We start from the raw sequence: 115,343 nt of genomic DNA, 5'->3' as shown, positions 1-115,343 counted from the left end.
ATCATCGAATAAAGCGTTTTGTGTACCCAATAAGTACTTAAGAAAATATTCATGCCCCTTACCGGATGAGCCCAAAATATTCGAGCGCCAAACCATCATATTACGGGGGAAATTACGTGGATTATCTGGGTCATCACACGACATTTTTAATGCGCCAGACTTCATATTTTCCACGGCATAAGCCACCGGATCTTGCCCTACCTCTTGGGCTGCGCGAGTGACTTCAAAAGGATTGGTTTCTAATTGCGGCGCAGAAGGCAGCCAACCCATACGTTCAGATTTAGCATTAAAGTCAATCAACGACATCCCATCAAACGCAGATTTAGTCGTTGTGGGGCTCACGATTTCATCAACCGCCAGTTTTTCATGCCGCCATTGGCTGGTATGCGCATAAAAGAAACTCGTGCCATTCATTTGCCGAGGTGGACGAGACCAATCCGCTGCAAACGCCAGTGGCGCCCAGCCTTGTTGTGGGCGTAGTTTTTCTTGCCCAACATAATGTGCCCAGCCACCACCACTTTGACCGATGCAACCACACATCATCAATAAATTGATAATGCCGCGATACGTCATATCCATGTGATACCAGTGATTGAGCGCGGCACCGACAATCACCATACTCTTGCCTTGGGTTTTATCGGCATTATCGGCAAATTCACGCGCTACAATTTCTACATCAATGGCCTTAACACCGGTATGTTTTTCCTGCCATTTGGGCGTATATGGAATATCCATATTGTAAGAGATAGCGACATTTTCACCGCCATGGCCATTATCCACCCCGTAATTGGCCAGCATTAAGTCATACACCGTTGCCACTAAAACACTGCTACCGTTTTTTAAAGTGACACGTTTAACCGGCACATTCCTTTGCAAAACTTCGCCATGCTCGCTGCCAAAATATGGGAAACCAACGCTAACGATTTCATCGGCTTTATCTTTCAGCGAGAGCAATGGATCAATCTCTTGGCCTGATGTAGCTTTTAACTCGAGATTCCATTTGCCAATTTGATCTCCTGTCTCGCCCCAACGCAAACCAATTGCGCCATTTGGAATGACAATCTGACCGGTGTTTTCATCAATCAGTAGCGTTTTCCAATCTGGATTATTGCTACTTTCATGCTCAGACAAGTGCGACGCCCGAAGATAATGATCACCGACCAATCCTTGACCATGATCTTTAAGCATCACCAGCATTGGGAAGTCGGTATATTGCTTGCCGTAAGATTTAAAGTATGCACTCTTACCTGTTTTGTGAAATTCATTCAAAATCACATGCCCCATCGCCATTGCGAGGGCGGCATCAGTACCTTGCTTAGGGGCTAACCAAATATCGCCAAATTTGGCCATTTCACCAAAATCACTTGAAACAGCAACCGTTTTAGTCCCTTTGTAGCGCACCTCGGTATAAAAATGCGCATCCGGCGTGCGGGTCATTGGCACGTTAGAGCCCCATACCATTAAATAGGTCGAGTTATACCAATCGGCCGACTCTGGCACATCAGTTTGCTCGCCCCACACCTGCGGGCTGGCTGGAGGTAGATCACAATACCAATCATAAAAAGATAAACAGACACCACCGATCAAACTCAAGTAACGACTACCTGCGGCATACGACACCATCGACATAGCTGGAATCGGCGAAAAGCCGACCACCCGATCCGGGCCAAATTCTTTAATGGTATAAGTTTGTGATGCGGCGATAATTTCAGTTGCCTCATCCCAAGATGCGCGAACAAAACCACCTAAACCACGGATTGATTTATACGCTTTGGCTCGCTCAGGGTTTTGGCTTATGTATTCCCAAGCCGCGATGGGCGACATGGTTTTACGTGCTTCACGCCACATACTGACCAACCGGCCGCGAATCATCGGATATTTCAGGCGCTGAGCTGAATACACATACCAAGAATATGAAGCACCACGTGGACAGCCTCGAGGCTCATGGTTGGGTAGGTCTGGGCGAGTACGTGGGTAATCGGTTTGTTGCAGCTCCCACGTAATCAAGCCATTTTTTACATATACTCGCCAGCTACAGGAACCCGTGCAATTCACCCCATGAGTAGAGCGCACGACCTTGTCTTGCTGCCAACGGGCACGATAAGCGTCCTCCCATTGACGATCTTCAACAACGACTGCGCCATAGCCATCAGCAAAAGTTTCTCGAGTACGACTTAAGAATTTTAAACGATCTAAAAAATTACTCATGGACCCTCCAACATGCAGCTGTCAGTATGTGATAGGTGCTTTCGCTTGAGCTAAACACCTTAATTCTCGGCAACCGTTAACAGCTTGCCTTTTGATCAATAGAGCGAATTAACAGGGTAACGGCGCATTTTTTCGTGCATAGAAAAACCAAGTAATGGACAAGCACAGCGCATAAAACACGATAAAACAATACAGTGCGACTTCGGGGCCACCGGTGTTTTTCATCGAAAGCCCAAAGCTTTGCGGAATAAAAAAACCGCCATAAGCGCCAATCGCACTAATAAAACCAGCCGCTGCCGCAGATTCTTTTAAGCCATCTAATCTAGATTGCTCAATAGCCGCATCGCCTTTGCCTTGCGCTTCACGTCGGCATACCGTGGCAAAAATAGTTGGAATCATTTTGTAAGTTGAGCCATTGCCGATGCCGGTCAACGTAAACAAACACAAGAACATCGCAAAAAAACCAGTCCAACTACCACCGACCAATTGCCCAGCCGCATCGTGTGTTGGCAAGAAATACAGCACCCCTAGAACAGCAATCACCATGCCGAAAAACACTGCTGCAGTCACTTTAGCGCCACCTAATTTATCGGAAATCGCGCCGCCAACAGGACGAATTAAAGCGCCAATTAAAGGACCTAAAAATGCATAGGTTTTAACGCTAATCTCAGGAAACATTGTCTTGGTCAACAATGCAAAAGCACCCGCAAAACCAATAAAGCTACCAAAGGTGCCTAAATACAAAACGCACATAATCCAATTATGTTGCCGTTTAAAAATCACCGCCTGCTCTGCAAATGAAGCGCGAGCATCAGCAATATCATTCATACCAAACCATGCGGCTATCGTCGCAATCGCAATCAAAGGCACCCACATAAACCCGGCATTTTGAAGCCACAATTGATGCGACACCCCGTCTTTTAAGTAGGTTTGCGCTTCGCCGCCAAAAACGCCCATCAAAGGCAAAGTCACCGCCAAAGGAATTAATAATTGCGCCAGAGACACGCCCAAATTACCAAAACCGGCATTCAAGCCATTGGCTGAGCCTTTTTGTGCCGTTGGAAAAAAATACGCAATATTGGCCATCGAGCTGGCGAAATTGCCGCTACCTAAACCACACAGCAAGGCAATCGTGAGCATGACAGGATAAGAAGTAGTCGGATCTTGAACAGCAAAACCAAGCCATAAGGCCGGAACCAGCAGCAAGCCCGTTGAAATCGTGGTCCATTTGCGCCCTCCGACTAAGGACGGCATAAATGAATAAAAAATACGCAGTGTGGCGCCGGATAATTGCGGCAAAGCGGTCAATAAAAAGAGTTGTTCTTTGGTAAAGGTAAATCCCGCGTTGGGCAGATCAAGTGTGACCATGCTCCATAACACCGAGATAATAAAACCCAAGGTCAAGCATGGAATAGAAATCCAAAGATTACGCTTAGCGATTGATTGGCCTTCTGATTGCCAAAAAACTGGATTTTCAGGCTCCCACCGTTGCAATAGTCCCGCTTTTGCCATTTTTCTCCCCTTTTTCGATTTGATTTTCGTCAGCTAGCGAATGATGCCCAGACTCATCAGTAGCTCGCATTTCCTTTCATTTCAAGCGCACGATGTAATTTAGCTAGACCAATGGTGATCGCTACGCCGCATTTAAAGCACAAACAAAAGAAACAAGTAAGAAAAAAACCAAAATAAAAACAATAAAACTTACAACGCACAAACAAATGCTAAGCATTATCTGTAAAAATAACATCGTAAATAATGCAAACTACCTCTTTATTGCTAGGGTCTGTTGACGCTTGGTTTACCAGCCGCGTTTGTGGTATTTGCTTTATTAATTCGCTGGCGCGACGGCGAGAGCGAGAGGACAAAAGGCGGCATGCGTTGGCCGGCCTGTGCACGCTGCAAATTGATCTGGCAAACCGCACTTTTGGCGTGCTCAACGCGTTAAAATCAAGTGTATTTAGTTTTGTTATCGATCTTGAATCGCTCGAAGGGTTTATGCAGCGCCGCACTTTTTTAGCTTTACTCACCACATTACCGAGCACGGTTTGGGCTCAATCATCCCTACAAGAGATGCAGGCTGAAGCCAATCGACGCCGCGTTATTTTTTTAGCAAAAGTACGCCAAATGGCCATCGAGCAAGACCCAGCAATCTACTTTAACGCCGCCGATCCGGTGATTGGCGCAACCACTGCGCCACGTACGGTTTTGGTGTTTACTGATTTTAATTGCCCCTACTGCCGCAAAATGGATGCCCTACTGCAGCAAGTGACCAAAGAATGGCCCAAGGCACGCTTCGTTTTAAAATGGCAAACCATGATGGACGATAGCAGCACCAGCGCCGCCAACTATGCGCTGCAGGTTTGGCAATCGGCGCGCCAGCAATATTGGCAAGTCCATCAAGCCTTAATGCAATCGCCCATTCCCATTACGCAACAAGCCATCAACGACATCGCGCAGCGCACCCAAACCCAGCATTTACTGGGTTTAGCCGAACCTGTAGCACTCAAAGCCAGCGTCCAGCTCGGGCAGCAATTGCGGGTATTTGCCACGCCAAGCTTACTCATCGGCAGCAAAATGATGGGCGGGATGACGGATGCCAAAACGCTCAAAGCCACGATTTTGCAATGGCCACTTAATCCTTAAGTGTTCCATTTTTTTCACCATGCCAACCTTGCGTTGCGGCGGAAATATGAAATTTAAATGACAAGTATATTTATCCAGCCCATATCGCATCTATGCTGGCTTGATATACCGTGTGTTTTTTTCATCAGGCACTACACTCAGTTTATTCTCTTGCCCACTGAGACTTCATTTTGTACCTTGCTGAACTTGCCGCACTCGAAAAAATCATTGCCAGCGCCGCCCCCCAGCTACGCACTCAGCAACACGGCAGCGTGACGTATCAGCAGCATTCATTCCCACTATATAGTTTGCAACTGGGCTCACAAGATCCGGCCGCGCCGGTGATTGGTTTTTTTGGCGGGGTGCATGGCTTAGAGCGCATAGGCAGCCAGATTTTAATCGCCTTTTTGCACAGCCTTTTGCAAAGGCTCAAATGGGATCGCAGTCTGCAATATCAGCTTGAATCGCTACGCATCGTGTTTATGCCTATCGTCAATCCTATCGGCATGGCGCTGGGCCGCCGTGCCAATGGCAATGGCGTTGACTTAATGCGTAATGCCCCGATGGATGCCGATGATCCAGCGGCGTTTTTAGTCGGCGGCCATCGCATCAGCCGCCATTTACCTTGGTTTCGTGGGCTAGCGGGCGCGGCAATGGAAGACGAAAACCAAGCGCTTTGCGCAGTAGTCCAAGCGCAATTGCTAACTAGCCCGCTGAGTATTGCACTCGATTGCCATTCAGGCTTTGGGCTACGAGATCGAATCTGGTTTCCCTACGCCGCTACGCGCCAACCCATGCCGCAATTGGCCGAAATCTACGCCTTACAACAGCTCTTAAACCAATGCTATCCGCACCACCCCTATGTGATTGAGCCGCAAGCGCGGCAGTACTGTACCCACGGCGATGTCTGGGATTATTTATTACACACCCTCGCCCCAGCCCCTGCATTACAAAGCACCCGCCAATCCCCTCATGCGCGTATTTTTTTACCGCTCACGCTCGAGCTTGGCTCTTGGCTTTGGATTAAAAAAAACCCACGGCAGTTGTTTTCTATCGCAGGGTTCTTTAACCCCCTTGTCGCGCATCGCCAGCGACGCGTATTGCGGCGCCATTGGCCGCTACTTGAATTTCTGATTCGCGCCACACACGATTACCGCAGTTGGTTGCCGCAATCAATCCAGCGCATGGATTGCCAACACGCCGCCATCGAGCAATGGTATCGGCAGGATAGGCCATGAGAAACTGGGTGTTATTACGCGGCTTGATGCGCGAAATACGGCATTGGGGGGATTTTGCGCAGCAATTACAGCAGCAATATCCGCAAGATCGCATCATCGTGCTCGACTGGCCGGGCAATGGTCAGCTCAATGCAGAAACCAGCCCAAACCGCATCGAGGACATGGTGCAATATCTGCGGCACACCTTGCTCGCGCAAGGTCATCACGCGCCCTACCATGTGCTGGCGCTCTCGCTCGGCGCGATGGTGGCCATTGCTTGGGCGCAGCAAGCACCCAATGAATTGGCCAGTGCGACGCTCATCAATACCAGCTTGCGCCCCTTTAATCCGTTTTACCAACGCCTAAGGCCACGCAATTATCCGCAACTGCTACGCCTGCTTTTCAGCTCTGCCGCGCAACAAGAACAAATCGTTTTGCAACTCACCAGCAATCAATCCCAAGCTGAGCTCTTGCCGCAATGGATCGCGTATCAACAGCAATATCCGATTCGCCGCTGTAATATTTTGCGGCAATTATTGGCTGCCCTGCGCTACCGCAGCCATCTCGATTGCCCCGCTGTTCCGCTGCAATTGCTAGCCAGCCAGTGCGATCAGCTAGTTAGCGCACAATGCAGCCAAACGCTAGCACAGCGCTGGCAAATCCCGCTCTATATCCACCCCAGCGCAGGGCATGATTTACCGCTAGACGATGCGGCATGGGTGCTAGCGCATTTGCAGCTTGGCCAGCCAACATGATTTTGATGCGCAATCGATCTTAGCCAAATAAAAAAGGGTATATCAACGCAGCGCTTATGAATAAAGCACTACATCGATATACCCTTAAATCACCAGCAGCATCACTGCTGCAGCAAATCTTCAAATCAATTTATTTATTATTTTCTTCTGCCTGACACGCCGCAGCGGTGAACAACACATCGGTCGACGAATTTAATGCCGTTTCCGCCGAATCTTGCAATACGCCAATAATAAAGCCGACCGCGACCACTTGCATCGCCACATCATTCGAAATCCCAAACAAGCTACACGCCAATGGAATCAATAACAACGAACCACCTGCCACACCCGAGGCACCACACGCACAAATCGCCGCCACTACGCTCAATAGCAAGGCGGTTGGCACATCAACCACAATGCCTAGCGTATTCACTGCCGCCAAAGTCAGCACCGTAATCGTAATGGCCGCACCGGCCATATTGATGGTCGCGCCTAAAGGAATCGATACCGAATATGTGTCTTCATGCAGGCCTAGCTTTTCACACAAGGCCATATTCACTGGAATATTCGCAGCTGAACTACGGGTAAAAAACGCCGTAATCCCGCTTTCGCGTAAGCAAGTAAACACCAAAGGGAATGGGTTTTTGCGGATTTTCCAAAACACAATCAAAGGATTGAGCACCAAAGCCACCAGCAACATACTGCCCAATAGCACCGCCAACAATTGCGCATAGCTCCAAAGCGTACTCAAACCGGTTTCGGCCAACGTGGCGGCAACTAAACCAAAAATACCCAAGGGCGCAAAGCGAATAATCAAACGCACAATAAACGTAATGCCATAGCTTAAATCGTGCACCACCAATTTAGTGCTTTCAGAAGCATGTCTTAACGCAATCCCCAGCGCAATCGCCCACGCCAAAATACCAATAAAATTAGCTTTTAATAAGGCATTAATTGGATTGTCTACCACATTAAACATCAAGCTTTTGATGACTTCACCAATGCCACCGGGCGGGGCTAATTCGCCGGTTTTCGCCACCAAGGTAAGCGCAGTTGGAAAAGCAAAACTCATCATCACCGCAACCAAAGCCGCCGAAAACGTACCCAATAAATACAGTACTAAAATCGGTCGAATATGCGTAGGCTGGCCTTGTTTATGATTAGCAATCGATGCCGCCACCAACACAAACACCAAAATCGGTGCTACTGCTTTTAGCGCACTGATAAATAAATTACCTAGCAAACCCACCGATTTTGCCGCGTCGGGCGCAATCAAGGTCAATAAAATACCTGCCGCCAGACCCAGCATAATCTGGCCCACTAAACTTCCATGCTTTATATAGCGCAGCAAATGATTCATTCCATTCCTCTCTCAAAGTGACACCCCCTCAAGCGCAGCATACAGCCGCCTTAAATTCGAAGGGGGTCGACAGTCTAGCGGTAAAAACGTCTTTTATTTGAAATAAACCACAACAATTTACTATTTTTTATCTGCAGAAAGCCAATCACTAACAAGGAGTAAACAAATCATTAATTAAATGTAAGAAACAAGCCAAACTACTGACAAACCGCAGCAACTCCGCTAAGCAAACCAAACCCAATAACGCCAAGCAATTAGCACTAGCGAGCAGGATTTAAACTATTGGCGGTATAAATGAGCTGGCCTTGGTAACGAATATAAAACTGATCTTTGGCGCGCAAAATACTCAGCCCTTCAGTCTTGTTTTCATACAAGGTCGGCATGATATCGCCCTCAAGCACCTTTTGGGCGTTCAGGATTGCCGGCTTATCACTTGTGGCAAAAAAGATTTCGGCTTGCTGCCGATCAGGGGACAACACCACAAAAATAGACTGCGGCTCGCTCGACTTGGCGTCATAACGCTCAAAGCGAATCCCGCGCTCAAACAGGCGAATACATTCACCCAACATCGCCGACCATTGATACCCTGCCGAAGCAATACAGCCGTGTGCATCCCGATCCGCGCCCACAACCTTTAGCACCGAACGCGCTTGCACGGCACTCGCTTGCGATGTGCTATTGACGGTGCTACTTACAACAGGCGCGCCAGCATATTGGCATTGCTTGCCCGCCGCAGTGCCACCTTGAGCAAGACAACGATCTTGCTGCCCAAAAGAGCAGGCCACTAAGCTCGCCAGCAATAGGCATGCACCTAAGCGTTGGTATTTTTTCATTCGTCGTTTCCTTCAATCAACAGCCTCAACGCGGCAAGCGGCCAAGCCACTGTCGCCACTCAATCGATCATCGCATTAAACTTACTCACGCTGTGATCGATCTGCTGCGGCGCGTAATTATTACCCACCGAATAAGCCGCAATTTTGCCCAGATGGGTGTAACTCAAACCGGTCTCATCCGCCCAAGTATTAAACGCCAGCTGAATCCGCTCTAAATCGCGCTTTGAGCTCGGCTGAGCCGGAATATCCAAACCCGCCTGTTGTAACGCCAGCACCACATCTTGGCTTAATACAAAACCATCTTTGCCGACATAGCGCAAAAACCATTGCCCGGTATTACCCCCCAAGCGGCTGCCGCGTTTTTTTAACACCGCCATCAAGTCGATCTGCCTCGACGCTGGAAAAGTATTTAAAAACCGCGCAAAACTGCCGTATTCATGGCTATACGCCCGCACAAAGCTGACATTTTCCATCAAGGCCTTAATCCGCGGCCAATGCCGCACCACGCGAGGATCATTGCAATACGCCTCCCATTGCTCGGCAGACAGCATCGCCAAACGATCGACATCAAAACCAAAAAAAGCCGCCTCAAACTGCGGCCATTTGTTATTGATCACCGCCCAATTAAAACCCGCTTGGTTAATCGTGCGGCACATCATCGCCAACACCCGATCATCTGGCAGCGCCAAAAACTGCGCCTCGCTCGCCACCTTGGGCAACAAATCCTGCAAAGCCTGCGCCCCACCTTTGCGCGCCATCGCGCGGGCTTGAATCTCAGCAAATTTTTCCATCATCTTCTCCAAATCACCCACCAACGCAGCAAGCCAAACCTCACCGCGTCGCTCCCAACCATGATACCCAAGTCCAAGCCACCACAGCGCGGGCTGATGACTAAACAAAACGATCAAGACCGTACCGCTTCGAGCGAGGCATCGGCATGCAGCACAAGCATTCAGCGATTACCCCCTAAGCGCGGCAGTGAGCAAGCAAACCGCCGCCATTGCGCGCGGCGGTATTGTGAAATCACTCGCCTTCTTGGGCTATATCACCTCGGAATGTTTGCCGCCATGCTTGTGGCGACACACCAAAATTTTGCTTGAAATGATGACGCATTGATACCGGTGAACCAAAGCCGACTTGTGCGCTGATTTGCTCGATATTTAATTCACTGCTTTCCAATAAATCTTGCGTCATCGCCAGCCGCTCATTAATCAGCCACTTACCCACAGTAAGCCCACACAATAGGCGAAAATGCCGAGTGAAAGTACGGCGGCTCATCAGCGCTTTGTCGGCGAGGCTATCGAGCGTATGCGGAAGTGCCAAATTCTGCCGAACCCATGTAATCAACTCGGCCAGCCGCGAATCACGCGCTGTGCTAGGCAGCGGTTGCTGGATGTACTGACTTTGCCCGCCTTGTCGGTGCGGCGGCACCACCAGCCGACGAGCAACGGCGTTCGCAGCACTGACGCCGTATTGGCTACGCAGCAAGTGCAAACAACAATCAAGTCCCGCGGCCGTACCCGCCGAAGTATGGATTTTTCCATCATCGAGATACAACACATCGGCATCGAGCTTTACAGAAGGAAAGCGCTGGGCAAAGTCTTCGGCAAACGCCCAATGCGTCGTCGCTTGTCGACCGTCAAGCAGCCCTGCCTCAGCCAACACATAAGCCCCCAAACATAAACCCACCAAATGCGCACCACGATCTGCCGCCGTTTTTAGCGCATCGAGTAAAACCTGCGGTGGTTTTTCTGCCGGATTACGCCAACTAGGGATAATAATCATCTCGGCGAGATCCAGAACCGATAAATCGTGCATATCACCCACGGTAAAACCCGCCGAGGTGCGCAAGGGCAGTTTTTCAAAGGCGCAAACCCGCAAGTCAAAACGCGGTGCGCCGGGATGATTTTCGCCAAACACCACGCAAGGTACCGACAAATGAAACGGGCTAATTTGATCAAACGCGACGATGGCGACGATGGGACGTGAAGTGTTGGGCATAGCAGCAATTCATGACAAGGTATTGGCCCAATCTTAGCGTATTTTGTCAATTAGGCCACTGTATTTACGAGATCACTCGACCGATAATGAATGCTCTATCACTTTGATCGGAGCCCCATGATGACCCAGCCAACACAACGTGCATTATTAGTGATTGATTTACAAAACGATTACTTTCCTGGCGGCGCATTCCCGCTATGGAATACCGACGCAACCTTGCTCAATATTGAGCAAGCCATCGCCAAGGCAACAGCAGTTGGCACACACATCATTCATATTCAGCACATTGCCGACCCAAGCTTGGGTATTGCCCCCTTCTTCAACAAAGGCAGTGTTGGCGCAGAGATACATCCAAGCATTCTCGCAGCAGCCCCAGATGCACCAGTGGTCATCAAAGCCTACGCCGATAGTTTTCACCACACCGATCTAGAAGCCACTTTGCAGAAGCTTGGCGTCACCGAACTACTCGTCTGCGGCATGATGACGCAAAATTGCGTGACACATACCGCGATCTCGAAAGCAGCAGAAAAATACACCGTCTCGATTCTGGCCGATTGCTGCACCACCGTCAGCGAGATGATCCACCTCATCGCCCTCAACGCCGTTTCAACTCGTGTGCCATTGGTCAAAAGCGTGGATGTATTGTGATTGATCTCCTCGCAGACGACCCTGCAATTTAATACATACCCAATCGCAGCATGTGCAAAAGGTTTGCACATGCTAGTCAGTATTTTTTTGATGCTGTATTAACCGATACACATTGCAAATAAAGCCTTGCAATTAAATACCCCAGTAGAGGGTATTCGACGCGAAGTGGCAATACGCCAATCGGCTTAGGGATTCAGCGTGGTGTGCGATGGTTGATTACATGACTGCGGTATGGTGCGTAATATTTTTAGCGATCACGCGCCATACCGTACTGGGCTGCAAGTAGCTCACAGCAAGTCAGAATTAAAACTTATTACCGACAAAAATAAGGCCATCATCACGTGCAGTGTTCAGAGTCAGCGCATACAGGCGATTATTTTTTGCATTGAAATAGCTCACCCCTTTGAATGTTTGATTCGCAAATGCACAAGGGCTGCTACCAAATTTAATTGCCGTGTCATAAGCATTGCTATCAAGACGTGGTATGACCGTTCCAGTGATTGTGCAACCCGATGTACCGCGGCCACTAATCACACCCGAAGCTGAAATATTCATCGTGGCATTCTCAGTACCTGCAGACGTCGCAACCCAGCCTGAGAAACCGCTTACAATTTGGCTCAACACTGGCTTATTCTCAAAATCAGCATCGTACTGACTCACGAAGCTAGAACCCATATAACGAGGATCGGTATAGCTAATCGAACCATTTAAGTTTTTCTTATCCACATAATTGGCAGAAACCGTCACCGCCAGAACCCCTGACCCCTCAAGATTAAAATCTTTGGCATTGCTAGATTGGAATACCCCATTTTTTGAAGTACTACCACCTTGCACTACACCAGCAATCGAATCGGGGCTACCTGCCGCCGAATAAATATTATAAAAAGTACCATCGCTGAGTACGAGCGTTGTCACCGTTCGATTGGCATTCGTTTTACCAGTCCATAAGCCTGCCGAAGAACCAAGTACGGGTGCCACAGTAGGCTGTGGTGTTGCGATCGCCAATGGCGTCGCCGTAGGTGTCGGTGTAGTTATCGCCACGCTATCACCACCGCCACCACCACAAGCAGACAACAGAGCCAATAAGGCGCAAGAAAATATCCCGTTTGTTTTTTTCATTATTTATTTCCAAGAGTCAAAAATTGAACCGATAGCCCTTCTTGTGCAAAAAAACTAAAATCAAATCATCAGCAAACCATGCCCAAGCAGCAGTACAGCCCAGAAAAAATCACATCGGCATATTACACCACGTCCTTACAAACCTTTCACAAAAACAAAGCATTGTCATATTCTTGCTGCACTCCCCGCAAGTCCCCTATCGCCGCAGATTGCTGCACGCCATCAGTACTGTAGATACTAGATTGGCGGGTTACGCAAGAAGGCTGCCCGCCCTACGCTTAGGGTATTTAATTACAGGGCATTATAATCAATGCCTATCAATCAATACCCCAGCATCAACGCCCTTCCATCACGCTAATCACGCTTCGCCCGCCGGCGGTTTTTTGTACGCTGATTTTGCTGGCGATGCGTTCGGTCATTTCTTGCACGTGCGAGATCACGCCGACTTTTCGGCCTAGCGCTTGCAGGCCGTCAAGGGCGTCCATGGCGATACTGAGCGTGTCGGCGTCGAGGCTGCCAAAGCCTTCGTCGATAAAGAGCGACTCAACGCGCACGCGCTGTGATGACAGCGATGCTAAGCCTAGCGCCAGCGCCAGCGAGACCAAGAATGATTCTCCGCCCGAGAGCGAATGCACCGAGCGCGCCTCAAAGCCCATGTCTTGATCGATCACCATTAGCGCCAGCGTGTCGTTAATCCTTTGCAAGCGGTAGCGGCGTGAGAGTTGCTGCAAATGCCGATTGCTATAGCCGAGCAGCACGTCGAGCGTGTATTGCTGGGCGTAATTACGGAATTTTTTTCCATCGCTGGAACCAATTAAATCACCGAGTTGCGCCCAGCGGCGTTGGATGGTTTCTTGCGCGGAGATTTCTAGCAGCAGATCGGCGGCGGCGCTGCGGCGGGCGTCGTCTTGGGCGAGCTGTAATTGTAAGCTCGCGGCTGTGCTCTGCGCGGCGGCTTGCTCGCTGCTGATGGTTGCGGCCTGCGCTTGCAATTGCGCCAGCGCTGCGGCGTCCTCAACATTGACGAACTCGGGCGGTTGCGCTTGGTGTTGCTGCTGTTGCAGACGGCGCTCTTGCAATACGGTTTGCGCGTGTAATAGCGCTGTATCGAGCGCCAATAGCGCAGCGCGCTCGCTGGCCAAGCCTGCGGCATCCAATGCCAAACGTTGCCGCAGCACAGCCAGCTCAATCCCCTGCTCGGCTAGCCATTGATCGAGTTGCTGCTGTGCGCTATGCGCTTGCTGCTGCCATTGGCTCAGTTGCGCTTGAGCTTGCGCTAACGCGGTTTGCTCACGAACGACTTGCTGCGCAGCCGATTGTGCAGCGAGCTGGGCTTGGCTTTGCTGCTCTTTGGCGCTGAGCAAGGCTTGCGCCAATTGCGCCTCAACGCTCGCTACGCTGTGCCCGGCAAACAGCGCCTGTCTTTCAGCCTGCAACGCGCTTAACGCCGCTTGCTCGGCATTGAGTTGCGCTTGCAAGCGCTGCTGCTCGGCGCTAGCTTGTTGCGCGGTGGCGAGCAGTCCAGCCACCGTTTGCGCCAATAAGGCCGTGCTTTGCAAGCCGCTGGCGTGCGCGGTGTATTGCGCCAACCACTGCTGTGCTTGCTGTTGCCAGTAGGCTTGCTCGGCCAGCGGATCGGCCTGCCAACGGCTTTGCCAATCGGCGTCAAACTGTAAAGCCGGAGCCAATTGCGCCAAACTGGCGGCGCAACGCGCGGCATGCTCTTGCTCGGCGATTTGCGCGGCAGCCCGTTGCGTGGTGATCTGCTGCAACGCGCTTTGGCATTGTTGCACAGCATCTTTCTGGCTTTGCTCTACTAGGCGGGCTTGCTCTAGCGCTGCTTGCGCGGCGTCTTTGGCCTGCTGCGCGTGTTGCCATGCGGCTTCTTGCGCTGCCATGGCATTCGCTTGCGTTTGCAATGCTGTGTGTTGCTCGGCAAACCATGCGGGCTGCTCAGTCTCAGTAATCGGGCTGATTTCGGCCCGCAAAGGGTGCGCTTGCCATTGCAAAAGCAGCGTATCGCGCGCGGTGGTAAGGCGAGTGATTTCGGGGCGGATTTCGGCCAAAGCGCGCTGGATGCTGGCGAGCTCGGCGCTCAATTGGCTGTGTAAGCTCAATTGCTGTTGTTGCTGCTGCCGCTGCGTAGCGACTTCGGCTTGCAAGCTGACCAGCATCGCTTGCAACTGCGGATTAGCACTAACGTAAGGATGATCAAGCGCGCCGCAGACAGGACAAGGCGCATGGTCTTGCAGCGCATCGCGTAGCGACTCAACGTTGGTGTTACACGCCGCTTCGGCCAATTTGAGCGAGCGCTCGGCTTGCGCCAAGCTGGCAGCAATCAGCGGTTGCTGCTGCGTTAATGCAGCCCAGTTTTGCTCGGTTTGCACCTGCGCCGCTTGCTGCGTTTGTTGCTGCTGCGCGTATTTGCCTAGCTGCGCCGTGTACTCGCTGATGCGCTGCATAAGCTGCTGGGCACTGGCTAAATCATCGCGCCGCTGCGTCCATTGCGCTTTTTGCGCTGGCAAGCTGCCAATGTCGATTTGTGCCTGCTGGGCAGTGGCCGCTTGCCGCTGCTGCTCGGCCTGCTGCAGCGCAATTTGCGCCGTTGCCAATTGCGCGTTAGCTGCGCTGAGCTGCGCCGTTTGCGTGCTGTGCGCTTGCGTCAATAGAGCGCATTGGCTGGCTGCACCTTGGGCAGCGGTGCGCGCCGCTGCGGCTTGTTGCAGTTGCACCGCATACACCGCCCAATTCTGGGCTAAATCTTGATACTGGGTATGCGCATGCAGCCATTGCTCAGCATTAGCTAGCTTGCTATACCCATCATCAAGCGCTATTTGTTTTTGTTCGTGCTGCGCCAATGTTTGCTGCGCGGCTTGATTGGCTTGCGCCACCGCACTGTGCAGCACCGCTTGCGCCGACTGACGAATGTCGATGCTAGTGTCGAGCTTTTTAGCGGCATCCAGTTGCGGTGCCGCTGCGATTTGCGCTTGTTCGGCAGCCAGTTGCTGGGTTTGCGCTTGCGCCAAAGCGGCATTGGCCGTTTCACTGGTCTGATTGGCCGTACTTAATTGCTGCTGCCCTGCAGCGATAGCCGCGCTAGTTTGCGCCAAACTCGCGGCAATGCGATCCACATCAAGCAATAAAGGGCGGGCTGCTTGCACCAAATCGAGTTGTTGCAGCGTTTCGCGGCGTGAGGCCGCTGCGCTGTGAGCGGCGTTTTGTTCATCGACCGCAACTTGCGCGGCGTTCACACCAAGGGTGAGTTTGTCGGCCTCGGTGTACCAGCGCAGCGCGTTATTGAATGACTGCGCCGTGGTATCCAGTGTGGTTAAAGCTTGCGCAGCCGTAGTCGCCGCCTGATCGAGCTCACTACGCGCTTCAGCGCTCAATGGTTTTTGGTCGGCAAGTCTATCGTTAATCCGCTGCAGCGCTTGCAACTCAGCTTTGGCGCGGGCAAAAGCGCCTTGCGAGAGTTGGCTATAAATGGTGCTGCCGGTGAGCGTTTCCAGTAGCTCGCCGCGCTCGTTATCATCGGCTTTTAAAAAACTCGAAAACTCATTTTGCGCCAGCAACACCGCGCGGGTGAATTGCTCAAAGTTCAAACCAATGCGCTGGATGATCTCGGCTTTAACTTCGTTTTTTTTGCCGCCAATGGGCTGCATGTGCGGCAATTGCAGCAGCGTCATCGTACTGGCTTGCAAGCTGCCTTTAATACTGCCGCGCGCTCGGCGCACACTCCAGCGGGCGCGATAACTCGCGCCATCGTTGCCAACAAAATCTACCTCGGCATAACCATCAGCACAGCCACGGCGCAGCAAATTGGCAGCGTCTTGATGGGTGATTAAGTCCGTGCCATCGGGCAGCGTTTTACCGCTACCGGCTTTGAGTAAACGCGGCGTGCTCTCAAAAAGCGCCATACACAGCGCATCGAGCAAGGTACTTTTGCCAGCGCCAGTGGGGCCGCTAATGGCAAATAAACCGGCAGATTTAAGTGGCTCTTGCTCAAAATCAACGTCAAATTCACCGGCTAAAGAGGCGAGGTTTTTACCGCGTATTGCTAATATTTTCATTATTCATCCGCCCCTGCATTGAGCATTAATTCGGCCAACGCCGCCATCAATTCGGGCGGCGCATCAGCGGCATATTTGCTGCGATAGAGGCGATTAAAAATGGCATCGGGTTGCAATTGCGCTAATTCTGGCAAGGTTTCATCTTCAAGCGCCGTGCTATTTTTGTTGGCAAAGCGGGTTTCAATTTTGGCCAGTCGCACCGGTTTGCCTTCAATGGCCGCTTCAATTTGCGCGCGCAAACCGGGCTCGGGCTGCTCCAGCGCAATGCGCACCTCTAAAAACGGAAATTGCTCTGGCGCTAAATCAGCCGGTAATTCCAGCGCTGCTAAAGCCGCCAACACCTCAGCCATTGGCGCGGCTTTTTTGGGGATGCGCAATAAATTCACCGCGCGCGGCACCAATAAAGGCGTGATATCCACCACCGCTTCGCCCTCGGTATCAAAGCGCAGCACTTGATGCGGATAAGCTACTTCGGCAAACGACAGCGGAATCGGGCTACCGCAATAGCGAATATGCGCTTCTTGCCCCACCAACTGCGCCAAATGCAAATGCCCCAAAGCGGCGTAGGCGATATTGGCGTCAAACATTTTGGCCGATAGCGCTTCGCTGCCGCCAATGACAATCGGCCGCTCTGAGTCTTGCGAAACCTCACCGCCCACCATATGGCAATGCCCCAAGGCAATAATCGGCTGGCCCGCTTGGCGCTGGCTGAGCGCATACGCCAAAGTCTGTTGATAGAGCGCAGTGATGCCGGCGGTATACGGATCAAGCCCGTCGGCTAAATCGGCAACGCGCGGCACATCCCCCGGGCGTAAAAATGGAATCGCCAAACACCAAGCGGCCACGCCTTGCGCGTCTTTCAGTGGTATCACTAAACGGCTGACGTCGATTTGCCCATCCGCATCGCGCGGCACAAAGCCAATTACGCTGGCGTCCATCTCGGCTAAAAACGGCGCAGGCATTTCAAGTCGTCCGGGTGAATCATGATTGCCAGCGATAATGACAATATTGAGCGCCGGAACGCGCGATTTAGCTTGCTGCAAAAATTGATAAAACTGCTTTTGCGCTGCCGCTGACGGATTGGCGTTATCAAAAATATCGCCCGAAATCAGTAAAGTTTGCGCTTGCTCAGTCACCAAGGTCGCCAGCAACCAATCCAAAAAGCATTGATGCTCAAATCGACGCTCAAAATGATGCAAGGTTTGGCCTAAATGCCAGTCGGAGGTGTGAATAAAACGCATAACTATCCCAAAGTGAATCACTCATATGTGCTCGCAGCCAAATCAGCACAAAACGCCCCAATATAACCGAATCAATCCGCCGCCGTCAGTAAGCCAAGCTAAAGCTGCACGAATCCCTACTCCCCATTCCCATTCCCATTCCCATTCCCATTCCCGCCCCAACCTTGATCCAGATCGCGCAGTGTGCCTAGTTTACTGCGCTTGGCGTGAGTTCAAGGTATGCTGCCAAGCCGATTAAAGCTTTGCCCACCCTGCTGGGGACTCTGTTTAAGGAACGCCGATGCCTGAGCGCAATGTGCAACTGATCATCATCGACCCGCAAAATGACTTTTGCGATCAAGCCGGCGCAGCGCTGCCCGTCGCTGGCGCCAGCGCTGATTTGCAGCGCATTGGCGCGCTTTTGGCTCAGCAAGGCGCAGCGCTCAGCCAAATTCATATCACGCTTGATTCGCATTTGCCGGTGGATATTGCCCATCCGAGCTGGTGGTGTGATGCCGCAGGCCAATTACCTGCGCCGTTTACGGTGATTAGCCAAAGTGATGTTGAACGCGGCGTGTGGCGCGCGCGCGATCCGGCGCAGCAAGCGCACAGTTTGGCGTATGTAAAAGCGCTCAGCCGCAATCAACGCTATCAGTTGATGATTTGGCCCGAGCATTGCCTGATTGGTAGCTGGGGGCAAGCGGTGCAAAGCGACTTACTCGCCGCGCTCTATGCATGGCAACGGCAAACGCTCAGACCGCTACACTTTATTCATAAAGGCAGCAATCCACGTAGCGAGCATTATTCGGCGCTGCAAGCCGAAGTGCCCGATGTGAATGATGCGGTTAATCCTGCCGATACCGCGTGGTTGGCCGAGCTAGCCAAGGCCGATTTAATTTTGATTGCCGGCCAAGCGCTATCGCATTGTGTGGCCAGCACGGTGCGCGATTTAGCCAGCGCCTTGGGCGAAGCGCAGCTGCATAAATTATTATTACTCACCGATTGCACTAGCCCAGTCGCGGGTTTTGCCGAACAAGGGCAAGCTTTTATCACCGAGATGCGCGCCCGTGGCATGCAAACCGCCAGCCATTTGGCGCTGGCGCTCGATCATTGATCCAACTTAAAAGCGATCTTTGCATGACAACTTTAGTGCCTGTGATTGAGTCTTTACTCGACACCGATTTATATAAATTCACCATGATGCAAGAAATCTTGCATAGCCAACCGCAAACGCAGTCTGAATACGCGTTTAAATGCCGCAATCGCACCGCGCTGCCGCTCGCGGCTTGCCAAGCCGAAATTAACGCTCAGCTTGATCATTTATGTACGCTGCGCTTTAGCGAAGACGAGCTGGCGTATTTGGCAGGACTGCGTTTTATCAAATCTGATTTTGTCGATTTTTTGCGTTTATTTCAGCTGCAGCGCCGCTTTATTTGCGTCAGCGAATCAACACAACAGCCAGGCCAATTGAGCATCACCGTAAAAGGGCCGATGCTGCATTGCATGTTGTTTGAGATCTACGTGCTGTCGATTGTCAATGAAGTGTATTTCCGCCAATTTGAGCTCGCGCCTGCACTCGCAACTGGCCGCGCCCATCTGGCGGCCAAAATCAATACTTTGCAGCAATTTGCAGCGCAAGCGCCGCTGGCCAATCCTTTTGTATTTTTTGATTTTGGCACCCGGCGACGGTTTTCTCGGCAATGGCATGCCGAAGTGGTGCAAGCACTCGCCAGCCAAAGCAGCGCAATGCGCGGCACCAGTAATGTATTACTCGCCAAACGCTTTGGCCTTACGCCAATTGGCACAATGGCGCATGAATACCTGCAAGCGTTTCAAAGCTTTGGTTCACGATTGCGTGATTTTCAAAAAAATGCGCTCGAGCATTGGGTGCGAGAATATCGCGGCGATTTGGGCATTGCGCTCACCGACGTTGTCGGCACCGATGCGTTTTTACGTGACTTTGATTTGTATTTTTGCAAACTGTTTGACGGTGTGCGTCACGACTCGGGCGACCCGTTTTTGTGGGGCGAAAAAATCATCGCGCATTATCATAAAATGAAAATCGACCCGAGCAGCAAGCAATTGGTGTTTAGTGACGGGCTAAATATTGATAAAGCCATTGCGCTCTACCAACACTTTGCCCCGCGCTCACGCGTCGGCTTTGGGATTGGCACTGATTTGTCCAATGACTGCGGCTTAGAACCCTTACAAATCGTCATGAAATTGGTGTATTGCAACGGGCAACCGGTAGCCAAAGTCAGCGATACGCCGGGCAAAGGCATGTGTGAAGACGTCAATTTTCTTAATTATTTGTGTGACGTTTTTAAAATCAAATAAGCCTACTCGCTTAATTCCAGTACCACATTCTTGCTGACTTGTTCAGCGCCAGCAGTGATCCATTCAGTAGTAAATCAAAATGCGCTCGGCCCTCCCCTTTCATGGGGAGAGCATACTGCAATGCGCTGATCATCGCCCAGCTAAATCAGTATTGATGTTGGGTATCTACTTGCAGACTTTGTTTATTATTACCTACAAGCAAATACCCACATCAATAGCATTTCAGCACGCGCCTTTACGCCTTTAAAACCAGCCTAAAAATAAAGCCAATGTCTTGACTAAGGGTGATCTCAAGCACAAACCATACTAACCACGAAAGATAAAAGAAAGATTTAACACCTTATTTACGCCGCTTGCTCGCCAAATTATCCTTGCCGCGATTTCACAGCCACTAAATCCTTACAGATCAATATGCTACGACTAAGAACTGATGCATGCAAACCACAGCAGGCGGCAATTTGCATTAGGCATTTCCCTTAAAACGACGACACGACAAATAAATTACTAGTCATTTAAGCTACAAACCAATACCATCAGCATTATCTAATATGCTGTTAATCCAATTCAAAGTCACCATGCCGCGCCACCTTCATCTCAATCTGACTACCCATCGCGTTAAGACGCTATTTCAACTGGGTTTTACCTTAATTGAACTCATGGTTACGCTAAGTATTTTGGCGATTTTAACCGCGATTGCTGCACCCAATTTCAGCCAAATGATGGTCGCCAATCGACTGACCACGCAAAACAACGAGCTGATTGCCGCCATCAATTTAGCGCGCTCAGAAGCGATCAAACTCAATCGCAGCGTCACTTTTTGTAAGCTTGATTCAGCCACCGCCAATGCTTGCTCTAGCACGGTGGGCAATTGGCTGCATTGGGGAGTGATCTCTAACGAAGGCCTGATCCGCCGTGGCGTCATCACCATCGCCAGCAATATACAAGTCACCAGCGATTTAACCGCCAACCAACTGCGCTTAGGGGCCGATGGCTTGGCTTACAACAATAACAATTTAGCGGCTGCCAGCATGTCGATTTGGTCGTGCAGCTGGGGGCGCCCAAGCGACAATTTAATGACGCTTGCGATTGGCGCAGGAAGTCGTTTAGTCAGCACCAAAGGGAGCAAAGTATGCCAGTAAACTCATTGTCTTCGCCCCGATCACAAGCAGGCTTTAGCTTAATTGAAGTGCTCATTGGGATTGTGGTGCTATCAGTTGGTTTATTGGGTTTGGCGGCTTTGCAATTGGCCACGCTCAAGCACAATCAAAGCTCGACCGAGCGCAATATGGCGGTGATTCAAACCAATTCAGTCCTGAGCGCAATGCGCGCTGATCGCGAAAACGCCATTAACGGTCAGTTTAATTTGGCAATAGATAGCGATGTCAGCTCTGGCAGCAGTTTTGCCAGCGGGGTACTGGATCGTTGGCGCAGCAGCATTAGCAGCCAATTGGGTGAAGGCGCTAGCGGTGCGGTCAACTGCAAAGCGGCGCTATGTACGGTGACCATACGCTGGGATGATTCGCGCGCGGCGCAAGGTGAGCGCGAACAAACCATCGTCACCGAGGTGTTTTTATGAGCCAAGCACCACTACCCGCTCGAGCGGGATGCGTAACTGAGCGCGGATTTTCGATTGTCGAATTGATGATTGCCGTGGCGATTGCCTTATTGATGATTGCTGCAGTGTCTGGGGTAGTACTGTCGAGTAAGCAAAGTTATCGCAGCTCTGAGGGCTTGTCGCAAGTGAACGAAAGTGGCCGCAGTGCACTGAGTTTTCTCGAGCGCGCCATTCGTGGCACGGGCGTCATTGCCTGCGGCAATACCCAGCAAGTAGCCAATGTTTTAAACAATCCAACTTCACAATGGTGGTCCAACTGGGCGGCGATTCGTGGATTTTCTGGGAGTACGGCAACGAGTGCCGCCGCTTTTGGTAGCGGTGTTGGTCAGCGCATTAGCGGCACACATGCGATTCAATTACAAGGTATGAGCGATTCGGCCTACAGCATCGAAAGCCATAACGGTGGCTCAGCCAATATCAAGCTCGCAGGCAGTAATTTCGACATTACCGCTGGGGATATTTTAATGGTCTGCGATAGCGATCATGCCACCATTTTTCAAGTTTCAAATATCAATGGCACGGGCAATCTAGTGCATAACAAAGGCAGCGGCACTTCTCCAGGCAATTGCAGCAATGACTTGGCCTTTCCGACTGACTGCGGCAGTGGGCCGACCAGTAAATATGAATTTGCGCCCAATTCAACGGTGGCTAAATTGGCGGCGTCCACTTGGTATATTGGCAATAATGGCCGCAGCCAAGACGGTGGTCGCTCGCTATATCGCGTTGGCATCGATGGCACACGCATCGAGATGGCAGCTGGCGTCGTTGACATGCAAATCAGCTATCGCATCCCTAGCAGCACCAGCTGGGTGGACGCCAGCAGCTTAAGCAATGCGCAGTGGGATCAAGTCAATGCTGTCACTTTAACGCTAAGCCTACAAAGTGCGGAAAAAAACATTGCCACCGCAGCGACCACGCCCAATGGCCGTTTAACGCGCGAAATCACCCAAGTGATCTCACTGAGGAATCGAACATTATGATGCGCGCAGCGCCTTACCGCCCTGCACAAGCGGGACTCATTTTAATCATGGCGCTGGTTTTGCTATTGATCGCGACCTTGCTCGGCGTATCGGGAATTCGCAATGTGCTAATGCAAGAAAAAATCAGCGGCAATAATTATGATCAGTCTATGGCTTTACAAGCCACTGAATCAGCACTACGCGCCGCCGAAGCCAAGATTGAAAGCAACCCCGATATCACCGCGCTCAATGGGCAAAGCTGCCTTGCGCCAACGTTATGCCCGATTTCTCCGCCCGATGATGCCCCCAGCGGCTGGACTGATATCGACGCGGCTTTTTTAGTCAACACCGCCCTGCTTGAAGGCAAGCCGCAGTATTTTATTCAGTTGATGTCCGAAACCAATAGCGATGATGAATCAGGGATTTCTGGCAGCGCCTTAGCCAATCAATACGGCGGTAGTGGCGGGATTGTTTCACGCACTTACCGCATTACCGCGCGCAGCCATGCGCCCGACACAGCCACTGGCCGTGCCGCAGTTCGCCTACAAACCACCGTCAAAGTCGATAGGTAGCACCATGTTTAAATATCAGATCAAATCGATCACCTACTTGGTCGCGATCGCTGTTGCATCACTAACGCCGTCCGCTTGGGCGGCAATTGAGATTGCCCCTGCCCCTTTGTATGTCGGTGGTTTTGTCCCGGGTAGTTTGGCCTTAGTCCCTTCGGTTGAGTTTCCGACCATTCTTAGTCAGGCCAATGTCGGTGCTTATTCATCGGCCAACGAATACACCGGCTATTTTGACGCCAATAAATGCTACGACTACGTGAATGCCAGCAATGAAGCCGATCGCCATTTCAAGCCCGTCAGCAAAACCACCACACGCAGTTGCTCAGGCAATTGGAGTGGTAATTTTATGAATTGGGCGGTCACACAAACCATCGATCCATTTCGTTCGGCACTGACTGGCGGTTATCGCGTTCGTGACACGGCAGGCGAGACGTGGCTAGAAAAAGCCCGGCATGATCGTGGCGGCAGTTATGGTGATCGCACCAGCAACGTCGCCGGCACTACGCCGTTTAGCTGGGGTAATCTCACCATCCGCGTCGCAGGCTTGGGCAATAAGATGTATTTCACCGGCACTGGCGATGTCAACAAGCCAGCCAGCGTGCGGTCTTATCCTGATTCAATCAGCAATGCAAAAAAAGATCAGGTATTTGAAGCCTCGGTGCGCGTTAAAGTTTGTGATTCGGCCTTCCCCGAAAAAAACTGCGCGCAATATGGCAGCAATTGGAAGCCAGAAGGCTTGATCCAGCAATATTCAAGTAATTTGCAATACAGTATTTTTGGCTATCTCAATGACAGTAACGCGCTGAGAGATGGCGGCGTGATGCGCGCCAAAAATAAATTCGTTGGTGAATATAAACTCGACCCCAGCAGCAATCGTTTGGTCGCTAATAGTTCGCGCGAATGGGACCCGAGCACCGGGATTTTATACCGCAATCCAGATTCAGCCGATGCGGCAGATACCAATGCGGGCATTCAAGACAGTGGCGTGATTAACTATCTGAATAAATTTGGTCAGATGACCACACGCGCGCACAAAAGTTTCGACCCGGTGAGCGAACTGTATTACGCGGCAATCCGCTACTTTAAAAACCTCGGCAATGTGGCGAGTTATTCCACTTTATCCGGCGATAGCAATCAGAAATATGAGCAAGCTGATGGCTTTCCGGTGATTACCCGCTGGGATGATCCGATTAAATACTGGTGCCAAAAGAATGTGATTTTAGGGATTGGTGACGTCAATACACACCGAGACAAAAACTTACCAGGTAGCAGCAATAGCAGCGGTGAGCCTGCCATGCCCAGCGAAGTGAGTAATGACAAAACCATTAATGTCGTGACCGCAACGCAAAAAATCGCGCAATTAGAAGGCATTAACATAAATGCTAATGCGCAATTTACTGGTCGCGACAACTCAGCGTTTATCGCCGGTTTAGCGTATGACGCCCACACCGTGGATATGCGGCCCGAAGGCAGCACCAGCAGTAGCGAGCTACTCAAACGCATTAAAGGCATGCAAACCTTATCAACGTATTGGGTCGATGTACGTGAAGGCGGCATTTTGGCTAACCGCAGCAGTAATCAATATTGGTTGGCGAGTAAATACGGCGGTTTTAAAGTCCCGAACGACTTTAAGCCCTACGATAGTCAAACCACCAGTATTGCCGATGCGCTGTGGTACACCACCAAAGACATTTTATCGACTGGCGACAAGCGTCCAGATAATTTCTTTGTCGCCAGTGACGCGCAAAATATGGTCTCGGGCCTGACCAAAGCCTTTGCCAGTATCAGCGCGGAGAGAACCAGTTCGGCCGCTGCACTCACTTCGTCGAGTAATAAAATTGAGCCCGGCGTAGCGGTGTTTCAAACCACGTTTTCTAGCTCCAGCTGGAGTGGTGATTTAAGCGCCTATGCCATCAATCAAACCACGCAAAAACCAGAAACTACGCCCTTATGGAGCGCCGTTGCTGCGCTACCTAAGCCAGCGGATCGTAAAATTTATTTTAATCAAACCCCACAAGCGGCCTCAGGCAAGACAGAATTCAAATCTGGCGCCAGCGGTTTAGATACAAGTATATTCACGACGGATATCGTTAACTACTTACGCGGGGATCGCAGCAAAGAAGTACCGAGTGGCGCTTTTCGGGCACGCAGTAGTGCACTCGGTGACATTGTGAATTCAGCGCCAGTGTATGTCGGCAGTCCTAATCCTCGGCTTTATGCCAAAGACGCCAGCTACGCGCAATTTGCCAAAGATAAAGCCAATCGCACGCCGATGGTGTATGTCGGCGGTAACGACGGCATGTTGCATGGGTTTAACGCCAAAACCGGTGTTGAAGTGTTTGCTTTTATTCCCAATGCGGTACTCAATCAGCAGCTGGCCAACACGGCCTCACCCGATTACAGCCACCAATACTTTGTCGACGGTGAAATCACCGTGGCCGATGTGTATGTCGGTAGTCGCTGGAAAACCATCTTAGTCGCCAGCCTAGGCCGAGGCGGGCGGGCGACTTTTGCGCTAGACGTGACCGACCCCAACAATATGTTGCCAATGTGGGAAAACAATCCGCAACGTGCACCAAGCATCGGCCAAGTACTGGGTAAACCAGTGATTGCGCAATTGGCCAAAGGCAGTTGGAGCGCCATCATGGGCAACGGCCTTAATAGTACGGGCGACAAAGCCCAATTGATGATGATTGATATCGAGAGCGGTGATGCCAAATTTGTCGACACCGGCATTGCAGGCAATAACGGCCTGTCTGCCGCCGATGTGTGGGATACCAATAGCGATGGAATTCATGACACCGCCTACGCAGGCGATCAACGTGGCAATCTGTGGAAGTTTAATCTGACAAAAAACAACCCCACGGCCATCAAGCTGTTTAGCGCCACCAGTAGCTCCGGCGCCCAAGCGATTAGCGCCGCGCCGATTGCCGTCGTGAACCCGAAAACCAAAGTACGCTGGGTGTTTTTTGGCACTGGCCGGTTTTTAAATAGCAACGACTTAAGCAATAAAGACGTGCAAAGTTGGTATGGGATTATCGACAGCAATCAAGCCGTGGATCGCAGTAACTTGATGGTGCGAAGAATCCTCAAGGACGGCGCGACCACCAATGGCTCGATTCGCGTGATGTCCACACCAAGCCCTAATGATATGCAAGGCAAATCGGGCTGGGTGATTGATTTTAAAGGCTCGGGCGTTGCCATTGAGGGCGAGCGAATGTTGCTGCCGAATCAAATTCGCGGCAATAGCTTAATCGGCACCAGCCGGATTCCGGACGGGAGCGATCCTTGCTTACCCGAAGGTCGCGGCTACACCATGGCCATCGATCCATTTAGCGGCGCGAGTTTAGATCAAGGCTTTTTTGATCTCAATGGCGATGGCAAAGTCGACGAAAAAGATCAGATTGACGGCGCGTATGCCAGCGGTGTTGGCTTTGATAGCAGCCCCAATGCGCCCATTTTTGTGGGTGACGGTATGATTTCCAGCTTGGAAAACGCCGGCACTTCACACATTAAAACCCAAGGCAAATTAGGCCGCATCGTTCGCACCTCTTGGCGTGAAATTTTAGGAGTTTAAGTTGAAAATCCCATCCCCGCGCCGCGCTGCGCATGGTTTTACGTTGATTGAAATGATGATTGTGGTGGCCATTATTGGTATTTTGGCCGCCATCGCCTACCCCTCGTACACGCAATACGTAGTGCGCAGCCATCGTGCGGCGGCCAAAGCGTGTCTTTCTGAGCAAGCGCAATTGATGGAGCGCTATTACACCACGCATATGAATTACACCGGCGCGTCCCCAACGCTGGCTTGCCAAACGGAGAGTGGCATGGCAACGCGCTATCAATTTACGACTAATATTGCCAGCGCACGCAGCTACACCGTTACCGCCACCCCGCTTGGCACGCAATTGAGCCAAGACACGCAATGCGGCGCGCTCAGTATCGATTCACAAGGTGGTAAAACCGCTAGCGGTAGCGGCGGCGCAGCCGCTTGCTGGTAAAAAAAACGGCGCTGATTTGCAGCGCCGTTTTTTATCCTACCTGCCCACTCAAACTGGGCACAGCGTATGAATGTCTTCGCCGCGTATCGTGTGTACGGCAGTACCCAAATGCGCCGGTTTCACCTGCTGCGTCCAAGGCGACTTAGCCAAGGCATGTTTCATATCGGCATAACCAGCATTGCGCCGCTCTAATATAGACGGTCGAGAGAATTCTGCATCTGAATCGGCAATCTGCTCACCGCTAGGTTGATACACCAAGTGCACAATATCAAAGTGGGCGTTGCCATTATGCGCGCTTAGATTCAAATCATCGCTCACCGCGCTGATATCGACATTAGCGCCTTGCGAGACATGATGCATCGCACGGCGATGATTATGTCGCTTGGCCAAGGAATCAATATGCTGCCGAGTACGGCTGGCGTATTGAATCTGTTTTTGTCGCCACGCCACACTGTCCATATTGCGCGGCGCTGGCCCGTGTGCATCCCATAAATCAATCATAAACACCAAGGTGTCGCCGTCGAGCTCACTTTCAAAAATCGCATCCAATGGCGTATTGGATACACAGCCGCCATCCCAATACAGCTCACCATCGACCTCAGTCGCTGGGAATCCCGGTGGTAATGAGCCGCTGGCTAAAACATGCTCTGGGCCGATGGTTTGCCGATGATTATCAAAAAAAACCAAGTCGCCGGTGGTGACCTTGGTGGCGCCCAACACCAATTGCGCGCCTTGATGATTGATCAAATCAAAATTAGCCAAACGCTGCAATGTCGCCCGCATTGGCGCGGTATCGCAAAAACTGGCGGTCTCGGGCGGCATATCATTCAATAGCAAAGGGCTAGGAAAGCGTGGCTGCCAAAAATTGGGCTGCCCCATGGTGACCGCTTCCATAAAGCTCAATTTGTTATACATCCGCCGCCAATCGCCCTGCAGATATTCACCGCTCATATTTTTGCGCGAAATATCTGACCACAAGGCATCAAGCTGGCTTAAACGATGCTCAGGGGTATTGCCCGCTAAGATGCAAGCATTAATCGCCCCGATTGAAATACCCGCAAAAAAATCCGGCTCTAAGCCAGCTTCGTGCAACGCTTGATACGCGCCAATATGATAAGCCCCTAAGGCGCCACCGCCTTGTAGCACCAAGGCAATTCGCGGTTTTTGAGATGATTTTTTTTCTGCCACAGCCATCAATCGCTCCTTTATCCAATAATCAGCAAACCGGTTTTATCTTTTGCATTACGATAATCACGCTATTGCAAAAAACATTGCTGCGCCGCAGCAAATAAAGCGTAGTCGATGAATGGCGCGTTGGCATTATTTTTAATCATCAGTTTCATACAGCGCTATTGATCAAGATCCTGAAAGTATTTAATTCAAAAACTTTCAACTATCTGTACAATCCCTCGCAATTTAGCTGGTTAAAAAAACAACCAGCCTAGCCTAAAACCCATTCGATTCATCCTGCCTAAGGCCCCATGATGCTGCGTTTTTTTCTGTTTTTTTTGTTCATAAGCTCGGCGCACGCCGAAACACTCAGCGGCCATATTATTGGCATTAACGATGGCGACACCGCTACGTTACTCACTACTGATAGAAAGCCAGTCAAAATCCGCCTATGGCAAATCGACGCCCCCGAACGAGACCAAGCTTTTGGCGAAAAATCCAAACAATCTTTATCCGATTTAATTTATCGAAAAGACGTCACCGTGCAAGTCGACACCCAAGATCAATATGGTCGCAGCGTCGGTAAAGTTTTTGTTGGTGGGATGGATGTCAATTTGGAGCAAATCAAACGCGGCATGGCTTGGTTTTATACCCAATACGGTAGCGATGAAAAATACCGCGCAGCCGAGAAACAAGCCAAGGCGGCTAAATATGGTTTGTGGATCGATCCTGCAGCTGAAGCGCCATGGCAATGGCGCGCCAGTGGTAAAACCAGCCGCCCAGCCGTAGTGAACTCAGCCACCAACCAAGCGGCACCCAGCAAAACGGCCACCAGCAACCCGCCTGCCATCGTCAGCAATTACCGCTGTGACGGCCGACAACACTGCTCACAAATGAGCTCTTGCGCAGAAGCGACGTATTTCATCAAAAACTGCCCCAATGTCAAAATGGACGGCAATAACGACGGCATTCCTTGCGAAAAACAATGGTGTAAATAAACGCGATTTGCATTAGCCTCAGACATCAAATCCAACGCTGAGGCGTAGAAAAAAATCCAACGCAGAGACACAGAGACGCAGAGGAAACCAAGCAAAAACATCAGCAAAACACGGTTTAAATCATCGTGTTTGCTCCATTCTGATTTGGCCTTTCTCCGTGCCTCTGCGTCTCTGCGTCAAAAGGTTTTATTGCGTTTAGGGTTTGATCTGACTTGGTTTTTCTCTGCGTCTCTGCGTCTCTGCGTCAAAAAGGTTTTGATCAGTGCGGCATAACCAACGTTTGATCCTCATGCCGCAACTCAATCCACTGAACAAGTTGCGTCCCAGCGATTAATTGACTTTCACCTCAAGCACTCCCGATTGAATCGACAATTGCGTGTCTTTCATAATCACCGGGCTAGGGACTTGGCCGTTTTGCAAGGGATTGATTTTTCGGAAGGTGCATTGCAATTGCGTCGGGGTTAGTTTCACCAGCGCGTAGCCTTGTGCATCGGTATCGGCGTAACGAATCCATGGATTATTCACCGGCGCAGCACCCGTTGCTGGGTTGGCAAATGGATTTAGAAACGGTGTGACTTGGCTGGCGGGGATCTGCGCCGCAGTGATGCCGCCGCCGACTTTTTGCGCGATATTTTGCGCAATAAAACCCGCCAGCGTTTGCGCGGCGATGGATTTTTTAGTCGCCGCCAAATTAGCAATCAGCGCGGCAATGGTTTGCCCAAGTTGCCCGCCAAGCAAATCATTAAAGGTATTGACCTCACTACGGCTTAGGCCGGCAGTGGCGACAAAGGCTTGTGCTGGCACGATTTTGGCGTTAATTGCCCCCGTTACAGCGGCGCTCACTTGGCTGCTATTACTTAAATCGCTCACCCCAGCTTGCTGTGCGATACCGACGCTGAGCATTTGAATCGCAATCTGCTCGGACCCCGCTTCACTACTAAACACCAAAGCCTGCGCGCTCGCCAAAGCCGGGTCACGCACGGCACTGGCAAAATAATGGTAGAACGAATCGCTACTCATTCCAGCCGTCACCAAATCGATCAATGCTGGCGTATTGGGCGGCGTAGCGCTGTAGTCAGCATGCGCCACACCGGCGTAAAAACTATGAATATCACCAGTAATGGCCACTACATTTTTGATTTGATTTTGGCGAATAAATTGCAGTAAATCGCTGCGCTCGGCATTAAATCCGTCCCACTGATCGGCGTTAAGGACCAAGTCTTGCTGCAAAGCGCTCGGTACGCCCGGTAAATTGCGGGCGTCTAAGCGCATTTTGAGCAAAGACACTTCATTGCCCCACACTTTCCACTGCGCTTTGGAATTTTTAAGCGTGCTTTTCCACCATTCGCGCTGGGTTTTACCCAAAATCGACACCAGCGCCAACTCGTCGCCCTGCGCTTTACCGATGGCCATTTTTTGCGCTTCCACCGCGCTTAATTGCTGGCTAGGCACTAAGTAACGACTGCCAATACTGCTGCCTACTGCCGCCTCGGGCAAGATATGATCGGCGCGGTAGAGTCGCTCGTCGGTCATCACCAAATGCATCAGCTGGCCAAATTGGAAATCGCGATACAGTCGCACGGTATGAAAACTGCTGGCATTGGCGTCAAACACAATATCTGCCGGCATAAACTCATACCATGCTTGATTGGCCGAGCGGCGACGCGTCGTTTCATGCTTGTTATCCCCGCCGCGCTGTGGATCGTAAGTCCCATTGTCGTACGTGGTCGCGTCGCCCCAGCAATCATCCGAAAACTCATGATCATCCCAGATGGCAATCATCGCAAACCGCGCATGCACCTGCTGCAAACGTGCATCGCTGCGGTATTGTTTATAGAGCGCGCGGTAATCGGCCAAAGTCAGCGCATAGCGCGCACCGGAATTGCCCGCTTTAAACGCACCATCGGGCAGTTTTAAAGCGCCATGCCGGGCTTCAACCTGCCCAGTTTGAAAGTCTTCACCAATCGTTTCATAAATATAATCGCCAAGATGCACGATAAAATCGAGATCCTCAGTCAACAATTGGCTAAAGCCACCCCAGTGATGAATGCTCCAATCCTGACAAGACAAAAACGCAAACTGCAATTGCGCTAAATCAGCATTGGCTGCCGCTGCGGTTTTAAAGCGCCCCACCATCGAGCGCGAACCATTCACAATAAACTGATACCCATAGTAGGTATTGCCCGCTAGACCAGTTAATTTGTGGCGTACACTATGATCCCACTCAGAGAGTGCCGCCAGAGTCACATTAGCAACCACTTTGCCAGTCAAAACCCCTTCGCTCCCGGTTAAGCCTGCCGGATCGCCCTCAGTCACCAATAACTGAATCGTGCTATTCATTGCCGCACCATGGCTGGCAATTGGGTCGACATTGCGCGGCAAAACGCGAGTCCATAATACGATGCTGTCGCTGCGCGGATCGCCAGCCGCAACGCCTTGCGGAAACTGATACTGCAAAGGATTAGGACTCGAACTTGGGCTCGGGCTCTCCGTTGGCCCTAAAGCGGTGTCAGTACCACCACAAGCAGTGAGCAACAGCGGGCTAGCAGCGCTGGCAGTCATAAAGCCAGCAAGACGAATAAATTGACGGCGATCCACGGTTTTCTCCCAGAAAGAGCGCCATCCTCCTCGCCTTGTATTGCAGAAATATAAACGAGTGTTTTATTTTTGATTCTGTTGTAAGCGTGCCAAGCCGCGTTGATCTTTAAAATGCAGAACCCAAGCCACCGGCAAGCTATTTTTAAGCTCTACCCATCCTGATGAAAGTAAGGGCTTAGCCGTTCCACCTCAATTATCGTTTTAATTCAGGCATGCTGCGCTTTTGATTTTTTGGAGCGCAGCATGGGACGGTGGATTGATGCTTTGCAATGGGTTCAACGTTGGCAGACTAGCGGTTTAACTCAAGCCGAGTTTGTCCGAGTGCACCAGCTTAAACGCACTACTTTTTCCAGTTGGCTGCGCCGTAGCCGCCTCGAATCTGCCGACGCATCTTCAGCTGCAATCACCGAACCGCAGATCGCCCCGAAACCATCGGCGTCAAGCATCGTGCCCGCACAATGGCCCGCACCCGTTGCGGCGCAGTTGCAGTTGAATTTCCCCTCCGGCGTGACCCTGACTTTGCCTGCGGCGACCGATCCGGCTTGGGTCGCGGCGTTATTGCGCGGTTTGGCATGATGCCGCCATTCACTTCGCTGCAATTGGTCGTCGAACCGGTCGATATGCGCCTTGGCATCGAGGGTTTGTCGGCCAAGATTCACGCCTGTTTGCAGCGTTCACCCGTCGAAGGTGCAGCGTATGCGTTTCGCAATCAGCGCAGCAATCGCCTCAAAGTGTTGCTGTGGGATCGCTCTGGCGTCTGGTTGGCGCAACGGCGTTTGCATCACGGTCGATTTATTTGGCCACAATCGGGCGATGCTGTGTTTACGCTGGATGCGGCGCAGTGGCAATGGTTGGTGAGCGGTGTCGACTGGCAGCGATTAGCGCCGCCACCGCTGCCAGAATATGTCTACTAATTCACGCTGCGGATGGATAAAATAGTTGTCGCAGTATTACCCTATAAATCATGAAGGATATGATTTGTATGGCAATACCCAGTAAAATCAAAGCATGGATCTCGCTCAAGAACTCGCCAATTCAAACCTACCCGCCGCAGTCCGCGCGGCGATTTTGGCGCAGTCGGTACTCCTTGCTCAGCATACTGAATTAGTCACTCAGCAAGATCAACAACTCAAACAATACGTCTCCGACATCCAAAATAAAACGCAAACCATCGAAGCGCTAACGATGGAATTGGCCTATCTGCGCCGCATGCGTTATGGCGCTAAGACCGAAGTGATGAATCGCGAGCAGCGAGATTTGTTTGAAGAAGCCCTCGATGCCGATATGGCGGCGCTGGAAGCCAAACTCGCCGCCGAGCAAGCCAACAACACCCCCGAGGTCAGCGATAAAAAGCCACGCATTCGCGCAGGTCGCCAAGCCTTACCGGCGCATTTGCCGCGTACCGATATGGTTCACGAGCCTGAATCATGCAGTTGCGGCCAATGTGGTCAGGGTTTAGTTAAAGTCGGCGAAGACATCAGCGAGCAACTGCATGTGCAACCGGCGGTGTTTAGCGTGTTGCGCCACATTCGCCCGCAATACGCTTGCCGCAGCTGCCAAACGATGAGCGCTGCGCCGATTCCGGCGGCGATCATCAATGGCGGTTTACCCACTGCGGCCACTTTGGCGTGGGTGATGGTCAGCAAATACATTGATCATTTACCGCTGTATCGGCTACGACAAATCGCTGAACGCAGCGAAGTGCCGTTAGCGGAAACCACGCTGGCCAGCTGGGTAGGCACCGTTGGCTGGTGGTTGCAGCCATTGGCGGATCGATTGCGTGAACGATTGAAAGGCGAAACGGTGCTGCATGCCGATGAAACGCCAGTCAAACAGCTTGATCCGGGCAAAGGCAAAACCAAAACCGCGTATTTATGGGCGTATCGCAATACGCCTTTGAGTGGCAGTGCGCCGATCATTTTGTTCGACTATCAAGGTGGTCGCTCGGGTCAACACGTCCGAGATTTCCTCGCCGATTGGCAAGGTCAATTGATGGTCGACGACTATGGCGGCTACAAAGCGCTGTTCAAAACCGGCGTGATTGAGCTGGGCTGCTGGGCGCACGCACGGCGCAAATTCTTCGAATTGCATCAAGCCAACGGCAGCCCGATTGCCGCAGAGGCACTGCGTCGAATTGGCGAATTGTATGCACTAGAAGCGCAGGCCAAAGATTTAAACCCCGAACAACGCCGAGCGCTACGGCAGCAACAAGCGCAACCTAAACTGCTCGAATTCAAAATTTGGCTGGATGAAACCGGTAGCAAAGTTGCGCCCAATAGCGCACTCGCGAAAGCGATCATTTACAGCCAACGGCGTTGGACGGCGCTTGAACGCTACGCCCAAAGCGGCATCGCGCCAATCGATAACAATCCGGTCGAAAACAGCATTCGGCCGATTGCGATTGGCAAAAAGAACTGGTTATTTGCGGGGAGCGAGCGCGCCGGTCAACGCGCTGCCGCAATTCAAACGCTACTGGGCACCGCCAAACTCAACGACCTTGACCCGATGGCCTGGCTCACCGACACCCTAGAAAAGCTCCCCACTTGGCCGAACAGCCGCATCGACGAATTATTACCGCTAAGAGCGCTAGCAGAAACTTAAGCGTCAAGGCGGTGGAGCGGCTGAGCGCTTACTGATGAAATCCAAGCCAACAAAAAGCCCTGCAGGTATTAAGCTGCAGGGCTTTTTTTGATTGATCTAGGGAGCAATACTTAATGCGTAGCCAGATGAATAAAGATTTGAGCACCAACCAGCATAAAGTCATCATCGACAAAATACGGGTTCGCGTGCAAATAGTTATTGATGCCTTTGCTGCTATTACCGCTACCTAAAAAGAACATCGCACCGCGTTGCTCGCGGGCGGCGTTCACCATCAGGCTAAAGTCTTCGCTGCCGGTCATTGGCTTGCAATCGGCTTGCAGTAGCTCAGCAGGAATAATGGCTTTGGCTGCGCTAACCACCCGTTGATACGCATCTTGATGGTTAATCACTGCAGGGTAACCGCAGTAATCCATGCTGGTAACAAAACCACGCAAGGTGCTTTCTTTAACAATGCCATCAAAACTATTTTTTAAGATTTGATCGGTATTGGCATCCATGGCGCGAATTGTGCCGCGCGCTTGGGCATGATCGGCAACGGCATTAGGAATCGTGCCGCCATGAAACATACCGCAGCCAAAGACGGCAGGGCTAAATGGGCTGGTTTTTTTGGCGACAATGTAGTCAAAGTCCATGACGATTCTGGCGGTTTCGCGAATCGCATCCAAGCCTTTTTCTGGTGTTGAGCCATGCGCCGAAATGCCTTGCACCTCCAAAGTCCAAGCCGAACCATATGACGACATCACACCAGCATTAATCAACACCGTACCGCATTCGCGTGAAGCGTCGTTATGCAGCGCATACACTTCGTCAACGCCATCCATACAGCCCAATTCAACCATTTTATCCGCGCCCGGAACGCGCATGTCTTCTTCGGCCATTTGGAAGACAAAACGCACATTGTGCTTTAATTCTTCACGGTGCAAAGCCAGATAGCGCGCGGCAGTCAGCGCAATCGTCATATGCGTATCATGACCACAATTGTGTGCGCAGCCGGCATGCGTTGAGCTGTACGCATTGTCGGTTAGATCATCCATCGCCAAGGCATCCATATCGGCACGAAATGCCACGCGGCGCGCGTCGGGATTGATTTCTAAATCAGCAATAAATCCAGTAAAACCGGGATACGTCGTGATCTGGTAACCCACTTCACGCATCAAGTCTTGGCAGAACTGCGTGGTTTTATGCTCTTGACCGGATAATTCAGGAATTTGATGCAAGTGGCGCCGCGTTTGAATACTAAAGTCGTGCAACTCACGCAATTTGGCGTTCAATTGAAAAGCATTCAACGTGTTCATTTAGATAATTCCTTTCATTTGGAAGCCGATTTGCGCCACCAAGGATGCGCCAAAGAAGCAGCTCGTTGAAACAATCAAGAAAATCACAATGACTTTCCACGACATTTTTTTCAATTCTTCCATCTGGCCACCGACCGACAAACCAGCAAAAGCCAGTAAAGGAACACAGCAAGACAAAAACGACACTTTACCAATCGACTCTAAAAAGTAAGCACGAACCAGTGTATCGGGCAGGCAAATCGCAATCCCGATCAAAGTGGCGTAGGCAAAAGTCGGTAGGGACGATGGAATAAACTGTTTGGCAACCAGTGATAAAAACACCACGATCGACATCGCTAAAAAGCTATGCAGCATGTCAACAATCGGCGTTCCTGTCGTCAGGAGCTGGGTAAACATGGCTAAGATAATCGCCAAGAACACCAATTTCATATCAATTAAGATGGCTTTCATTGAATTTAGCCCGCCTTTTTATTACAAAATTTATACATAAACTCAGCCAGCGGAATACCAAGGTAGGTCAACGACAAAGCCCCCAACACCGATGACAATAAATTGGATGCGGCTGCGATACTGAGCACTTGTTGCGCGAGTTGCGGCTCTAAGCCATTAATTAATGCCCCCGAAGCAGCGCTGAGCATTGAGCCACTGCCCACACCAGCACCAGCCGCCAAGGCCAATGGATTTAAGCCGGTCAATGGACCTAAACTACCCAAAATACTGAACCATAAGGTACCAACCACTGAGCCACAGAGATAAATCGCCAGCACGCCAACATACTCAGGACTACCCGTACCAAATCGGCCTTGAATCACCGCAATAGACGGCTCGCGGCTAATTGACGAGCAAGCGCCGATGGCTTTACGGCCAAAACCAAACTTCACCGCCAATGGAATCGCGATAAAAATCGGTAATAAATTGCCTAATTCTTGCATCACCAAAGGAATACCGGCGGTAACGATAATGTCCAGATTCGGAATAATCATGCCTGCGTATTGGGTACCAAGTACCAAGAGGCAAATACCGACCATTTTGGAGCAGAAGTTTTCTTCTTTTTCAGTAAAAATCTGGCCCCAAGCTTTAACTTTTTGCTTAGTCCAATTGACTGATAAACCCATGCCAATCATCACTGCAAACAACATCGGCAAGATCGGTAATTTAGCGATGCCGACATCGATTTCTTGTTTGCCAATAATAAATTGCGCGATAAAAATGACAATCGCAGCGACAATCCCACTGGTCACTGCAATTCTTACTCCACTACGACTAGGGCCTAACTCATCCGCTGGCGGCGTTGCGCTGGCATGATCCTGATTTGTGGACATTATTTTCCTTTGCTTAAAGCATACCCAACGGTATCGTTTCCGAATGCTAGCGATAGTAAGGCAAGCCCAAAGGCTAAAAATTGACAGGTATCAATTTTTAACAGTCGAGCCGTAGTGACATAATGCCAAGTCAAAGTGAGCCCAATTAGTAAGGCAATGTGTTAACCACTGCGCTTTAACCTCAAAAAAAATCACCATAAAAACATCACGATAAGCATCGTGCAAGCATGAAAACAGCTTTAAAGAAGATTTAAAAACATGTAATACAACACCATCTGATTGATTAATTTACACACCACAGTAGCGCCAATTCAGCACTCGCACGGCAGCGCTGGCTCGCTTGCGCTATACCAAATGATCGACTCGTCACAGGGCAAGATCATGAGCAATTACCGCATCGAAACTGATTCGTTTGGCGCCATTGAAGTGCCAGAGTCGGCATTATGGGGCGCGCAAACGCAGCGCTCTTTGCTGCATTTTCATATCTCAACCGAGGCGATGCCGACTGAATTAATGCAGGCTTTAGCGCGGGTTAAACGCGCCTGTGCGGCAAGTAATCAAGCGCTGGGTTTGCTCGATGCCAATAAGGCCAACGCGATTATTGCCGCTGCCGATGAAGTGCTCGCTGGGCAACATGCAGCGGCGTTTCCCCTTTTGGTCTGGCAAACAGGCTCAGGCACGCAAAGCAATATGAATATGAATGAAGTGCTCGCCAATCGAGCATCTGAATTACTCGGTGGCTCGCGCGGTGCAGCGCGCTTATTGCACCCCAATGACGACGTGAATCTTGGGCAATCGAGTAATGATATTTTCCCCACCGCGATGCACGTTGCCGCCGCGCAAGGGATTCACAATGAATTACTGCCCAGTTTAAGCCGCCTGATTGACAGCCTTCACAGCAAAGCGGCTGAGTTTGCCGACATTATCAAAATCGGCCGCACGCATTTACAAGATGCAACCCCGATCACGCTCGGGCAAGAAATATCCGGCTGGTATAGTCAACTGGAGCACGCCGAACACATGCTCAAACTCAGTTTGCCATCTTTATGCCAATTGGCCGTTGGCGGCACGGCCGTCGGCACGGGCCTCAATACCCATCCACAGTTTGGCGCTCGCGTTGCCGCCGAATTAGCCTTGCAAACGGGTTTACCTTTTGAATGCGCGAGTAATAAATTTGCCGCTTTAGCTGGGCACGATGCGATGGTTAGCGCGCATGGTGCGATGAAAACCTTGGCCACGGCCTTAATTAAAATCGCCAATGATATTCGTTGGTTAGCCTCTGGCCCGCGCTGTGGCTTGGGCGAATTACGCCTACCTGAAAACGAACCGGGCAGCTCAATCATGCCCGGCAAAGTCAATCCTACCCAGTGCGAAGCGATGACGATGCTGTGCTGCCAAGTATTGGGCAATGATGTCGCCATCAGCATCGGGGCGGCGTCAGGCAATTTTGAACTCAATGTCTTTAAACCCTTAATTGCCTATAATTTTTTGCAAAGTCTGCGCCTATTACGCGACGGCATGGCTAGCCTAACGACGCATTGTATTGTCGGCATCGCTGCAGAGCGCGAGCATATTGCCGCACTGCTTGAGCAATCCTTAATGCTGGTTACCGCGCTAAGCCCGCATTTGGGCTACGATCAATCGGCCGAAATCGCCAAATATGCTCTGAAACAAAACTGCACTTTAAAACAAGCTGCGCTGGATTTAGGCCTGTTAACTGCTGAGCAATTTGATACTTGGGTGAATGCCAAAGCGATGACGCATTCCTAACAACAAGGGCCGCAAATGCGGCCCTTGTTTCATGCAACAATCCGACTCAGTCAATCCAATTCAGTCAATCCAGTCCAAGCGATGAATAGGCCATTACTGACAAGCGCCCAAATCTTGCCACGGCATGGCACTACCTGCATTGCGGCTTGGCCGCTCGCCTTGGCTGAGCCACTTGGCTTGATATTGCCGCCCCTGATCGGTGACAACACTACCCGCTGGATAACTCACTTGGCTTTGCCAAGGGCTAGCGCAACTGAGCGTTTTTGCGTTCATGCTCACACTACGCAGCGTTTGCAATGGCTGATTGGCCGCGGCAATGGCGCGAATTTCGCTAGCTGGTAATGCACGATTCCACACGGCTACATCGTCAAAAGCCAAAACAAATTTTTCTTTCGGGTAGCGTTTGTAGTAATCACCACGGGCATCTTCGTTGAGCGCCCAGCGTTGATAACTTGGCACGATTTTTCCCGTCACATTGGCATACGACAGCACACTTTCGCCAATCAAACCGGCGGCATTGCTGGCATAACAGCGCATGCGTTTTTGCGCTGGCTCCAACACAATCGCGACATACACCCAAGCGCCAGTTACCATTCCTAAATACGTATCGGCGCGATTGGTTCCGTCGCCGATATTAAATTTAAAGCGGCCATCGCCCGAATGGCCAATGGAAATACCGGCATTTTTGCCCGATGCCCAGTCTTTATTGGCGACAACACTGCACATATTGGCGCCCATATTGCTTGGCATTTTGACCCAAAAACCTAAGGTAAAATCAGCGGCACTCGGATCAAAAGGCATAAATGCAGCACTACCCTTAGTGGCATCAAGCTGCAAGGCAGATAAATACTTGGCGCCAGCGCTATACCCTACAGTACCAACTGACGTTAACGCCGCACTACCGATCTCGTCATTGAGTGTGTTTTCAAATTGATAATAATGACTCACTTGGCTAAGTATGGCGGCGGTAAATGGCGCTTGCAGCGGCGGCGTGGGCGTGGGTGCCGGAGTTGGCGTAGGCGTGGTGATGCCTGCAATCGGCAAACGGCCCGGATAAGTTTGGCTGATACCGCCTTCGATATGACCGCAGTATTCATAAATAAACCGGCCGCTACTATCATTGGCAAGCAAAATCATCACGTCATACCAATTATTCAGCGTCGAAATCGTCCAGCTGGCGCTGGCATTTGCGCCAATCACTTGCTGGCTGCGCTGCCCAGTTAGATAGTCATCGACATACAGCGTTAACACCGCGGGTGCGCGGTTTTGCACCTGCAGCGTGATAAAACCCCCATTTAAATTGGGCAGCATGCTGATTTGCGGATAAGCGCCATTTTGCCAAGCATTGGGCAATAAACTACCGGCAAAGCGCCGATAAAAACTATTTGGGCCATGAATCGCCAAATCAAACTGCCCAGCAGTGGCGGCGGCACCATCAATGATTTGATTTTGCGCGCCGTTACTCGGCACGGTGACAAATATCGGATTAAACACCAAACTTTGATAACCATGAATATCAAAAGCGGCTGCTTGCGCCCCGCTATTACTCATTTGCAGCGTAATTTTTTTACTCGCCGTATCCACCACGGCATCGACATTCACTTGCACCGCCACCGGTCGTAATGGCCGCGAGCCACCAGCCGAGCTGATCGGCGCCCCTGTTTCTCCATTCGGTTGTGCGGCCGGCAAACTGCTACAGGCAAAAGCGGCATCACTGGCCAAAATTGCGGTATCGGGTAAACCCGTTGGATAGGCATAAGGGCTGGCCGTAAAGTCAAAACCATCCATTAAATCTGCGCATACACTGCGCCGCCACGCACTGATATTCGGTTCTTGCACGCCAGTGAATTTTTCTAAAAAGCGAATCGTCGACGTTAAATCACACGTTTGGCTATAAACATAACCGCCGATACTCCACGGTGAAATCAGCCACGTTGGCATGCGGTGGCCTAAGCCCAGCGGAAAGCCATTTTTCCATTCATTGGCCGTGCCAATCGGCGCAGTGGGCGGCACAACGTGATCAAAAATCCCGCCGTTTTCGTCATAGGTATAAATAAAAACTGTTTTTTCCCATACAGCAGGATTGCTCGCTAGTGCATCTAAAAAAATCTTGGCGTAATTAGCGCCAGCGTTTGGTGCATGGGCTGGGTGCTCAGACAGCGCTGCCGGAGCAATAATCCAGCTCACCGCTGGCAAAGCATTGTTGGCCACATCCTGCGCAAATGCATCGCGGCTACGCTTGACCATCCCATTTAAATACAAGGGTGAACTGGGCAGTGCAGTTTTAAATTTAGTAAACCACGCTAAGGCATTGTCGTCATAATTGTCTTGCTCTTGATACATTTTCCAGCTGACACCGGCAGCTTGCAGCCGCTCGGCATAGGTAGTCCACGTGAATGGAATTGTTTCGCTATTGTCCATTACCGCGCCAGCCGACCACAGCCCTTGACCGTTACTACCACTCATTAGAAATAAGCGATTGGGATTGGTACTGGTATTGCTTGCGCAAAAAAAATGATCACACGTGGTAAAGACATCGGATAAAGCGTGATGGAAGGGAATGTCTTCGCGCTGGTAATAACCCATCGCATAATTGCCTTTATTGGCAATCCACTGATTCATTTGCCCGCCATTAAATGCATTACGGCCAGAAACCCAATCATGCGTGACATCGACCATGCACTGGCCATTGCTGGTTTTGCTATTGAGGCGAAACGGCCAAATTGACTGATTATTGGCATTTTTTTGCGCAAAAACGCTACTGCCATCGGGTTGGCGTAATGGGTGTGGATCATTAAAGCCGCGCACGCCGTTCAGCGTGCCTAAATAATGATCAAATGAGCGGTTTTCCTGACTCAAAATCACCACATGTGCCACCGAAGACAAACTACCGCTACTGGTTCCGGCGGCTAAAGCGCGTTGCACGCTCAAAGGCAAAGCGGCCAATGCGCCGCTGGCGCTGGCATATTTTAAAAACTGACGACGATCGAAACTCATGACTTCTCCTTAGAAAAGTCAGCATCGTCGTCTAGATGTATTGAAGTTTTATCACGGCCAAATCAATTTTATATGACATACAATAATTTGTTCTATATGAAATCGACCTCTTAGCCGCGCAGCCTTATGCCGTAAGCTGACGCCTTACCGCAAGCAGCATCAATAAAAAAAGGGCATCCGAAGATGCCCTGTTGTTAATTTAAGACGCGATGCATTTAAATGAGCCGTAGCGCCATTATTTTCCCTGTGAACCAGCATACTTGCTTGCTAGATCGGCTTGCTCAGCGCCCGAAAGTCCCATGTGATTCATATCACCAGCATGTACGGCGCTCATCGCAAAAGTAAACGCCAAGGCCAGCATTAAGAGAGTTTTCATCGTCCTACTCCTATATCGATTCATCCGGCTTTAGCTATAGCGCCTACTGATTTGAAATCGGGCTAAATAGCGCTCAACGGCGCGACTTAATTGGACTATCGGTGGTTTACCTTCAGCCTGAAAATCCCTATCGCCTTGCTGTCAGTTTGAATCTGGCTCATGTCCTTCTTGCTGAGCTCTGGCAGCTGCGGCACGTAATTTATCTTTTTTACTCATTCGAGCGCCTTTAATACCGCCCTCACCCGAACCAGCAACGGCCTGCTCTTGCGCAATAAAGCCATCGATTTGCTCGCGTGCAATGCGCATTTCAAGCCGTTTTTCCAGCAATCTGAAATGCGCTTCACTATGCGGCGTGACTAAGCTAATCGCCACCCCACTGCCACCCGCGCGCGCAGTGCGGCCAATGCGGTGCGTGTAATCGGCCGGCGAGCGCGGTAAGTCAAAATTAATCACGCAAGGCAAGTCGTCAATATCAATCCCGCGCCCAGCTAAATCGGTCGCCACCACCACTTGTAAATTACTGGATTTAAATTCGGCCAAAACTTGGCTACGCCGACCTTGGCTAAACTCACCATGAAACGGCGCGGCTTTAATCCCTGCGCTGGCTAAATAGCGCGCCAATTGTTCGGCGATATTTTTCGACGCAACAAACACCAAAGCGCGCGCATCGCCACTATCTAAAATCAACTGCACCAATAAATCCGCACGGCGTGCCTCATCCACCACAATCGCACGTTGCAAAATATCCGGGCGATTTTCATCGTTGTTTTCAATAATAATGCGTGTGGGCTGCTGCAAAATGGCATCGGCCAGCGCATTGACATTGCTTGGAAACGTTGCCGAGAATAATAAATTTTGTCTAGGACTAGGTAGCAAAGCCAAAATACGATTGATTTCTTCGCTAAAACCCATATCCAGCAAGCGATCGGCTTCATCGAGCACCAGCGTGGTAAAGACTTCGGGCTTAATGGCATTTTGTCCGATCAAATCGAGCAAGCGCCCCGGCGTGGCCACCAACACATCCGCCCGACCACGCAATTGCATCATTTGTGGATTGATCGATACACCACCAAACACCGCCACCACTTTAATGGGCTTAGCCAGCGTTTGTACTAGCGATTTGATTTCTTGCCCCACCTGCATCGCCAACTCACGCGTTGGCACCAAAATCAACACCTTACGCCCAGCGCCTTGCACCAATTGCAATAAAGGCAAAGCAAAAGCCGCGGTTTTACCCGATCCGGTCGCCGCCTGCGCCAGCACGTCCTCACCACGTAAAATCGCCGGAATGGCGGCGGCTTGAATCGGCGTAGGCTGAAGGAATTTTTTTTTGCTGGCAGCAAGGGTCAGAGCGGGCGATAAACCCAAAACGCTAAAGGGCATAGCAGGCCTTAATCAAAGAATATGTCGTGCATGATACCAAGTGAGGGCAACACTGACCGAAAAACATCGCGGTTTAGCTTTGCCAACGGCAAAACCAAGCCATGAATTGCCCCGATTACAGCGACAAAAAAGCCGTTACGTAAATTACGTAACGGCATTCATCGTTGACCAACTCATGCTGCAGCATTTAAATGCTGCACTTCAAACTAGGCAAAAAAAGGTAATATTCAGATTTGGTGTTGATGCTGTGCCGCGCTCGTCGAGCTGGGGCTTAAAATCCCGTTCAAGCGCACCGAGTGAGGAGAGAGACAAACGGTTTTATCGTTTGGCTCACGACAATCGAGGGCACAGCGGAGCTGGGCGCGCTCGGGGCGCCTTTCTTTCCCCCTCTTTCTTTGGCGAGTCAAAGAAAGAGGGTCCCCGTCGCGGACTGCGACTGTAAAACAATGTGCCGCAGGCACTTAAAATCATCAACACGTAATTTGAACATCGCAAAAAAAAGTATGTATATCTATGCAGGTTTTGACCTACAAGTTAAACATAGCGATACCCTAGCCATCACTATTTCTACTCATCTCGTCAATCGGCGTTGCTGGTTTTTCGGTGGCGAGGATTTTATCGATGCGGCGACCATCCATATCGACCACTTCAAACTGCCAGTTTTCCCATTGCGCAATATCACCGGTTCTTGGCATTTGCCCCAACAGCAGCATCACCAAACCACTTAAGGTGTGATAACTGCCTTTTTCTTCATCCGGTACCGTCGGCAAGGCCAAGCGATCTTTAAGCTCAGGAATCGGAATCAAGCCATCGAGTAACCACGAACCATCCACCCGCTGCACCGCCCATGCGTCGTCACTATCCTCGGTAGTGAATTCGCCGGTTAAGACTTCAAGTACGTCTTGCAACGTCACCAAGCCTTGCACTTCGCCGTATTCATCGATCAAAAAGACCATTTCAACGCCGGAAGTACGCATTTGGTCGAGTAACTCTAGGCCGCTTAACGTTTCTGGCACAAACACGCAAGGCTGCAAATTGCTGGATAAATCAATCGATTCGCCTTTGAGCATTTTTTGCAAAATGTCTTTGGCACTTAAAATTCCGAGCAAATTATCAAGCCCATCTTGGCACACCGGAAAGCGTGAATAACGCGCTTCAGACACAATCGCCATGTTTTCTGCGACCGAGTCATCTAAATCGAGCACAACCATTTCTGAGCGTGGCACCATCAAGGACGCCACTTTTCTATCGTCTAAACGCAGCACATTTTTCATCATGGTGTGCTCATGCTCTTCGATTAAACCGGCCGCTGAGCCTTCGTGCAACACGGCATCGATTTCATCTTGCGTGACGCTTTGTTGGGTATCTTGATCGGCACCCAGTAAGCTCAGTACGCCTTTGGTTGAACCCGTAAGTAAGTGCACAAAGGGGCGGGAAATCAAAGCTAAAAACTGAATCGGCCGGGCGATTAAGCAAGCAATTTTTTCTGGACTGATTTGTCCAAGACGTTTGGGGACTAATTCACCAAACACAATCGAAAAATAAGTCACCGACATCACCACCAGCACAGTGGCGATAGTGGTACTCAGCTCAGGGCGCATGCCCGATTGGATCAACCACTCGGCAAATGGTTCGGCCAGCACCGATTCACCAACAATACCGCTTAAAACCCCAATCGAGGTAATGCCAATTTGCACCGTAGACATGAATTTAGTCGGTTCATCGGCCAGCTTTAAAGCCGCTGCTGCGCCTTTGTTTCCCGCTTCTGCCATTTTACTCAGCCGCGCTTTGCGTGAGCTAACCAAGGCCAACTCCGACATTGCAAATAGGCCGTTTAGCAAAATCAGCCCCAGCAGCATGAACACTTCCATGAATCAATCCAAATTGTAAATAATTTGTATAGATGCGGCTAAAGCCAAAAAATTCAATGCAAATGCGACCGTTTAGCGTGGTATTTTTAAATGTCACCCCATTTTCGTAGCAAATTATGGTAAATCCCGGTCATTGAAATCGCCGTTTCGGTGTCGCCCATATCTTGGCGTAACTGGCGAATATTACGATCCAAATCAAAGAGTAAGCCGCGCTCAGCACCGTCTTTAATCATGCTTTGCAGCCACATAAACGACGCCACGCGATGGCCTCGAGTAATTGGTTCAACGCGGTGCAAACTACTCGATGGATACAACACCATATCGCCTGCTGCAAGTTTGACTTCGTGCACGCCGTAGGTGTCTTCAATCACCAATTCACCGCCATCGTATTCATCTGGGTCAGAAAAAAACAACGTTGCCGATAAGTCCGAACGCACCCATTCACCGGTGTCGGTAATGCGGCGCATGGCATTATCAACGTGCATACCAAAACCCATACCTTGGCCGTAACGATTAAATAACGGCGGAAAAATTCGCTTGGGTAAAGCGGCAGAAAAAAACAAATCATTTTTAGCCAGCGCCGCCAAAATCACCGCCCGCACTGCCACCGCATTGGCTTCATCATTGGCCAATTGCTGATTGTTTTTGACTTTGGCCGACTGGCTACCAGCGGTAATTCGCCCGTCCAACCAATCGGCTTGATCTAGCCGTTCACGGCAGGCTTTGACGGTTGCCAAATCAAGTACTGCGGGGATGTGTAACAACATACAAAACTCCAGATTTCAGATTTCAAACATCAAGCAAAAACACAACCAGACTCGCCATATCTTTGCCATTTAGTGACCATGTTCAGATTTGGTATTGATGGTTTTAAGTGCCTGCGGCACATTATTTTACAGTCGCAGTCCGCGACGGGGACCCCAACTCTTTGTCCGCCAAAGAGTTGGGGGAAAAGAAAGGCGATTTTGATCTCGCCCAGCTCCGCTGTGCCCTCGATCGTCGTGAGCCAAACGATATAGCTGTTTGTCTCTCTCCTCACTCGGTGCGCTTAGACGGGTTTTTAAGCCCCAGCTCGACGAGCGCGACACAGCATCAACACCTAATCTGGATACGCTCAATTTAATATAGGTATGTAAATATAAGCCATGCTATTCAACGCCGCCATGGCAATACCCAAGAAATAAAACTCAGATTGCTTATCAATGGGTTGAAGTGCCTACGGTACGGCATCAACCCAAAGTCTGAACACCAACTAAAAACCAGCAACAGCAAAGCCCTGCATTCAATGATGTGGACTTTGCTGTCTTGGTTTTACGACTTAATTAAACTTATAGCTGGCGCTCAAACGGGCAGAACGCTTAGTGCCCGGTAGAGTGAAGCCTTGATACAAACCTTCGTAATGGTCGGTATCAAATAAGTTGTACACATTAAGCTGCACGCTGACATCGCGGTGATTCCATTCGGCCATTGCATCCCAACGCACATAGCCCGGCAGATTCACGATATTGTCCAAATTGGTGTAGCGTTTGCCCATGGCGTTAAATCCGCCACCGACTTTCCAATTGCCGTCGATTTGATACGTGGTCCACAAATTGGCGGTATAGCGCGGCGCATTGTCCGGCAGATTGCCTTCTTGGTATTTGCGTTGTGGATTAGTAATCTCAGCAATCACCGGATCCATCAACGCCACACCGGCAAAAATTTGCCAATCTGCGCTCAACTGCCCTGCGGCTTCTAGCTCAATCCCGTCGGTATAACGGCGACCCGACAGCAAATACGGTTTCACGACACCGGGCTCGATATCGGTTTGTCGCTCATTAGTTTTCTCGGTACGGAAAATCGCCGTGCGCAAGGCCAAACGGCCGTCATACAAATTAAATTTGGCGCCAATTTCGTAGTTGGCGTTTTTTTCTGGATCGGTCAGCGCGCTCTTTGGATCGGTTGAATACGCCTCAGCCGATGGATTAAACGACGTACCGTACGACACATAATACGATTGCACCGCAGACGGCTGATAAATCAAACCAGTGCGCCAGCTCCAAACATTGTCGGTGCGGCCGGTATTGGTCGCAGCGGGTAGTTTGGTGAAGGATTCATTGGTCGTTTCAGCTTTGAAATGATCGTAACGTGCACCAAGCAAAACTTTCCAGTGCGGGTTTAAATCAATCATGTCTTGCAAGTAGAACGCCACGGTATCGGCGGTTGAATGCGCCGCAACAGTATTGACTGGTGCGCTGCAATTGGGCGCGCCGCCTAAACTTGGATTACCCACGGTGGTCGACGGCATAATGCATGGTCTTAAACCGGCATCATTGGGTTTAGCCGTGCCGCTTAGGTCTAATTGCATGCGGCCGGTGCTGGTGAGTTTTTCGCGCGTTAATTCCATCCCCGCCAAAATGCTGTGGCGGATGGTGCCGGTTTCTACATCCCACAAGACATCGGTTTGATTGGAGATGATTTCTTGATCGCGCATCCGTAATTTACGGCCACGATTAACCTTCGTGCTGTCGCTTAAAGCGTCAGAAGGGCTGGCAAATTGCAAGCCCGGCGCGCTAGCGCGTAAATCAAGCTGGTATTTACCCAAGCGCGTGCCGTTTTTTAGCAATAAATTCGGGGTAATTTGATGCTGGAAATTCAAGCTCAGCATATCGGCCACGGTGTCTTCCGAATCAAAGTCGCGTAGACCATAAAACTGATCGACTTTATCGATCGGTTGGTCCGTACCATGAATCGACGCACTCTTACGGTAATACGGCACGCCATAATCGGGCACGTTGTTTTCTTCGTAATGCAAATACATCACGCTCAGTTGGGTCGGCTCACCAATACCAAAGGTCACCGTCGGCGCAACGCCCCAACGATTCATCTCGGCGCCATCGCGAAAACTATCGGCTTTTTGCCCCATCACATTCAAACGAATGGCGGTGTTGTCGTTAATGGCTTTATTAAAGTCGCCCTCGGCGCGGTAATAGGCATCGGTTCCCAAGGTGGTGGTCACTTGGTTTAAATCGCCTTTAAAGGCTTTTTTACTGACTTGATTCACAACGCCGCCAGTTGAACCACGGCCAAATAACATCGATGCTGGGCCGCGTAATACTTCGACTGAATCAATAAAAAAGGTGTCGCGATTGTATTGCGCGGCATCGCGGAAACTATCGAGATACAAATCATTGGAAGCGCCAAAGCCACGAATGCGAATGCCATCGCCACTGGCGCCACCTTCAGCAGCATTAAAAGTCACGCCAACAGCATTGCGCAGCGCTTCTTTGACCGTGTTGGCATCTTGATCGTGCATTAATTCTTGGGTAATGGTGGTCACCGATTGCGGTACATCAAGGGTATCTTGCTGCATACGGCCAACACTCACGGTTGGCGCGTTATACGTATTAGAAGTGCCATTTTGACTGGCTTCAGCACTCACTTCAACCGGCGCTAATACCGCCTCGGCAGCATGTACGCCGCCAGCAACGGCGCTGAACAACGCTGCTGCTGCGGGGAATTTGGCAAAATGCCGAATACCTGATTTATCTCGCATGAGTATCTCTATTAATTAATTTTTGAACAAAAAAAAGGCGGGGTTAACCGCCAAAACGAGGGTAAGTGCCCAAACAATCATTAACCCTCTAACGCAGCCAAGACAGCAGACTGGGGCGCGAGAGGCCAGCAAAATCTTGCTTAAGCAAATTGAGTTAACAGGACAAATCAGCCTCCTTGCCCATTGGTCATCAGGCCAATTTTGCTTAAACCGGCACGCTGCGCTGCGGCCATGGTTTGCGCGATTCGCTCGTACTGCACGGTTTTATCGGCATATAAATGCACCTCAGTTTGCGGATCGGCTTTAAAAACGGCGGCCAATTTAGCGTCTAACTGCGCTGGATTGAGCACCGTTTGCTCATCGAGCAAACTGCCATCGGCTTTGAGCGTTAAACGCAGCGGCGTTTTAACCACCTGCTGCACGCTGGCCGTCGCCTTTGGCAGCTCGACTTTGACGGCATGCGTCATCACTGGCGCAGTCACAATAAACACCACCAGCAGCACCAGCATCACATCCACCAACGGCGTGGTATTGATTTCTGCCATTGGCGCGGCATCTTGCTGCCCAAAACTACCAAATCCCATTTGCAACTCCTTGATTCATTACCAGCGCGGGCCCAAGCCCGCACTGGATTTTTAATCCAGCATTAATTCACTTCGCTTAATAATTGCGCGTGTAAATCATGGGTAAAGCCATCGAGCTCTTGGCCAAAGCGGCGATTGGCGCGGATAAACGCGTTGTACGCCACCACTGCCGGAATCGCCACCGCCAAACCAGCGGCAGTTGCCACCAACGCCTCACCAATGGGCCCCGCCACCGTCGCAAGTGACGCATTGCCGCTGGCAGCAATGCCAACTAGGGCGTTATAAATGCCCCACACCGTGCCAAACAAACCAATAAAAGGTGCCACCGAACCGGTGGTGGCCAGCCAAGTTAAACCACGCTCCATCTTGGCCGTTTCTTGGCTTAAACCAGTACGCAATTGCCGCACTAAATAATCATCAAGTGCCACCGCTTTGGCCAAACCTCGGCCTTCGTGTGCACGGTAATGCTGCAAACCAGCAGCGCCCGTTGTCGCCAATTTTGCCGCTGGTGATTGATTCTTGGCCGCCAAATTAAGCGCGACTTGCCAATCGCTCGCCTCCCAAAATTGGCTCATAAAACGCTGCTGATGGCGCTTCATCACCCATAGCAAGCGTGAGCGCGCCACAATCACCACCCAACTGACAATCGACATCAATACCAATAAACCAAATACCGACTGCAAAATCGGGTCGCCCGAATGCAAAACCAAAGACAAATCCATCATCAACCTCAAGACTTTTTAATAGAAAAATGCACCGGCACAATCACCGTACCCGCTACCGCATCTTGGCCGCGCTTGGCTGGAACAAAACGCCATTGCGTCACGGTGTTCTGCGCCACCCGATCTAAGCGCGGATAACCACTGCTTTGCTGCAAACTCACCGCTTCGGCGCTGCCCGTGGCACTCACTTCAACCCGGAGCATCACCACGCCTTTTTCACCTAAGGCCAAAGACTGTGGTGGGTACGGCGGTTTGGGATTGTTTAAATAATTGGCGTGAAAACTCGGCTCAGTCACGCTGTCGACCATCTCACGACTTTGCCCACGCGCCCCGGCGCTCGATTGCGCAGCAGGACTACTTTGCGGCACCGCGTCAGCCGTTTGGCTTTCAGCGGCTGGCGTGGTTTTTTCGGCGGCAGCCACCGTCATCGTTGCCGTGCGCTCTGGCGTCGGTGCGATGCGACTGGGTTTGGCTTTGGCGATCACGGGATTGGCAGCCGTTTTCGGCGGCGTCTTCGCCGCAGTCACAGGCTTTACTTTGGGCTTGGCTACGGGCGCAGCAGCTTGGTTAAGTTTTGGCGCAGGCTCGCCCTGACTGATCGGCACAGCTTGCAGCAGCATCGGCTCGGGCAATCGGCTAGCACTTGGCGTACTCATCACCCCATGCAGTAAACCGGCATGGGCCAACACCACCAAACATAAAGAGTATTTGTTATCGAGAATCATTCTCGTATAGTATCAAGAAGCATTCTCATTAGCAATATGCCATTGAATTTATCTTTACTTGCCGATCCGTGGCGACTTAATTCAATTGAATGGGGTGAAATTTGAATACCTGACACAACACGGTGACGTTGCGACGGATTGCGATAGGATGGGTATAGCTCGGCACTATTTAATCAAATTTGGTGTGCAGGCTATACCCAAAGACAATCTACAAATTAATGCGCATCCTTTAGTGGCGCAGCACTTTGCGATTCTTTTGCTAGGCTCGATGAAAAGTGAAACACCATTGCATTGGCAAACATAGCATCAAAGCCTTTGGCAATCATCGTCTGCACCAAAGTTTGGGCCTGACAACCGCGCTCAAGGTTTTCAATAATCCATTGCTGCCATTCGGGGGTTAAATGGGTATAACTGGACATGCACTCTCTCCATAGGTTTTATCACGGCCAGCTCGAACGGCCAGCTCGTCACTTGATCGATACTTACAATCACCACTAAAAGCGGCAACAAATACACCAAAACTGTAAGACAACGATATTATTCATCTGATTTGCAATCACTGTCACGAATCGATTTTTTGCTGTGCAAACCATACACATAATGCGCGCTGTCACGCACACGCAAGCACTGCTGTGAGTGGATGAAGGCACTGTGTTAGAATCGGCGCTTTGATAGACCAAGACCTACGGACGGGTTGGCATTATGGAACTTTCAGCACTCACCGCACTTTCGCCACTTGATGGCCGCTACGAAAAACAACTGACCGATTTACGGGCTCATTTTAGCGAATACGCATTGATCAAAAACCGCGTAACGGTTGAAGTGGCTTGGCTTAAAGCCCTCGCCAGTGACGCTGCGCTTGAAGATATCAAGCCTTTCTCTGCTGCCACCATTGCTGAACTCGACGCAGTCGTCAGTCAATTCAACACCGAACATGCACTCGAAGTAAAAACCATCGAGCGCACCACCAATCACGATGTGAAAGCAGTTGAATACTGGTTAAAAGAGCGCCTATCGGGCAACGCCGAAGTCTCAGCTGCGAGTGAATTTATTCACTTTGCCTGTACCTCTGAAGACATCAACAATCTATCACACGCCTTGATGCTCAAAGGCGCACGTGAAAGCGTGATGTTGCCAAAACTGACTGAAATCATTACCAAACTTAAAGAGTTGGCTCACGAATTAGCTGATGCGCCAATGATGAGCCGCACCCACGGCCAACCGGCAACGCCGACGACCATGGGTAAAGAAATGGCCAATGTGGCGTTTCGTTTAGAGCGCCAATTGTCGCGCATTAGCGAGGTTGAATTACTCGGTAAAATCAACGGCGCGGTGGGTAATTACAACGCACACTTGTCGGCTTACCCTGGCTTTGATTGGGAAGGCTTTTGCCAACGTTTTGTCGAAAGCCTAGGCATTAGTTTTAATCCCTACACCATCCAAATCGAGCCGCACGATTATATGAGCGAGTTGTTTGATAATTTCGCCCGTGCTAACACCATCTTGGTCGATATGAACCGCGACATCTGGGGTTATATTTCTCTGGGCTTCTTTAAGCAACGCGTTAACAAAAATGAAGTCGGTTCGTCGACCATGCCGCACAAAGTCAATCCAATCGACTTTGAAAATTCCGAAGGTAACCTCGGTATGGCCAACGCGGTGTTGTTCCATTTAAGCCAAAAATTGCCGGTTTCACGCTGGCAGCGTGACCTGACTGATTCGACCGTATTGCGTAATATGGGCGTAGGTATGGGTTACACTTTGCTCGGCTACGTTGCGGCACTCAAAGGCTTGAATAAATTAATGGCCAATCGCGATGCCATGGCTTTTGATTTGAACAACAACTGGGAAGTATTGGCTGAGCCAATCCAAACCGTGATGCGCCGCTATGGTGTGCCTAATCCATACGAACAACTTAAAGAGTTAACGCGTGGCAAAACTGGCATTACCAAAGAAGCGCTTGCCGTCTTTATTGAGGGCTTAGCGATTCCACAAGACGCCAAAGATCGCCTCAAAGATTTGACGCCAGCCACCTACCTAGGTACGGCTGAGGAACTTGCCCGTCGTATTTAAGTCTGTAGTTGCTAGGGTCTGTTGACGTTTGATTTTCCGCCGCGCTGGAGTGCTCTGGGGTTGGCACACCAAATATCAACAAACCCTAGAGCTCGGGCAGCCCCCCTGCCCGACTCTTTTTACCGTATTTAAGGAACTCACAGTGAAACGTAAAGTTGTTTTGGCCAGTAGCCTCACCTTCGCCGCGCTTGCCATCGCCTACGTCGGGGGTAGCTATTATGCTGGCCAAGCCGTAGAACAGACCATGCAAAAGCAACATGCTTGGCTGGCTAACTTGCCGTATTTTATTGTGAAATCGCACAGCTATGAGCGCGGTTGGTTTAGCTCGACTGAAACCACGACTTTGCAAGTGCGTCCTGAACTGTATCGCTTTATGCTGGAAAAAGAAGGCGAACCACTGCAAACCTTTGCGGTGACGTATACCAATCACATCAAGCATGGCCCGCTGCCCTTGCTCAGCCAATTTAATTTCATGCCGTATAAGGCTGCAGTGAACACACAATTTGTGTTTGCGCCCGATACACAGAAATTTTTAAGCAAATTCTTTGGCGAACAACAGCCGATTAAAATCGAAAATCGCATCAGCTTTAACGACGATGGGATTGTGAATTTATCCATCCCCGCGTTTGAATACGAAGAAGCCTTGTCTGGCATTAAAGCGCACTGGGAAGGTCTGACGGCCAGCCTGGATTACGGTGGTGACTTTAACCGCGTTACGCTGATTGCCAATGCGCCAGGGCTGAAAGGCGAGGCCAAAAACAAAGGCCAGTTTGCCCTGAAAGACTTTAGCTTTAACATCCAACAAGTGCGCGGCACCAGCGGCTTAATGATTGGCAACACCACCGCCAAAATCGGCCAGCTTGATCTGAATTTGGTTGAAGGCACGCCATTTAAACTCAAGTTGGATCAATTGACTTACGCCGGCGACATCAAAGAAGCCGGTGAATTTATCAATGCCAGCGCCAAGATCGACCTCAATACCTTGACGCTGGATCAGCAGCCCTACGGCCCTGCGGTATTGATCGCCGAGGCCAATCATTTGCACGGCAAAACTTTGGCTAAAATTGGTGACGAGCTCACCTTATTGCAAAAACAAAACCTTGATCGTGACCAGCTTACTGCAGCGCTCACCAACCTAGCTAAAACCCAAGGTCTGCCTTTATTGCAAAACAATCCGCAACTGGCGATCAAAAAGTTCGAAGTCAAACTCCCTGATGGCGCGCTGCGCTTTACCGGTGAAGTAGGCTTAAATGGCTTTGTCGCTAGCGACCTAGAAAACCCAGTTGATTTAGTCAATAAAATCGACGCTAAAGCCGATTTTTCGGTACCGAAAAAAGTCGTTGAAACCTTGGCATTATGGCAAGCACGCAATGTATTTGGCGGCGCCGATAGCCAAGTAAATATGGCCGATTTGGACTTTCTGGCGGGGCAATTTGTCGAAGGACAAATTAATAAACTGGCCGAGCAAAACCTAATTCGCGTTGATGGCAAATTACTAGCGGCCACCGCTTCACTAAAGCAAGGCACCTTTATTCTCAACGGTATTAAAGTGCCGCTGCCATGGGCAACACCGGCCAACGCAGAAGCCGAATAAATCCCGGCGGCAAATTAAAAACAAGGCATCCTACGAGGCGAATGCCGTTCACTTAAGTCAAGTGAGCGGCATTTTTTTCCTGTTATTTTTGACGCAAAGGCGCAGAGAAAATCAATGGCAAACCCTGAATTTCCTCCGCGCCTCTGCGTCAGGTTTTCAGGGTTTGTCGTTAAGTGAACTGTATTTCTCCTACGAAGCCTTGTTTGTTTTAAAAGCTGCGCAAGCGATGCTCTGCGCCAAAACCAATCGATAACAAGGAAAGCCCATGCAAACTTGGACCATTTTTTGTCGCGTGGTCGACAATTTTGGGGATATTGGCGTGTGTTGGCGTCTAGCTCGACAATTGGCCAATGAGCATCACTTGGCCGTCACTTTATGGGTCGACGATCTGGCGAGCTTTGCTCAAATTCGCCCAGAAATTCAGCCCGATTTAGCACAGCAAACGCTCGATACGGTGACCATTCAACATTGGCCCACGCAATGGTGCGATACCCCACCGGCTAGCGATGTAGTCATCGAAGCCTTTGGCTGCGATTTACCCAGCGAGTACCTCGCGCAAATGCAGCAATGGCCAACGAGGCCAATTTGGCTCAATTTAGAATATTTAAGCGCCGAAGACTGGGTGGCCGGCTGCCACGGCCTACCGTCACCGCAGATGGGCTTAAATAAATATTTTTTCTTTCCGGGCTTTAGCCAGCAAACCGGAGGACTACTCGCCGAGCGCGCCCTGCTCACCCGCCGTGCACAATGGCGTGATAGCGATAGCCAGCAAAAGCGCCGCCAATTAGCACCGCAATTACCCGCAACAAGTGCCGACACCCAGTTTATTTCTTTATTTGCCTATGAAAACCCCGCCCTTATCGACTGGCTCAGCACGCTAAAAGACAGCCCGACCCCGATTCATTTGTTTATTCCAACCGGCAAGGTATTGCCTCAGATCGCACAGCTACTGAATCAGCCAGCGCTATACGTCGGGCAAGTCTATCAATACGGCGCGTGTCATATGGCCATATTACCGATGCTCAGCCAAGACGATTACGACGAACTATTGTGGAGCTGTGATTTAAATTTTGTTCGCGGCGAAGATAGTTTTGTTCGCGCACAATGGGCAGGCATACCCATGGTGTGGCAAATTTACCCGCAAAGTGAAAATGCACATTTAGACAAACTCGCCGCTTTTTTGGCGCTGTATACCGCCGATTTACCCACGCAAAGTGCCGCGGCGTTAACCGCGTTTTATCAGTGTTGGAACCAAGGGGGCGACGTTGCTGCCAGTTGGTCGGCCTATTGCCAACAATGGGCAATCTTGCAAGAACACGCCAAAAGCTGGGCTTTTCGACTAGCGGAACAAGGAGATCTTGCGACTAATCTGGTCAAGTTCACCCAATCCAAGTTAAAATAGTGGATTGTGTCGAGCGTGTTTTAAAAGTACGTGGCTCGATTGATGTTTTTTGGCCGTAGCACAGCCAAGTATCAACGGATGCTCTGGTTCACACCGACAAAATCGCCGCACTCTTAAAACCCGTTCTATTTAATCTGCTTTTAGGTATGTAAAAAAATGGCAATCAAAACTGCTCAAGAAGTTCGCGCTGGTAATGTGATTTTAGTTGATGGTCAACCTTGGGTTGTTCAAAAAACTGAATACAGCAAATCAGGCCGTAACTCATCGGTTGTAAAAGTTAAAGCCAAAGGCTTGTTATCAAGCCAAGGTTCTGAAGTGGTTTACCGCGCTGATGACAAACTCGACGTTGTCACTTTAGAAAAACTCGACTGCACTTACTCTTATTTTGCTGATCCAATGTTTGTATTTATGGACGCAGAATTTAACTCGCACGACGTTGAAGCTGACAACCTTGGCGACACTCGTGGCTTGATCGTTGACGGCATGGAAGATCAATGCCAAGTAACTTTCTACGAAGGCAAAGCGATTTCTGTTGAATTGCCAACAGTCGTTGTGCGTGAAGTGGAATACACTGAGCCTGCAGTTCGTGGCGATACATCAGGTAAAGTGATGAAGCCAGCTAAACTCAAAGGCACTGACTTTGAATTGCCAGTGGCTGCCTTTATCGAAATCGGCGACAAAATCGAGATCGATACTCGCACTAACGAATTCAAAAAACGCGCAGCTTAATCGCGTTACTGCTCAGCAAAAAGCCACCGAATCGGTGGCTTTTTTATTGGCATTAAAACGATCAGATCAACGTCCGCAATAAATCCTTTCTCGACCAATTTAGCTATTCACGTAAGAAATTCACCGAGTCAGCGACTACAGTATTATCAACTGACCAAGGTGAAGCAAAATGCTGCCAAAATGTATTCCCGCGCTGATCCAAGCCAAAATACTCGACGCCTTAGCCCCGGTAGCCGATTTTTTACTGCGGCTATATCTGTGTAAAATTTTCTTTCTTTCTGGTTTAACTAAAATTCAAGACTGGAATACCACGCTATTTTTATTTACCGATGAATATCATGTGCCACTGCTACCCCCTGCTATGGCCGCTTTATTTGGCACTGCTGCCGAGCTGATCTTACCCATCTGTTTACTCATCGGTTTATTCACTCGCTGGTCGGCGCTGGGCTTATTGCTCGTGAATGCTATGGCGGTTGTGGCGTATTTTCATGTGCTCAAAACGATGCCATCGGCAATACAAGACCATTTGGAATGGGGCTTAATGCTGTTGGTCTTAGTGTGTATTCCTACGCGGCGCTGGAGTTTAGATTGCGTACTACTTCGTGCCCAAAAACCGCCAAATATTTAAAAGTTTAAATTTTCAGCGCAAAAAAAACGCCACAACGATGTGGCGTTTTTGACTGCACCCCTTGCTTTACATCGCAGCGCGATAAATTTCGCAAACTTCTTCAAAGGTAGGTTGTTGTGGATTGGTCAAACCACACGCGTCTTTTAATGCATTAGTTGCCAATGTTGGAATGTCTTCGAGCTTGGCCCCCAATTGCGCAACGCCTGTAGGAATACCCACATCAACCGACAGTTTGCGAATCGCGGCAAGGCAAACATCCGCGGCAGCGTCGTCACTTAAGCCATCTACCTTCTCACCCATTGCCCGGGCAATATCGCCCAAACGTTTGGCACACACTTGCTTGTTATACGCTTGCACATGTGGCAACAAGATTGCATTGCAAACACCGTGCGGTAAATCATAAAAACCACCCAATTGATGCGCCATTGCGTGCACATAACCGAGCGACGCATTATTAAATGCCATCCCCGCCAAAAATTGGGCATACGCCATTTGTTCACGCGCAGCAATATCATCACCGTGACGCACCGCTTGGCGTAATGATTGGCTGACGATCTCAACCGCTTTGAGCGCACAAGCATCGGTAATCGGCGTGGCTGCGGTCGATACATACGCTTCTACCGCGTGCGTTAAGGCATCCATCCCCGTGGCGGCGGTTAAACCTGCTGGCTTCAGTAGCATCAACTCAGGATCATTCACCGACAAAATCGGCGTAGTGTGCTTATCGACAATCGCCATTTTTACATGTCGCGCTTCGTCGGTAATAATGCAAAACCGCGTCATTTCACTGGCCGTACCGGCCGTGGTGTTAATCGCAATTAAAGGCAATTGGGGTTTTGCCGAGCGATCTAGCCCTTCGTAATCTTTAATATCACCGCCATTGACTGCAACCAGTGCAATCCCTTTGGCGCAATCGTGCGGTGAACCACCACCGACTGAAATCACACAGTCGCAGCCATTGGCTTGCAGCATGGCCAAACCGGTCGCCACATTGGCCGTAGTTGGATTAGGGTGAACACCATCAAACACCACACTGGCAACGTCTTCTTGTGCCAATAAATCAGTGACCGTTTTAACTACCCCAATTTTAACTAAGGGTACATCAGTCACAATCAACGCTTTTTTAAAGCCATAACTTTTAATTGTTTTTGCCGCATCGCGTAAGCAACCAGCACCCATTAAATTCACACTCGGGATAAAAAAAGCTGTCGTTGTCATGATCAATACCTCGTTTCACAGTAGAACTACAATACGTCTAGACTACTCCGAATAACGGTGTAATAAATTGACTTATATCAGAACCAACACCCACAAACTACTTCGTAAGCAATACCCACAATAGGTATAAATCAATACGTCAAACTCACTCTATCGAGGTAATTAGTGTGTTTTTTTTAATCTAGAAATGCCCGCTTAACCTGAGCAAAGCACGCATTGATTGATCGCTTAGCGCGGACGTTTATTTTTCACTTTTAGATTCAGCATCCGTTGGCCACATAACTATTGCCGCCATCGATAAAGCAATACCAATCATTGATTCGCTAAAACGCAATATTGAATTTAAATAGGGATTAATCGAGGGGTTTAAGCTTGCCATCACCATGATGATGCACACGGTAATCGATGCTAAACGGGCATTGTCTGGAATATTGAGCATTTCACACAATAAAACCGTTGCAAAAATCGTCGTGCCCATTCCCCAAAAACTAAACGGAAAAAACTGAAAGTACAGTGCACTGGTACTCGCGCCAATCAAAGTGCCTAAAGCACGCATCCACGCCGATTCAATCGTGGCTTTTTGTGTCGCCTGCAATACCACAATCGATGAAATCGCCGCCCACAAGCCACCAATACCCGCCGATTCACCTTGAAAAAACTGCGTAAAATGCACCCCAAAATAAAATGACAATACAGAAACAATCGCTACCTGTAGCGAAACATGCAAAGATCGGCGTCGAATCATCGTGCACTCCTTAAGTATTTGGCCTGCAAATGCAATCACTTCAGTGCTCGTGCAAATATTTTATGACAAGGTTTCACGGCAAGGCATGAAAACCGTAGACAGAATATCGAGTAGGGCAAAGCGCGACAACGATGCAAGACAACGCGGACTGAATCACTTAACCCTTATAACTTAGCACTTCAACCGGCAATCCCAGTTGTAATGCGCCGCCTTGCACCACCCGCGCATTTTGACCAAACACCACCGCAGCGCCGCTTTTTCTAAACTTAGCCAAACTACGTAGCGGTTCTGAATCTTTGGTGCGCTCAGCGGTATCAGGGTCGAGGGTCGTCATCAAACAGCGTTCACACGCTTTGGCTAATTCAATCTCCACCTCGCCAATCCGAATCCGCTGCCAAGTATCCTCAGCAAATGGCGCGCTATTGGCAATAACCAAATTAGGCCGAAAACGCAGCATCGATAACTCACGGCCAATGCGTGCATTCAGCGCTTGTAAAGAGCCTTCACCAATGATTAATAAGGGATAGGTGTCGACAAAGCTAATCGCCACATCTGGATGGTTTTTTAAGCGCCGGTGCGGTTCTAAGCCCAGCCACATCAGATGTACGGTTTGATTTAAATATGCAGACAACCACGCATCAGCATCGAGAGCGCCACGCCGTGCTAAAAATTCGGTTTCCCAAACATCAGCCTGATGCAGTTCATTAAACTGCGCGAGCGCGACAAATAAATCGGCCATGCCGGGTGCTTTGAGCCACAGACCATCGGGCGTGACTTCAGCACAAATCAATAAAATCCGTGGCTCAGTGCGCGCAGTGATTTGCACGCCAGCCGAATTGGCTATCATCCATTCTCGATCTTGTGGCAAGCCACGCATGTCGAGCTGGCTTTGGCTCAGTGCTTGAGCACGACATGATTTAAGGGGGTAGCGGTATAAAGCAGAAAGCAACATCGTCATGGCGAAATTCCAACAGCCGTTTTTGGATCAGAATAAGTCGCAGTGTACCAATATCGCGGCGCGATGGCGCGTTGCTCTTGTAGCTTAATCAGTTCGCCGACAGTAAATTGTAATGATCCAGCCTGATCCGTCCGCAATAGCGTCGCACCTGCTGCGGCATAGCGCGCCAACACCTCGGGATGCGGATGCCGAAATTGATTCATAAACCCCGCTGAAAATACCGCGTATTGTGGTTGCAAAGCTTGAATAAACGCATCCGATGAAGCGCTTTTACTGCCGTGATGGGGCGCAATCACAATCGCCGTCGCCGGCAGTCCCGCCGCGAGCAGCTCGCCTTCTTCAAGGCGACTAATATCTGCCGGGATCAAAGCACTATGCCAGCGATTATGAATTCGCAGCACACAGCCGCGCGCATTGTCATTGTTAGCGACATAGTTGGGATGCAACCACAAGACCTCAAAATCAACGCCATCCCAGCGCCAGCGCTGCCCTGTTTGGCAGCGTTGTTGGGTGATTTTACTGCTTAAAATCGGCTGATTGTCTGGCAAGCTATGCAAAATCAAAGCAATTGGAAAAGCTAAACGATCGCCCTGCCCCAGCAAAATCGGCGCGCCGCCAATATGATCGTTGTCATTATGCGAAAGCAATAAAGTATCCAGCCGGGTAATCCCTGCCTGACGCAACACCGGCAAAATCACGCGCTCGGCATTGGCCTCACGCCCAGTATCAAACAACAAAGCGTGTTTCCGCGTTTGCACCAGCACACTCAAACCTTGATCTACGTCGAGCACCTGTAATTTAAACTGCCCATCGTCCAATTTGGGCTGCGGCATAAAAAACAAGGGCAGTAGCATCAGCCAACCGAGCCAGCGCGCTGGAATACCTCGGGGTAATAGCAGCAAAGCTACACCCAGCATCGCTACTGGCAATATACCCATTGGAGGAGAACTGATCTCTAGCGCCGGCCACGGCCAAGTCAAGATCCATTGCAGTAAGCGATCTAAGATTGAAAACAAGCCTTCAGCCCAACGCAACAGCGTTCCCGTTGGGTCGAGCAAACCCAATAAGGCCAAAGGCGTAATCAAGACACTGACCAAAGGAATCGCCAATGCATTGGCCAGTGGCGACATCAAAGGCACCTGCCCAAATACCAGCACCAAAATCGGTAACGACGCCAACGTCGCCGCCCACTGCGTACTTAACCACAAGCGCCACGCCGGTTCGCGCCCAATACGATTGGCGCCCATCCAAATCAAATACGCCACCGCCAAAAACGACAGCCAAAAACCAACCGATAGCACGGCAAAAGGATCAAACAACAGCACCACCGCCAAGGCACTAGCCCAAATCGCGCTGATCGCCATCGGCCTAGCTCGCCACAAGCACACGGCGCCGACCAACAGCATTAATACGGTGCGCTGCGTTGGCACACTCATTCCCGCCAACACGCTATAGATCAACGCGATCAACACCCCGGCGATTAAAGCCGCACGCTGCGCGGCCAGCCTTTGCGTTAAATACGCACTGCGCCGCCAGCCATACAGCACCAGCGCCATGCCCATCGCCGCCAGCATCGTAATGTGTAAACCTGAAATACTGATTAAATGCGTAATCCCCGTCAGCGCAAATCGTTGCCACTGCGGTTTGGTGGTAATTTACAAATGAAACCTGATGTGTGCCAATAAAAAATGAGTTAATAATAAAATCTGAGCTAAAGCCATTCCTCTCCTTTCAATTTTTACTGACTTCCGCATTTATCGATTAATATTCCCACATTATCAATTACTTATTTCATCTCAGATTTTATTATTAAAATATTTCCTCTATCGTGCTGTAGTTATGTTTGTATAAAATTTTTATCCAATCACTTAAAAAATATGGATTTTTTGGGTTTTGGAGGTCTTTTCATAAATAAAACTGAGGCAAAATGTTAATTCTATAAATAAATTTGAGCTGACCGCTTTTGAATAGGGTTGCGTCGATTGCTGGACTGTAAGCTAACATCATGTTCTTCTTAGGCAACATCAACCATTTTACTTTTGCGACAGCAACTGAGTGAACCGACAATGGCTAGTCAGGTGAGAGGTATCTGCCAGGAGCGGACGGCTACAACAAACCTCGCCTCTGCTTCCAAACAAACGAGCAACTTAATGAGAAATAATCAATCTGATTGGGCGCAAGGTGTTGCACTCAGGAAGCAAGTTAACCAGATTGTCAGTCAGGATATTGATGCTGCTTATCTACTTGCAAAATCAATTCGACACCCTTGGTATCGTTGCCAAGCATTAAGTGCTGTCGCAGAAAAAGCATCAGACTTTTCAATAAACAAAATACTGAGTGAGTCCTTCCAATCTGCAATGATGTGCCATGATTCCAACCGGCGGGTTTGTGTTGCCTGCAGGCCTCTGCTGGTAGCAATAAATAGAAATCGTGAAAAGTTAATGAATGAATTCCTTCATCAGTGCATGAAAGAAATAAATTCACCTATGGACCCTTTAAGTAAATGGTGCTCTGTTGATGTTTTAATTGTCATCAAGAAAAAACAGAGCCTACTTGATTTGTTTATTAAAACATTTATTAAATCGACATCAAAAGGCTATGGATGGCGAGTCATCAGAGCAATAAAGATTTTGCAGGCAGATGATGACATCAACAAGGATTTTAGATATATCAGCCACCTTGAAAAACGACTAAATGAAATTCAGGCGTGGTCAAGAAATCAGGGCTCTACATAATTTATTTCCTTCCGCTTAGGGTCGATAACAGGTGCTAGTCGGCTACAGGCGGAACTTATTAAGAATCAGGAGGCTAAATTAATGAATTTACATCTCGTTTCAGATTTGCATGATAACTATGAGCGCTTCATTAAGAAGGTTCGTGAGTCTAAAATCGTTTGGGGTTTGAAATCTGAGAATGGCTGGGCTAATTGCGACTCAAATGAGTTTGACTGCCAAGTTTTACTTTTTTGGTCTGAGCAGGCTTACGCAAAGCGGCATGCAAAAGCAGAGTGGGCGAACTATCAACCAGCAGAAATCGAACTTAAATCATTTATAGATAATTGGCTTAATGGAATGCATAAAGATGGCCTGCTTGCTGGAGTTAACTTCAATGCCGACCTTGCAGGTTTGGAAGTCGCCCCCTTGAGTTAGCAAGCTTACTAATTGACTAGAGTGGCTCCTTTGGGTCGAAAACAGGCGGCAGTCGGCCAAATGTGGTCAACCCCCTGTTTAGTTTTATGTGCTAATAAATGTAATCATTTGGATGAATTTTATGAAATCAACTTTCTTATTACTTCTTGCTTTGCCATGCATGAGTTATGCCTCACTGTTAGATGAAAATTTATTAGTCACACTTCCAACTGGCTATAAGATGGACTTCCAGAACAAACAAGGCACCATAGTCACAACCGAAATGGTTCCTCAAGCAGAGTCCGTTAGTAATTGGACTGAAATGGTCACGACACAGGTTTTTTTAGGCTCAAAAATTAATAATGTAACTCTGGCGCAATTTCAAACATACATGGGCAAAACTTGGTTAGCTGCATGCAAAGATGGGAATGTTACACCACTTAAAAATGGTAAAGAAAATGGCTATGATTTTTCACTTTGGGTGCAAACATGTCCGTTAAATTCTGCGACAGGAAAGCCAGAAAATACTTGGTTCAAAGCAATCAAAGGAAATGATAGTTTTTATATTGTTCAAAAAGCATTTAAGTTTGACCCAACTAAAGAACAGGTTGCCCAATGGACGCAATATCTGCGTTCCGCAATTGTTTGTGATACTCGGCTTGTTGAAAGTCCTTGCCCTACTTCAAAATAATTGTATTTAAACATTGGGACGAAGCTGCCTGTTATTGCTTTCAATGGCATATTTTAAACATGATGTGGCTCACAGGCCGCAGTCGGCCCAGACTGTGTAAAAACGCGCCTTGTAGTATGATTTTGCCATGACCAAGGGACGAGGTGTTTGTTTTGAAACGCTTTATCGAAGGTGAAAGCCGAACGCAGACTACCTTACTCCCAGAATGCCTTGATGACTACATTGCTGAAGCGAATCCAGTGCGCATTGTTGATGTTTTTGTCGATGAGCTCAATCTGGCTCAACTTGGTTTCGACTGTGTCGCGCCAGCCATAACGGGACGGCAGTCCTATCACCCCAGCGTGATGCTCAAAATTTACATTTACGGCTATTTGAACCGCATTCAATCAAGTCGTCGCTTGGAGCGCGAAGCACAGCGCAACGTCGAACTGATGTGGCTGAGTGGCAAATTAACCCCCGACTTCAAAACCATCGCCAACTTCCGCAAAGACAATGGCAAGGCCATCATCAAAGTCTGTCGCCAGTTCGTATTGCTCTGCCAGCAACTCGGTTTATTCACCGAAGCCATCGTCGCGGTCGATGGGAGTAAATTCAAAGCGGTTAATAATCGAGACCGCAATTTCACCAGCGCAAAATTACAACGCCGCATGGAAGAAATTGAAAACAGCATTCAGCGTTATCTGGCAGCACTCGATACAGCAGACCGCCAAGAGCCCGCCACTGCGGCGGTGAACGCCGAGCGCTTGCAGAACAAAATCACAGCTTTGAAAGCCAAAATGGCTGAGTTGCAAACGATTGAAGTGGCGCTAAATCAAGTCCCCGATAAGCAAATATCACTGACCGACCCCGATGCCCGCTCCATGAAATCGCGAGGGAATGGCATCGTTGGTTACAACGCGCAAACTGCAGTGGATACCAAAAATCATTTGATTGTTGCGCATGATGTGAACAACGAGGGTTCTGACCGTTCGCAACTCAGCAAGATGGCACAGCAAGCAAAAACAGCGATGGCCGTCGAGAAACTCACCGCGATTGCTGACCGTGGTTATTTTAAAAGCGAAGAAATTCAGGCCTGCGATGAATCGCAGATTAGCGCCATCGTTCCTAAGTGCATGACCTCCGGCGCGAACGCAAAAGGTCGGTTTGATAAATCCGATTTCATTTATGACGCGCAGACTAATGAATATCAGTGTCCTGCTGGTGAGCAACTTACGCAACGTTGCATCAGCATTGAGAAAGGACAGACGCTACATAAATACTGGAGTTCTAAATGTCAGGTTTGCCATTTGAAAACGCAATGCACTCCAGGCAAGGAACGACGTGTTACTCGTTGGGAACATGAAAATATCTTAGATGCAATGCAAACTCGGCTAGACCAAATGCCCAATGCGATGCGGATTAGAAAATCAACGGTCGAGCATCCGTTTGGCACTTTAAAGGAATGGATGGGCGCGACACACTTCCTAACCAAAAGCCTAGAGCACGTCCGAACTGAGATGAGTTTGCATATACTCGCTTACAACATGAAGCGAGCAATGAAGATTGTAGGAATTGAGAACCTAATGGTGGCAATGAGAGCCTAAAAGGCTTTTTTGCAGCTAATGGCGGCTAGGTTTGCGAACAAATGAGCAGTGAAAAACACAAAAAACGATTGTGAAGGTGAAGTGGGCTTGGCCTGCCGCAGCGTTTTTACACAGTCTGGGCCGACTACTGCCTGTCGCATATTTTAAACCAGTCAATCATAGTGGGCTGCAATCCAAGTTTAGCTGTGGCTAAACTGGTAAGGGGGTCGCGATGCTCAAAGAGTTTGGGTGGATAAATTGAATAGGATTCCGCATCAGTTTCTAATCCTCTCAAAACAAAGACTTCTGCTGCAACAAATTTGAGTGTGTTTTTTGCAAAGATTGTGCTTCAACCTTCATTAACTCTGCTTGATAGTTTTTCAAAAAAGTACGTGCTAGTTCCATGCTTTTGCAACTTAGCCATGCGTCGTAATTGGCCTCAGGAATAATGACCAGATTTCGTTTTTCATCATCGGGCTTGTGCATTCTCTTCATCAGCGGGTGTTCATCAGCGTTGATGGTGATTTGTGTGAACGAATAGCTGCGCAGGCCATTCTCTTCTTCCCATGCTCGCCACAGTCCGGCCACCGCAAATGGCGCATTGTTCGCCAAGCTAATTTGGTGTCGTACTGCTTTGCCTGATTCATAGCATGGCTCAAAAAATCCCTTCATCGGCACCAGACAAAGTTGGCTGCGTTGCCATGCGCCTTGGTAGCTTTTGAGTTGCCCTATGGTTTCAGCCCGCGCGTTCATCGTGCTGTAGCGCGCACCTTGCGGTAGTTTTGCTTTGGGTAAAAAGCCGTAGTTCGCAACCACGGCTTGTCGCCCTTGGCGGCCATGCACAATCATCGGCGCAGCGTAGTCTTGCCAGACTTCATCAGGCTAGTCGGCTTTCGGTTCACCAGCAGCAAAATGGCTGAGCACTAACCGTTTAGGAATTGGAATGTAGTTTACGCACACAACAAAGAACGTTCGTTCTATAATATTCTGATTCAGATAGTTTCAGGATAACCCATGTCACTCCATTTGCATCCACCTATACCCGCCGCACTTGAGCCGCAATTACTGCTGTTGCCCCTGATGGGCGTTTCTGTTTCGGCAGGTTTTCCATCTCCTGCCGAAGATTGGGCAGAAGAGCGCGTCGATTTAAACCTGCGCTATGTTCAGCATGCCGAAGCGACGTTCTATTTTACCGTTTCAGGCGACAGCATGGTCAGCCCAATTGCGGAGCGTTCAATTCCCGATAGCGCAACGCTGATTATTGACCGTGCCTTGAGCGCCAAGCATGACGATATTGTCGTGGCGGTGATTGATAGTGATTTTACTGTGAAGCGGCTGTATTGCAGGGGCAAGCGTTTGGCATTGATTGCAGAGAATCCGGCTTATCCGCCTATCGTGATTGGCGATGAACAAGAGTTGTCGATTTGGGGCGTAGTCACCGCATGGATAGTGAGGCCACGATGATTGCTTTGGTCGATGTGAACAATTTTTACGTATCCTGCCAACGCGTATTTGAACCCAAGCTGATTGGTAAACCCGTGGTGGTGCTATCAAATAATGATGGCTGTGTAGTGGCGCGCAGTGCCGAAGTCAAAGCCTTGGGCATCAAGATGGGAGCACCGTGGCATCAGTTACGTGAGTTTGCGGAGCAGGAAGGCATCATTGCTCGCAGTAGCAATTACGCGCTGTATGCCGATATGAGCCATCGGGTAATGACCATACTGAACCGCTTTAGTCCGAACCAAGAAATTTACAGTATCGACGAGTGCTTTTTGAGTTTTGACGGTTTACCGCAAGACCATACCGAACTAGGGCAAGAAATCCGTCGCACTGTACTGCAATGGACTGGCTTACCCGTCTGCGTTGGCATTGCACCAACCAAGACACTCGCCAAGCTGGCCAATCACACCGCTAAGAAACAAGCACCGTTTAATAGCGTGTGCGAATGGTTCAAACTCAGCCCCGGCCAGCAAGATGCACAAATGCAATCCTTAGCGGCTAGTGAAGTCTGGGGTATTGGTCGGAAAATATCTGAACGAATGGCGCTGGAAGGTATACACACCATTGCGGATTTGAGAGCAGCGAACGCTGACCAGATACGCCAACGCTACAGCATTGTCGTGCAGCGCACCGTACATGAACTACGTGGCATACCTAGCATTGAACTGGAAGAATCGACTCCCGACAAACAGCAAATCCTGTGTTCACGCAGCTTTGGCCAAACTATTTATACCGAACAAGAGTTGGGCCAAGCCATCAGCACCTACATTGCTCGCGCCGCTGAAAAACTACGGAAACAAGGTTCAGTGGCGGGGAGTTTAGCTGTGTTTATTCGCACCAATCCATTCCGCCCTAAAGACCCACAATACAGCCAGCACATCCTCGTTCCACTCACCCAAGCCAGCGACGACACGCTACTACTGACCCGCGCCGCGCTGTGGGTACTCAAGCGGATTTATCGAACCGGATTTGCCTATGCAAAAGCAGGCGTGATGCTGTGTGACCTGCAGCCCCGAACGGCGGTGCAAGGTCATTTATTCCTACAAACCGCCGACCCCATTAAGCGCGCAGCACTGAACAAAGTAATGGATGACATCAATCGACAATGGGGCCGCGGCTCAATCCGAGTGGCTAGTGCAGGATTCAACCACGGGTGGAAAATGCGACAGAATCGCGAATCGCTGCACTGGACAACAAGATGGGCAGAGATTCCGATTGTAAAAGCAAACTGATTAACAAACGAACCTGCGGCCCTTTGCCCCTTTGTAGATTATATTTATTCGAATAATGCCAATACATATATAGCGCAAGGGATATTAATCACTGGCCTTTATTCTTCAGAAAGTTCTGGAGCATTCCAGTCTGAACGAATAACTAGTATTTTTTTACCATCCTGTGAAAAATAATATGCTGTAATATGATTGTTACCCATTGATTTTTCACTCTTCAGTTTATCTAAGGCGCGGATTAAACTTGCTTTAAAGTTATTCTTGTTTGAAGAATATCCCGAAAGGCAATATAGCCACTCAACTGCTAGCCATTTTGGTTTTGAATGACTAGTATAAAAACATGCTAACCATCCTTTGAGTCCATCATAACTGCTGGCTTTTTTACTAATTGAAGTCCATTCATTTGGTCCAAAAAGCTCAGCAAATGATTTAGTAACTCTTAGTGCCATTTTGTCACTGGCACGAAAATTCCCTGTTGGTTCTCCATCTTCGAAGTTAATTGCCAAAAGTTTTGGTATCTCAATATTCATTCGATTAATACGAAGTCGCAGTTGAGCAAAACTTAATCTAAGTAGACTTGCTCTAATCGCTTTGTGAGAGTCAATACTGTAACTAACCCCCAACCGAAGACAAAATTTATAAAACGAAGTTTGTATGTCATCCGTACATACGACTTCATCGATATCTGCATTTTTGTCTAAAGCCAATGGCTGTTCTCTATAGTATGACAAACAATTAGCGTAAACTTTTCTATCAAATTGACACAGCTCATACCCACTAAACAATAGCGTCAAACTTTTATACGTTGCAATAATCTTGGATGCGACTAATAACGTTTGGTCACCAGCAAGCACATTGGCATTATTTGCCTGAACACTTGCACTTGGTGAGAAAAGCGCAGACCGTATAAACGCCTTAGGCATGATTGAAGTAACTTCCACTAAACAAGGGAGATATACGTCATTACCACGGCGTGTTGCTTGATACCGTCTCGACTCTTGTAATTCTTCTGCTGTCGCTTCACTTGGTATCACAGCAATGCTTGGAACTAAATTTTCTAGTTTTTCTTTTCGTTCAAGACCGTCTGCAAGTTTATTAAGCCGTTCTGCTGCATTTAAAATTGTTATTTGGCTGTCAGGTAACGCTGTCAATGCTGCACTTGCAGTTCGACTTACTAAACTCCGTAATTCCTCAATTTCATTTTTTTTAACAAGTTTGAGCGGCTTATTCATTGTTACGTGCCTTCTCAATGAAAAGAGTCATCAATGCACGAATCATTGAAGAACCGTTGCTGCCCCTGCTAGTGCAAGTCGCATAAAATTCTTTATGTAGATGTTTTGGAACTCTAACTGCTAGCTGGATAGTATCGTTGTCGGGCGTCTTTTTAGTGGCCATTTTATATACACGAAGTTGTTGGTAACTTCACGGTATATGTACAATTTTCCTGCATGACCTAAGCGCACACTATCACTCAGGCAAAAAGGCATGTTAATTGCAGGTAAATTTTATTGGTCAGTTAGTTAACTTGGGGTTTAGAGCGTGTTTACTTGGGGTTGATATTGAAATAGTTTGGGCTTTGCATCGTATTGACTGGGGGTTGGTAACGTATCTTGTCCAGCAGAGGAAAAAACACACTGAAAATACAAGCTGTTTTGCTCATATATACATCTACTTAGGAGTTATAGACTTTATAGTCTGTTTAGTTCATGTGAGTCAGGCTCGGATTCTCAGCATGTTAATACGCTCGCACTTTTCCGTCGCAGTAAAAGCTCCATACTCAATAGAGCCACATTTGCTCGTTGTCATCGTTATTTAAACGTATTACATCGAACTATGAAACGTCTAGTGCTGATAATTTTGTGCAGGCGTACTGCGTAATTTTGGCAACCAAGGAAGGTGGCATTTATGGAAGCTAAAAAATGACAGAACCTCAGTGCGGCCTAAGAAATTTTGCAACATGCTATTTATGCTCTAAAGTGAAAACAGCGTACTACGCAACCAAAGAACACTTGAAATGATGCCTTAAAATCAGGCAGGTATCTCCTATTTTTGAGAGGGTATGCTGGAGATTTCAGTGTTTGAAGTTAATGTATCAAACGATATACGTGACGTTTACCTACGTAATTTTGCTACGTCAAATCACAATCCTGGCTGCGGTTTTTTGACTCAGCTGGACCAGAAAACTGAACTCTGTCAATTCGCTGAGTTGCCGTCACAATTACCAACTCGGCTTCTATTGCTCTCATCACCTGTAAGAAAAAAACGAAAGAAAAGCTGCCGCGAGAAATTTTATTTGCGATTGCTCTTTCTGTGGTTGTCACTCCCTGCTTTTGTAGTCGCTTTACGAGTCGTGCGTAGCTTATATCTCTTCGCTCAAGTTCTGCTCTTAGTGTCGACTTTGCCTCTTGCAGCCAATAGCGTTCTTGATTACTCATCTTTTCCATCAAAATTCCCTTTTTCCACAAAAAAATTATCTCATAAAAAAGATATTTATCCCATATATGAGATTCATGACTGTTTTCATAAAATCATGACTGTGTAGCTTTCCGATACTTTTGAGCCGCTTCTTTCTCAGAACTATTTGCTGCGAAAAACGGTTAATTAATGAGACAGAATTGGAGAAATGTATGGGACCAAGAAAATCAATTTGGACTGAAGAGAAAATCACTCGGTTAGAACGCGAAGGTCGCGGTAAGGGTATTCAATCCGATTATAAGCCGTGGGTTCAAATCAATGACTTGTCGTCACTAGGCAACAGTCATCGGGTCTATAGCGAAAAAACAAAAAGAGTACATCATTTGCTGTCAGACATCGAATGGCACTTATTTCTTATGTTAGAGCATTCAAGAGATGTTTTAGATATCCGCGAGCAATATCCGCTAAAGCGCGAGAAGACGCTATCACTCGCTGCGGAGTTAGATATCAAGCATCCGATTTATCCCGCAACCAAAATTGCGACTGTTATGACCTGTGATTTTTTGGTTACGCTAAATCAAGAAGGTAAAAACAGTCTGCGTGCTTTTAGTTGTAAGAATGAAGCCGGTATTGAAAAGTTGAGGGACCTCGAAAAACTTGAGCTTGAGCGCAGCTATTTCGAGCGGCTCGGTATTCCATATCACCTTGCTATTTCAAGTCAGCTCTCAAAAAACAAAATTAAAAATCTTTTGTGGTGTCGCGGGGCAACCATTGCTGGTGGGGAAGTCAGCTCTGAAGAACTCGATGTACAGGCTGAACATCGTCTGCGTTTGATTCATGCTATTCGCCGTGCGGGCCGGGGTTCGTTGGGGGATTTCTGCAAGAAACAAGACGAGTTAGCGGGTCTAGATATTGGTAGTTCTTTGTTTGTTATTCGCAATTTGCTTTGGCACCGAGAGTTGCTAACTGACTTAAATTCCGCTCGTCTGACAGAACAACCCATGCCTACGTTCAAATTAGCTTCTTACGTAGAAAATAAAATTACGAGAGCATAATTATGCTATTCCAAAATCAAATTCTTGAAATAATTAAATTAAAAAAACGCTTTAGGGTTCTCTATATAAATTCACCTGAGAATTTGGTTTGGTTATATAGCTTGTCTGACCCATTGGCAATTCCACAGGCATTTTCTGAAGAGTCAATTGAGCAAGCATTAGCTAATGGCGACATTACCAATCATGACGTTGATGGTATTCTGACGCTTCGCAGCCTTTCCGAAACCGCTCTTTTACGTAGAAAAAAGGCATACGAATGGATTGAGCCACTTATAAAATCACCCCTTATTTTGCAGGCTGAATTTCGCTCAAAAATGGTTATTGAAAGGGCTAGTGAACTTAATTGTTCAAATCAAACTCTTTATAAGTATCTACGTTCATGGTGGTCTGGTGGACAAACAGTGAATGCACTTGGCGCAGCTTTTCATCGATGTGGCAGTCAAAAAGGCAATACAGTGCGTAGAGGAAGACCGACAAAGTTTAATCTAAACGATATTTATCAACTCTCTGATAAAGATTTTAAATGTATTAAGAACATAATTGAGTCAGTTTATCTTAAAAATAAAAATTGCTCAATCGATGCTGCGCATACTCAATTACTCAATCGATATTATTCTTATTTGAATGAAAATGGTCAGCGCTGCCATTTGGCGCCTGGCGAATGCCCGAGCATAAATCAATTTAGGTATTACTTAAAAAAGAACTATTGTCATGAAGAACAGATTCGCCGACGCCATGGTGATGCAGTTTTTGAACTTGAACATCGAGGAAAATTGGGAAGTTTACGCGAAGAAACCTACACCGTTGGGGAGGTATATGAAGTCGATGCAACCATTGCTGATGTGTATCTTGTTCACTCTAGTAACCGAGCAAAAATTATTGGAAAACCAACTGTTTACATGATTTGCGATAGAAAAAGTAATTTAATTGTCGGGTTTTATGTAGGAATTGAGAGCCCTTGTTGGTCTGCAGCAATGCATGCATTCAAATCTATTTCAGAAGACAAAGAGAAGTTGTGTCAAAGATATGGTGTTCATTATGACGCACGAGACTGGCCCGCAGATAAAATATTTCCCCAGAGTATTTTTGCAGACCGAGGAAGCGAAATGTTAGGCAAGAATAGTTCAAATTTTGCTGAAGAACTTAAAATTAAAGTAACTAATCTACCTGCTCGACGCGCAGATAAAAAACCATATATTGAGAGTGGGTTTAAAAAATTACTACGTCCAAATGCAAATTCAGTTCCTGGGTATAGTCCTCCTGAAAATTTTGGAAAACGACAAATAAGTGACCCAGCGCAAGATGCAGCGTTAACATTGCATGAATTCACGACCTTAGTTATTGAGCATATAATTAAATCAAATAAAACACCACTTACTAATAGTCCGCTTTCACCTGAATATGTACTAAATGATATATTGCCAACGCCAATCAATATTTGGAATCTCGAAGTTAGAGACCGTGCAGGACAATTGACTCGCTTCTCAGAAAATCAAGTTTTGTTTGCTTTACTTGAAAAAGAAGTTGTTTCTGTTACGCCAGAGGGCATAAAGAAAGGTAAATGTTATTACTCTTCACCTGAGGCTGAGGCGCGGGGGTGGTTTTCATTGGCAAGAAATGGAATATCCAAAGTCACAATATCATTTGATAAGCGTTTGGCTGACAAAATTTACGTTCACGATATAAAAAGTGAAAATGGTTACTTCATTGCAAGTTTATTGGACAAGTGTGATAAGTATCGTGGATTAAGTTTTGAAGAGGTTAAAGTTATTGAAGATGAAATTAATCTAGCCGCACATATTAGTAAGCCAATTAAAAAACAATTGGCCGGCGACTTTTTAAGTAATACCGAAGATATGATTAAAAATGCCATAGCAGAAACAAAAAAAGCGACAAAAGGGTTAAACAGAAAATCTCGGAAAAAAGATACAGTAGAAGCGCGCAAAGATGAGCGCCACACTCAGCGCCAGACAGAAGCAAATCTAGATAGAGAGGACACACTCAGAGTCAGTTCTGAGGTCGAAAAAAGCTTGTCCAGCCAATCAATTCAGAAGCAAGCCCCTAAGTCAGTAAGTTCATTACTAGACGATATGATTAACGGAAAATAATATGCGATACGTAACGGCACAATATTTAGAACAACGCATTCCGCAATACCGAGGTAATCCTTTAATTGAAGCATTGCCCCCCACAATAGATGAACGTGAGTTTCTCAAATCACTACTATGTGTTCCAGAATTTGACGTTCAACAACGCGAATGGACGATTGCAGAACGTATGCAGATGCTGGGGCAATTAGGTAGCTTTATGATGCCGCTCAATCGCCATGTTCAACTGGCACAGGCCATAGAAATGCTAATAAAACAAGGATACGTTGGCAGGGCACCACGAACGGCTGAATTTAATGCAAAACTACGAAAGATATATGATTTGCAACAAGCTGGTCAAAGCTTCAGTCAAAGTGCGGGACAAATAACTGCTCAACTTTCTGCTGCGTTTTTGGGAATGCCCGGCATGGGGAAAACCACAACAATTAAGCGTATATTGGCTCGTTATCCTGAAGTTATTTTTCATCCCGAGCTCAATTTTTATCAAGTGCCATATTTGATGGTCGAAACGCCATATGATGGAGCGAGTGTAAAAGGTTTGGCTGAGTCAATTTTTCGGAAACTCGACAACCTGTTTCCCGATGCAAATTATGGAAAAACTTACGGAGGCAATACGCGCTCTGGCGCTGAGACACTAATGAATCACGCTGCACGTTTAATTCACATGCATGGCGTCGGCGTTCTGATTGTCGATGAAATTCAGAACTTAGAAAATTCCCCGAAAAATCGACAAGCATTAATGACGTTATTAGTTTCTGCAAGCAACGAACTTGGAGTACCAATTATTTTTGTCGGTACGAATAAAGCTAAAAATCTTCTCAGCCTGGATTTTCGGCAGGCGCGTCGTTCAACTGGAATGGGCTCTGTATTCTGGGATTCACTTGTTCGTGGGGGGCATGAAACACCATCTGAATGGGAAGACTTTATTCGAATTCTATGGCGCTATCAATGGGTTAAAGAACCCCTTCAAATCACCTCGCAGCTAGCCGACCTGATGTATTTTCACTCGCAAGGCATTATCGATGTCGCGATTAAGCTCTTCGCATTGAGCCAAGCGCGGGCGATTCAAGATGGCTCAGAAACGTTGAGTTCAGTGCTAATTGATGACGTTGCGTGCAAAGATATGTCGATGATTCAGCCTATGATTGAAGCTTTGCGTAGCAAAGACCGTCGGGCACTAGAACGTTGTCAAGACATTGCGCCATTAAGCTTAAATTCGATGATGTCAGATATCGGGTCTACATTTTCGGGCCACACGATTCGTGCAGCTACGATTACTCCAGCAGATGAATCTTTTCAAACTGAAGTTAGTGATACTCTAATGGGACTTGGCTTTGATGCTAAAAATGCTGAAATTATTGCCAGTTCTAATGAAGTTGCTAACTCAACCAACGTTCTTGAAGCTGTTAGCAAAGCGGTTACGCGCGGCAGCTCCGGGCGTGCCATAAGCCGACGCAAAAATACAAAGGATGCGCCTGAGCTCATTAAGTCATATCCAATCGGCGATTTCAGAAATGCGCATAATCCTGATGTCGCAGGTACCAATCATTTTGAACGTTTGAAGACGCTGAGAATATTGCCCGATTTAGATAATATTCTGAATATCTAAGTACCAAAGTAAATAATGGGGCTATGCCCCATTATTTACCTCTTCTCGTGAAAAAATCGCCTACTGCAAATTCTTATTCAATTGAGCAACCCAAACTTATCGAAAGCGCTCTGCCCAAGCAACACTTGTCTGAAGTTTTATGCCCCAAGCTTCAGTGTTCAAATTTAGCATCGCCTCATATCTTAAGAATGATAAATATGTCAAAACTTGTCCTAGTTTTAGTTCTATCCCTATGTTTCACTCAGTCATTTGCTGAAACACTGTCTGGTCGCATTGTAGGTGTAAGTGATGGTGATACAGCCACACTACTCACCACCGCGAACAAGTCAGTTAAAATTCGCTTGGCACAAATCGACGCACCAGAAAAAGCGCAAGCATTTGGGGCAAAGTCCAAACAATCCCTTTCTGATTTAATATACGGCAAGGCCGTGAGCGTTGAAGTAGAAACCAAAGACCGCTATGGGCGCACTGTTGGCAAAATCATCGTCAATGGAATTGACGCCAACCTAGAACAAATAAAACGTGGAATGGCGTGGTTCTATGTCCAATACGGACGTGACTCGACTTACAGAGACGCAGAGCTTCGCGCCAAAACCTCACGGACGGGTCTATGGGCAGATATGGTAGCAACTCCACCTTGGGAATTTAGGCACGGCAAAAAAACGGGCCAGTCGGTTAACGTTAACCAAACAAATTCGGCGAACGCAGGGAATTGTGGGTCTAAACGCTACTGCAAAGAAATGGCTTCTTGTGACGAAGCAAAGTTTTATTTGCAGCAATGCGGCGTCAGAACAATAGATGGCGATGGTGACGGCATACCGTGCGATAAACTGTGCCGCTAGTTAGCCAAAGCAACGGCTCATGGGTTTCTATTTCCACATGCATACGCCCTAACTCCATGCAATTTTAGTATTCAACCATCAAGAATCTGCTGTCAATCAAGTGCAATCAACTGTGCAGGCATAAGACTATGTTTTGAACAATCATGTCTAACTACCTGATGATTCGAAATTAACTAGTTAGCTACGGATTAATTGGTACAACCATTCATCATGCAACTGAAATAACACTATACGATAACATCTACTTAAGTGTTATTTCTTTGCCATGAATTGGATTGATAGTATTTCCAGAAGTGCTGACGGATTTGTTTTAAACAAAATAAATAAAGATGGACGAAAATATCAAGAGTCGATGAGTAATTTATCGAATGGATTTTTTGAAGGAAAAACCAAAAGAACACGGATTAATACACATTTTCAAGATTGGCAACCCGTCACCGGCATCAACACTTGGAATGTGTTAGGTCTCATCGACTTTCACCCTGCTGACCAACACCAAGTTTACGAATGCACGATTGATGAGCAAATATTCCTAATTCCTGCTCAAGTGCTAATAAAAGCACTTATCCGACCAATAAAGCATTTGAACTCATATGTATTCCAGCCGGCAGGGTTGGACCAAATATCATTACCACTGCTAGAAGAAGACAGACCTAGCTCAGGTTTTTTTATTCCACTTCAGCGACTTTTTGGAAGTCTGCGTGGAATCAGTCCGGGTATTTTGGCCGCATTTTGTTGGATGCATTGTTTCCCTAGTGCACGCGCAATGTGGCACAGCATTTATCAATTTGCGTGTGTCGGTCGTCTTGACTTGAAGCTACCAGCGGCATCGGTGACTTCAATCTTGCACTATGTCGAATACGAAAACAGTTGCATCGTTACTGACATGACAGTGATGTCACTTACAGCTACTGAACCCCCTTTTGAGTTTGCTTCGGCTCATCCAGCAAGCATAGTGCTTCATGAGAGCCTGGCTTCTAACTGGAAAAAATTCTCCGCATCAGACACATCAGTCCCAAGTCGTAATGGAATTTGGAAGCTTTCAGATGCAGAGTGGGAAATTGTGAGGGGAATATGTGAAAAGCGTAATTACTCGAAACATAGTCAGCGTAAAATTATTGACCTAATTTTAACAAAACGCGGTACTGGAATTTCTTGGAGAAAATTAGATTTTAATGACGGACTCAGTTTTCCGATTGTAATCAGAACATCACGTCGCATGGAAGAGGATGGCCGTTGGCACGAATTACTTCAGGAGTTACGGCTGTTGCGTTCTGCTCCATGATTTTATTTTTTACCCTCATTGCTCAGATGCTATAAATCTATTGAATATAAGGTTTTAGCTTGTAAGCAAGGGGGTTAGTATGATTCGTTGTGATGCTGAGTTTCCAACGAAATTCTATTACTTACCTGGTCCTTATCCCGATGAGCTTATCGGAAGTCTATTTATTCGGATTGGCCATCATTTAGGGGTGTCCGTCAAAAAGCTTCATAGCATGCTCAGCTATTTGCCAAAAAGCAAATGGCCACTTTTCTTTCACTCCCCGCTCGCGCCGCTCGCAAATGCCTTATCCATACCTTCAGAAATACTACTATACCGACATACTCCTTTTTCATATGTCACAGCTTTCGACTCTCCCGAAACTATAAAACGGCTAGCTTTGGGTCTGATTAGCAATCAACAGATGGCATCTGCATTGTCACACTCAGCAGCTATTGGTGGTGTAATGCTTCGCTACTGCGAAGAATGCATCAAAGAAGATAAGCATGAATTTGGCGAAGACTTCTGGCATCGTAAGCACAATATTCCGTTCATCACAGTGTGTGCTAAGCATCAACAATTATTAAAATTTGTTTCATTAAAACGGTCGGGAATATCAACTTCGCAGTTGCCATCACAATTTGATGGAGAATATATGAAAGCTATCTTTCCCGAATATCTCCAACAAATAGTAGAGAATTTTTCACTCAAAATTTTTGACTCTGAAGTACGAAAGTCGCCTCAAGAATGGCAAAGCTATTATCGTGCGCGAGCTATCGAGAGAGGCTTTCCTGTTCAGGGTTCTGGACTTGCTGCATGTGCCCTATCACGAGAGTTTGAAAGATTCTATGGCTCAAGCGTTTTAGCATCATTAAAACTGCCATTGAGAAGTGAAAGTCAGTCGTGGGTTGCTTGTTTGTTGCGACAAAGTGAGACATCTGATGTGACTGCAAAGCATATTTTGATGAATGTTTTTCTAAAATACGGCCCAACTCCCGCCATTGTCCATACTAAGCCTCCAGGACCAAAGGAATTAAATTTTCCGGCAATTGACAGTCAGTTTGCTGAAGCTATCAAAAAATATCAGCTTCAACTGAAGCCAGGCAACAGATTGACTGTAAAGCAACTGCTCATCGACCTAAAAATCTTAGAAACCGTTCGACACCATCGTGCATCACTTCCTGAAACGCACAAGCAGCTTGAGTTTTTTCGACGCTCCGAATTTTCAGCTCGGCAAGTTGGAGGGCGTCCTCGAAAAGCACAGAAAATTAACACGTGAATGAATATTTATTGGAAAACGAATCACCAATAAAGCAATAGCTGTTGTCACCGATGTGTAATTGACCTCAATACCGACGCTCAGATATATACATCTGAAGTACAAACCATCATTTTCAGTAGCTTGGGTCAATTGCAATTCAGCCTCTGCGTTAAAATTGCATTGGTGTCGCCATTAATCTTTCAAATCCGAGGGCTTCCTGAGGAATCCAATGTCCAGATATCCATAATTCGCTAAGCTCTGCGCCAAGCTCATTCCCTAACCATTCTTCTGCTAAGGACCTCAGCCCGTTATGCTGTTCGCATAATACGCGTTTGTGTCCGTTTTCAAGTAGCCAGCGATAAAGTTCAATTGCAGGTGCAACCATGGAGCTAACGGATGAACGAGTGCGATTAAATTCTATTGGTATACGAACTCCAGCAGGGTCTAGGTCCCCTAGATACTGAGCACTTACACCGCCAACTTCAATAAGCACCTGCTCAAGTGCATTACCACTTCCCTGAAAAGCTTTGCCTGAACCATAAACTACAGCTGAATAGCGCTTAGCATGTTGGTTCCATTCACCGAAACTCCAAAAGCTGTTGTGATTTTCGACGATTAATACAGGTGCTCCGACTACGTTGCTCATGCGGTATGGTAATGGTGATGGTACGACAAAGGCGCCCAAGACAGATAAAGGAAGGCGACCTCCAAAAAGGGTAGCACTACCGCTGGTACGTAACGAATCAAGGCGTTTTTCATCACCGAATATCTCTAGCGAGCGCTCTTTAATTGGGACTAATCTTAATTTATTGCGATGGCTAAGTAGGTAGTCATTTATTAACCGTGCGGTTTCTAGTGCAGGAAGTTTCAATTCTGGCCAAAAACCAAGTTCGGGGACCCATGCGACCGAGGCATAGTCTTCAAAATTAGGAGTTGAAGTCTCCATGCCAGTTACTTGTACCCACTTTGGCAAAGGAGGGTTTCCAACTTTTTCCCAACTACCTGCCGCAGGGAGCTTGATACAGCATGCTTTTTCAAGTTCTCTTAGACGTTCAAGTAAAAGAGCGTTGCGATTTGGCGCAGTAATTGTTTCTGGATGAGCGACAAAGAACGCGCGCCGAACATCGTCAAGCACAATCCGCTTTCGAGAGGCATTCTCTAGGACTGATAAAAACGAGTCACTCATGCTGTGGCCTCGATTACAAGTTGTTCTTTGAGTTTGAAGTCGACGGCTTCAAGGTGCCAACGCCCAGTTTTAGTATTCTTGCCAGCTTTTCTCAACCGAACAAAACGACTGAATTCGCCCACAGTGTTGTAGTCAGGAAGCGCCGTAGCGAAAATAAGCTGAACATCCATGGCCTGAGCTAGCAATCTTTGAGCTTGCCACAGGGTTGGTGTTGTCGCTTTGGCAAACGGGTTATCTAATATGAGTGGCCCACCACCGACTTTCTTGAGTTTCGCTTGTGTCTCAGCTCGTAACTGATTAATTAGCATATAGAGGAACATAGCCATTACAACACCTTCACCGCCAGAATTTTGGATTTTATCCACTGCGACATATTGAAGCGCTTCGTCTGGAACCATTTTTAGCATTTGTAAGCCCAATGGCTTGCCGTGAATGCGTAGCACAGCATCAGCGATAAGCTCAGCTCCTTTTGCTGGAACAATTTTCGAATCAATTAGACTATCAAGATAGTTACCAAGATGCTGTCTCCGCAGGTCGTTGCCAAGCTCATTGAAGCGTGCACGCATTTTTAGGATAAGTTTTCCACCCACGTAAGGCGCATTAGCAGGTATGCGCTTGTTCGCACATGCCGAGCTAAGCATTGCAATGGCCGAACTTGAAAGATTAAGAAGCTCACCCAGACATGCGTCAAAATCTCCCTGCATACCATCTAGGCTCGATTGTGTTGTGCCAATGCGGTCATCAAGTCCTTCAAGATGGCGTGTGCTATCCATGCATGCAGCTTCAAACTCATTCTGTAAAAGCTGGCTAGCAATGTCCGGTTCAACTTCCTGTAGTGCTGGGGTAGATGCTTCAGACTTGAGGAAATCGAAAGCTTTTAAAGCTGCCGTTTGTGTGCTCACAGTTTTTTTGTTCTTTTGTTGATAGTCGGCGATTAGCTCGGTTGTTTGCTTTACAAACGCTTCGTCTGGAGTTTCAGCATCAACGTCAAGATACTCAGATAGGTCAAGCGCCGCCTGAAGGCTTTCTGCCGCTTGTTCTGCATTGCGCGCCTTATCTTTTGCATTTTGACTAGCTAATTTATAACTTTCTAGTGCAGTTAGTGCATCTACTGCAGCCTGAGCAGCTTCAGTTTGTTTCCTGTTTGTGGTGGCTAAGCAGCTTTCTAGTTCTACTTCGTCAAGAGATAGCATTTCGATTGTAGGTGGCTCAACTGGGCGATTTTCCTTTTGGAAAATTTGGCATGCCGTACTTGCCGCGGTCTCTTCATGAGCAATTTTATTCTTTATCTTTTCTGCGCTCTCATGCGCCTCAGTGCATTCTTGAATTTTCGTTGAAAAATCCAGTACGGAAAGATAAGGTGCAAAATCATCCAGATTTAAATCGGAAAATTTTATCGCAAAATTCTGTAGCAGCTGTGTAAGGTTAGTCTTCGCTTCTTCTTCTTTATATTGCAGCAATCCAAGACGTTGATTTGCCTCAGTGGAATAAACTTTTTCAGCATCTGCATAAAAGACTCGCAACTCTTCCAATGTTTGGTGTTGCGCTAACTGCAGCCCAGCTGACTGTATATCCTCTCTCCAATAGTTTACTGCCAGACGCTCATTTTGCCGTTCCTTTGCTTTGGCTTCTAACTCAACCTTGAGTTTGAAAGCCACTTGCTTCGTCTCAGTAACATTGGTTTGTTCTGTTGTTAGCTCTACCCGCTGCATATCCTGTTCCAGGCGAACATTAGGAATACACCGTAAACGCATGAGCCTAGCGGGCCTGCTTGCATCGTGCTGTGCGCTGAACCGACTTATAGTTTTTTGATGCATGTCGGCTGTATGTGCAGCTTGGCTGCAACTATTTTTAGCCCGCATAGCATTCTCAGCTTGCTGCTCATACTCCTTGGCCTGTTCTTCATAAATCGCAGATTGTATAAGTTCCGCTTCTGACTCTTGCTGAAGACGCTCAATGTCCATTCGAGCGCGGGCTAGTATTTCACCACCAAAACGCTTTTCGTATGCTAGTAATTGTTCCTTTATCCCCAATGCTTCTTTCAACCGAGATGCATGTGCATTCCTGAGACTATCAATGCTAGCTATCCGCTCATCAAGTTGTTGCAGTAATTCTTGAGCAGCTTCTTGGTTGAATGCGGCGTCATTGTCCGCTGACAATACAAAACGGTTAGCTTCCAACGTATCGGGTTCAAGTGAGTTCACTGAGACCATTACTGGCGTATCTAGCTGCAAATTTTGGGCGGCAATCTCACGTGCGGATTCCAATTCGCTTGATGCAACAGAAACACCTAAAAAACGCGACGGATTACTAAGGACTATGGCTCGTGCTGTAGATGCATCTGGAATCGCATCGGCTAGATAAATGTTATAGGGCTTAGCGGATTTCACCCCCTTGGCATGAAGGCTAGCAACAACTTTATTAACATCACAGGAATCACCTGCAACACCAGTTTGCGTAATAGCACTTCGGCTTGCATGAAGGGTCGATAACTGCACTTCGTATTGCGCGACAGAACGCTCTTCTGCCAATATGAATCGCTCAAGCTCAGGTAGCAGTATCGGTGAATCGGGGTTTGCTGTATCAGCATCAGCAACCTGTCGCAGAATAGAGTTTTGTTCAAATTTCTCTCGCTCACTCTCTCCTTCTGCAACGAATTTTTGGAGTTGAGGTAAATCAGCTGCTATTGTAACTGCATGAACTTGCGCTTTATAAGCGTTGCTTCTGGCTTCCTGCCCCTGGGTCTTAAGTGTTATCGCATCTAAGTTATACTTTTTCTCGAGTTTAAGCTGCTCTATTGCGATATTTTCATAACGCGCTAAGGCTTCCGAGGTGGATTCGCCCTCTTTAATAATATTCTCATTAATAAGCTGATTCAGTGAGGACCAATATGCCTCTTCGGCGTTTGTAAGTGCTGCTTCTTCTGAGCTGAGGCTTCGTGCAGCAGTTTCAAGGTCTTTAAGCTGTTGTTCAATATTTTTGAGACTTGCCTCAGCCTGATTCTCTGTCGTTAAGACATTATTTAGTTGGGTATGTAACTCATTTTCCGCAAGTAGCAGCGCATTTCGCAGCAGCATTCCTTGAACTTCAACCTTATCTTTCCAAGGTTCAAGTTGCTCACGAGCGGCAATTGAATTATTACCTAGCTCTACCAAACGTTTTTCTAAAGCTGAAATTTCCGAGTGTGCCTTGGCCGCATTTACTCTAAATAGGGTATCTCTTGCAGTATCTGCTGCAATTTCTGCGGCGTATTTGCGCTCAATAATGGCATCTAATGTTCTAGTAAGTTGCTGCAACTTTAATGTAGTTATCTCGGCAGTATATTTCTTAGACAGATTAGTTTGCTCGATGGCCAGCTCAGATTTCTCTTCCTGTTTAACTAATGCCTCTTTCTCTTCTAAGCGAAATTTGTTAGCGAGCACATCAAGCCCTTTTTTGACCCTGGCTCCTAGATGCCTTGTCTTGTCTTGTTCGTCGCTAGCTATGCTGTACAACAAAGCAGCATCCTTAAATGCAAGTAATGTTGTACGTAATCGGGAGAGTTCGGTCAGGCACTTCTGCAAATGCGGTTTACGCCGAAGTTTGTCGCAGACATCGACTACGCTTTGGCGTACTGATGCCGCCATGCCATCATCAAGAGTTAAGCCAAAAAACTTCCGGATAAATTCTGGTTCCGAATTGAAATTAAGGAAGCCAGTATCAATCCCTCCTTCCTGTGCTGAGAAGTTGACCTGCAACTTCAACATATCAATGTCGATGAGGCGCTCTTCACGCAAGTGTTGCTGCCAATCATGCTGAACACGCGTTTGAAAAAAATCAGAAGATAGCTTGTGCGCATCGTGAATCCAGCGCGAAAGTTCAAGCATGTTGCTAACTGGGGCATAATTCAGTTTTGGTGCTGGCACCGATTGAAAACCAAGAGCACTGTTGGCTTCAAAACTAAAGAAGATTCGCTCAACTTCGTCTCGTTCTATTCCAGTCTTGACTGCAACTGCCTGACCAATAACTAGATAATATGGTTTTCCTCCTGCCATACGGGGTGGCATTACCCACTCGATGAGAATGATGCCGGGCTGACCATCGCGAGAAAAATACTGACTGAAACGATGGTTTTTATTTTGGATATGTTTTAAGAATCGTTCAACTGGTGTGTCAAAGCATGAGAACACAAAACTCAACAGCGTTGTTTTACCTCCTCCATTTTCGAGGTTTAGAATCGTGTCTGTTGGTTCACCTGTTGCAGGGTCAGTCAGGTCGAAAGTTACGCCATCATACCAAGCCATATCGATACCATAGCCACCTACGTAAATGCGTGAGATTTTTTGCATGATTAGCCCCTGACTCCCGAGTTACCATCTTGAGCAATTTCGAAAAGACGCCGGAGGGTCAGCTCACGGAGCTGCACCTGTAAGCGGTGAGTTGGTGTGTAAGTCGCCATAGATTCATCTGCAGATTCTCTATCAATTCGCACTAAACCGCCTGTCTCCATATGAGTGAGCGCGATATTAATAAGGCCTGTTATCGATGCAGGTGACGCACGTTGAGCGCCAGGTAACATTAGGGGCAAAGCGCAAATAAGTTGCCAGCCGTGAGATAGTTCTTCTGGAATATCTTTTTGGTCGCCCTCAAGCTCGGCATCTTTCAAGCGTCGAGCAAGCATTAGTAATGTATCGCGAAACTGTGCAAGGCTTGAGGGAGGTGCTATGAAACGGTCATCCTCCAAACCACTAGTAGTCGGATAAAACACCGCAGCTATTGCTACGTGAGCAAGGACGAGTCCCGCTTTTTGTTCGGGCTTAAGGTTGGCTCGTAAGTCGCCAATTCGCATCGCAAACTTACTATCGCGTGATGATGGCACAATCACTAGGCCTCGCTCGCTGAAATCGAGAACAGTCAGTTCAAGGCCTTCAGCAATATCAGCAACCATAGTTGAAAAGCTAGGCTCCGCCCTATAAAGGTCAAGAAGTTCACGGTATTGTGAGTCGTTAACTGGCGATAGACCTGGCTGTATAGCCTTATAGACGAGTCTCGAAGCATTGCGTGGCGTTAAGCCTAGTGCTGTCATAGTTTGTTCCCTTCAATTGGGGAAAAATGTAAATTTGAACCTTCAGCGATGTCCCGCTCAAATCGTCCCTCTGCTTCGGCGCGCATATAGGGAAAGAGTGTTTCTGCTTGAGAGAAACTTCTGAACATCATTAATACGAGGCAGCGTTGTTTGATGCGGTTAAAACCTTCAGCTTCTGCAATGACCAACAACTCATCGACACTGTATGTGCACGGCACCTTGAATTTATTTGTCACCCAAGCCTGCACATCATTGATAAGTGCAGGCGCAAACTGTTCGAGAGGAGGAACGAAAGGCTCAATTTCACCTCCATCATCATCTGACTCTACTACTTCGATTCTGCGTTCTAATAACAGCCCAAAAATGGCATTTAACCCGTATACCTTGGGCCATTTGGCTGGATACATTCCACAAATTGCATCATCTGCTCGCTCAGTTAATACAGAGTTATTGAGTTTAAGCAGGTCCGGTAGAAGTCGGGTTTCTAAGTCTGGCAGACCAGATGGACGACGTGCGCGGAAGAGAGCCCGCTGCGCATGCAGAAACTTGTCTGGTGCTACAGTAATGTCACTAACAAGGTTTGAGCGAATTAAACTTGCCCCCTCCAAAGTCTTCAGCAACTGTGCTAGGTCCTGCCGAGTTTTTGACTCTTCTGCGGACAACAAGGCTCCACGTACGGCTTCCGTCATTCGCTGGTCTTCCACCTGACGGGCAACAACATGAGTACGTGCATCTTGGAGTTTAGGAGCAACTTCTTTCGTCCAATTAACTGAACCCGGGGCACGAAAGGCTTGCATTAATCGGTCACGAATGAATTGTCGGTATTCAAGTGAAAGTGTGCGTGCCCGCTTTGCAAATTCTAGTGCTGCGTCGAAACGTCCTCGTTGAACAAGTAGGTCAAGCATCTTCTCCATCATTTCTTGAGCGTCTTCGGGCGCTAGGTCGAGCATGCCTAGATAGACGAGATAACCCTCCGCAGTTGGGCGATAGCGATACACATCTTCTAGGTCAGGTTCGTAACTTACCAATCTGAAATTGATTGTTTTTGTTTCTCGAGCCGCTCCGTGGAAATAATCAAAGACAAATACTCGGTAAGAGTTGCTCTTATTATCTAAAGTATCGAGGATAACTTCAGCTACTCGATGCGCCTGCAGCTCGTTGAGACTTGGCTTCATCGCTTTAGCCACTTGCTTCAATCTATCGAGAAGCTCCTTCGAAGTGCTTCCCATCTGAATAGTTGTACCTTCCATCATCACGTCTAACGCAGTGAGAACCAAATAATGTGTATCAATGTGCTTAAACAGTGGCTGAGGCCCGTCACTTTCCGTTCCGATACTGTGTTTATTGAGTTCAAGCTGGAAAAGTGGACGCAACAGGAGCAAGTTGCGTTGCTGCTTGGAGAGGTCCAGCAGTTCGATGATAGAGTCAGTGGAATCTATCATTGCTTGATGTGGCAAATCAGAGGATTGTTCCATTTCAAGTATTGAAATCTTATTCGCGAGTGGTTGTAAAAAACATCACCATTGCATTGTACGTATAAAAACTATACTCGTATAGTTTTTATATTCAAGTTAAACTGCGAATATGAAATCAAAGACAACTACACAAAACAGTTCATCAAGCAGTGCTTCACGGGTTTCTGCGCGTTGGAGTCAGGAGAGGCGACTTGAATTTATCGATTACCGCCTGAGGTGGGATGGGCACCTGAACCGGTCAGACCTCATAGATTTTTTTGGCATTTCCGTGCCTCAAGCTTCGCTAGACATAGCCAGATATACTGAACTTGCTCCAGGCAATATCCAATATGATTCAAGTGCCCGTACATATTTAACGGGACCTCAATTTGAAGCTCTTTACAACATAGATAATCCACAAAGATATTTGAATGACCTACTCATTGATGCATCAGGCCTTTCTTCTGAGGGTGGAGTATTTTTGGGGTGGACCCCACCTGTAGGCTTAATACCCATTCCAGTCCGAATGGTTTCTGCAGAGACCCTAGGCTGTTTGTTGCATGCAATTAGAAATCGAGAAACAGTTGTTGTGAAGTACCAGTCACTTTCATCGGTAGATGCGGAAACAAGGACCCTGTCTCCACATTCTCTAGTATTTGATGGTTTTCGCTGGCATGTGAGAGCCTTCTGTCATTTACGACAGTCTTTCCGTGATTTTGTCATTTCACGAATTATCAGCATTGAGGCGGGAGCTCTATCTACTGTAACTATCCAAGATGACGTCGCATGGCATACTCAAGTGTCACTGGTAATTGCTCCCCACCCAGACTTACCAATAGAACAACGCAAAGTCATTGAGCTCGATTATGGTATGCAAAACAGTGAGGTGCGTCTGGATTGCCGGCAGGCCTTACTTTTCTATTTACTTAAACACCTCGGTTTTTCTGGCCGAGAAGCCGCTACACCACAAGCTCAACAAATTATTTTAAAAAATGAGGATGAAGTTACAACTTACCTTACATAAATAAATATGACTAAGGTTAATCTCTGTAGATGTATTGAATAGAAGTCAGAACTCTTTTATTCATAAACTTTACTGAAATTGAACCGAAATTATTAATAGAAATAAAGAATTAAAATGAAGTTTTGATGATGTTTGGTGTATTCAAGTTTGTTTATGGGGTTATCAATTGGCACAGTCAAATGCAATACATCAAGCAGCTTGTTCCCTGCAAGCTGGTAATTGGAGTACATATTTATCTCAGGTGAAAGCGTCCTACCAGATATATGAAGATGAAGTTTGGGCGCAAATGGCAAAAAAGCATCCAGAGCCCGTAAACATCATCACTGCTTTAACTAACCTATCCGGCTCCGATATAAATATCGTTTGTCGTTGGCTGCTTCCCATTATTGGTCATCTGACACAATTTCAAGTCACAGAGGCAAAGCAACTCCTTGATTTTTCTGAGCGCCTAGACCCCAGCTATCGCTATATGGTGGCTGACCAATTGACTCCACATATTCTGGCAGAGCCTAAACTTGGACTGGAGCTTGGAAGCCATTTACATTCTGAAAATAAACAACAAGAACAATCAATTTTCATATGGGCTGCTGCGTTTGCTGCAGGAGCACCAAAAGATGCTGCAGAGTATGTTGCGAAGTTATTGGCAGGAGCAGTTGAGACGGAAATGCGTATGGCATCCATTTTGTGCATTCATCTTCCTACAAATAATGAGGAAGTTCAATGTGTCTTTACCAACCTTGAACCAACAAGCATCGAAGCTTTATGCGCTAAAACCGCGCAACTTGGAAAAACTGCGTGGGCTGCCCTATGCTACCTCGCACGTTATTCATCTAGCGCGACACTTGCATTAAAGGCGGCGTTAGATGCCGTCATTCCTGAAGCTATTATTGAAATAACAAACTCATTGCATCAAAGCAAACTTTCTAATACTGGGGTAACTGGAGATACTATTGAGGAATTAATACGAAGGCTACTTACTATTTCTCTTCATTACAATAATCTTCGCCCACACATAGACGTTGCAATTGAGCGGGTTATATATCAGAAAGACACTCGTCAAATTTCACTTCAGCCAATTGTAGAACTTGATACAGCAGAAATTGATGTTGTAAATGCTTTTCCAAATATGTTTGAAGCACTTTCAAACCATCCCACCGAATTTTCTCAAATTTTAACCGAGTGGCTACTTAGTCCGACTGTTAACTTCAATTCTTTGTCGTCTCTATTATCTATATGCACAAATAATAGAGAATTAGCTATTTTTGATGAAGATGTTTTTTCGGCTCAAACAACTGAGCGGCGTGAAAATGCCGCGCTTCGAATACTTTCACTCACGCATGACGGCCCAACAGTATGTGACTTTTGCCTCCTCATTGCAAAAATGACGAAAATTGGGGAAGAGCGACTTAATTTGTTAAAACTGATGCTGGAGAATGCATTTTTAGAATTTCCGGCAACAACAGAGGCTTTTCTAACTGAGAAATTGGCCTCACTCCCGCTAGTTACTCCTGAAGCCATTATTTTTCAAAAAACACTTGCACATGCCGTTGAATGGCGAAAAATCTTTGAACAGCTTCCATATAGGAAAGAACTAAGACCAAGCGATACTGAACTCCAAGTTTTACAAGCTAGAAAGAGACGATTCAACAGGGAGATTAACAAAATGGCTAAAGAAAAATCTATTTTTGCAAGTATTTGCTCCACTGAGCACTTAGTTCAAGGGCGTCGATTTACAACTCACTCATCCCATAGCGGGCCACAAATTATGCAAATGGCTGCATATAGTCACAGTATTGAATTGCCATTCAGCGAACTTGCAGACCCTATGGGTGGCGAAATTGAGCGCTACTCTATGCGTCGGAATGCACGATGATTGGTAGTCTACGACTTCTACTTGAAGATTTTCTTGGATTGATGCGTGAGGAAGGTGAGCTGGATGTTTTTTTGCCTCTTCTGATGTCTGCAATGGGGCATGAGGTGGTCTACCGTGCGCAAAAAGGGACAAGGCAATATGGGGTAGACATTGTTTCTATTGGGGATGATGTTGACGGGATAAGAACGCTGTTCTTATGGCTGGTCAAATGTGGGGATATTGGTAGAACAGATTGGGACTCCGGTCCACAATCTATACGCCAGTCCATTAATGATGTGAGCGACGTGTATTTGCGTAGTCATGTTTCCCCTGCACATCAGAAACTAAAGAAAAAACTTCTTATAGTTACCAACGGGGACTTTAATGCCAGTCTTAACGAAACCATCGCCGCATTTTTAGAGCGTTGGTGCTCCGAACAAAAGGCTGATGCTGAGCAAATTAATGGTTCTAAACTTGCGACATGGACTGAAAGTCATCTGTTGGACGAATATATTCTGCCACTCGACAGCCGCATACTGTTGCGCAGGATGCTTGCCAATGTCGCTTCACCAGACCTCTGCATCAACGTTGGACGTGATTTAATAAACCAAATAGTTGATGGAGCAATTTCTCCAACGAAGTCTAAACCTGCTGCGACGAAGAAACAACTGACAGGACTTAGAGGTATGAGAACTGCGCTTCAGGTACTTTTCATTTGGTCCGTTAACGAAGATAACCTGCTTGCCGCATACTCGTTACATCAATATGCAGTGCTTGCAACTTGGTCTCGGCTACATAATAAACTCCACGAAAATGACAAAAATCTGAGACAGGAGTTATGTCATTTATTAGATAGTTTGCTGATGGTTGCCGAAACCTACCACCAGAAGATGGACCCATATTACGGCATGCAAGATGCCTTTGTTAACGTTCGTCCACATAGTTTATTGGTATCAATGACTGTATTCGATGAACTTGGGAAACTTGGGTTAATCGGATGCTTATTCGCGTTTCAGCCTGACTCATCTAGCCATCCATCCACAAACGATGGTGTACGTCACTATGTAAGACGTATAAAAAAACTGTTGAATAGTCATGCATGTTGCGATTTACCAGCTTTTGACCATCACTCAGTCAATATCCATATCGCCTTACTTCTCTTGGTTGTTAGTGGAGAGCGTGAGATTGCTAAAAATTGGCTATCAAGACTTTGTATTCGTATGCAGTATGCGACAAGGTGGCGTAAATTCATGCCGATGTCTGGAACATTTGAAGATGCGTTAGCCGTGCGCGATGGTGAAGAAGAAATGCCTGAAGAGTTCTGCAATACATCAACGCTCTTACCAATTATGTTCATTTGGGTCGCTGCACTTGAAATGAGAGAAGCCTACGATGCTTTACGATTAAACGTTGTACCTAACTTTAAGGGAATTACTCCAAATTTTTGGAGTTCAGAGAGTGGTTATGACGATGTTGTAGGAGATGAGCGTGCCTTGTTCGAGCATGGCATCGGAGAATCGGTAAAACAATTTCCAGAAGACCCACATGAATTCTTGCAAACCATGTCGACGGGGCTGCTAGGTATAGAAGGTATTGAAACTACGACTTGGTACCAATTGCGTGCTCAATTTATCCCACTTTTAGCCGGTCTGTATTGGCAATTACAGCTCCCTAGAGAGATGCTTGTTAAGCAAACTATTGCGGTCGCCAGTTCAGAATTAACCGGTAAGTTGTGGCCTGTAGATACCTTAAATGAAGATTAAATAATGTAGCAACTTGATAGTCTCGAGTAATTGAAAATATTATTACTTAATTTAATGCAGAAGGAAATTTCTGAATTTGCATTCATATACGTTAAATCAAATGTGAGAACTGCTGATTGAGTAACAGAAAAAGAAGAACGCATCAGGAGAGTTCCTGCGTTGAAAAGCTTGAACAGCAGTGTATGGCTTTCGACACGGAAATTAATACTCCTCCACACCATCTAAATTTCCCTGCGGTGCCAGAACTACCACTCGACGAAGGGGAACTAACTTCTTCCCAACAGTGGCTGTCATTGCTTTGGAGTATCGATATCGCACAAGTTATTGGCATTGATGCGTTACGTGGATAACCACTGACGGTCAAAATTGGATTCGAGTCGATGATGGCAGCATCCTCGGTACAGTTCACTCAATGGCGATGGCCTGTATCTTTGTTATTGGTCAGAGACTTCTGCTACTAAGTAAAGCGACATAATCATTTAAACCAAACAATCTGGCGGTTAGTAATACATCCAATGTCAAACTATGAATTTGATGAAGAAGTTATGGGCTTTTTGGGCACCTAAACAATCAGTGGAGATTAATGGGGTAATTTTTCGATGAACAACAGCAATTGTCCATTTTGCAATCTTCCGAGTGAGTCTACCATTTTCGGCATATCCGAGAGACCTTGCCCATAATTTCGTGCTGGCTCACCCAAAATGCAATCGAAGTAAATCAAATAGTTTAGCAGCTCGGTTGCATCTCGAGCAGTGGTTACTGCGAATAGAAAAAATGTCCGATGACCTTCAAGAAATTGGAGTGAACGCAGGCATAGGTTCGGATTTGATGACCATACTGCATGTCGCAAATTGGAGTTATTCAGCGGCATATCAATCTACTGCGCATGCATGGCAGGCGCAGGGGAAATATGAATTTATTGACGAGAATTAGTTCTTATGTAAACGCCTCTTTTTAATGAGTATTGAAGGTTTTCGTGACATATCCGATTGCTCAATCAAAAATTAAAATATCGCTAACTTAATTTTAAGTTCAAATTTATCAGTAAACTGGGGTAAGCAAATATTAGTCGCATTAAAATTCAACTCTAATCAATTTAATTCTTCCACACGATTGAAAATCCCTATCAATCTCTTGAAGGTATTCATCTTTTTTAGTGCCTAGACTTGAAAAGCAAACATAAATTAATAATTTAGGATAGTCACGGCTAAAATTAATAATCACTCCCTTGCATGACTCGCAAGGAATTCGCTCGGTAAAAAGAGCCAGTGCACCAGAAATCTCCTTGTCACTATTCATGCTAGCAAAAGCATTGAGTAGCAAATATTCTGAATCAGAATAACGCGGATATTTTTCATTATTTATTGTTTTTGCTTTATACGGATTTTCCTTAGTAGAGTCTGGTACTATTAAAGCATCAGACAGAAATTTGCTCTTTTCACTATTACTGTTCACATGCTTGTATATATTATAACTTGCTCCAATTTTAGAGTAGAAATAATCACCTTGACCTCTAATTTTTACTGCGAGCAATCCTAAGTTACCACCATTAAGCTGGAGCGCACTGCTATTTTGAGTTACTTGGCCAAGGGAGTTTTCTAATATCCCCCTAAAAATGTCTACTTTGGAGAAGCATGAATCTACGAGTGGGTTAGCTAACAAATTATCAATAACATATTTAATTTTACAATCAGAATATAAAGCTTCAAACAGCTGGGAATGAGCATGGGCACCGAGAAGCAAACGAAAATTCAAATTCTTTGTGCTAATTATTTTATTTTTTTTCATTTTAAATATTGCTCAGTAAAAAGGGAAACATTCAGGCTCTATTATTGACGAAGATGGAAATTTTTACATGTTCATGCGGCCATTAATAACTAGCTTCTAGCTTCATTTATATGAGAAACATCGATTCTAAAATACCATGGGGCACATCGAAAATGTCTACCAGAGATACTTCTAGACATGTAAGTTTTTGCTTTTGGATTCTAAGGTATCTTAGAGCCTAGTCAGGTTAAATCACAGCCTGGAGAGAGTGATATTGCCCAGTCGCTTGGTTTTCTTGCAAATAAATCCATGACCACCGCCGGATAAACTCAACGATTGCCAGTCCATATACTCGAGCAAAGTTTAGTTAAACCTACGCCCTACATACCTGCATAAACACATCTGCCATGAGCAGTTTTTTATTTGCTGCTGAAACAAATGAAAATGATTCACGGTTGAACATACTAGCGAGGCAGACAGTTTCAATCTATCTTACCAATCTAAATAATTACAGAGTGTGTATGGATAAAAGATGAATTTGCATGACATACATCATGATTTTCATTGCAATATTAGCGTTTAATTATTAACAAGCTAGCATAAGTTATCTACAAACTCCCACGTTTGTAAATATCATTTATGCACCGAAGTGCAATAAAAAAACTTTCTAAAGGAAACAAAATGGGCTGGTTATCGTTTAAATGGGCGGTTCAAGATACCGCTGAGAGAGTTGGTAATTTTGTTACAGGTGGCGGTAACGACCGAAAAAAAAGTGAAAATATTGTTCGGTGGGCTAAGGAGGAAGAGGAAGAAGTAAGAGAAAGGCTTGAGGAAGTTAGAGAAAGTACCTGCGAGAAGCTTGCTGAGCTTGGCCAGTTAAAAACAGAAGTTTATCGGACATCAGTGACGGAATTTGTTCAACTTTTTGAAATGATTGGAAAATTGAACAACACAGGGTGTGGTGAATTTCAAGAAGGATTAAGTCCAATTCAAGTTAAAAATGCGATTGGCCAGTTAAAAATTGATTCTGCGCATGTTAATCAAATGCTTATTGGTGCTGGCTCTGGCGCATTGGGTGGCGCCACACTTGCACTTGGTGCATATGGTTTAGCTGGGATTGTTGGTACTGCATCCACAGGAACAGCAATTAGTACACTATCTGGAGTCGCAGCAAGTAATGCAACATTGGCTTGGCTTGGCGGTGGGGCGGCCTCTGCCGGAGGATTAGGAGTCGCAGGCGGAACGGCTGTACTGGGTGGCATTGCTGTACTTCCTGTGGCATTAGTCGCAATGTACTTTGGTCAAAATAAAGCTAAGCAAAAGCTAAACGAAGCTAGAAACATACGCGATGAAATAGAAGTGGTGGTCGAAGAAATTAAAACAGGTATAGAGCAACTTGAAATGATTGCCAAAGGTGCAGACTTAATGTTGGCTACCATTACTGCCCTAAATGAGATAGTTAAAGCGCAAAACTCAAAAATGCGTAATGCCCTAGAGGTCGCAGCAAGTTGCGCGCTCGCACTACAAGATACTTTAGAGATTCAAATAATCTCACAAGATGGGACTATTACCACCCAATGTAAAAACTATCTTTCGAATCAATGTGCGAATGCGTAAGGAGTAATCATGAACAATCCAGTATTTCATTATGAGATTCTAATTGAACCTCGCCCAACTACTCTAACGTATAAGCTGGCTAATTTTTTTAGTGCAGGAGAACTCGACCGTAAAGCAGCTACACGAGTTGTACAAACGGTCAATACTGTTATAGAGCAAGGACGGAAACATTTTCATACAATTCAGCAGCAAACCAAGTCAGTAGTACACGTTTTTGATTCACTTAAAACCGATATTTTTTCGCAAAAAATTCAGCCACTGTCAAACGCATATATATTGCTGGGTGCTTCAAAACGTATAACTCCTGAGCTTGTGTGTGAAACCCAAAAAATCCCTACTTATCCAACGGAGCCTCAAGTACCTAAACCTATAAATGGAATGCCAGGAATTATTGGTGGTGGCGTGTTAAGCGCAGGCCTTAGCTTTTTAATCGTTAATTCTAGTGGAGTCACTACATTCTCAGCCCCTGGTTTAGAGTTAATTTTCATTGTGTTTGCTACATTATTAGGTGCACTACTCACCGGTGTGATTGGCGGAGTGAAGGCTCTTCACGATACAAAAAAATATCATGGACACGCGCAATTATTAATGAAAGATATACAACTATCCTCAAATGAAATGCTCGAAATACAAGAAGCAATAAAAAAATTAAGTCCAGTGATTTGTCAGCAAGAGAGGCATGTTGACCAATCAACAAATAAACTACATGAACTTGTTGTCGATGCTACAAATGCAGCCCGATTGCTTAAAGATATTTTGAATACGTCTCTGCTTAATGGGGAAGGCGCATTACTCGAAGGAATAATTGAACAATTACATAAACAAAAATCTGATGTTACTGATTATGCAGCCAAGCTTCACATCGAATTGCAATAGCGCTGAGGATGTAGCGTATACAATGGAACAAAAAAAAGAAGATAGAGCCCAGAATTTTGAAAGGGAAGCTATATATGCAGCTACTTCTGTGTTGGAGAAATACAGCCAAGGAGTGGCCGAGCATATAAATTCTTATGATGAATTAGCTAAAATTTCAAAGTACAAATTAAATCCAGATTTCGAACAAAACAATCTGTTCCAACAGTCAGGCTTTTCAGCTGAAGTAAAAGATATTGCTCGAGGGAATGCAGAATATTGGATTGATGGTAAAGGTGATTTACGCGCAAGAACAGATAATGTTGGAGCTGTAAACCATCCTGTATATGATTTCGTAAGCATTGACCCTGAAACGGGTTTGCCGCTTAGAGACATAAATGGTGATTTTCTACCTGGGGGGCAGATGAAAGTCCACCAAGACACAGAAAAATACCGATATCTCTATAAGAAAAGTTACGAAAAATATCGCACTGCAGAGCTGAGATTTCCAGCGGACCAGTTTGACGCCATTCTGCAAGATTGGGCCGAGCAAGAAGTGAAGTTGGAAACTCAACTACGGAAACTCCAAGAACTTGGGGATACCGCTCAAGCGGCGCAGAAGCAAAATGAATTGGAACAATTACGAGACGTTAGGAAAAGAGCAACTAAATCTAAAATTACAACCACAGATGCTATGGATGCACGCAAAAGCCCAGAAATAAGCGCATTTAAAGATGGTACAAAAGTTGCGCATCGTGCGGGAGTAAATGCTGCTAAATCGGCAGTTGTTATAACCGGTATTGTTGGTCTTGCGACTCAAGGTTGTAAAGTTGTCTCAGGCGAAAAATCGGCTGCAGATGCCACACAAGCTGTTTTGAAGGATGCAGGTTCTGCTGCAGCAAAGGCATATGTTGCGGGCGCGACTACCTCAGCGGTTGGAGGTGCACTTAAAACGGCTAATTCGCAGGTTTTACAAAATTTAGGTAAAGGTGGGACACCCGCAGTTATTGTTCAGACAAGCACTATTCTTGCCGTCGCAGTCGTCGACCTTGTAAGAGGTAAAATTACTTCTGAAGAATTTGTAGGTCAAATTAGCCGAAATGGAGTTACATTGGCGACTTCTCTTACTGGAGCAAATCTTGGTGCATTAATAGGTACTGCAGCCCTACCGGGTGTGGGGACTGTAGTGGGGTCGTTTATTGGGGGTATGGCAGCATCTCTTTTGAGCGGTAGCATGTATGCTGCTCTACAAAAATCCGTGCAAGATATGCAGCTGTCCGATGAAAACCGAAAAAATGTTGAAGCTGCTTGTGCCAAGTTAATTATGATGCATATTGCATATCGGCATGATATGCATTTACTTTTTGATGAGTTTTTCCAAGAAAAGCAGGCACAGTTGAAATGGGCCTTTGATAAAATTGCAGATGCATCTGCTAATGGAGAGAGTATCCATGAAGGACTGGCGGGAGTTGCAAATGCTTTTGGAAAAGAATTAGCATTTGAAAGCACACAGTCTTTGAGGTTACATCTACAAAGCAAGGAAGCATTGCGTTTTTAATCAATTAAAATATTTTATTAAAATATTAATCCCCAATGTTTATATTTTTGAAATGTACTATCGGGGTGCGTAAGACTTTTTGTTCGATGGCCAGATTCAGTGTGCAACTACAGGGCTGAAGTACAAGAAGTGCTTTGGGGCATGAGTACACTTTCGACAGCTAAGCTGATTAACTCCAGGAGCGAGCTAGACCATAGGTCCCAGTGCTCAGTTATGCCAGATTAGCTGCCCACCGAGCGCGACATATTCTCAACAGCGTATCGGTCGCGCTGGATTATGACAGCATATTTTTTTGGTTTCTGGCTATGAGAGTCGCGATTTCATCGATAGTTCCGCTTCGAATTTGGTAGTTGCTTGCGGTCGCCTTGAATTGACTTGCAAGTGCGGCAATACGGTCTATCGTAGCCGTAGCGAAGCTTTTAGTTACGCCCGCTTGCGTTGCGAGAGCCATCAAATCCCTGAGCCGAGGCGTTTTCGCTTCCCCAGCTATATCCATTTGATGGTAGTGATTAGGGCCCCGATTAAACGTCAGGTCATAACAGGGTGCTACGCGCCAATGGCCATCGGCCCCCAGTCGGAAAGAGAAGTTCTTTGCATGGTCGTCGCGGTTGTTGAAGACAACATTGAACACGCAGCGTTCGAACATGATGTTAACTTCGCGTTCGTCACGGGATATTGCGCGAGTAATGCGCAGTAAGTTGTTGTAGTCGAGTACACCTATTTCGCGAAAATTAAGGTCCATTGCCCCGGCCACGGTGAGCATGGGCACGCGCATGCCTTGTTCGCGGTCAAATCGGCGAATTCCGAATGCGGACAAGGTCGGCGAAAGGTCACAGGTCACCACATCAGGCATATCCAGCCCTGCCGCGCGAGCCATCTCCGCATAAAGGGCTTCAATCTGCACGACTTCTTTATGCTCATCTTGAGCTGGAAACTTGAACAACCAAGGCAAGCCGGGGGCATGCTCCGAACCATACACTCGAGAAGTAAGCGGGTTGTAATTGAGAAGGACCTTTGGCCTCGCACCGTGCGGGGAGCCTCCCATTAATGCAAGTTCGCGTAAAGCCTCAGTGGATTCCCTATCGGCCAGCACCAGCCGGGCCTTTTCTGCGAGGTGTAGTAGGTCGACATCCTGCTGAGTTAGAGTTTCATTTTCACCTGGTTCAAACGTAAGCGCTCCCATGGCCCTATCTTGTATGAACGCGAGGCGGTCTAGTGCTCCCAGCGATGATTTGTTATTTTTTCGGAATAAGCGGTCAATCAGCAGCATCCCCCAACCGTCAGGCAAGGCATCGGCAATAGCCCCCGGAAGGCGGTGCTGTGTAATGGGGAAGTTTTGGTAGCCATCAACCCGTAATGGGAGTTTTATGGGTGAAATTTGCAGCTTGCGCTGCAACGCCGCCGGTGTGTATTGAAACATGAGGGTGCTATCGGTTTCGGCCAGCTCGCCAAGATGAAACTGCTCACCCCACCCTTGGTATATAACGGAAAGTCGCTTCATTGGTTTTTGCCTTTTTAGCCCGTTGGCGGGTCTCAGTTTGTTTTTCCAAGTCAGCTATCGATAGTGGCACCTGGGGTAGCAAGATGCCCTCCAGGTCTTCAGCTCGCCCTAGCACACTAAGCACCCGCACAAAGGCATCGAGCGTGACTTGACCGGTCGTTTCCAACTTACGAATCGTGCTACGAGATAGGCCGACCCGAGCCCCAAACTCTTCTTGAGTAATGTTCTCTGCAAGGCGCAAAGCCTGTATCCGTTGACCTAGTTCCCGCTGAATTTCGGCAGGCGTCATCAGCATAAAGATTGCCATTGAAATCACTACCCTTTGTTTGGTGTATCAATGCTTCTAATTATAACCATTATGCTTATAGACTGAAAGAGCTTCAGCTTCAACGATTCCAATTAAAATCACTAAATCGTATTTATACAGCTAATGATTTCATTTGAAAGCACTATAAAAAATCCGACAACAGGCGTTGCCAGATATTTTTGGTCATGTACATACTCCTGTTACCAAGCAGCGAGCGCCCAACGCTCATCGCGCGTACACCAAGTTGTAGTGGCACACTGGATTTGTGCCACATAATTATGGCCAAGCAAATAAAGGTGAGCAGCCCAAGCAAGTTAGCTATTACTGGCCTTGGGCTGTTACCAAAATTAATTGACCACTAATGCGCAATTTCAGACTGGGTATCAAGCGATTTTATCCACATTTGAGCTTCATCGAGGTCAAGGTAGAGGCTTGCGTAGGCTTTCCGCAGTAATCCATCTGGTAGAGCCCAGTCCCATTTTTGTCTCTGAAGATTCTTTACGTCGATTAGTAGTTCATCTAGTGATGGAGCCACATCGAACGACGTATCTCTGAGGGCATCTAAAATATCAGTTCCACTATGTCCAGATTTGTGGACTTCAATACCTGGCCCCGCAGCTGTGGCTTTAAACCCTCGTCTCAATAACAGACATGCTAGCGCTTCGTTTGCTGCATCGCCCATCCAAGTAAGAATGAGTGCTTCGCTGCCTTGGTCAAGTAATATAGTTTCCTTCAAGTTTCTAGCCGCATAGTTATGTCGAGCTTCAGTAAGAAAACGTTTTGCAACGTCATCTAGATAAACTGGAGTCTCATCGGACTCTAATAGCTCACGTATCCGTTGTCGTATTTTAGTATGCGTGCGGCCTGCTCCCCCCGAAAATAATGGGGGCACACCGCCACGGGTTCTCGAGACAACAATTGTTTTTTGCTTCTCATCAATTTCATCGACACACCATGTTTTTCCGGCAAACAAAATTCGCTGACCCACCGTCAGCATTTGTGTAACAGGAATTGTGCCTAAAGCTCTTCCTGCGCATACGAGTCGGAACTCTTCTTCGGAAGCAAAAGCAGCGTAGAAGGTGTAATGATTAACAAATTTCTCACCTGTCTGTCCATGAAGTAACAATCCAGATGACTCTTGCATCAGTAGGTCTAGTTTGCCCAGATGGCGCAACAGCATGGCAAACTCTTCTTTTGTTACGCCAGTAAAGGGGGTGGTTGGGCCGCAAAGCAAACTATAAAGCTGTCCGATAGTTGCTCCCCCACGCTGAGCAACAATTGAGAGTATCTGCTGGATAAGCGTGGAAAAATGAGCGCCACTGGACATTGGAGGCTCAAACCAATTCTCTAACAGCAATGAAATCATGGCGGTCATTTGCAGCATGTCTAGTCGAAGCTCTATCGACAAAGAAACATGAGGGCCAATCATTTGTTCAATGCAGTAACCTCGCAAAATCGCCGGTTCTCCCTTGCGACGCCCGGAACGCCCAAGACGTTGACGCAAACTAGCGACAGACGGTGGAGGGCCAATTTGAGCTACGCTTTTAACAGCTCCGATGTCGATGCCGAGCTCAAGGGTATTTGTGCAGATAGCCGTTGCGGGCCGCTCTTTTTGTTTTAGAGCCGCTTCAGTTTCAGAGCGAATTTCCTTAGATAGACTGCCGTGATGCGGCCAAAACTCATTGGGAACATTTTGCGTAGAGCAAAATTGGTTTAGCAAATGGGTATAACGTTCTACTTCACGCCGAGAATTAGGAAAAATTAGGTTGTTTGAGCCACGAAGATTCTTGAAAAGATGTCCCGCAATCGTGGTTGGCATCGTAGGCTGAGGTGGCTCATCTTCATCGGAGTTACTGGAATTTTGTCGAATTACCAGCGGTTCTTCATATCCTTTTACTAAAATACGCAGTTCGGTATTTGCATCCTTAGAGACAATCATGGCGACCGAAGCCCCTTTACCTGGTCGCAAAAAATCAGCCGCCAAGCTCATATCACCTAGAGTTGCCGACAAACCTATTCGGGGAATATTTCGACCAATACTATTTTCTATACGATGCATGAGCGATTGAAGTTGTTTGCCCCGCTCAGAACCAATAAACGCATGAAGCTCGTCGATAACAAAGTAAGCCGCGTTTTCAAAAATCGCGTTGATAGATGTACCACGATTACATAACAGTGCTTCAAGGGACTCTGGGGTGATAAGAAGCACCCCTTGCCGTTTAGCCATAAACCGCGTTTTTGTTGAGGCCGATATATCGCCATGCCAAGGCCAGACGGGTATTTCTAATTGTTCACAGAGACGGTCAAGTCGACCAAACTGGTCATTGATGAGCGCTTTAAGTGGGCTTACATAAACAATTAAGCCGTGATTCTCACTCTGGAGCAGATACGTTAATGCGGGTAGAAAAGCAGCTTCAGTTTTACCAGTAGCTGTTGCAGCGGCAACGATTACATCACAGTCTCCAGCGACAATAATGGGAATTGCTTCTTCTTGGGCTTGGCGTAGCGACTCCCAACCCTCTGACCAGAGAAAGTGCTGAATCCGCTCATCCAGTAAATAGTAAGACGATGAAGCTGCCATAAACTAATAACTCAGTTACATTTTGAATGAAGCAAACTCGTCTACATCGTCTGAATCGACGTGCGCATCAGCTAAACCATCTGTATCTGCTATTACTTCGATTCCTCCAAGTAAATCTTGCCAAGCAGCTCCAGTGTTTTGTTCTAAAACTGCCAGAAGATTTATAAACGAAGTTATGGTGGTTCGTGGTGTTCGGAAATAGCTATCTCCGATACGGCTTGAGCAGTGTTCCATAAAGCTAAAAATTCCTTGGTCTGGAATCAAATGCTTTGCTTGGTCACCAGCAGCATAAACATGTCGAATATTTTGAAGTAACACATAAAAGTCTTCAGGTGTCAGACTTGAAAGTCGTACGACTGGGCCAGTGAAGTCCACTAAGCCACCCACAGCAAATGTGTTTTGAGCCAAGCGACTTTGAAGTGCTGGATAGCTGTATAACCCTCGCCTTGTATCAAGTAAGAACTCTGGCGTTCCTCCAAGAACAAAACCAAGGCCGTCTGCGGACCCTTGCAGCGAGTCATTCAAAATGCGTAAGATTTGCTCATAATTGGCATTTCTTGCTTGCGTATTTGAAAGCTTGTACAAATTTACTAGCTCATCGAGACTCACGAGCAAGCCCGAGAATCCAGCTAACCGAACAAAGCGAGCAAGCAACTTCAATTGGTCGTAAACAGCTGAATCATCAACAATGCTACGCACACCTAAGGCCTGCTTAGCATCTGTTTTGGTAGTGAATTCGCCACGTAGCCAGCGGATTGCATCGGCTTTTAGTTGCTCGAGGCCCTCTTCAACACCACGGCAATATGCTGCAATGACATCGGCGAAGTCATAGCCATTCACTAATTCTGTTAGATGATTTAGCTTTTCTCTAATGACTGTTTCGGTTGAAAGTCCATTTGCTTTGGCTTCCAATTTTGCGGTGGAAATGAATTTTTCGACAATTCCAGCTAGCGCGCCACCATCTGGTTTGGTTCTGGTCGAGATGTTGCGCATCAACTCGGCATAGAGCGACCGAGCTTGGCCACCACTGGCGTGAAGTCTGCGGTCAGGGTTTAAGTCTGCACTTGCTACGACTAGTTTTTTTTCGAGCGCGACTGTGCGTACTAAATTAAGGAAAAAAGTTTTGCCGGCACCATATTCACCAGTAACGATACGGAATGCAGACCCGCCGTCTGCAATACGGTCTATATCACCAATTAGAGTTTCGATTTCATTCGTACGTCCAACTTGAATTAAATGTTGGCCAGTGCGAGGAACTACACCGGCACGTAGTGATTGAATGACTGCATCTCGGTCTTTAGGGCGAATAGTGATGGTCATGCTTCAATTTTCTCCAGAACTTCAGCGTTAACTTCAATTGGGTCTTCACCTTCGGTGAATGGGATGTCATGAACGTCGTATGCTGCTTCATTGATGCGCTCAAGCGCACCGTCAAGCATCAAATCAAGGTCTGACGCGACATCAAGTAACTCTTCACGATTCCATTGTGGTCTTGAAAGTAGCATACGAGCTAGTGCGTCATGCGACTCATCAAGGCCAAGCAAATAGCTCTGTTTTGCTATTGTTTCGGAATCATCCTGCTCGATAGCAACTTCAGAAGATGAACTAGGCGTTGAAATTTGAGCTTCTTCATTGAAAATATTGGCTAGTAAGGCTGAAACTTTGGCGGTGTCTTGTTGCAAGACCGCAATGCGTGCAGGGTCGAGTTTGAAAGTTGAAATGTCTGTTTTTTTTGTGGTTGGTGTCGTTGAAGGAGTATCGGGACTTGCCGCATGAATATCACTAAATACTTTTTTGCTATCAATGCCAAGGACTTTGTACACCTTCTCAAGCATCTTGATTTCTTCAACCGTAACCTTTTCATCTGTTTGAGCAACTGTTGCCATAAATGAGCCAAGAACTTCTTTTGTCTCTGTATCCAACGGCTCGAGTTGTTTTTTTAGTGATGTCAGGGATGCAGGGGAAATAACGAGCAAGCGAAGCAGCGCCAATAAACGGCGGATGTGATACGGAGTTAGATGTGTCCAGCTTTGAATTTGCTCACGCAAAAGTGCGGATTCTTTTGCATCGAAATCTCCATCCGCTGCTGCAATCGATGAGGCAAGCTGAAGAGTCAATACGGCTATCTGATAAGCTGGTGTTATTGGAGAAACAATTTCCCCAGCCGGAATATCAAATAAAACGACTGTGTCTTCTGGTTTAGGTAGTTTTGCGCCACCAAGTAGATTTGGTTCTATGCCGATGCCCATCGACTCTAAAGCTTTGGCTAACGTAATTGCTTTATCTTTTGTTAGCACTGATTTGGCATTTAATACGGAAAGTAGTTTTTGATATGGCATTACTATCTCGCCATCCTCCATTCCTGATTGAATGCTCTTCAACGCTAAAGTTAAATTGTCAGGCCACAACAATGGTGGCAAGAGCAATACACCTTCAAGCTCAGTGCTACCTTCCAAATTCTTTGATAAGTAACGGCTATATGACTCCAACTCTTTTGTCGTTGATTCGACTATTTCCTGCAACTTTTTCAATGGCCCAGTAAGTACAGTTACATCAGGAATATCACCAAAGCTCAGTTTTGTCTCACCATTGCGCAGCAAACCGGCTGACGCTGGGCGGTATTGAAATTTCAGTTTGGTTTTGTTGCGAGGTAACTGAAGTCCTTCAACAAATTTCTCGTGATAGCGTAATGTAAACAGTCTGCTGAACTCACTCTCGCAACGAGTTGCTGGGGTCCTTAATGAAATGTTGGGCGCATGCTTAATCCATGCAAGTGCAAGAGTTGCAGGTACGGGAGCACTATCTATCGCCGCCTGCCCAAGAGCAAGGCGAATATACACTGGCACATCATATGATTTTGGAAATGTTGGTACTGGCTTCAGATACAGAGAATCAGCACAATCGCTCATGGATATCCAGTCATATAACTGGCCGGCATAACTACGGAATGAGCCCGAGGCTGGGCCATAAATCTTTAATAAACGCTGCAGCTCTTGTGCTATTAATGGTAATTCGGCTTTTGCAATAGGGTCTGTCTGAGAATCAACCAATACTCGGCGTTCAAGACCGTAGAAAAATAAAAATACAAATCCAATTTCAGCTTCAGGGTCCTTTCTGCCACCAGCTAGCCAATTCAGATAAGCTCGACGCGCAGAATCCGAAATCTCTGAATAACTTGGCCAATAACTAAATTGTCGCTCAGTGTAGTCACCATATTTTGCAACGGGTTTATTGGTCACTATTAATGAAGGGTCAGGGGTATTCCCAAAATGAGTAGTGGTCCCTACGTAAACCATTCCACCAGTAATCGTGGTTCCTGCAACCTCGATATACTGACCTATTGGAATCCATTTTTGTGAACCCGACCCAGAAGGTGGGGCAGGAATTCGATACTCAGATGCATCAGTCTGTGCGGTATTAACTCTTACTTGAATGGGAATGTCTTCGTTTGTAATTGCGTGCTCTCGAGTTGGTGATTTTATGGAATGGCTCGAAATAGTATTCGTACTTACTTTTGCTGTTGTTAATGGTTGTTTATCGCGTGCAATCACCGCTTGGATATCATTACCTGAGCTGCTTTTTTTGGTGAGTTTTGATACAGCCCAAATCAAGCCAATAATTCCCAAACCTATCCAAATTTCCTTTGGTACTGATGCGACCAAGGCCACAATGCAAGCAATAACTATGACTACGACGTTACCGGCGCTAGATTTTTTCTGCCTTGCCATGTGATTTATCCTTAGATTGCATGCTTTTATAAGTTGCAGCATTAGATTTTTTTAGCAGTAGTCATGTCTAGATGGCATTACTATCCAAAAAAGACAATTCAATACACGCTAATAATATTGGCTTCTGAGTACTGAAGCCTAACCAATAAATCATGTAAGTAAACATTTTACTCTTGAACGTACAGAATTTGTGCTCAGTTCTGTCAAAGACTAAGAAAAATGCCAAAAAAACTTGTTTTAAAAAACATTTTTTGAGCGATTTTTAGAGAAAAATTAAAAAATTTTTCTAGCATAAAACCCAACAAATACAACATATTATGGCGTTTTTTCAGGGCAATACCAGAGTAATGCAAGATGGCAATACCAGAGTAATACAAGCTGTAGTGGTCAATCAATTTTGGCAACATCGTAATAGCCAAGCCAATACTTACGTTTGAATTCGTTTGGGGCTAGAAACCGTTTTGGTGATGCGGCCCAAGCTGACTGTAGTGCCCTGAATGCAATTCAGGATTTTCGTTCTGCTTAGGCAAATGAGCTGTAGCCTAAACTGATAAGCAACATGCAATATAAAATCAAATTTCAAAACTTTTTTTGAGCAATTTTCAACGAAAAATTCAAAAATTTTTCTTGATTTTAATTCAATAAATACAACATCTTAGAGCTATTTTTGAGGGCAATACTAGAGTAACTGCTCAGGGCAATACTAGAGTAATACAACAAGCAAAAGCAGAGTAATTCCGGGAGCTATTTCTCCGAAGATTTACCGTTATTTTCTTTCGTCTTCGTTCTCGGCTTGCTCGCGCGTTGCCGCGGTATTGCTGCACGCGTGAGCATTAGCGGGTCAATCGTTGCTATTGGGGCAATGGTTTCTAGCCATTGTTCTTTTCCCAAGGCTCTTAACACACGCACGAGGGTATTTAATGACGAACCATTGCCTGACTCTAAGTTCCTTAGTGCACGAACGCTAATTCCTGCTCGCTCTGCTACTGTTGCTTGTTCTAGATTGCGATTTACGCGAAGACGTTTCAATCGTTCACCTAATTCACTTTCCATTTCTTCGGGTGTTAGATTCATTTGCATTTACCTCCAAAACATCTCGACGAAGTTACCTGTAATAACGGGCGTAATTATGCCTATTGTGTACAACATTCTCTACAAACGGAATAATGTTGCCGATTATTACAAAGGATGTTCTTATAAATCGCATCAAGTTGATAGTGCTTTCAACAGTTTCGTGTGCTTTTTCAAATTGAGTTGTTGCGCTATTGATGTGTAAAGACTCTCAGTTTTTCTAAAAAATGATAGCTGTTTTTGCCACATTCCTCACATAAAGCCTCTTTGCAGTAAAAGGATTATTTATGCCTATTAAGATTGAAATTGCCTATAAAAGGCACAATAGCGCCGGTTGTTGCTAGACCACTGCAAATTGAACTGCTGAGTAGCTAGAGGGGGCGAAGTCTGTTTTTTGTGTTAATCGATGGCTTTTCACAATAAGAATGTCTGAAAAAGTGTCGATTCTCTGCATATTTGTCTGAAAAAGTGCTTATTGTTTGTTATTTCGCCAACAGTTCATATCGGATAAAGACATCTTGCCCGTCAACACCTCAGATTACTATGGTGACGACAACTATGATGAATAGCAGGAGCAATCGCGATTGCCATGGACTTAGACTCAGTGCAAACATGACGCGGAGATGGAATCACAAATAAGCCCGAGGAGTCAGTATGTCGTTGTTTACGCAACCACACTTGTATTGTTTAGACTGGTCCAAGGTGTGACAATCAAGTTTTAGTGACTAAGAAAAAATAGCTAGCGAGGGGTACTGTGAATTTGAATTCACCCAATATTCGTACGATTGATATGTTGCTACTTGATGAGCTGTTCGAAATGGGCAGCGGTTATGTGTTGAATTTTTCTGACCGAACGATGGCACAATTTTTCTCAGAAGAACTCAACATAGATATTGATAATATTCGCTATAAAGTAAACGGTACGTCCAAAGCTAAACGGCTTAGATGTTTTCTAAATACAGTCGACAAACCGACTGTAGTGCGCACGCTAAATGCATTGTGGATTTACAGGGAAGCAATCCGCCAACAGAGCAATCAAGACGAGCGGGTCACAAATGCCACGGGGCGTTTTTTAGAACTAATTAATCGATTGAATGGCATGAATCGCACCGGGTTTCGCGGAGGCTGTTTGGTTTGAGTCAGACCAACATGGCCTGCTCGCTTTGATTACGATAATAATTTGCTTCTGCTTCCGCAGGTGGAATGTGGCCAATCGACCCAAGCAAACGATGCTGATTGAACCACGAAACCCATTCTAATGTCGCTATCTCCACAGATTCTAAACTTTTCCAAGGACCCAAACGATGAATCACTTCAGTTTTGTAGAGTCCGTTAATCGTCTCGGCCAGCGCATTGTCGTAGCTATCACCAGTCGTGCCCACTGATGGCTCGATACCCGCTTCGGTTAATCGCTCGGTATAGCGAATCGAAACGTATTGCGAGCCACGGTCGCTGTGATGAATCAATGCTTCGCGCTCTGGCTGGCGCGCCCAAAGGGCTTGCTCCAATGCATCCAGCACAAACTCGGTTTGCATGTTGCGACTAACTCGCCAGCCCACGATATAACGAGCGAAGACATCAATCACAAACGCCACATACACAAAGCCCTGCCAAGTCGACACATAGGTAAAATCCGACACCCAGAGCTGGTTTGGTCGTTCAGCCACGAATTGTCGGTTTACATGGTCAAGCGGGCACGCAACAGCAGGGTCTGGACGTGTGGTGCGCACCGTTTTACCACGCGATATGCCGCGCAAACCGAGGCTGCGCATCAAACGCTCAACGGTACACCGCGCGACAAGATGCCCATCGCGCTTGAGTTGCCGCCAGGCTTTGACGGCACCATACACCTGGTGATTCTCTTGCCAGACGCGCGTAACTTCACCGCTCAGTTGCTCGTCACGAATGGCGCGCTGGCAACGCAATGCGGGATTACGCAACCGAGCGGCATACCGTCGATAAGCAGACGGAGCGACCTGTAATAGCTTGCAGATCGGCTCGACCCCGTGCTGCTCACGGTGGGTATCGATGAATCCTCTTACGATTTCAAGCGGCGGTCGAGCTCCGCCTGTGCGAAATACGCGCTGGCCAGGCGCAGAATTTCATTGGCCTTTTTAAGCTCGCGCACTTCGCGCTCTAAGGCTTTGATGCGTTCGCTCTCTGCGGAGTTTTTGTTGGCTTGAACGCTATCGCCACCTTGTCGACGACACCAGGTGCGCAGCGTTTCGGGTGTGCAGCCTATTTTGCTGGCGATGGAAACGAGGGTTGCCCATTCAGATGGATATTCGGCAAGGTGCTCAATGACCATGCGAACGGCCCGCTCGCGGACTTCAGGGGAAAATGGGGTAGATTTTTTCATGGCACTATTCTCTCAAGAGTTAGTGCCTCCGCGAAACCCGGTGCGATTCAGCAAGACTCAACCTTCTACGCCTCCATTTTCCAACGTGGCCACCCCACCAATAGTTGCCTTTGACCGTCGCCGTTTGGCTCAATTGCACTTTGAATTACTTGAGTTAGTAAGCCTCAATGCCCATGCACGAGGTTTCGCATTCGAAAAATTCTTGAAGAATCTATTTGATGCTTATGGGCTATCTGCACGGGAAGCTTTTCGCATTCAAGGCGAACAAATTGATGGTAGTTTTGCACTTAACTCAGAAATTTATCTACTGGAAGCTAAATGGCATAACTCCCCAATTGGAGCAGCAGACTTACATACATTTCATGGGAAAATTGACCAAAAAGCTGCTTGGACCCGAGGATTATTCATAAGTCATAGCTCATTCACAACTGATGGACTACACGCATTTGGTAGAGGGAAGCGAATTATCTGCATGGATGGTTTAGACCTATCTGAAATGCTGACACGCGAGATACCTTTAAACCATGTGTTGGAACGCAAAATTCGCCGAGCAGGAGAAACAGGACAACCTTTTGCACAGGTACGTGATTTATTTCCTTAAGCCACCTATCCACTAAGATTGTATTCGTGACTGAGTTTGCAACCTTACTTTGCAGCATAATCAAAGTGGACAAGCACTGTGATTAACACTGCCGCATATGATGAATTAGTTTAGCTACGAGTTTCTGCTAGAAAGTTTCGTGGTGTCGAATACACCATGTATTTGGAGGGCTTTTTTGAAGTTAAAAACTTGAGCTCAAATTTCATTTGTTTGACATGTGTTAATTTGTGCCTAGCTAGCTCAAAACTAATTTATCACTCAGTTTATCGGGCAAAAAAATATTAGCTGAGAATAGCAGTAGATTTTCTTTCTATCACCTCAGCTTTCATTTATCACTTTCCATTGGGGATCCCAGCTTGATCGCCAATCGTTAGCGCAATAATCACGCCTTGATACGGTGCATCCTGTAAAGCGTGCTCAATGCGTTCGCGCAGCGCGGCGCGAACTCGCAACACTGCAGCTTGAGGCGAAAAGCCCGCTAAACGCTCAGCCGACTTCATGCTGGCAATCGCGGCAATATTTTGCTGTAAAAACCACGCTTCTAAATCAAAGCCCGCTGAATTGACGACGCCATGAACTGGCTTGAGTTTGAGCTGCAAGCGCCAACGCTCGCCAGCGCCAAAAGGCCCGCCTTTGGCGTTGACTTGAATGCGATCGAACTGCCAGGCTCGCTTGGGGTCAGCATCTGGCGTAAAAATAAAGCGCGGCCCATAGCGTGATTCTTGCGGTAAATCGGCAATAAAACCCGACATCCACAGCGTTTGACCGACTAAATCGACTGGAATACGCTGCGCCATCCGAATTTGCGCCCGCCATGTGGCCCAAGCAAAACCCAAACTGAACGCCAAGAGCATCAGCACCAGCCATTGCAAAATCCGGTTTTGATTAAAGCGTTGCAAACAAAAATGTAGCCCCAGCGCCAAGCAAGCTGTCGCCAGCGGCCAAGTAACAGCAGGCAAAGTCGCTTGCCATTGCAGCGTAATCACGCCAAGCACCCAAGCAAAAATAAATAATAAATAGCGACTTAACATCCATCTAGCTTAGGCAATCGAGTGCTGACTAGCCCAAGAAATCACCTTGCACGAATCATTCACAATGTTAAACTCATGCGCATGAAAAATTTCGATGCCGATATCATTATCGTGGGTGGTGGTTTAGTCGGTGCTGCTTTGGCGCTGGCCCTCAAAAAAACCTCGCTCTCGGTGATCTTGCTCGAAGGCCGCGCGCCTTGCCTAGATTTTGACCTCTCCACATGGGACCAAAGAGTCTATGCCATTAGCCGTGCGAGTCGTCAGCTCTTAACGCAGATTGGGGCTTGGCAGCGCATTCGCCCAGAACGTTTATCGCCGATTTCAGCCATGAAAATCCGCGGTGACGCCGTCGATGCCGTGTTGGAATTTAACGCCTTAGAAAGTGGCGTTGACGAGCTGGCCTTTATCGTTGAAAACCGCGAATTACAACGCGCGCTGTGGTTGGCCCTCGCTGACTGCAGCCATGTTGACATCATCACCCCCGCCAGCGCGCAAGCGCTATCGATCGATCTGGATGCCGCCACGCTCACCTTGGCCGACCAGCGTCAATTACGCGCGCGTTTAGTCGTTGGCGCCGATGGCGCGCAATCTTGGGTACGCGGGCAAGCGGGCATTCAAGCCAACACCAAGCCCTATGCGCAATTTGGCGTTGTTGCCAATTTTGCCATTGAAAAACCCCACTACGGCTGCGCACAACAATGGTTTAAAACCGACGGAATTTTGGCTTGGCTGCCGCTCGCCGAGCAAAAAATGTCTATGGTTTGGTCGTGCGATGCTGAGCTGAAAAATGAATTACTCAATTTAAGCCCCAACCAACTGGCCGCCAAAGTGGCACAAGCGGGCAATGCCTCACTGGGCGAGCTGACTTTAATTACCCCACCCGCGGCATTTGAGCTAAAACTCAATCAGATTGATCAGTGCGTCAAACCGCGTTTAGCTTTGGTTGGCGATGCGGCGCATACGGTGCACCCTTTAGCTGGGCAAGGCGTTAATTTAGGCTTTGGTGATGTCGCCGAACTGGCGGACTTATTAACAACAACACACCCGGAACGAATCGGCGATTATTTAGTCCTAAGGCGCTATGAGCGCGCCCGCCGCGAGCCGGTACGATTAATGCAAACCGTTTGTGATGGCTTGCAGCAGCTCTTTAATAATCAACATCCCGTTTTAATGCGTTTACGTAATTTCGGGCTGGGCTTTACTAATGCTTTACCATGGCTAAAACGGCAATTAATTCGCCATGCCATGGATTCATAAACACTGCTGATCGCTGCTTTGCAGCAACTCACCTGACTGAAGGATGACTCATGAAACACCTAAGCCGTACTCTGATTGCCGCAGGCATGATCGCACTCACTGCATGCAGCGCCCAAGCCGATGCACCACCCAAAGAATTAAAAGCCAATTTGGCTAAAAAAATTGGCCAGCCAGTTGATTCTGTACGTGAAACGCCAATCAAAGGCCTGTATGAAGTGGTCTTAAACAAGCGCCATATTGTGTATTCCGATGCCAAAGGTGAATTTGTTGTCGTTGGCGATATGGTCAATGTGGCGACTAAAAAAAGCCTAACCGAAGCGCGTATGGCTGAACTCAATAAAGTGGACTTTGCCAAATTGCCACTGGCTGATGCCATCAAAGACGTGCGCGGCAACGGTAGCCGCAAATTAGTAGTGTTCTCTGATCCAGATTGCCCATTTTGCAAACGCCTTGAAACGCAAAGCTTGGCAGGGATTGATAACATCACGATTTACACTTTCTTGATGCCACTCGCTGGCTTGCATCCGGATGCTGCGCGTAAATCGGAACTCATCTGGTGCAGTGAAAACCCGCAAAAAGCCTGGAGTGAATTCATGCACAATGGCAATCTGCCAACCGGCGGCAAAACCACCTGCGACAACCCTATTGCGCGCAGCGTGAAACTCGGTGAATCACTCGGCATTAACGGCACACCAGCGTTAATTTTTGCTGATGGCCAAATCGTTTCGGGTGCGATTCCAAAAGACGAAATCGAAAAAATCCTCGCCACACAAAAATAAACTCCACGCTCAATTCGCTAGCCAACAAGCCTCGTTTTTCCAAATGGAAGGACGAGGCTTTTTATTTGGCTCATCACTCAAAATGATCGTAATTAATTCATTCAAACCATAGCTTTAGCTAAATTCGACAAAATAATTTCACCTATCCTTCTTGAAAATTACTTCTTATAGTGGACTGTCGATTGTATCGAGATATCAGTCATGCACATACTATTTTCACCGGCGATTGCCTTAGTCTCAAAATTACGCTTTGCTCAAAAATTTATTCTGATTGCCTGCATTTTGGCGATTCCAACCGTGTTTATGCTGAATCGAATTGTGGTGAATTTTAATAATGAGCTCAGTACGATTGAAAACGAACGCGTCGGCTTACAGTACGCCAATGTAATGCGCGATGTCGTCAATCAATTGCAGCGCCACCGCGGGTTGACTACGGCTTTTTTGCAAGGGAAAACTGATTTTGCACCGGCCATTACCGAGTCAGAGCAAAAACTAAAAACAGCCATCGATCAAGTCAAAACACAGCTCGTAGCCACACCGCTAGCAGATATCCCCGAAAAATGGCAAATACTTGAAGCCGAGATCACCCCTTTGCTCACACAGTGGCAGCAATCGAGTGATAATTTCCAGCAACACAGTCGCGCAATTGCGCGCAGCATCGCTCTACTGGGCGATATCGCACACAACTCCAGCCTGTCCTTAGACCCCGAAAGCGATAGCTACTATCTGCAAGATATCTATTTTGCTGATTTAATTCCTGTAACAGAAACCCTAGCCAAAGCACGCGGCATTGGTACTCGGCTGGCCACCGCAAAAACCGCTACGCCAGAAGACGCCATTCAAATGAGTACGCTGGCAGTCTTAGCGCAACAGGCTGCTGAGCAGATCAATAGCAAACTGAATCGCACCTCGGTTGAAAAACTCAAAACAGCAGGAAAAATATCCGGAGAGCAACTTCATCAAAATGCCCAATATCTACAAACCCGCTTTGCCAACACCGAGATTAATGTCGACCCTGCCGCCCATTTTACAATGCTCACTCGCAATATCGATGCACTCAATCAATTTTCTGTTCAGGTGATTGCCGAAATAGAGGCCGCCTTAACCGCCAGAGAACATCGAATTATGGGACAGCGCAATTTTGTGCTGAGCCTTGCACTTATCATGCTGGCTTTAGGTGCCTATCTCTTGGTGGGGGCGTATTTATCTATTCATGGTTCGGTCAATCAATTGCGCTTAGAAGCTGAGTTGCTAGCCAGTGGCGATTTAAGCCGAACGATTCATCTAAATATCAAAGATGAACTCGCCGATGTCGGCGAAAGTTTTAACATTATGGCGATCAGCTTACGACATTTAATCGGCCAGATTCGCCAAAATGCCAATGCCGTTTCCAACTCTGCGGATCGACTCAATCAAAACTCAGACCAAGTAGTGCAAGCCTCGCACCATCAAGCCAATGTATCCAGTGAAATGGCGGCGGCCATGGAGCAAATGAGCGTGAGCATTGCCACGGTTTCTGAGCACGCGGCCTCATCAGAACTGCAAGCGCAAGCCGCGCAAAATGATGTACAGCAAGGTCAAACACTGATGCAATCGGTGTTGCATGAGATCACCGACCTCTCTGACAATCTGCAAGACTTGGGCGGTAAAGTCGACAATATGCAAGTGCATTCCACTGAAATTGGCAGCATCGTGCAAGTCATTAAAGAAATCGCCGATCAAACCAATTTATTGGCGCTCAATGCCGCCATTGAAGCCGCGCGTGCTGGTGAGCAAGGCCGAGGATTTGCCGTAGTGGCCGATGAAGTGCGTAAACTAGCCGAGCGCACCAGCGCATCGACCACCGAAATCACCAAGCTCGTGACCACTATTCGTAAAGACACCGACGAAGCGGTCAAAGGCATGGTCATCGCCCGCGAAGAAATGGCACGCGGTAGCGAACGCGTAAGCGATGCCAGCAAGGCGCTCAGTAATATCAATAGCAGCAGCCGCGAAGAGCTGAATGCCATTGCTGAAATCAATACAGCCATGGCCGAACAAAAGCTCGCCAGCCACGCCATTGCACAAAGTGTTGAGCGCATTGCGCGGCTGGCCGAGGACAATAGCCAGAGTGCGGATGCCAATGCCGGTTTATCGCTCGACCTGAAACGCAGCGCCGTCCAATTAGATGAGCTCGTTACCCAGTTCAAGCTTTAAAAAGCCCGCTCGCGCCGTTGACACCGTCATGGCGCGAGCACCACGATTAGTTTTTAGCCAGAAACGCCAACTGCGTCGCCAAAAATGCGTCGCGATGCGATAAAAACGGAGCATGTGCTGCGCCTTGATGAATTGTTAACGTCACATCACTCAATTGACTGGCCAGCCAATGGGCGACGGCGACAGGCGTTAAAGTATCTCGATCACCATATTGCAGCAGCACCGGGCAATCAATTTGGCTAATTTGCGCGCGTAAATCGGTATCGCGCAAAATAGCCAAGCCTTCACTCAGCGCGGTTAAGCTGGGCTCACCGTGCTTAAATAAA

At 47.4% G+C, this 115,343-nt stretch carries 90 protein-coding genes and 1 other annotated feature (2 of these 91 only partly in view); of the genes, 45 read left to right on the top strand and 45 right to left on the bottom strand.

Features of this window, described 5'->3' with window-relative positions; all coding sequences use genetic code 11:
• Both K4H25_RS06680 and K4H25_RS06675 read right to left on the bottom strand, forming a co-directional pair.
• Nucleotides 1–2,208, bottom strand: the 5' portion of a protein-coding gene (locus K4H25_RS06680) for a nitrate reductase subunit alpha (RefSeq protein ID WP_221022560.1). 1,482 nt of this gene lie to the left of the window's left edge; only the first 2,208 of its 3,690 coding nucleotides appear in the window; its start codon is at nucleotides 2,206–2,208; its stop codon lies off the left edge, out of view.
• A 108-nt stretch (nucleotides 2,209–2,316) separates the two neighbouring features.
• Nucleotides 2,317–3,720, bottom strand: a complete 1,404-nt coding sequence (locus tag K4H25_RS06675) for an MFS transporter (RefSeq protein ID WP_221022559.1) — start codon at nucleotides 3,718–3,720, stop codon at nucleotides 2,317–2,319.
• Between the two features lie 243 nt (nucleotides 3,721–3,963).
• On the opposite strand from K4H25_RS06675, the gene K4H25_RS06670 reads away from it, so the two are divergent.
• From K4H25_RS06670 to K4H25_RS06660, 3 genes are all read left to right on the top strand, one after another.
• Nucleotides 3,964–4,851: a thioredoxin domain-containing protein gene (locus K4H25_RS06670; protein WP_221022558.1), complete on the top strand. Its 888-nt coding sequence runs from the start codon at nucleotides 3,964–3,966 to the stop codon at nucleotides 4,849–4,851.
• Between the two features lie 170 nt (nucleotides 4,852–5,021).
• Nucleotides 5,022–6,068 carry a DUF2817 domain-containing protein gene (locus K4H25_RS06665; RefSeq protein ID WP_221022557.1) on the top strand — a complete coding sequence of 349 codons (1,047 nt, stop codon included), beginning with the start codon at nucleotides 5,022–5,024 and terminating at the stop codon, nucleotides 6,066–6,068.
• Complete coding sequence (locus tag K4H25_RS06660; protein WP_221022556.1) at nucleotides 6,065–6,802, top strand: alpha/beta fold hydrolase; 738 nt, start codon at nucleotides 6,065–6,067, stop codon at nucleotides 6,800–6,802. Before K4H25_RS06665 ends, K4H25_RS06660 begins: the two co-directional genes overlap by 4 nt.
• Nucleotides 6,803–6,932: 130 nt before the next feature.
• On the opposite strand, the gene sstT is transcribed toward K4H25_RS06660, so the two are convergent.
• The 4 genes from sstT to K4H25_RS06640 form a co-directional block, all read right to left on the bottom strand.
• The gene (gene sstT, locus K4H25_RS06655) at nucleotides 6,933–8,141 is read right to left on the bottom strand and encodes a serine/threonine transporter SstT (protein WP_221022555.1); all 1,209 of its coding nucleotides are present in this window, start codon (nucleotides 8,139–8,141) and stop codon (nucleotides 6,933–6,935) included.
• A 260-nt stretch (nucleotides 8,142–8,401) separates the two neighbouring features.
• On the bottom strand, nucleotides 8,402–8,974 hold the full coding sequence (locus tag K4H25_RS06650) for a hypothetical protein (RefSeq protein ID WP_221022554.1): 573 nt from the start codon (nucleotides 8,972–8,974) through the stop codon (nucleotides 8,402–8,404).
• Between the two features lie 59 nt (nucleotides 8,975–9,033).
• Nucleotides 9,034–9,882: a DNA-3-methyladenine glycosylase I gene (locus tag K4H25_RS06645; RefSeq protein WP_221022553.1), complete on the bottom strand. Its 849-nt coding sequence runs from the start codon at nucleotides 9,880–9,882 to the stop codon at nucleotides 9,034–9,036.
• Nucleotides 9,883–9,997: 115 nt separating this feature from the next.
• Entirely contained in the window at nucleotides 9,998–10,975 is a 978-nt protein-coding gene (locus K4H25_RS06640; protein ID WP_221022552.1) for a helix-turn-helix domain-containing protein, read from the bottom strand.
• 117 nt (nucleotides 10,976–11,092) lie between these two features.
• On the opposite strand from K4H25_RS06640, the gene K4H25_RS06635 reads away from it, so the two are divergent.
• Nucleotides 11,093–11,623, top strand: a complete 531-nt coding sequence (locus K4H25_RS06635) for a cysteine hydrolase family protein (RefSeq protein ID WP_255588115.1) — start codon at nucleotides 11,093–11,095, stop codon at nucleotides 11,621–11,623.
• 303 nt (nucleotides 11,624–11,926) lie between these two features.
• On the opposite strand, the gene K4H25_RS06630 is transcribed toward K4H25_RS06635, so the two are convergent.
• From K4H25_RS06630 to K4H25_RS06620, 3 genes are all read right to left on the bottom strand, one after another.
• Nucleotides 11,927–12,742 carry a hypothetical protein gene (locus K4H25_RS06630; RefSeq protein ID WP_221022551.1) on the bottom strand — a complete coding sequence of 272 codons (816 nt, stop codon included), beginning with the start codon at nucleotides 12,740–12,742 and terminating at the stop codon, nucleotides 11,927–11,929.
• A gap of 335 nt (nucleotides 12,743–13,077) precedes the next feature.
• The gene (locus tag K4H25_RS06625) at nucleotides 13,078–16,812 is read right to left on the bottom strand and encodes an AAA family ATPase (RefSeq protein ID WP_221022550.1); all 3,735 of its coding nucleotides are present in this window, start codon (nucleotides 16,810–16,812) and stop codon (nucleotides 13,078–13,080) included.
• Complete coding sequence (locus K4H25_RS06620; RefSeq protein WP_221022549.1) at nucleotides 16,812–18,053, bottom strand: exonuclease SbcCD subunit D C-terminal domain-containing protein; 1,242 nt, start codon at nucleotides 18,051–18,053, stop codon at nucleotides 16,812–16,814. The genes K4H25_RS06625 and K4H25_RS06620 overlap by 1 nt, the downstream gene beginning before the upstream one ends.
• Before the next feature lie 280 nt (nucleotides 18,054–18,333).
• Between K4H25_RS06620 and K4H25_RS06615 the strand changes: the two genes are divergently transcribed.
• The 8 genes from K4H25_RS06615 to K4H25_RS16940 all read left to right on the top strand — a co-directional run bounded on the left by K4H25_RS06615 (nucleotide 18,334) and on the right by K4H25_RS16940 (nucleotide 27,513).
• On the top strand, nucleotides 18,334–19,146 hold the full coding sequence (locus K4H25_RS06615; protein WP_221022548.1) for a cysteine hydrolase family protein: 813 nt from the start codon (nucleotides 18,334–18,336) through the stop codon (nucleotides 19,144–19,146).
• A gap of 23 nt (nucleotides 19,147–19,169) precedes the next feature.
• Nucleotides 19,170–20,369 (top strand): nicotinate phosphoribosyltransferase, encoded by a 1,200-nt coding sequence (gene pncB, locus K4H25_RS06610; RefSeq protein ID WP_221022547.1) that lies wholly within the window; start codon nucleotides 19,170–19,172, stop codon nucleotides 20,367–20,369.
• A gap of 548 nt (nucleotides 20,370–20,917) precedes the next feature.
• Nucleotides 20,918–21,508 carry a GspH/FimT family pseudopilin gene (locus K4H25_RS06605; protein WP_221022546.1) on the top strand — a complete coding sequence of 197 codons (591 nt, stop codon included), beginning with the start codon at nucleotides 20,918–20,920 and terminating at the stop codon, nucleotides 21,506–21,508.
• Nucleotides 21,499–21,945, top strand: a complete 447-nt coding sequence (pilV, locus tag K4H25_RS06600) for a type IV pilus modification protein PilV (protein WP_221022545.1) — start codon at nucleotides 21,499–21,501, stop codon at nucleotides 21,943–21,945. Before K4H25_RS06605 ends, pilV begins: the two co-directional genes overlap by 10 nt.
• The gene (locus tag K4H25_RS06595; RefSeq protein ID WP_221022544.1) at nucleotides 21,942–22,964 is read left to right on the top strand and encodes a prepilin-type N-terminal cleavage/methylation domain-containing protein; all 1,023 of its coding nucleotides are present in this window, start codon (nucleotides 21,942–21,944) and stop codon (nucleotides 22,962–22,964) included. The genes pilV and K4H25_RS06595 overlap by 4 nt, the downstream gene beginning before the upstream one ends.
• Nucleotides 22,961–23,515 (top strand): pilus assembly PilX family protein, encoded by a 555-nt coding sequence (locus tag K4H25_RS06590; RefSeq protein WP_221022543.1) that lies wholly within the window; start codon nucleotides 22,961–22,963, stop codon nucleotides 23,513–23,515. The genes K4H25_RS06595 and K4H25_RS06590 overlap by 4 nt, the downstream gene beginning before the upstream one ends.
• A gap of 4 nt (nucleotides 23,516–23,519) precedes the next feature.
• Entirely contained in the window at nucleotides 23,520–27,089 is a 3,570-nt protein-coding gene (locus K4H25_RS06585; RefSeq protein WP_221022542.1) for a pilus assembly protein, read from the top strand.
• A gap of 1 nt (nucleotide 27,090) precedes the next feature.
• Nucleotides 27,091–27,513: a type IV pilin protein gene (locus K4H25_RS16940; RefSeq protein WP_308443249.1), complete on the top strand. Its 423-nt coding sequence runs from the start codon at nucleotides 27,091–27,093 to the stop codon at nucleotides 27,511–27,513.
• Nucleotides 27,514–27,561: 48 nt separating this feature from the next.
• Here the strand turns inward: K4H25_RS16940 and K4H25_RS06575 are convergent, their stop codons facing one another.
• On the bottom strand, nucleotides 27,562–28,707 hold the full coding sequence (locus K4H25_RS06575) for a patatin-like phospholipase family protein (RefSeq protein WP_221022541.1): 1,146 nt from the start codon (nucleotides 28,705–28,707) through the stop codon (nucleotides 27,562–27,564).
• A 287-nt stretch (nucleotides 28,708–28,994) separates the two neighbouring features.
• Between K4H25_RS06575 and K4H25_RS16935 the strand changes: the two genes are divergently transcribed.
• The gene (locus tag K4H25_RS16935; protein ID WP_255588114.1) at nucleotides 28,995–29,681 is read left to right on the top strand and encodes a thermonuclease family protein; all 687 of its coding nucleotides are present in this window, start codon (nucleotides 28,995–28,997) and stop codon (nucleotides 29,679–29,681) included.
• Nucleotides 29,682–30,011: 330 nt separating this feature from the next.
• Here K4H25_RS16935 and K4H25_RS06565 read toward each other — a convergent pair whose 3' ends face one another.
• Nucleotides 30,012–32,279 carry an alkaline phosphatase D family protein gene (locus K4H25_RS06565; protein WP_221022540.1) on the bottom strand — a complete coding sequence of 756 codons (2,268 nt, stop codon included), beginning with the start codon at nucleotides 32,277–32,279 and terminating at the stop codon, nucleotides 30,012–30,014.
• A gap of 243 nt (nucleotides 32,280–32,522) precedes the next feature.
• Between K4H25_RS06565 and tnpA the strand changes: the two genes are divergently transcribed.
• The 3 genes from tnpA (at nucleotide 32,523) to tnpC (ending at nucleotide 34,880) form a co-directional block, all read left to right on the top strand.
• Nucleotides 32,523–32,855 carry an IS66 family insertion sequence element accessory protein TnpA gene (tnpA, locus tag K4H25_RS06560; protein WP_221020359.1) on the top strand — a complete coding sequence of 111 codons (333 nt, stop codon included), beginning with the start codon at nucleotides 32,523–32,525 and terminating at the stop codon, nucleotides 32,853–32,855.
• Nucleotides 32,852–33,193, top strand: a complete 342-nt coding sequence (gene tnpB / locus K4H25_RS06555; protein WP_221020360.1) for an IS66 family insertion sequence element accessory protein TnpB — start codon at nucleotides 32,852–32,854, stop codon at nucleotides 33,191–33,193. The genes tnpA and tnpB overlap by 4 nt, the downstream gene beginning before the upstream one ends.
• 94 nt (nucleotides 33,194–33,287) lie before the next feature.
• A complete protein-coding gene (tnpC, locus tag K4H25_RS06550; RefSeq protein WP_221020604.1) occupies nucleotides 33,288–34,880 on the top strand; it encodes an IS66 family transposase in 1,593 nt (530 codons plus the stop codon).
• Nucleotides 34,881–34,990: 110 nt separating this feature from the next.
• On the opposite strand, the gene K4H25_RS06545 is transcribed toward tnpC, so the two are convergent.
• Genes K4H25_RS06545 through K4H25_RS06535 form a run of 3 tightly spaced genes read right to left on the bottom strand, consistent with a single transcriptional unit; the run spans nucleotide 34,991 to nucleotide 37,497 of the window.
• Complete coding sequence (locus K4H25_RS06545; protein ID WP_221022539.1) at nucleotides 34,991–36,175, bottom strand: M20 metallopeptidase family protein; 1,185 nt, start codon at nucleotides 36,173–36,175, stop codon at nucleotides 34,991–34,993.
• Nucleotides 36,176–36,625, bottom strand: a complete 450-nt coding sequence (locus K4H25_RS06540; protein WP_221022538.1) for a hypothetical protein — start codon at nucleotides 36,623–36,625, stop codon at nucleotides 36,176–36,178.
• Nucleotides 36,626–36,630: 5 nt separating this feature from the next.
• On the bottom strand, nucleotides 36,631–37,497 hold the full coding sequence (locus K4H25_RS06535; protein ID WP_221022537.1) for a DUF3100 domain-containing protein: 867 nt from the start codon (nucleotides 37,495–37,497) through the stop codon (nucleotides 36,631–36,633).
• 381 nt (nucleotides 37,498–37,878) lie between these two features.
• Here K4H25_RS06535 and fumC point away from each other — a divergent pair, with 381 nt between their 5' ends.
• A complete protein-coding gene (gene fumC, locus K4H25_RS06530) occupies nucleotides 37,879–39,267 on the top strand; it encodes a class II fumarate hydratase (protein ID WP_221022536.1) in 1,389 nt (462 codons plus the stop codon).
• Between the two features lie 93 nt (nucleotides 39,268–39,360).
• Here the strand turns inward: fumC and K4H25_RS06525 are convergent, their stop codons facing one another.
• The 10 genes from K4H25_RS06525 to K4H25_RS06480 all read right to left on the bottom strand — a co-directional run bounded on the left by K4H25_RS06525 (nucleotide 39,361) and on the right by K4H25_RS06480 (nucleotide 51,879).
• Nucleotides 39,361–42,264: a phosphocholine-specific phospholipase C gene (locus tag K4H25_RS06525; protein ID WP_221022535.1), complete on the bottom strand. Its 2,904-nt coding sequence runs from the start codon at nucleotides 42,262–42,264 to the stop codon at nucleotides 39,361–39,363.
• A 235-nt stretch (nucleotides 42,265–42,499) separates the two neighbouring features.
• A complete protein-coding gene (locus K4H25_RS06520) occupies nucleotides 42,500–42,640 on the bottom strand; it encodes a hypothetical protein (protein WP_221022534.1) in 141 nt (46 codons plus the stop codon).
• A gap of 141 nt (nucleotides 42,641–42,781) precedes the next feature.
• Nucleotides 42,782–44,023, bottom strand: a complete 1,242-nt coding sequence (locus K4H25_RS06515) for a DEAD/DEAH box helicase (protein WP_221022533.1) — start codon at nucleotides 44,021–44,023, stop codon at nucleotides 42,782–42,784.
• Nucleotides 44,024–44,574: 551 nt separating this feature from the next.
• Complete coding sequence (locus tag K4H25_RS06510; protein ID WP_221022532.1) at nucleotides 44,575–45,894, bottom strand: hemolysin family protein; 1,320 nt, start codon at nucleotides 45,892–45,894, stop codon at nucleotides 44,575–44,577.
• An 86-nt stretch (nucleotides 45,895–45,980) separates the two neighbouring features.
• The gene (locus K4H25_RS06505; RefSeq protein ID WP_221022531.1) at nucleotides 45,981–46,661 is read right to left on the bottom strand and encodes a Fe2+-dependent dioxygenase; all 681 of its coding nucleotides are present in this window, start codon (nucleotides 46,659–46,661) and stop codon (nucleotides 45,981–45,983) included.
• Between the two features lie 551 nt (nucleotides 46,662–47,212).
• The gene (locus K4H25_RS06500) at nucleotides 47,213–49,429 is read right to left on the bottom strand and encodes a TonB-dependent receptor (protein ID WP_221022530.1); all 2,217 of its coding nucleotides are present in this window, start codon (nucleotides 49,427–49,429) and stop codon (nucleotides 47,213–47,215) included.
• A 167-nt stretch (nucleotides 49,430–49,596) separates the two neighbouring features.
• The gene (locus K4H25_RS06495; protein WP_221022529.1) at nucleotides 49,597–50,013 is read right to left on the bottom strand and encodes an ExbD/TolR family protein; all 417 of its coding nucleotides are present in this window, start codon (nucleotides 50,011–50,013) and stop codon (nucleotides 49,597–49,599) included.
• Nucleotides 50,014–50,075: 62 nt separating this feature from the next.
• Nucleotides 50,076–50,738 carry a MotA/TolQ/ExbB proton channel family protein gene (locus K4H25_RS06490; RefSeq protein ID WP_255588113.1) on the bottom strand — a complete coding sequence of 221 codons (663 nt, stop codon included), beginning with the start codon at nucleotides 50,736–50,738 and terminating at the stop codon, nucleotides 50,076–50,078.
• A 5-nt stretch (nucleotides 50,739–50,743) separates the two neighbouring features.
• Entirely contained in the window at nucleotides 50,744–51,460 is a 717-nt protein-coding gene (locus K4H25_RS06485) for an energy transducer TonB (RefSeq protein WP_221022528.1), read from the bottom strand.
• 215 nt (nucleotides 51,461–51,675) lie between these two features.
• On the bottom strand, nucleotides 51,676–51,879 hold the full coding sequence (locus K4H25_RS06480; RefSeq protein ID WP_221022527.1) for a hypothetical protein: 204 nt from the start codon (nucleotides 51,877–51,879) through the stop codon (nucleotides 51,676–51,678).
• 283 nt (nucleotides 51,880–52,162) lie between these two features.
• On the opposite strand from K4H25_RS06480, the gene purB reads away from it, so the two are divergent.
• The 5 genes from purB to K4H25_RS06455 all read left to right on the top strand — a co-directional run bounded on the left by purB (nucleotide 52,163) and on the right by K4H25_RS06455 (nucleotide 57,886).
• Entirely contained in the window at nucleotides 52,163–53,533 is a 1,371-nt protein-coding gene (purB, locus tag K4H25_RS06475; protein ID WP_221022526.1) for an adenylosuccinate lyase, read from the top strand.
• A gap of 142 nt (nucleotides 53,534–53,675) precedes the next feature.
• A complete protein-coding gene (locus tag K4H25_RS06470) occupies nucleotides 53,676–55,127 on the top strand; it encodes a YdgA family protein (RefSeq protein ID WP_221022525.1) in 1,452 nt (483 codons plus the stop codon).
• A 265-nt stretch (nucleotides 55,128–55,392) separates the two neighbouring features.
• On the top strand, nucleotides 55,393–56,529 hold the full coding sequence (earP, locus tag K4H25_RS06465) for an elongation factor P maturation arginine rhamnosyltransferase EarP (protein WP_221022524.1): 1,137 nt from the start codon (nucleotides 55,393–55,395) through the stop codon (nucleotides 56,527–56,529).
• Nucleotides 56,530–56,691: 162 nt separating this feature from the next.
• Nucleotides 56,692–57,258, top strand: a complete 567-nt coding sequence (locus K4H25_RS06460; RefSeq protein WP_173534680.1) for an elongation factor P — start codon at nucleotides 56,692–56,694, stop codon at nucleotides 57,256–57,258.
• Between the two features lie 169 nt (nucleotides 57,259–57,427).
• On the top strand, nucleotides 57,428–57,886 hold the full coding sequence (locus tag K4H25_RS06455) for a DoxX family protein (protein WP_221022523.1): 459 nt from the start codon (nucleotides 57,428–57,430) through the stop codon (nucleotides 57,884–57,886).
• Nucleotides 57,887–57,952: 66 nt separating this feature from the next.
• Here K4H25_RS06455 and yiaY read toward each other — a convergent pair whose 3' ends face one another.
• From yiaY to K4H25_RS06435, 4 genes are all read right to left on the bottom strand, one after another.
• A complete protein-coding gene (gene yiaY / locus K4H25_RS06450; protein ID WP_221022522.1) occupies nucleotides 57,953–59,104 on the bottom strand; it encodes an L-threonine dehydrogenase in 1,152 nt (383 codons plus the stop codon).
• Nucleotides 59,105–59,345: 241 nt separating this feature from the next.
• On the bottom strand, nucleotides 59,346–59,849 hold the full coding sequence (locus K4H25_RS06445) for an FUSC family protein (RefSeq protein ID WP_221022521.1): 504 nt from the start codon (nucleotides 59,847–59,849) through the stop codon (nucleotides 59,346–59,348).
• A 157-nt stretch (nucleotides 59,850–60,006) separates the two neighbouring features.
• Nucleotides 60,007–60,807 carry an MOSC domain-containing protein gene (locus tag K4H25_RS06440; RefSeq protein WP_221022520.1) on the bottom strand — a complete coding sequence of 267 codons (801 nt, stop codon included), beginning with the start codon at nucleotides 60,805–60,807 and terminating at the stop codon, nucleotides 60,007–60,009.
• Nucleotides 60,804–62,462, bottom strand: coding sequence for a DNA internalization-related competence protein ComEC/Rec2 (locus tag K4H25_RS06435; protein WP_221022884.1), 1,659 nt, complete (start codon nucleotides 62,460–62,462; stop codon nucleotides 60,804–60,806). Before K4H25_RS06435 ends, K4H25_RS06440 begins: the two co-directional genes overlap by 4 nt.
• Before the next feature lie 495 nt (nucleotides 62,463–62,957).
• Between K4H25_RS06435 and K4H25_RS06430 the strand changes: the two genes are divergently transcribed.
• The 4 genes from K4H25_RS06430 to K4H25_RS06415 all read left to right on the top strand — a co-directional run bounded on the left by K4H25_RS06430 (nucleotide 62,958) and on the right by K4H25_RS06415 (nucleotide 66,209).
• A complete protein-coding gene (locus K4H25_RS06430) occupies nucleotides 62,958–63,542 on the top strand; it encodes a hypothetical protein (protein ID WP_221022519.1) in 585 nt (194 codons plus the stop codon).
• An 81-nt stretch (nucleotides 63,543–63,623) separates the two neighbouring features.
• Nucleotides 63,624–63,956: a DUF2750 domain-containing protein gene (locus tag K4H25_RS06425; RefSeq protein WP_221022518.1), complete on the top strand. Its 333-nt coding sequence runs from the start codon at nucleotides 63,624–63,626 to the stop codon at nucleotides 63,954–63,956.
• Nucleotides 63,957–64,077: 121 nt separating this feature from the next.
• Complete coding sequence (locus K4H25_RS06420; protein ID WP_221022517.1) at nucleotides 64,078–64,626, top strand: hypothetical protein; 549 nt, start codon at nucleotides 64,078–64,080, stop codon at nucleotides 64,624–64,626.
• A 152-nt stretch (nucleotides 64,627–64,778) separates the two neighbouring features.
• Complete coding sequence (locus tag K4H25_RS06415) at nucleotides 64,779–66,209, top strand: IS1182 family transposase (protein WP_221022516.1); 1,431 nt, start codon at nucleotides 64,779–64,781, stop codon at nucleotides 66,207–66,209.
• A 270-nt stretch (nucleotides 66,210–66,479) separates the two neighbouring features.
• On the opposite strand, the gene K4H25_RS06410 is transcribed toward K4H25_RS06415, so the two are convergent.
• A complete protein-coding gene (locus K4H25_RS06410) occupies nucleotides 66,480–67,037 on the bottom strand; it encodes an SOS response-associated peptidase (RefSeq protein ID WP_221022515.1) in 558 nt (185 codons plus the stop codon).
• Nucleotides 67,038–67,202: 165 nt separating this feature from the next.
• Here K4H25_RS06410 and K4H25_RS06405 point away from each other — a divergent pair, with 165 nt between their 5' ends.
• Complete coding sequence (locus K4H25_RS06405; protein ID WP_221022514.1) at nucleotides 67,203–67,652, top strand: LexA family protein; 450 nt, start codon at nucleotides 67,203–67,205, stop codon at nucleotides 67,650–67,652.
• Complete coding sequence (locus K4H25_RS06400; RefSeq protein WP_221022513.1) at nucleotides 67,631–68,920, top strand: Y-family DNA polymerase; 1,290 nt, start codon at nucleotides 67,631–67,633, stop codon at nucleotides 68,918–68,920. The genes K4H25_RS06405 and K4H25_RS06400 overlap by 22 nt, the downstream gene beginning before the upstream one ends.
• Nucleotides 68,921–69,018: 98 nt before the next feature.
• Here the strand turns inward: K4H25_RS06400 and K4H25_RS06395 are convergent, their stop codons facing one another.
• The gene (locus tag K4H25_RS06395) at nucleotides 69,019–70,149 is read right to left on the bottom strand and encodes a hypothetical protein (protein ID WP_221022512.1); all 1,131 of its coding nucleotides are present in this window, start codon (nucleotides 70,147–70,149) and stop codon (nucleotides 69,019–69,021) included.
• An 897-nt stretch (nucleotides 70,150–71,046) separates the two neighbouring features.
• On the bottom strand, nucleotides 71,047–71,361 hold the full coding sequence (locus tag K4H25_RS06390; protein WP_221022511.1) for a DUF6471 domain-containing protein: 315 nt from the start codon (nucleotides 71,359–71,361) through the stop codon (nucleotides 71,047–71,049).
• 183 nt (nucleotides 71,362–71,544) lie between these two features.
• Between K4H25_RS06390 and K4H25_RS06385 the strand changes: the two genes are divergently transcribed.
• The 6 genes from K4H25_RS06385 (at nucleotide 71,545) to K4H25_RS06360 (ending at nucleotide 79,486) form a co-directional block, all read left to right on the top strand.
• Nucleotides 71,545–72,387, top strand: coding sequence for a TnsA endonuclease N-terminal domain-containing protein (locus K4H25_RS06385; protein WP_221022510.1), 843 nt, complete (start codon nucleotides 71,545–71,547; stop codon nucleotides 72,385–72,387).
• Nucleotides 72,388–72,389: 2 nt separating this feature from the next.
• A complete protein-coding gene (locus tag K4H25_RS06380) occupies nucleotides 72,390–74,495 on the top strand; it encodes a Mu transposase C-terminal domain-containing protein (protein ID WP_221022509.1) in 2,106 nt (701 codons plus the stop codon).
• Between the two features lies 1 nt (nucleotide 74,496).
• Complete coding sequence (locus tag K4H25_RS06375; protein WP_221022508.1) at nucleotides 74,497–76,104, top strand: AAA family ATPase; 1,608 nt, start codon at nucleotides 74,497–74,499, stop codon at nucleotides 76,102–76,104.
• Between the two features lie 23 nt (nucleotides 76,105–76,127).
• Nucleotides 76,128–76,946, top strand: coding sequence for a thermonuclease family protein (locus K4H25_RS06370; protein ID WP_221022507.1), 819 nt, complete (start codon nucleotides 76,128–76,130; stop codon nucleotides 76,944–76,946).
• 265 nt (nucleotides 76,947–77,211) lie between these two features.
• Nucleotides 77,212–78,231 carry a hypothetical protein gene (locus K4H25_RS06365; protein ID WP_221022506.1) on the top strand — a complete coding sequence of 340 codons (1,020 nt, stop codon included), beginning with the start codon at nucleotides 77,212–77,214 and terminating at the stop codon, nucleotides 78,229–78,231.
• 79 nt (nucleotides 78,232–78,310) lie between these two features.
• Complete coding sequence (locus tag K4H25_RS06360; RefSeq protein ID WP_221022505.1) at nucleotides 78,311–79,486, top strand: TnsD family Tn7-like transposition protein; 1,176 nt, start codon at nucleotides 78,311–78,313, stop codon at nucleotides 79,484–79,486.
• Nucleotides 79,487–79,637: 151 nt separating this feature from the next.
• Here the strand turns inward: K4H25_RS06360 and K4H25_RS06355 are convergent, their stop codons facing one another.
• Genes K4H25_RS06355 through K4H25_RS06340 form a run of 4 tightly spaced genes read right to left on the bottom strand, consistent with a single transcriptional unit; the run spans nucleotide 79,638 to nucleotide 87,194 of the window.
• Nucleotides 79,638–80,654, bottom strand: coding sequence for a Wadjet anti-phage system protein JetD domain-containing protein (locus K4H25_RS06355; protein ID WP_221022504.1), 1,017 nt, complete (start codon nucleotides 80,652–80,654; stop codon nucleotides 79,638–79,640).
• Nucleotides 80,651–84,982 (bottom strand): coiled-coil domain-containing protein, encoded by a 4,332-nt coding sequence (locus K4H25_RS06350; RefSeq protein ID WP_221022503.1) that lies wholly within the window; start codon nucleotides 84,980–84,982, stop codon nucleotides 80,651–80,653. The genes K4H25_RS06355 and K4H25_RS06350 overlap by 4 nt, the downstream gene beginning before the upstream one ends.
• 2 nt (nucleotides 84,983–84,984) lie before the next feature.
• Complete coding sequence (locus K4H25_RS06345) at nucleotides 84,985–85,719, bottom strand: hypothetical protein (RefSeq protein ID WP_221022502.1); 735 nt, start codon at nucleotides 85,717–85,719, stop codon at nucleotides 84,985–84,987.
• Nucleotides 85,716–87,194: a hypothetical protein gene (locus K4H25_RS06340; RefSeq protein WP_221022501.1), complete on the bottom strand. Its 1,479-nt coding sequence runs from the start codon at nucleotides 87,192–87,194 to the stop codon at nucleotides 85,716–85,718. Before K4H25_RS06340 ends, K4H25_RS06345 begins: the two co-directional genes overlap by 4 nt.
• A 109-nt stretch (nucleotides 87,195–87,303) precedes the next feature.
• Between K4H25_RS06340 and K4H25_RS06335 the strand changes: the two genes are divergently transcribed.
• From K4H25_RS06335 to K4H25_RS06325, 3 genes are all read left to right on the top strand, one after another.
• Nucleotides 87,304–88,197, top strand: coding sequence for a WYL domain-containing protein (locus tag K4H25_RS06335; protein WP_221022500.1), 894 nt, complete (start codon nucleotides 87,304–87,306; stop codon nucleotides 88,195–88,197).
• Between the two features lie 166 nt (nucleotides 88,198–88,363).
• On the top strand, nucleotides 88,364–90,070 hold the full coding sequence (locus K4H25_RS06330; RefSeq protein WP_221022499.1) for a hypothetical protein: 1,707 nt from the start codon (nucleotides 88,364–88,366) through the stop codon (nucleotides 90,068–90,070).
• Nucleotides 90,067–91,812 carry a hypothetical protein gene (locus K4H25_RS06325; RefSeq protein WP_221022498.1) on the top strand — a complete coding sequence of 582 codons (1,746 nt, stop codon included), beginning with the start codon at nucleotides 90,067–90,069 and terminating at the stop codon, nucleotides 91,810–91,812. Before K4H25_RS06330 ends, K4H25_RS06325 begins: the two co-directional genes overlap by 4 nt.
• A gap of 1,074 nt (nucleotides 91,813–92,886) precedes the next feature.
• Here the strand turns inward: K4H25_RS06325 and K4H25_RS06320 are convergent.
• Nucleotides 92,887–93,600 carry a deaminase domain-containing protein gene (locus K4H25_RS06320; RefSeq protein WP_221022497.1) on the bottom strand — a complete coding sequence of 238 codons (714 nt, stop codon included), beginning with the start codon at nucleotides 93,598–93,600 and terminating at the stop codon, nucleotides 92,887–92,889.
• A 660-nt stretch (nucleotides 93,601–94,260) separates the two neighbouring features.
• Here K4H25_RS06320 and K4H25_RS06315 point away from each other — a divergent pair.
• The 3 genes from K4H25_RS06315 to K4H25_RS06305 are packed head-to-tail and all read left to right on the top strand — an operon-like array spanning nucleotide 94,261 to nucleotide 97,606.
• Entirely contained in the window at nucleotides 94,261–95,196 is a 936-nt protein-coding gene (locus K4H25_RS06315) for a hypothetical protein (RefSeq protein WP_221022496.1), read from the top strand.
• A gap of 9 nt (nucleotides 95,197–95,205) precedes the next feature.
• Entirely contained in the window at nucleotides 95,206–96,072 is an 867-nt protein-coding gene (locus K4H25_RS06310) for a hypothetical protein (protein ID WP_221022495.1), read from the top strand.
• Nucleotides 96,073–96,094: 22 nt separating this feature from the next.
• Nucleotides 96,095–97,606 (top strand): hypothetical protein, encoded by a 1,512-nt coding sequence (locus tag K4H25_RS06305; RefSeq protein WP_221022494.1) that lies wholly within the window; start codon nucleotides 96,095–96,097, stop codon nucleotides 97,604–97,606.
• A 274-nt stretch (nucleotides 97,607–97,880) separates the two neighbouring features.
• Here K4H25_RS06305 and K4H25_RS06300 read toward each other — a convergent pair whose 3' ends face one another.
• The 6 genes from K4H25_RS06300 to K4H25_RS06275 all read right to left on the bottom strand — a co-directional run bounded on the left by K4H25_RS06300 (nucleotide 97,881) and on the right by K4H25_RS06275 (nucleotide 106,803).
• Nucleotides 97,881–99,107, bottom strand: coding sequence for a type II toxin-antitoxin system HipA family toxin (locus K4H25_RS06300; protein ID WP_221022493.1), 1,227 nt, complete (start codon nucleotides 99,105–99,107; stop codon nucleotides 97,881–97,883).
• Nucleotides 99,070–99,414, bottom strand: coding sequence for a helix-turn-helix domain-containing protein (locus K4H25_RS06295; protein ID WP_221022492.1), 345 nt, complete (start codon nucleotides 99,412–99,414; stop codon nucleotides 99,070–99,072). Before K4H25_RS06295 ends, K4H25_RS06300 begins: the two co-directional genes overlap by 38 nt.
• Nucleotides 99,415–99,772: 358 nt before the next feature.
• Nucleotides 99,773–101,995, bottom strand: a complete 2,223-nt coding sequence (locus K4H25_RS06290; protein WP_221022491.1) for a DEAD/DEAH box helicase — start codon at nucleotides 101,993–101,995, stop codon at nucleotides 99,773–99,775.
• A 15-nt stretch (nucleotides 101,996–102,010) separates the two neighbouring features.
• Complete coding sequence (locus K4H25_RS06285; RefSeq protein ID WP_221022490.1) at nucleotides 102,011–103,315, bottom strand: ATP-binding protein; 1,305 nt, start codon at nucleotides 103,313–103,315, stop codon at nucleotides 102,011–102,013.
• On the bottom strand, nucleotides 103,312–105,723 hold the full coding sequence (locus K4H25_RS06280) for a tellurite resistance TerB family protein (protein ID WP_221022489.1): 2,412 nt from the start codon (nucleotides 105,721–105,723) through the stop codon (nucleotides 103,312–103,314). Before K4H25_RS06280 ends, K4H25_RS06285 begins: the two co-directional genes overlap by 4 nt.
• Nucleotides 105,724–106,467: 744 nt before the next feature.
• Complete coding sequence (locus tag K4H25_RS06275) at nucleotides 106,468–106,803, bottom strand: helix-turn-helix domain-containing protein (RefSeq protein ID WP_221022488.1); 336 nt, start codon at nucleotides 106,801–106,803, stop codon at nucleotides 106,468–106,470.
• Between the two features lie 745 nt (nucleotides 106,804–107,548).
• Here K4H25_RS06275 and K4H25_RS06270 point away from each other — a divergent pair.
• Nucleotides 107,549–107,932, top strand: coding sequence for a DUF3644 domain-containing protein (locus K4H25_RS06270; protein ID WP_255588109.1), 384 nt, complete (start codon nucleotides 107,549–107,551; stop codon nucleotides 107,930–107,932).
• Between the two features lies 1 nt (nucleotide 107,933).
• Here the strand turns inward: K4H25_RS06270 and K4H25_RS06265 are convergent.
• Nucleotides 107,934–109,153, bottom strand: a protein-coding gene (locus K4H25_RS06265) for an IS3 family transposase (RefSeq protein WP_374706346.1) whose coding sequence is annotated in 2 segments (ribosomal slippage) — nucleotides 107,934–108,874 and nucleotides 108,874–109,153 — 1,221 coding nt in all. Because the reading frame shifts where the segments join, the coding sequence is not laid out codon by codon here.
• Nucleotides 108,762–108,878 (bottom strand) — a sequence feature (AL1L pseudoknot). (Overlaps the previous gene by 117 nt.)
• Here K4H25_RS06265 and K4H25_RS06260 point away from each other — a divergent pair.
• The gene (locus tag K4H25_RS06260) at nucleotides 109,152–109,754 is read left to right on the top strand and encodes a restriction endonuclease (RefSeq protein ID WP_255588107.1); all 603 of its coding nucleotides are present in this window, start codon (nucleotides 109,152–109,154) and stop codon (nucleotides 109,752–109,754) included. The two genes, K4H25_RS06265 and K4H25_RS06260, sit on opposite strands and share 2 nt — an antisense overlap.
• A 332-nt stretch (nucleotides 109,755–110,086) precedes the next feature.
• Here the strand turns inward: K4H25_RS06260 and K4H25_RS06255 are convergent, their stop codons facing one another.
• Entirely contained in the window at nucleotides 110,087–110,785 is a 699-nt protein-coding gene (locus K4H25_RS06255) for a ComEC/Rec2 family competence protein (protein WP_221022487.1), read from the bottom strand.
• Nucleotides 110,786–110,860: 75 nt separating this feature from the next.
• Between K4H25_RS06255 and K4H25_RS06250 the strand changes: the two genes are divergently transcribed.
• The 3 genes from K4H25_RS06250 to K4H25_RS06240 all read left to right on the top strand — a co-directional run bounded on the left by K4H25_RS06250 (nucleotide 110,861) and on the right by K4H25_RS06240 (nucleotide 115,017).
• Complete coding sequence (locus K4H25_RS06250; protein ID WP_221022486.1) at nucleotides 110,861–112,042, top strand: UbiH/UbiF family hydroxylase; 1,182 nt, start codon at nucleotides 110,861–110,863, stop codon at nucleotides 112,040–112,042.
• A gap of 50 nt (nucleotides 112,043–112,092) precedes the next feature.
• Entirely contained in the window at nucleotides 112,093–112,821 is a 729-nt protein-coding gene (locus K4H25_RS06245; RefSeq protein ID WP_221022485.1) for a DsbC family protein, read from the top strand.
• 201 nt (nucleotides 112,822–113,022) lie between these two features.
• On the top strand, nucleotides 113,023–115,017 hold the full coding sequence (locus tag K4H25_RS06240) for a methyl-accepting chemotaxis protein (protein ID WP_221022484.1): 1,995 nt from the start codon (nucleotides 113,023–113,025) through the stop codon (nucleotides 115,015–115,017).
• A 46-nt stretch (nucleotides 115,018–115,063) separates the two neighbouring features.
• On the opposite strand, the gene bioH is transcribed toward K4H25_RS06240, so the two are convergent.
• Nucleotides 115,064–115,343: the 3' end of a pimeloyl-ACP methyl ester esterase BioH gene (gene bioH / locus K4H25_RS06235; protein WP_221022483.1), read on the bottom strand. Its footprint extends 482 nt past the window's final position; only the last 280 of its 762 coding nucleotides appear in the window; the start codon falls outside the window, past its right edge; it ends in the stop codon at nucleotides 115,064–115,066.

The sequence above is a fragment of the Deefgea piscis genome, from assembly GCF_019665785.1.
Lineage (GTDB): Bacteria > Pseudomonadota > Gammaproteobacteria > Burkholderiales > Chitinibacteraceae > Deefgea.
Note: the sequence above shows the minus strand (reverse complement) of the source record. Positions and strands in the feature narration are given on the sequence as shown.

Coding starts and splice junctions, on each gene's coding strand:
- K4H25_RS06675 (WP_221022559.1), bottom strand. CDS start 3,720: ATGGCAAAAGCGGGACTATTGCAACGGTGGGAGCCTGAAAATCCAGTT.
- K4H25_RS06670 (WP_221022558.1), top strand. CDS start 3,964: ATGCAAACTACCTCTTTATTGCTAGGGTCTGTTGACGCTTGGTTTACC.
- K4H25_RS06660 (WP_221022556.1), top strand. CDS start 6,065: ATGAGAAACTGGGTGTTATTACGCGGCTTGATGCGCGAAATACGGCAT.
- sstT (WP_221022555.1), bottom strand. CDS start 8,141: ATGAATCATTTGCTGCGCTATATAAAGCATGGAAGTTTAGTGGGCCAG.
- K4H25_RS06650 (WP_221022554.1), bottom strand. CDS start 8,974: ATGAAAAAATACCAACGCTTAGGTGCATGCCTATTGCTGGCGAGCTTA.
- K4H25_RS06640 (WP_221022552.1), bottom strand. CDS start 10,975: ATGCCCAACACTTCACGTCCCATCGTCGCCATCGTCGCGTTTGATCAA.
- K4H25_RS06635 (WP_255588115.1), top strand. CDS start 11,093: ATGATGACCCAGCCAACACAACGTGCATTATTAGTGATTGATTTACAA.
- K4H25_RS06630 (WP_221022551.1), bottom strand. CDS start 12,742: ATGAAAAAAACAAACGGGATATTTTCTTGCGCCTTATTGGCTCTGTTG.
- K4H25_RS06625 (WP_221022550.1), bottom strand. CDS start 16,812: ATGAAAATATTAGCAATACGCGGTAAAAACCTCGCCTCTTTAGCCGGT.
- K4H25_RS06620 (WP_221022549.1), bottom strand. CDS start 18,053: ATGCGTTTTATTCACACCTCCGACTGGCATTTAGGCCAAACCTTGCAT.
- K4H25_RS06615 (WP_221022548.1), top strand. CDS start 18,334: ATGCCTGAGCGCAATGTGCAACTGATCATCATCGACCCGCAAAATGAC.
- pncB (WP_221022547.1), top strand. CDS start 19,170: ATGACAACTTTAGTGCCTGTGATTGAGTCTTTACTCGACACCGATTTA.
- K4H25_RS06605 (WP_221022546.1), top strand. CDS start 20,918: ATGCTGTTAATCCAATTCAAAGTCACCATGCCGCGCCACCTTCATCTC.
- pilV (WP_221022545.1), top strand. CDS start 21,499: ATGCCAGTAAACTCATTGTCTTCGCCCCGATCACAAGCAGGCTTTAGC.
- K4H25_RS06595 (WP_221022544.1), top strand. CDS start 21,942: ATGAGCCAAGCACCACTACCCGCTCGAGCGGGATGCGTAACTGAGCGC.
- K4H25_RS06590 (WP_221022543.1), top strand. CDS start 22,961: ATGATGCGCGCAGCGCCTTACCGCCCTGCACAAGCGGGACTCATTTTA.
- K4H25_RS06585 (WP_221022542.1), top strand. CDS start 23,520: ATGTTTAAATATCAGATCAAATCGATCACCTACTTGGTCGCGATCGCT.
- K4H25_RS06575 (WP_221022541.1), bottom strand. CDS start 28,707: ATGGCTGTGGCAGAAAAAAAATCATCTCAAAAACCGCGAATTGCCTTG.
- K4H25_RS16935 (WP_255588114.1), top strand. CDS start 28,995: ATGATGCTGCGTTTTTTTCTGTTTTTTTTGTTCATAAGCTCGGCGCAC.
- tnpA (WP_221020359.1), top strand. CDS start 32,523: ATGGGACGGTGGATTGATGCTTTGCAATGGGTTCAACGTTGGCAGACT.
- tnpB (WP_221020360.1), top strand. CDS start 32,852: ATGATGCCGCCATTCACTTCGCTGCAATTGGTCGTCGAACCGGTCGAT.
- tnpC (WP_221020604.1), top strand. CDS start 33,288: ATGGATCTCGCTCAAGAACTCGCCAATTCAAACCTACCCGCCGCAGTC.
- K4H25_RS06545 (WP_221022539.1), bottom strand. CDS start 36,175: ATGAACACGTTGAATGCTTTTCAATTGAACGCCAAATTGCGTGAGTTG.
- K4H25_RS06540 (WP_221022538.1), bottom strand. CDS start 36,625: ATGAAAGCCATCTTAATTGATATGAAATTGGTGTTCTTGGCGATTATC.
- K4H25_RS06535 (WP_221022537.1), bottom strand. CDS start 37,497: ATGTCCACAAATCAGGATCATGCCAGCGCAACGCCGCCAGCGGATGAG.
- fumC (WP_221022536.1), top strand. CDS start 37,879: ATGAGCAATTACCGCATCGAAACTGATTCGTTTGGCGCCATTGAAGTG.
- K4H25_RS06525 (WP_221022535.1), bottom strand. CDS start 42,264: ATGAGTTTCGATCGTCGTCAGTTTTTAAAATATGCCAGCGCCAGCGGC.
- K4H25_RS06520 (WP_221022534.1), bottom strand. CDS start 42,640: ATGAAAACTCTCTTAATGCTGGCCTTGGCGTTTACTTTTGCGATGAGC.
- K4H25_RS06515 (WP_221022533.1), bottom strand. CDS start 44,023: ATGCCCTTTAGCGTTTTGGGTTTATCGCCCGCTCTGACCCTTGCTGCC.
- K4H25_RS06510 (WP_221022532.1), bottom strand. CDS start 45,894: ATGGAAGTGTTCATGCTGCTGGGGCTGATTTTGCTAAACGGCCTATTT.
- K4H25_RS06505 (WP_221022531.1), bottom strand. CDS start 46,661: ATGTTGTTACACATCCCCGCAGTACTTGATTTGGCAACCGTCAAAGCC.
- K4H25_RS06500 (WP_221022530.1), bottom strand. CDS start 49,429: ATGCGAGATAAATCAGGTATTCGGCATTTTGCCAAATTCCCCGCAGCA.
- K4H25_RS06495 (WP_221022529.1), bottom strand. CDS start 50,013: ATGGGATTTGGTAGTTTTGGGCAGCAAGATGCCGCGCCAATGGCAGAA.
- K4H25_RS06490 (WP_255588113.1), bottom strand. CDS start 50,738: ATGATGGATTTGTCTTTGGTTTTGCATTCGGGCGACCCGATTTTGCAG.
- K4H25_RS06485 (WP_221022528.1), bottom strand. CDS start 51,460: ATGATTCTCGATAACAAATACTCTTTATGTTTGGTGGTGTTGGCCCAT.
- K4H25_RS06480 (WP_221022527.1), bottom strand. CDS start 51,879: ATGTCCAGTTATACCCATTTAACCCCCGAATGGCAGCAATGGATTATT.
- purB (WP_221022526.1), top strand. CDS start 52,163: ATGGAACTTTCAGCACTCACCGCACTTTCGCCACTTGATGGCCGCTAC.
- earP (WP_221022524.1), top strand. CDS start 55,393: ATGCAAACTTGGACCATTTTTTGTCGCGTGGTCGACAATTTTGGGGAT.
- K4H25_RS06455 (WP_221022523.1), top strand. CDS start 57,428: ATGCTGCCAAAATGTATTCCCGCGCTGATCCAAGCCAAAATACTCGAC.
- yiaY (WP_221022522.1), bottom strand. CDS start 59,104: ATGACAACGACAGCTTTTTTTATCCCGAGTGTGAATTTAATGGGTGCT.
- K4H25_RS06445 (WP_221022521.1), bottom strand. CDS start 59,849: ATGATTCGACGCCGATCTTTGCATGTTTCGCTACAGGTAGCGATTGTT.
- K4H25_RS06440 (WP_221022520.1), bottom strand. CDS start 60,807: ATGACGATGTTGCTTTCTGCTTTATACCGCTACCCCCTTAAATCATGT.
- K4H25_RS06430 (WP_221022519.1), top strand. CDS start 62,958: ATGAGAAATAATCAATCTGATTGGGCGCAAGGTGTTGCACTCAGGAAG.
- K4H25_RS06425 (WP_221022518.1), top strand. CDS start 63,624: ATGAATTTACATCTCGTTTCAGATTTGCATGATAACTATGAGCGCTTC.
- K4H25_RS06420 (WP_221022517.1), top strand. CDS start 64,078: ATGAAATCAACTTTCTTATTACTTCTTGCTTTGCCATGCATGAGTTAT.
- K4H25_RS06410 (WP_221022515.1), bottom strand. CDS start 67,037: ATGATTGTGCATGGCCGCCAAGGGCGACAAGCCGTGGTTGCGAACTAC.
- K4H25_RS06405 (WP_221022514.1), top strand. CDS start 67,203: ATGTCACTCCATTTGCATCCACCTATACCCGCCGCACTTGAGCCGCAA.
- K4H25_RS06400 (WP_221022513.1), top strand. CDS start 67,631: ATGGATAGTGAGGCCACGATGATTGCTTTGGTCGATGTGAACAATTTT.
- K4H25_RS06395 (WP_221022512.1), bottom strand. CDS start 70,149: ATGAATAAGCCGCTCAAACTTGTTAAAAAAAATGAAATTGAGGAATTA.
- K4H25_RS06390 (WP_221022511.1), bottom strand. CDS start 71,361: ATGGAAAAGATGAGTAATCAAGAACGCTATTGGCTGCAAGAGGCAAAG.
- K4H25_RS06385 (WP_221022510.1), top strand. CDS start 71,545: ATGGGACCAAGAAAATCAATTTGGACTGAAGAGAAAATCACTCGGTTA.
- K4H25_RS06380 (WP_221022509.1), top strand. CDS start 72,390: ATGCTATTCCAAAATCAAATTCTTGAAATAATTAAATTAAAAAAACGC.
- K4H25_RS06375 (WP_221022508.1), top strand. CDS start 74,497: ATGCGATACGTAACGGCACAATATTTAGAACAACGCATTCCGCAATAC.
- K4H25_RS06370 (WP_221022507.1), top strand. CDS start 76,128: ATGCCCCATTATTTACCTCTTCTCGTGAAAAAATCGCCTACTGCAAAT.
- K4H25_RS06365 (WP_221022506.1), top strand. CDS start 77,212: ATGAATTGGATTGATAGTATTTCCAGAAGTGCTGACGGATTTGTTTTA.
- K4H25_RS06360 (WP_221022505.1), top strand. CDS start 78,311: ATGATTCGTTGTGATGCTGAGTTTCCAACGAAATTCTATTACTTACCT.
- K4H25_RS06355 (WP_221022504.1), bottom strand. CDS start 80,654: ATGAGTGACTCGTTTTTATCAGTCCTAGAGAATGCCTCTCGAAAGCGG.
- K4H25_RS06350 (WP_221022503.1), bottom strand. CDS start 84,982: ATGCAAAAAATCTCACGCATTTACGTAGGTGGCTATGGTATCGATATG.
- K4H25_RS06345 (WP_221022502.1), bottom strand. CDS start 85,719: ATGACAGCACTAGGCTTAACGCCACGCAATGCTTCGAGACTCGTCTAT.
- K4H25_RS06340 (WP_221022501.1), bottom strand. CDS start 87,194: ATGGAACAATCCTCTGATTTGCCACATCAAGCAATGATAGATTCCACT.
- K4H25_RS06335 (WP_221022500.1), top strand. CDS start 87,304: ATGAAATCAAAGACAACTACACAAAACAGTTCATCAAGCAGTGCTTCA.
- K4H25_RS06325 (WP_221022498.1), top strand. CDS start 90,067: ATGATTGGTAGTCTACGACTTCTACTTGAAGATTTTCTTGGATTGATG.
- K4H25_RS06320 (WP_221022497.1), bottom strand. CDS start 93,600: ATGAAAAAAAATAAAATAATTAGCACAAAGAATTTGAATTTTCGTTTG.
- K4H25_RS06315 (WP_221022496.1), top strand. CDS start 94,261: ATGGGCTGGTTATCGTTTAAATGGGCGGTTCAAGATACCGCTGAGAGA.
- K4H25_RS06310 (WP_221022495.1), top strand. CDS start 95,206: ATGAACAATCCAGTATTTCATTATGAGATTCTAATTGAACCTCGCCCA.
- K4H25_RS06305 (WP_221022494.1), top strand. CDS start 96,095: ATGGAACAAAAAAAAGAAGATAGAGCCCAGAATTTTGAAAGGGAAGCT.
- K4H25_RS06300 (WP_221022493.1), bottom strand. CDS start 99,107: ATGAAGCGACTTTCCGTTATATACCAAGGGTGGGGTGAGCAGTTTCAT.
- K4H25_RS06295 (WP_221022492.1), bottom strand. CDS start 99,414: ATGGCAATCTTTATGCTGATGACGCCTGCCGAAATTCAGCGGGAACTA.
- K4H25_RS06290 (WP_221022491.1), bottom strand. CDS start 101,995: ATGGCAGCTTCATCGTCTTACTATTTACTGGATGAGCGGATTCAGCAC.
- K4H25_RS06285 (WP_221022490.1), bottom strand. CDS start 103,315: ATGACCATCACTATTCGCCCTAAAGACCGAGATGCAGTCATTCAATCA.
- K4H25_RS06280 (WP_221022489.1), bottom strand. CDS start 105,723: ATGGCAAGGCAGAAAAAATCTAGCGCCGGTAACGTCGTAGTCATAGTT.
- K4H25_RS06275 (WP_221022488.1), bottom strand. CDS start 106,803: ATGCAAATGAATCTAACACCCGAAGAAATGGAAAGTGAATTAGGTGAA.
- K4H25_RS06260 (WP_255588107.1), top strand. CDS start 109,152: ATGGCACTATTCTCTCAAGAGTTAGTGCCTCCGCGAAACCCGGTGCGA.
- K4H25_RS06255 (WP_221022487.1), bottom strand. CDS start 110,785: ATGTTAAGTCGCTATTTATTATTTATTTTTGCTTGGGTGCTTGGCGTG.
- K4H25_RS06250 (WP_221022486.1), top strand. CDS start 110,861: ATGCGCATGAAAAATTTCGATGCCGATATCATTATCGTGGGTGGTGGT.
- K4H25_RS06245 (WP_221022485.1), top strand. CDS start 112,093: ATGAAACACCTAAGCCGTACTCTGATTGCCGCAGGCATGATCGCACTC.
- K4H25_RS06240 (WP_221022484.1), top strand. CDS start 113,023: ATGCACATACTATTTTCACCGGCGATTGCCTTAGTCTCAAAATTACGC.